The 115,343-nt window shown below is 43.3% G+C and carries 91 protein-coding genes, 10 tRNA genes and 1 riboswitch (2 of these 102 running past the window's edge); of the genes, 50 read left to right on the top strand and 51 right to left on the bottom strand.

The annotated features are described in order from the left end of the window. Positions 1-252 carry the 3' end of a lipid kinase YegS gene (yegS, locus tag JK628_RS12125; protein WP_237524004.1) on the top strand. It extends 690 nt beyond the left edge of the window, so 252 of the gene's 942 nt are visible here — the last part of the coding sequence; the start codon falls outside the window, past its left edge; the stop codon is at positions 250-252. Positions 253-330: 78 nt separating this feature from the next. Here the strand turns inward: yegS and JK628_RS12130 are convergent, their stop codons facing one another. The 7 genes from JK628_RS12130 to JK628_RS12160 form a co-directional block, all read right to left on the bottom strand. Next, entirely contained in the window at positions 331-1,806 is a 1,476-nt protein-coding gene (locus tag JK628_RS12130; RefSeq protein WP_202284787.1) for a TolC family protein, read from the bottom strand. Between the two features lies 1 nt (position 1,807). Further along, positions 1,808-4,894: an efflux RND transporter permease subunit gene (locus JK628_RS12135; protein ID WP_202284788.1), complete on the bottom strand. Its 3,087-nt coding sequence runs from the start codon at positions 4,892-4,894 to the stop codon at positions 1,808-1,810. Positions 4,895-4,902: 8 nt separating this feature from the next. Next, on the bottom strand, positions 4,903-6,006 hold the full coding sequence (locus JK628_RS12140) for an efflux RND transporter periplasmic adaptor subunit (RefSeq protein WP_202284789.1): 1,104 nt from the start codon (positions 6,004-6,006) through the stop codon (positions 4,903-4,905). A gap of 93 nt (positions 6,007-6,099) precedes the next feature. Further along, positions 6,100-6,993 carry a LysR family transcriptional regulator gene (locus JK628_RS12145; RefSeq protein ID WP_237524005.1) on the bottom strand — a complete coding sequence of 298 codons (894 nt, stop codon included), beginning with the start codon at positions 6,991-6,993 and terminating at the stop codon, positions 6,100-6,102. Positions 6,994-7,259: 266 nt separating this feature from the next. Next, positions 7,260-8,498 carry an OmpP1/FadL family transporter gene (locus tag JK628_RS12150; protein ID WP_202284790.1) on the bottom strand — a complete coding sequence of 413 codons (1,239 nt, stop codon included), beginning with the start codon at positions 8,496-8,498 and terminating at the stop codon, positions 7,260-7,262. A 181-nt stretch (positions 8,499-8,679) separates the two neighbouring features. Next, complete coding sequence (locus JK628_RS12155; protein ID WP_202284798.1) at positions 8,680-9,468, bottom strand: formylglycine-generating enzyme family protein; 789 nt, start codon at positions 9,466-9,468, stop codon at positions 8,680-8,682. 160 nt (positions 9,469-9,628) lie between these two features. After that, on the bottom strand, positions 9,629-11,185 hold the full coding sequence (locus tag JK628_RS12160; protein WP_202284800.1) for an arylsulfatase: 1,557 nt from the start codon (positions 11,183-11,185) through the stop codon (positions 9,629-9,631). 382 nt (positions 11,186-11,567) lie between these two features. Between JK628_RS12160 and JK628_RS12165 the strand changes: the two genes are divergently transcribed. The 9 genes from JK628_RS12165 to JK628_RS12205 all read left to right on the top strand — a co-directional run bounded on the left by JK628_RS12165 (position 11,568) and on the right by JK628_RS12205 (position 22,448). Next, entirely contained in the window at positions 11,568-12,752 is a 1,185-nt protein-coding gene (locus JK628_RS12165; RefSeq protein ID WP_202284801.1) for a GAF domain-containing sensor histidine kinase, read from the top strand. After that, positions 12,745-13,335, top strand: coding sequence for a response regulator (locus JK628_RS12170; protein ID WP_202284803.1), 591 nt, complete (start codon positions 12,745-12,747; stop codon positions 13,333-13,335). Before JK628_RS12165 ends, JK628_RS12170 begins: the two co-directional genes overlap by 8 nt. Positions 13,336-13,438: 103 nt before the next feature. After that, a complete protein-coding gene (locus JK628_RS12175; RefSeq protein WP_202284805.1) occupies positions 13,439-15,697 on the top strand; it encodes a multiheme c-type cytochrome in 2,259 nt (752 codons plus the stop codon). A 115-nt stretch (positions 15,698-15,812) separates the two neighbouring features. Then, positions 15,813-16,595, top strand: a complete 783-nt coding sequence (locus JK628_RS12180) for a hypothetical protein (RefSeq protein WP_202284807.1) — start codon at positions 15,813-15,815, stop codon at positions 16,593-16,595. 200 nt (positions 16,596-16,795) lie between these two features. Beyond that, a complete protein-coding gene (locus tag JK628_RS12185; RefSeq protein WP_202284809.1) occupies positions 16,796-18,058 on the top strand; it encodes an anaerobic sulfatase maturase in 1,263 nt (420 codons plus the stop codon). A gap of 268 nt (positions 18,059-18,326) precedes the next feature. Continuing rightward, positions 18,327-19,136 carry a RecX family transcriptional regulator gene (locus tag JK628_RS12190; protein ID WP_202284811.1) on the top strand — a complete coding sequence of 270 codons (810 nt, stop codon included), beginning with the start codon at positions 18,327-18,329 and terminating at the stop codon, positions 19,134-19,136. A 765-nt stretch (positions 19,137-19,901) separates the two neighbouring features. Then, complete coding sequence (locus JK628_RS12195) at positions 19,902-20,237, top strand: hypothetical protein (RefSeq protein ID WP_202284813.1); 336 nt, start codon at positions 19,902-19,904, stop codon at positions 20,235-20,237. Between the two features lie 4 nt (positions 20,238-20,241). Next, complete coding sequence (locus JK628_RS12200) at positions 20,242-21,699, top strand: DUF4041 domain-containing protein (RefSeq protein ID WP_202284815.1); 1,458 nt, start codon at positions 20,242-20,244, stop codon at positions 21,697-21,699. Between the two features lie 140 nt (positions 21,700-21,839). After that, on the top strand, positions 21,840-22,448 hold the full coding sequence (locus tag JK628_RS12205; protein WP_202284817.1) for a hypothetical protein: 609 nt from the start codon (positions 21,840-21,842) through the stop codon (positions 22,446-22,448). A 792-nt stretch (positions 22,449-23,240) separates the two neighbouring features. Here JK628_RS12205 and JK628_RS12210 read toward each other — a convergent pair. Genes JK628_RS12210 through JK628_RS12235 form a run of 6 tightly spaced genes read right to left on the bottom strand, consistent with a single transcriptional unit; the run spans position 23,241 to position 30,349 of the window. Beyond that, positions 23,241-24,716 carry a BatD family protein gene (locus JK628_RS12210; protein ID WP_202284818.1) on the bottom strand — a complete coding sequence of 492 codons (1,476 nt, stop codon included), beginning with the start codon at positions 24,714-24,716 and terminating at the stop codon, positions 23,241-23,243. A gap of 13 nt (positions 24,717-24,729) precedes the next feature. Continuing rightward, positions 24,730-26,490 (bottom strand): vWA domain-containing protein, encoded by a 1,761-nt coding sequence (locus JK628_RS12215; protein ID WP_202284819.1) that lies wholly within the window; start codon positions 26,488-26,490, stop codon positions 24,730-24,732. Then, complete coding sequence (locus JK628_RS12220) at positions 26,490-27,584, bottom strand: vWA domain-containing protein (protein WP_202284820.1); 1,095 nt, start codon at positions 27,582-27,584, stop codon at positions 26,490-26,492. The genes JK628_RS12215 and JK628_RS12220 overlap by 1 nt, the downstream gene beginning before the upstream one ends. Next, on the bottom strand, positions 27,577-28,293 hold the full coding sequence (locus tag JK628_RS12225) for a DUF4381 family protein (protein ID WP_202284821.1): 717 nt from the start codon (positions 28,291-28,293) through the stop codon (positions 27,577-27,579). Before JK628_RS12225 ends, JK628_RS12220 begins: the two co-directional genes overlap by 8 nt. Continuing rightward, positions 28,290-29,315: a DUF58 domain-containing protein gene (locus tag JK628_RS12230; protein ID WP_202284822.1), complete on the bottom strand. Its 1,026-nt coding sequence runs from the start codon at positions 29,313-29,315 to the stop codon at positions 28,290-28,292. The genes JK628_RS12225 and JK628_RS12230 overlap by 4 nt, the downstream gene beginning before the upstream one ends. Positions 29,316-29,344: 29 nt before the next feature. Next, positions 29,345-30,349, bottom strand: a complete 1,005-nt coding sequence (locus JK628_RS12235; protein WP_237524006.1) for an AAA family ATPase — start codon at positions 30,347-30,349, stop codon at positions 29,345-29,347. Positions 30,350-30,631: 282 nt separating this feature from the next. On the opposite strand from JK628_RS12235, the gene JK628_RS12240 reads away from it, so the two are divergent. Then, the gene (locus JK628_RS12240) at positions 30,632-33,331 is read left to right on the top strand and encodes a bifunctional acetate--CoA ligase family protein/GNAT family N-acetyltransferase (protein WP_202284824.1); all 2,700 of its coding nucleotides are present in this window, start codon (positions 30,632-30,634) and stop codon (positions 33,329-33,331) included. A 55-nt stretch (positions 33,332-33,386) separates the two neighbouring features. Here the strand turns inward: JK628_RS12240 and JK628_RS12245 are convergent, their stop codons facing one another. From JK628_RS12245 to dmeF, 4 genes are all read right to left on the bottom strand, one after another. After that, positions 33,387-34,430, bottom strand: coding sequence for a GGDEF domain-containing protein (locus tag JK628_RS12245; protein ID WP_202284826.1), 1,044 nt, complete (start codon positions 34,428-34,430; stop codon positions 33,387-33,389). Between the two features lie 103 nt (positions 34,431-34,533). Continuing rightward, positions 34,534-36,162 (bottom strand): phosphoethanolamine transferase, encoded by a 1,629-nt coding sequence (locus JK628_RS12250; RefSeq protein ID WP_202284828.1) that lies wholly within the window; start codon positions 36,160-36,162, stop codon positions 34,534-34,536. Between the two features lie 449 nt (positions 36,163-36,611). Next, complete coding sequence (locus JK628_RS12255) at positions 36,612-37,031, bottom strand: MarR family winged helix-turn-helix transcriptional regulator (protein WP_202284830.1); 420 nt, start codon at positions 37,029-37,031, stop codon at positions 36,612-36,614. 28 nt (positions 37,032-37,059) lie between these two features. Continuing rightward, positions 37,060-38,028 (bottom strand): CDF family Co(II)/Ni(II) efflux transporter DmeF, encoded by a 969-nt coding sequence (dmeF, locus tag JK628_RS12260; RefSeq protein ID WP_202289805.1) that lies wholly within the window; start codon positions 38,026-38,028, stop codon positions 37,060-37,062. 630 nt (positions 38,029-38,658) lie between these two features. On the opposite strand from dmeF, the gene eco reads away from it, so the two are divergent. Continuing rightward, positions 38,659-39,240: a serine protease inhibitor ecotin gene (gene eco, locus JK628_RS12265; protein ID WP_202284832.1), complete on the top strand. Its 582-nt coding sequence runs from the start codon at positions 38,659-38,661 to the stop codon at positions 39,238-39,240. Positions 39,241-39,334: 94 nt separating this feature from the next. On the opposite strand, the gene JK628_RS12270 is transcribed toward eco, so the two are convergent. Genes JK628_RS12270 through zwf form a run of 4 tightly spaced genes read right to left on the bottom strand, consistent with a single transcriptional unit; the run spans position 39,335 to position 44,020 of the window. Beyond that, entirely contained in the window at positions 39,335-39,976 is a 642-nt protein-coding gene (locus JK628_RS12270) for a bifunctional 4-hydroxy-2-oxoglutarate aldolase/2-dehydro-3-deoxy-phosphogluconate aldolase (RefSeq protein ID WP_202284834.1), read from the bottom strand. A gap of 21 nt (positions 39,977-39,997) precedes the next feature. After that, positions 39,998-41,824 carry a phosphogluconate dehydratase gene (edd, locus tag JK628_RS12275; protein WP_202284836.1) on the bottom strand — a complete coding sequence of 609 codons (1,827 nt, stop codon included), beginning with the start codon at positions 41,822-41,824 and terminating at the stop codon, positions 39,998-40,000. A gap of 9 nt (positions 41,825-41,833) precedes the next feature. Beyond that, on the bottom strand, positions 41,834-42,538 hold the full coding sequence (pgl, locus tag JK628_RS12280) for a 6-phosphogluconolactonase (protein ID WP_202284838.1): 705 nt from the start codon (positions 42,536-42,538) through the stop codon (positions 41,834-41,836). A 9-nt stretch (positions 42,539-42,547) separates the two neighbouring features. Then, on the bottom strand, positions 42,548-44,020 hold the full coding sequence (gene zwf / locus JK628_RS12285; RefSeq protein ID WP_202284840.1) for a glucose-6-phosphate dehydrogenase: 1,473 nt from the start codon (positions 44,018-44,020) through the stop codon (positions 42,548-42,550). A 313-nt stretch (positions 44,021-44,333) separates the two neighbouring features. Between zwf and JK628_RS12290 the strand changes: the two genes are divergently transcribed. Together JK628_RS12290 and pyk are read left to right on the top strand one after the other, a co-directional pair. Then, positions 44,334-45,188, top strand: coding sequence for a MurR/RpiR family transcriptional regulator (locus JK628_RS12290; protein WP_202284842.1), 855 nt, complete (start codon positions 44,334-44,336; stop codon positions 45,186-45,188). Between the two features lie 184 nt (positions 45,189-45,372). Beyond that, entirely contained in the window at positions 45,373-46,812 is a 1,440-nt protein-coding gene (gene pyk / locus JK628_RS12295) for a pyruvate kinase (RefSeq protein WP_202284844.1), read from the top strand. A gap of 298 nt (positions 46,813-47,110) precedes the next feature. On the opposite strand, the gene JK628_RS12300 is transcribed toward pyk, so the two are convergent. Beyond that, a complete protein-coding gene (locus tag JK628_RS12300; RefSeq protein WP_202284846.1) occupies positions 47,111-49,393 on the bottom strand; it encodes an acyl-CoA dehydrogenase in 2,283 nt (760 codons plus the stop codon). A gap of 5 nt (positions 49,394-49,398) precedes the next feature. Further along, the gene (locus JK628_RS12305) at positions 49,399-50,046 is read right to left on the bottom strand and encodes a TetR/AcrR family transcriptional regulator (RefSeq protein WP_202284848.1); all 648 of its coding nucleotides are present in this window, start codon (positions 50,044-50,046) and stop codon (positions 49,399-49,401) included. 186 nt (positions 50,047-50,232) lie between these two features. Here JK628_RS12305 and JK628_RS12310 point away from each other — a divergent pair, with 186 nt between their 5' ends. From JK628_RS12310 to JK628_RS12320, 3 genes are all read left to right on the top strand, one after another. Then, positions 50,233-52,068, top strand: a complete 1,836-nt coding sequence (locus JK628_RS12310) for a M2 family metallopeptidase (protein WP_202284850.1) — start codon at positions 50,233-50,235, stop codon at positions 52,066-52,068. A 298-nt stretch (positions 52,069-52,366) separates the two neighbouring features. Further along, the gene (locus tag JK628_RS12315; RefSeq protein WP_202284852.1) at positions 52,367-52,957 is read left to right on the top strand and encodes a YybH family protein; all 591 of its coding nucleotides are present in this window, start codon (positions 52,367-52,369) and stop codon (positions 52,955-52,957) included. Further along, on the top strand, positions 52,938-53,417 hold the full coding sequence (locus JK628_RS12320) for a YchJ family protein (RefSeq protein WP_237524007.1): 480 nt from the start codon (positions 52,938-52,940) through the stop codon (positions 53,415-53,417). Before JK628_RS12315 ends, JK628_RS12320 begins: the two co-directional genes overlap by 20 nt. 33 nt (positions 53,418-53,450) lie before the next feature. On the opposite strand, the gene JK628_RS12325 is transcribed toward JK628_RS12320, so the two are convergent. The 3 genes from JK628_RS12325 to JK628_RS12335 form a co-directional block, all read right to left on the bottom strand. Then, positions 53,451-55,622 carry a putative bifunctional diguanylate cyclase/phosphodiesterase gene (locus JK628_RS12325; protein WP_202284854.1) on the bottom strand — a complete coding sequence of 724 codons (2,172 nt, stop codon included), beginning with the start codon at positions 55,620-55,622 and terminating at the stop codon, positions 53,451-53,453. 133 nt (positions 55,623-55,755) lie between these two features. Beyond that, positions 55,756-56,043, bottom strand: a complete 288-nt coding sequence (locus tag JK628_RS12330) for a DUF406 family protein (protein WP_202284856.1) — start codon at positions 56,041-56,043, stop codon at positions 55,756-55,758. A gap of 73 nt (positions 56,044-56,116) precedes the next feature. Beyond that, positions 56,117-56,599: a VC2046/SO_2500 family protein gene (locus JK628_RS12335; protein WP_202284858.1), complete on the bottom strand. Its 483-nt coding sequence runs from the start codon at positions 56,597-56,599 to the stop codon at positions 56,117-56,119. 141 nt (positions 56,600-56,740) lie between these two features. Here JK628_RS12335 and JK628_RS12340 point away from each other — a divergent pair. From JK628_RS12340 to JK628_RS12360, 5 genes are all read left to right on the top strand, one after another. Further along, positions 56,741-56,825, top strand: a tRNA-Tyr gene (locus JK628_RS12340). 31 nt (positions 56,826-56,856) lie between these two features. After that, positions 56,857-56,941: transfer RNA gene (locus JK628_RS12345), tRNA-Tyr, on the top strand. A gap of 74 nt (positions 56,942-57,015) precedes the next feature. Beyond that, positions 57,016-57,100, top strand: a tRNA-Tyr gene (locus tag JK628_RS12350). Positions 57,101-57,176: 76 nt separating this feature from the next. Continuing rightward, a tRNA-Tyr gene (locus JK628_RS12355) sits at positions 57,177-57,261 on the top strand. A 214-nt stretch (positions 57,262-57,475) separates the two neighbouring features. After that, positions 57,476-58,552, top strand: coding sequence for a PLP-dependent cysteine synthase family protein (locus JK628_RS12360; RefSeq protein ID WP_202284860.1), 1,077 nt, complete (start codon positions 57,476-57,478; stop codon positions 58,550-58,552). A gap of 80 nt (positions 58,553-58,632) precedes the next feature. Here JK628_RS12360 and queE read toward each other — a convergent pair whose 3' ends face one another. Continuing rightward, positions 58,633-59,301, bottom strand: coding sequence for a 7-carboxy-7-deazaguanine synthase QueE (queE, locus tag JK628_RS12365; RefSeq protein ID WP_202284862.1), 669 nt, complete (start codon positions 59,299-59,301; stop codon positions 58,633-58,635). A 129-nt stretch (positions 59,302-59,430) separates the two neighbouring features. Between queE and queC the strand changes: the two genes are divergently transcribed. Together queC and rrtA are read left to right on the top strand one after the other, a co-directional pair. Then, positions 59,431-60,117: a 7-cyano-7-deazaguanine synthase QueC gene (gene queC / locus JK628_RS12370; RefSeq protein ID WP_202284864.1), complete on the top strand. Its 687-nt coding sequence runs from the start codon at positions 59,431-59,433 to the stop codon at positions 60,115-60,117. A gap of 5 nt (positions 60,118-60,122) precedes the next feature. Beyond that, complete coding sequence (rrtA, locus tag JK628_RS12375) at positions 60,123-60,689, top strand: rhombosortase (protein WP_202289807.1); 567 nt, start codon at positions 60,123-60,125, stop codon at positions 60,687-60,689. 64 nt (positions 60,690-60,753) lie between these two features. Here the strand turns inward: rrtA and uvrB are convergent, their stop codons facing one another. After that, the gene (gene uvrB / locus JK628_RS12380; protein WP_202284866.1) at positions 60,754-62,751 is read right to left on the bottom strand and encodes an excinuclease ABC subunit UvrB; all 1,998 of its coding nucleotides are present in this window, start codon (positions 62,749-62,751) and stop codon (positions 60,754-60,756) included. Between the two features lie 1,038 nt (positions 62,752-63,789). Continuing rightward, entirely contained in the window at positions 63,790-63,930 is a 141-nt protein-coding gene (locus JK628_RS12385) for a hypothetical protein (RefSeq protein ID WP_202284868.1), read from the bottom strand. Between the two features lie 42 nt (positions 63,931-63,972). Here JK628_RS12385 and JK628_RS12390 point away from each other — a divergent pair. From JK628_RS12390 to gloA, 15 genes are all read left to right on the top strand, one after another. Beyond that, a tRNA-Asn gene (locus JK628_RS12390) sits at positions 63,973-64,048 on the top strand. A gap of 46 nt (positions 64,049-64,094) precedes the next feature. Next, positions 64,095-64,170 (top strand) — tRNA-Asn (locus tag JK628_RS12395). Between the two features lie 38 nt (positions 64,171-64,208). Further along, positions 64,209-64,284, top strand: a tRNA-Asn gene (locus tag JK628_RS12400). Between the two features lie 32 nt (positions 64,285-64,316). Beyond that, positions 64,317-64,392: transfer RNA gene (locus JK628_RS12405), tRNA-Asn, on the top strand. Positions 64,393-64,423: 31 nt separating this feature from the next. After that, positions 64,424-64,499, top strand: a tRNA-Asn gene (locus JK628_RS12410). A gap of 35 nt (positions 64,500-64,534) precedes the next feature. Continuing rightward, positions 64,535-64,610: transfer RNA gene (locus JK628_RS12415), tRNA-Asn, on the top strand. Positions 64,611-64,793: 183 nt separating this feature from the next. Continuing rightward, positions 64,794-66,719, top strand: coding sequence for a bifunctional diguanylate cyclase/phosphodiesterase (locus JK628_RS12420; protein ID WP_202284869.1), 1,926 nt, complete (start codon positions 64,794-64,796; stop codon positions 66,717-66,719). A 106-nt stretch (positions 66,720-66,825) separates the two neighbouring features. Beyond that, complete coding sequence (rsxA, locus tag JK628_RS12425) at positions 66,826-67,404, top strand: electron transport complex subunit RsxA (RefSeq protein ID WP_202284870.1); 579 nt, start codon at positions 66,826-66,828, stop codon at positions 67,402-67,404. A 2-nt stretch (positions 67,405-67,406) separates the two neighbouring features. Continuing rightward, a complete protein-coding gene (gene rsxB / locus JK628_RS12430) occupies positions 67,407-67,976 on the top strand; it encodes an electron transport complex subunit RsxB (RefSeq protein WP_202284871.1) in 570 nt (189 codons plus the stop codon). Then, the gene (rsxC, locus tag JK628_RS12435) at positions 67,970-70,327 is read left to right on the top strand and encodes an electron transport complex subunit RsxC (RefSeq protein WP_202284872.1); all 2,358 of its coding nucleotides are present in this window, start codon (positions 67,970-67,972) and stop codon (positions 70,325-70,327) included. Before rsxB ends, rsxC begins: the two co-directional genes overlap by 7 nt. Before the next feature lie 3 nt (positions 70,328-70,330). After that, on the top strand, positions 70,331-71,383 hold the full coding sequence (gene rsxD, locus JK628_RS12440; protein WP_202284873.1) for an electron transport complex subunit RsxD: 1,053 nt from the start codon (positions 70,331-70,333) through the stop codon (positions 71,381-71,383). Positions 71,384-71,470: 87 nt separating this feature from the next. Beyond that, positions 71,471-72,097: an electron transport complex subunit RsxG gene (gene rsxG, locus JK628_RS12445; RefSeq protein ID WP_202289808.1), complete on the top strand. Its 627-nt coding sequence runs from the start codon at positions 71,471-71,473 to the stop codon at positions 72,095-72,097. Then, positions 72,090-72,785: an electron transport complex subunit E gene (locus tag JK628_RS12450; RefSeq protein ID WP_202284874.1), complete on the top strand. Its 696-nt coding sequence runs from the start codon at positions 72,090-72,092 to the stop codon at positions 72,783-72,785. The genes rsxG and JK628_RS12450 overlap by 8 nt, the downstream gene beginning before the upstream one ends. A 97-nt stretch (positions 72,786-72,882) precedes the next feature. After that, on the top strand, positions 72,883-73,524 hold the full coding sequence (nth, locus tag JK628_RS12455; RefSeq protein ID WP_202284875.1) for an endonuclease III: 642 nt from the start codon (positions 72,883-72,885) through the stop codon (positions 73,522-73,524). Between the two features lie 338 nt (positions 73,525-73,862). After that, the gene (gloA, locus tag JK628_RS12460) at positions 73,863-74,273 is read left to right on the top strand and encodes a lactoylglutathione lyase (RefSeq protein ID WP_202284876.1); all 411 of its coding nucleotides are present in this window, start codon (positions 73,863-73,865) and stop codon (positions 74,271-74,273) included. 99 nt (positions 74,274-74,372) lie between these two features. Here gloA and JK628_RS12465 read toward each other — a convergent pair whose 3' ends face one another. From JK628_RS12465 to JK628_RS12495, 7 genes are all read right to left on the bottom strand, one after another. After that, positions 74,373-76,886: a TonB-dependent receptor gene (locus JK628_RS12465; RefSeq protein WP_202284878.1), complete on the bottom strand. Its 2,514-nt coding sequence runs from the start codon at positions 76,884-76,886 to the stop codon at positions 74,373-74,375. Between the two features lie 1,081 nt (positions 76,887-77,967). Further along, the gene (gene ruvB / locus JK628_RS12470; protein WP_202284879.1) at positions 77,968-78,978 is read right to left on the bottom strand and encodes a Holliday junction branch migration DNA helicase RuvB; all 1,011 of its coding nucleotides are present in this window, start codon (positions 78,976-78,978) and stop codon (positions 77,968-77,970) included. 9 nt (positions 78,979-78,987) lie between these two features. Further along, complete coding sequence (ruvA, locus tag JK628_RS12475; RefSeq protein WP_202284880.1) at positions 78,988-79,605, bottom strand: Holliday junction branch migration protein RuvA; 618 nt, start codon at positions 79,603-79,605, stop codon at positions 78,988-78,990. Further along, on the bottom strand, positions 79,602-80,123 hold the full coding sequence (gene ruvC, locus JK628_RS12480; RefSeq protein WP_202284881.1) for a crossover junction endodeoxyribonuclease RuvC: 522 nt from the start codon (positions 80,121-80,123) through the stop codon (positions 79,602-79,604). Before ruvC ends, ruvA begins: the two co-directional genes overlap by 4 nt. A 6-nt stretch (positions 80,124-80,129) precedes the next feature. Continuing rightward, the gene (locus JK628_RS12485) at positions 80,130-80,873 is read right to left on the bottom strand and encodes a YebC/PmpR family DNA-binding transcriptional regulator (RefSeq protein ID WP_202284882.1); all 744 of its coding nucleotides are present in this window, start codon (positions 80,871-80,873) and stop codon (positions 80,130-80,132) included. 106 nt (positions 80,874-80,979) lie between these two features. Continuing rightward, the gene (gene aspS / locus JK628_RS12490; RefSeq protein WP_202284883.1) at positions 80,980-82,761 is read right to left on the bottom strand and encodes an aspartate--tRNA ligase; all 1,782 of its coding nucleotides are present in this window, start codon (positions 82,759-82,761) and stop codon (positions 80,980-80,982) included. A 162-nt stretch (positions 82,762-82,923) separates the two neighbouring features. Then, entirely contained in the window at positions 82,924-85,746 is a 2,823-nt protein-coding gene (locus tag JK628_RS12495) for a transporter substrate-binding domain-containing protein (protein WP_237524009.1), read from the bottom strand. Positions 85,747-85,897: 151 nt separating this feature from the next. Between JK628_RS12495 and cmoA the strand changes: the two genes are divergently transcribed. From cmoA to JK628_RS12535, 8 genes are read left to right on the top strand one after another with little or no spacing between them, the layout of a single operon-like run. Then, positions 85,898-86,629: a carboxy-S-adenosyl-L-methionine synthase CmoA gene (gene cmoA, locus JK628_RS12500; protein WP_202284884.1), complete on the top strand. Its 732-nt coding sequence runs from the start codon at positions 85,898-85,900 to the stop codon at positions 86,627-86,629. After that, the gene (cmoB, locus tag JK628_RS12505) at positions 86,626-87,618 is read left to right on the top strand and encodes a tRNA 5-methoxyuridine(34)/uridine 5-oxyacetic acid(34) synthase CmoB (protein ID WP_202284885.1); all 993 of its coding nucleotides are present in this window, start codon (positions 86,626-86,628) and stop codon (positions 87,616-87,618) included. The genes cmoA and cmoB overlap by 4 nt, the downstream gene beginning before the upstream one ends. Positions 87,619-87,639: 21 nt before the next feature. Further along, positions 87,640-88,392, top strand: a complete 753-nt coding sequence (locus tag JK628_RS12510; protein WP_202284886.1) for an ATP-dependent zinc protease family protein — start codon at positions 87,640-87,642, stop codon at positions 88,390-88,392. 15 nt (positions 88,393-88,407) lie between these two features. Then, positions 88,408-89,913, top strand: coding sequence for a UUP1 family membrane protein (locus JK628_RS12515; protein WP_202284887.1), 1,506 nt, complete (start codon positions 88,408-88,410; stop codon positions 89,911-89,913). A gap of 1 nt (position 89,914) precedes the next feature. After that, positions 89,915-90,865, top strand: coding sequence for an alpha-L-glutamate ligase-like protein (locus JK628_RS12520; protein WP_202284888.1), 951 nt, complete (start codon positions 89,915-89,917; stop codon positions 90,863-90,865). Further along, the gene (locus JK628_RS12525) at positions 90,834-92,573 is read left to right on the top strand and encodes a M3 family metallopeptidase (protein WP_202284890.1); all 1,740 of its coding nucleotides are present in this window, start codon (positions 90,834-90,836) and stop codon (positions 92,571-92,573) included. The genes JK628_RS12520 and JK628_RS12525 overlap by 32 nt, the downstream gene beginning before the upstream one ends. After that, the gene (locus JK628_RS12530) at positions 92,521-93,621 is read left to right on the top strand and encodes a DUF3541 domain-containing protein (protein ID WP_202284892.1); all 1,101 of its coding nucleotides are present in this window, start codon (positions 92,521-92,523) and stop codon (positions 93,619-93,621) included. The genes JK628_RS12525 and JK628_RS12530 overlap by 53 nt, the downstream gene beginning before the upstream one ends. 2 nt (positions 93,622-93,623) lie before the next feature. Further along, complete coding sequence (locus JK628_RS12535) at positions 93,624-94,523, top strand: LysR family transcriptional regulator (protein ID WP_202284894.1); 900 nt, start codon at positions 93,624-93,626, stop codon at positions 94,521-94,523. Between the two features lie 29 nt (positions 94,524-94,552). Here the strand turns inward: JK628_RS12535 and JK628_RS12540 are convergent, their stop codons facing one another. Continuing rightward, on the bottom strand, positions 94,553-94,801 hold the full coding sequence (locus tag JK628_RS12540) for a chemotaxis protein (RefSeq protein ID WP_202284896.1): 249 nt from the start codon (positions 94,799-94,801) through the stop codon (positions 94,553-94,555). 477 nt (positions 94,802-95,278) lie between these two features. On the opposite strand from JK628_RS12540, the gene JK628_RS12545 reads away from it, so the two are divergent. Further along, on the top strand, positions 95,279-95,653 hold the full coding sequence (locus tag JK628_RS12545; RefSeq protein ID WP_202284898.1) for a response regulator: 375 nt from the start codon (positions 95,279-95,281) through the stop codon (positions 95,651-95,653). A gap of 9 nt (positions 95,654-95,662) precedes the next feature. Here JK628_RS12545 and JK628_RS12550 read toward each other — a convergent pair whose 3' ends face one another. The 8 genes from JK628_RS12550 to JK628_RS12585 form a co-directional block, all read right to left on the bottom strand. After that, the gene (locus tag JK628_RS12550) at positions 95,663-96,121 is read right to left on the bottom strand and encodes a GNAT family N-acetyltransferase (protein ID WP_202284900.1); all 459 of its coding nucleotides are present in this window, start codon (positions 96,119-96,121) and stop codon (positions 95,663-95,665) included. Between the two features lie 105 nt (positions 96,122-96,226). After that, entirely contained in the window at positions 96,227-97,333 is a 1,107-nt protein-coding gene (gene thiH / locus JK628_RS12555; RefSeq protein WP_202284902.1) for a 2-iminoacetate synthase ThiH, read from the bottom strand. 36 nt (positions 97,334-97,369) lie between these two features. Beyond that, complete coding sequence (locus JK628_RS12560) at positions 97,370-98,134, bottom strand: thiazole synthase (RefSeq protein WP_202284904.1); 765 nt, start codon at positions 98,132-98,134, stop codon at positions 97,370-97,372. Between the two features lies 1 nt (position 98,135). Next, entirely contained in the window at positions 98,136-98,339 is a 204-nt protein-coding gene (gene thiS, locus JK628_RS12565) for a sulfur carrier protein ThiS (RefSeq protein WP_202284906.1), read from the bottom strand. A gap of 58 nt (positions 98,340-98,397) precedes the next feature. Further along, positions 98,398-99,210 (bottom strand): HesA/MoeB/ThiF family protein, encoded by an 813-nt coding sequence (locus JK628_RS12570; protein ID WP_202284908.1) that lies wholly within the window; start codon positions 99,208-99,210, stop codon positions 98,398-98,400. Then, entirely contained in the window at positions 99,197-100,804 is a 1,608-nt protein-coding gene (gene thiE, locus JK628_RS12575; protein ID WP_202284910.1) for a thiamine phosphate synthase, read from the bottom strand. The genes JK628_RS12570 and thiE overlap by 14 nt, the downstream gene beginning before the upstream one ends. A 2-nt stretch (positions 100,805-100,806) precedes the next feature. Then, entirely contained in the window at positions 100,807-102,831 is a 2,025-nt protein-coding gene (gene thiC, locus JK628_RS12580) for a phosphomethylpyrimidine synthase ThiC (RefSeq protein ID WP_202284912.1), read from the bottom strand. A 157-nt stretch (positions 102,832-102,988) separates the two neighbouring features. Beyond that, positions 102,989-103,087, bottom strand: a riboswitch (TPP riboswitch). A 165-nt stretch (positions 103,088-103,252) separates the two neighbouring features. Then, positions 103,253-104,212 carry a hypothetical protein gene (locus JK628_RS12585; protein ID WP_202284914.1) on the bottom strand — a complete coding sequence of 320 codons (960 nt, stop codon included), beginning with the start codon at positions 104,210-104,212 and terminating at the stop codon, positions 103,253-103,255. 383 nt (positions 104,213-104,595) lie between these two features. Here JK628_RS12585 and trhA point away from each other — a divergent pair, with 383 nt between their 5' ends. After that, positions 104,596-105,285, top strand: a complete 690-nt coding sequence (gene trhA / locus JK628_RS12590; protein WP_202284916.1) for a PAQR family membrane homeostasis protein TrhA — start codon at positions 104,596-104,598, stop codon at positions 105,283-105,285. Between the two features lie 53 nt (positions 105,286-105,338). On the opposite strand, the gene JK628_RS12595 is transcribed toward trhA, so the two are convergent. The 5 genes from JK628_RS12595 to def all read right to left on the bottom strand — a co-directional run bounded on the left by JK628_RS12595 (position 105,339) and on the right by def (position 112,962). Then, the gene (locus tag JK628_RS12595; RefSeq protein ID WP_202284918.1) at positions 105,339-105,878 is read right to left on the bottom strand and encodes a tRNA-uridine aminocarboxypropyltransferase; all 540 of its coding nucleotides are present in this window, start codon (positions 105,876-105,878) and stop codon (positions 105,339-105,341) included. Positions 105,879-105,941: 63 nt separating this feature from the next. Continuing rightward, positions 105,942-109,115, bottom strand: coding sequence for an error-prone DNA polymerase (locus JK628_RS12600; RefSeq protein WP_202284920.1), 3,174 nt, complete (start codon positions 109,113-109,115; stop codon positions 105,942-105,944). Then, a complete protein-coding gene (locus JK628_RS12605) occupies positions 109,115-110,683 on the bottom strand; it encodes a Y-family DNA polymerase (protein WP_202284922.1) in 1,569 nt (522 codons plus the stop codon). The genes JK628_RS12600 and JK628_RS12605 overlap by 1 nt, the downstream gene beginning before the upstream one ends. Before the next feature lie 23 nt (positions 110,684-110,706). Beyond that, entirely contained in the window at positions 110,707-112,236 is a 1,530-nt protein-coding gene (gene imuA / locus JK628_RS12610; RefSeq protein WP_202284923.1) for a translesion DNA synthesis-associated protein ImuA, read from the bottom strand. 231 nt (positions 112,237-112,467) lie between these two features. Further along, entirely contained in the window at positions 112,468-112,962 is a 495-nt protein-coding gene (gene def, locus JK628_RS12615; protein WP_202284925.1) for a peptide deformylase, read from the bottom strand. 300 nt (positions 112,963-113,262) lie between these two features. Here def and JK628_RS12620 point away from each other — a divergent pair, with 300 nt between their 5' ends. After that, the gene (locus tag JK628_RS12620) at positions 113,263-114,984 is read left to right on the top strand and encodes an MFS transporter (RefSeq protein WP_202284927.1); all 1,722 of its coding nucleotides are present in this window, start codon (positions 113,263-113,265) and stop codon (positions 114,982-114,984) included. Positions 114,985-115,068: 84 nt separating this feature from the next. Here JK628_RS12620 and JK628_RS12625 read toward each other — a convergent pair whose 3' ends face one another. Next, positions 115,069-115,343, bottom strand: partial view of a hypothetical protein gene (locus tag JK628_RS12625; protein ID WP_202284929.1) — the end only. Its footprint extends 400 nt past the window's final position; the window shows 275 of its 675 coding nt (coding positions 401-675); its start codon lies off the right edge, out of view; its stop codon occupies positions 115,069-115,071.

Consider the following 115,343-nt stretch of genomic DNA (forward strand, 5'->3'; position numbering starts at 1 on the left):
CTACTTGATGTGCTTTTAGTCAAACACTTTCCTAGCTCTGCAGTAAAGCAGGTGATTGATGAACTGCTCAACATTAACTTAGATGGCGAATACGTAAGCCGCTTGCAGGTACAAAATATTACCTTTGAATCTACTCAACCACTGCCGGTAAACCTGGACGGTGAACCGACATCCCATCTTAAACATCATTTTACGGTTATGCCAAATGCAATTAATTTGGTGCTACCACAAGGCTCGTCGATCTTAGGCTGATAACAGATTAACATGGTTAATTATCCATAAAAAAAGCAGCACCTAGTGCTGCTTTTGCTATCTACGGATCAGCATCTATCAATTGGCTGAAACATTTTCCAATTGCCAATTACCACCAAGTGCTTTATGCAGAGCGATGGTCATATTTGCCGTTTGTAATTTTGCAGCTACCACCCTATCTTGCATCATATTCTGTTGACGCTGTGCATCTAAAATAGACAAGTAATCACTTAACCCCGCTTTGTAAAGCGATTTGGCTTTATCGACCGCTACCGTCGTTTCATCAGCCGCTTCACTGACTAAGTGCACATACTGCTGACTCTGGCCGTAGCCGTGCAATAGGGTTTCAACCTCACCAAATGCGGCAATAACCGCTTGTTGATAACCCAACACACTGGCATCAAACCGAGCCTGTTGCATTTCAACAATGGCATCACCTCTTCCACCGTCAAATACATTCCAGCTGACGCCAATGCTGCCAGCCCATGCAACAGAATCACTGCTAAACAAGTCATCAAAGTCTTTCGCCAATACCCCGGGCGCACCCGTTAAGAAAACTTTTGGGTATTGCGCAGCAATCGCAGCTGCACGCTCCTCATTTAGCGCTGCCATTTCTCGCTCTGCAATCTTAATATCTGGGCGACGATTAAGCAGATCTGCAGGTAGTCCTATTGGGATCACCCCGCTAAAGTTTGGCAATGGCATGGTGCTATCAAAGCGTTTATTACTTTGTTTGGGTGTTTCTCCAAGTAATATTGCTAAGCGCTGTTTATGTACATTTTCAGCAATATCTAACTGTGGGATCACTGATTTAGTCGCTGCCAATACCGCTTTAGCCCGTGCTTCATCAAGTTTTGATCCATAACCACTTTTTACCATCAGTTTAACGAGCTCTAAGGTACGCGCTTGGTCATCGGCGGTCTTTAACGCGATAACTTTTCGCTCTTGTGCCCCTCTCATTTGCAAGTAGTTATGGATAGCATCGGATGTAATTAATGTGGTTAGGCCTTCACGCATAATGACCATCTGCTCTTTACGAATAGATGCAGCATTTGCTTGCCTATCGATGCGGCCAAAAAGATCTACCTCCCAAGCAATTGTCGCACCAGCAAAGAAAGCGCTGTTGTTGTCATCAATCAGACCCAAGTCTTCACCAGTGAGAGGATTAATCGCTGTTGTTGCCGGACCCATTAAAGGATCGTTCTCACTGATTTGGAAGTTTCCAAATCCAGCACCGACATTAACCGTTGGCACTTTAAATGATTCAATCGTACTTTGATAAGACTGCGCCATACGGATCCGTTGAGCCGCAATTTTAAGCGGGATAGCTTGGTTTTGAGCATCAACAACGAGTTGGTTCAATATAGGGTCATCAAATTTGGTCCACCAAGCGTGATCATCTGTTTTTAATCGCTGAGCGACTTCGGTACCATTGGCCCCTTGGAAAAGGTACTCACTATCTAAGTTGCTGCTAGGAACTTCGTAATTTGGCCCAACGGCACAGCCAGCGACCATCAATGCGACCGCGAGGGCTGCAGGTTTTAAAAGATTCATATTATCTTTGCTCCACTGTAGCTGTGGTTAATAGAGTATCTTGTGCTTGAGTCTCTTGCGGCATGCCTTGGTCAGCATTGCGGTAAAACAAGCAATAGAAAGCCGGCATAATGAACAGTGATAGCAAGGTAGCAGCGGCTAGTCCGCCGATGATCGTCGCTGCCATTTGATCAAACAATTGATCACTGAGTAGAGGGATCATCCCCAGCGCCGTGGTTAATGCTCCCATCGAAATAGCCATGGTTCGATTCAAGGTCGCCGCCTTTACCGCTTCTTTTAACGGTATTTTCTTAGCCCGCTCGAGCTCTATCTGATCCATCAACACGATGCCATTCTTAATGATCATACCTGACAACGTAATGGCACCAATCAACGCCATAAACCCAAAAGGCTTATCTAATAACAGCAGCGTCCACGTCGCACCAATCGCCGCTAACGGCAAGGTGATCAAAATGATCAATGGCTGCTTAAAACCGTTGAACATGGCTACCATAATCACCACCATCATCAACAATGCTTTAGGCATTTGGCTTAAAGTGTCAGTAATAGCACGATTTTCGTCGTAATATTCCCCTCCCCAAGCAAAGGCATAACCCGGCGGCAGAGTAATGGCTTCGATATCATCTTTAATTTGATTTCTCACCTGCGCAGGCGTTGCATCAAACACGTCAGCTTGAGCTGTAATGGCTGGCACCCGGTCACGACGCCATATCATGCTTTCCTCAGACTTTAATTCGAAACGCTCAACAACTTGTCCTAACGGGACACTGTGGACTCCTAATAATGATTTAACCGGCAAGGTATCGATATTGCTCAAGTCTGCATTAGCACTTCTAAAGTTAATCGGGATCATCTGATCGCCTTGGTTTAGCGTGCCAAGTGAAACCCCCTCTGTCGCTCGTTTAATTGCTAACGAAATATCGGTACGGTTGATACCCGCGCGCCTCGCCTGGTCCTGATTAATAACAGGTTCGATAACCTTACTCTGCTGGCGCCAGTCATCACGAACAGACTTGGTATTACTATTGGCCAACATGATCGCTTGCGCTTGATTTGATAAATCATGCAGCACTTGTGGATCTGGGCCAGAAAAACGCGCTTCAATACTAAACTTGTCCTTAGTTGCGAGTTTTAACGCTCTAAAACGTGGTTCAGAATTGGGGAAGTTTTGTGCAAGCCACACCTCACCACGCTTTGTTAAAGGCTCAATGCCATCGTAGTCAGTAACGTTAATAACGATTTGACCATAGCTGGTGTCGTAGGGTTCAGGCTCTACAGTCACCGAAAATCGTGGGGCGCTGGCACCGACATAACTTGATATGGTAGTTATTTCAGGTTGCTGCAAAAGCCAGCCTTCAATTTTTTTCATATCTGTTGATGTTTCAGCAATATCACCACCGTTAGGCAGCCAGTAATCGAGGAACACCATCGGCCTGTCAGAGCTTGGAATAAAATTGACAGCAACATAGGGAACTGCCAAAGCTGTGACCAACATCAGTGGAATAACCATAGAGATTGCTTTAACAGGATTCATTACAGTCCAGTTAACGGCTAACTGGTAACGACTGGCTTTCTTATGCTGTTGGCCTTTTTTAAGGTCTGGCTTTATCCATAACCAGCAAAGCAGTGGCGTCAATGTGACTGCGACAATCCAAGAGAATAGTAGCGACGAACAGATAATGAGAAATACTGATCCGGCAAACTCACCTGAATCTGTTTGCGAGAACACCACAGGACTTGAGCCCATAATGGCAATAACCGTTGCTGCCAGTAACGGCTTAGAGGTTTCTCTAACCGACTCAATAGCGGCTTTGGTACGCTCAACGCCTTTATTGAGTTTCACAATGAACAGGTCAGTTATAACAATGGCATTATCCACTAACATACCCAGTGCCAGAACAAATGAACCCAAGGACACGCGCTGTAGATCAACACCTGCAGCGTACATATAGATGAATGTCAGTAAAATGGTAAACAGCAGGCTACCACCTACAATGGTGGCACTCTTAAAGCCCATGAAGATAAGCAGTACCACAAAAACTATCACCACACTCTCTAGCAAATTTGTCACAAAATCTTCAATCGATTTAGCGACTTCATCAGGTTGAAATGCGATGATGCCAATATTGATCCCAAGCGGTAACTCTTGCTGATAATCGGCAATAATCTGTGTCATGCTATCGCCAAGGCTTACCACGTTAATCCCCTTCACAGGGCTCACTGCCAATGTGACAGCAGTCTTGCCATTAAAGCGGCTGATAGTCGTCGCAGGCGTTTTATACGCCAGACTAACATCGGCAATATCACCGAGTCTCAGTAAACCAGAGCTGTTGCTGCCAATACCGCCTTTAAGAGTAAAGTTTTTAATATCATCAATTGATTTAAACGCACTACCTTGATCAATTCGAATGCGCTCACCCGCGGTTTCATAGCTGCCGCTGTCGTATGTCAGGTTTTGTGTGGTCAGTTGATTGATCACCTGCGCTGTTGAGATCCCATATTGCGCAAGGCGCTCTTCTGGTAGATCAACATACACGGCCTGGCCTTGCACACCATGCAGTTCAATTTTTTTAATGCCATCCACAGTTTTTAATCTGCGTTGCAGCTCTTTGGCGTATTGACGCAACTCTTCCGGCTCAGCATTTTCACCATAAACACTGAACAGCATGCCGTAAACTTCAGAGAACTCATCTTGAACAATGCTGATCTGCGCGGTTGTAGGTAGCGTTAATTTGACATCACTCACTTTGCGGCGCAATAGATCCCATTGCTGCGGTAGTTCATCTGAATTAGTTGTCTCTTTGAGATCGATAAAGATCATCGAGCTACCAGGACGTGATAAAGAGCGCAACTTCCACATTGCACCCATCTCTTGCAGTTTTGTTTCGACTTTATCGGTGACCTGCTCCTCAACTTCTTTGGCAGAAGCGCCTGGGTAAAGTGTTACAACTACGGCACTTTTAACGGTAAATGACGGATCTTCCAACTTACCTAATTCAAAATAGGAGATGATCCCGACAATGATGCAGAGCACACTAAAGAAGAGTACAAACAATCGTTGTCGTATTGCAAACTCAGCCAAATTCATAACGCCTCCTAGTAGCTAAATGCTTTTGTAATCGTGTTTGCAACGGCCTGAGAAGGCTCAAGGTAATGAACACCCGCAGTGACAACGGCATCACCTGCATGCAAGTTGCCGCTGATACAGACACGATTGCTGTGCATTGAGTCAATATTTACCCTTTGTTGACTGATAGCCTTATCTTTAACCAAATAAACACTTTGAGCGTCCCCTTCACCTTTAAGCGCTGCAAAAGGCACGCAGAAGCTGGTTTTAGCATCATCAAGTTCGACAGCCACAATCACAGCCTTGCCGGGTAGCGCATCAGTTTGCTGCTCGATAACGAATTGAACTTCATAGGTTTGCTTGATGGGATCGACTAATGTATTCATTTCGCTGAGCTTGGCTTGCAGCGGTTTGTCATTGCCATGCCAGCTAATATTGGCTTGCTGACCAATGGCTACCTTACTCATTAGATTCTCGGGGACATCAATAAGGGCTTTGAGCTGATTGGGTTGATGCAGTGAAAATAGGCTAACACCTGGTGAAGTTTGTTCAAACGTCTGTAGAGATTGTGAGCCGATGACACCGCTAAAGGGGGCGACAAGTTCAGTATAAGCCAGTGCATCATTCGCTTTTTGTAGATTCTGGGCAACGACTTGAACCATGGCTAAACTACGTAGATAACCACTTTGTGCTCGGTCTAGATTAACCTTTGATATGGCATCATCAGCAATAGCTTGTTTAACACGGTCGAGTTCTACTTTGGCGAGTTGATGGGCAGCGTCAGCTTCAGCAAGTCTTGCTTCAGTTTCTACCACAATGACTTGATAATCATGGGGATCGAGCCTTGCTAACACCTGTCCTTTCACGACTTTATCCCCGGTCTTCACCAGAATAATATCTATTGTCCCAGCCACCTTAAAAGACAAACTCGCCGTTTGGGTCGCCTCTAATACACCAGAAAACTGTTTGGTATTTGCCTGATGTTGATCTGACAATGTCATCACTTGAACTGGTCGCTCAGGCTTTAATAGATCAGTGCTAGGGTTAGCAGGCGCCTGACTGCAGGCTGACATGATAACAAGTGAAACTGGTGCTACGGCAAATTTTACGATTTTTGAAGTGGGGTTGATCATTACTTTCTCCCAATGGAACAATTGGGAGAGAGTGTATGTGTTTCACTTTACAAGATAATCTGCCTTCGGCGCACTACACTGTCACGAATATCATTACAATCCAGCGCGTTCAGGGATCTCTTGTAATAAAAAGTCAATCAATAGCCTTGTTGGTAAACTGATGCCCTTTCTATCGGGGTAGATAAGCCAAACATCTTCTTTCTTAGATTCATATTCGGGTAATATCCGTACTAATTGCTTGCTTTCAATCGCTGCTAAAGCGAATAGTGGTGGCATAAAGCCTATGCCCTGCCCACCCACAACGGCTCGGCGCACAAAACCCATGTGATTGCAGCTAAAGCGACTATTCACTTTTACAACCTCAGTTGTCAGATCCCATTTATCATGTAAGGTACCATCGGGCCAGCGATAACACACTGCATCGTGCTTGGCCAGTTCCCCTATTGATTTTGGTTCCCCTTTCTCCTGAATATACTCAGGACTGGCATACATACCACTTCCAAGACTTACAATCCGACGAGCAATGAAGCCTGAGTCTTGCACCTTGCCCGCATGGATCACAAAATCCAATGCCTGGGTGTAAATATCGGTGACATAGTTATTGGTAATGCGCAGATCCAGTTCAATATCTGGGTATAGCTGTTGAAACTTCGCCAATGCAGGCTGCAGCGTCTCATCACTTTCAGGTAAAAAGCCTACTTTGACTTTTCCAACGGGTTTGTCATCGATGTCGAGCAACTTATTCTTCGCTTGTTCAAACCCATCAAGCACCGTTAATAACTCGTGATAATATGCCTCACCATGTTGAGTTAATCTGAGCTGGCGAGTTGTTCTGAAAAAAAGCTGAGCATTAAGCGCACGCTCTAGTTCGCCAATGCGACGACTGACGTTGGCTCGGGGCAGATCTAACGCATTGGCCGCAGCAGTAAAACTGCCTAGCTTAACCACAATCGTAAATAACTTTAGATCTTCTATTCGCATACTCATTTGCCTCTATCGCTCAATGGTTCTACCTCTAGTGCTCTATTCATCGGTATTTAACAAGTCATTTATCACCTCAAAAAGCACGTTAAATTAACTGTAACGACAAAAAGCTTAGTCGTAAGTGGACTAAGCTTTTATAGAACTCTATAGGTTTTTAAATTGCGATCATAGTGTTGTGTACCGCTATGTGCGTTTATACATAAATCGAAATAAGCGACGTCACAATACCGATATTACGTCGCCCAAGGCTTAACTAAGCAATTTGTCGCTTAAAACTGCCAGTTCATCGTAATCCCGGCAATACCGGCATCGTTGTTGTATTGGCCAACAAGATAGCCATTAGCTGCACCATCATATTCAATTTCAGGCGAGCCTAAATCAATATATTCAATAAAGAAATTAACTGAAAAGTCTTCTGTTGCTTGGTAAGTCACGCCAGAGCCGACTCTAAAGATTTCAGCGACTGGCAAGTCAGGGTATTGATTAAGTACATTATCAGCTGAATCAGATAGTGGCGATGACTCATAACCTACACCAAACTCTAAACGCCATTTAGGTGCGACTTGGTAATGCATACCAATTGATGCACTATAAGTATCTTGCCAGTTTCGATCCACATTAACTTGACGGCCAGTTTCATCAAAAATCAAAATGCTCGATTGGTTTTTGCTCCAATCTTGCCAATCGAGTGACCACAATAAGGCAAACTCTTGGTTAAGCGCGTGGTAACCACTTAGCTTAATAATCGCTGGGGCAATTAAGCCTAAACTTGCGTCGTAAGTATCGACGTCGCCATTGCGATCTAAGTTAAAATCCCCCTCTAAAGTATGATCAAGTCCAGAACGTATGGTTAAACCAAGCATGTTATCTTCATTAAAGGTGTAATGCAGACCAAGGTTTACGCCAAACTCTATTGAGCCTGCTTCATATTCTGAGCTGATGTTTGGGGTAAATTGTTGAGTTTGCAGTAGCGATGCATATTCTGACACTAGGCCAACACCGACAGCCCATTGTTCGTTGATCTTGTAAGATACAGATGCATTGACCTGAACCGTCACTAAATCGACAGAGCTAATAAGGCTAGCACCGCGCCAATCATCACCATAGTCAACTGACGATCCGCCCTGTGACGCCATCGCTAAACCAAACGCCCATTTATCGCTTAATGGGTTGACCCAATAAACAGAACCTAACGGCAACGTGCTACCGGCATTGCCACCATCTAGATTACTGTCAGTCCCACCAAAGTAACCTGTAGAGCCAAGATCTTGATATTCAAGGTTCAAATTAAATGCTTGTAGGCTGCCTGTTAATGTTGATTTTTCAACTAAGCTCATTGCTGCTGGATTAGAATAAGCACTCTCAGCACCTTCTGAAATTGCGGCGCTGCCAGCGCCAGCCGTACTGGCATTTAAACTGCCGAGTTCGCTTAATACGGTACCGGCAGAAAAACTCGGCATAGATACTAATGCCATGCTAACCACTAAGGGTTTAAGTAGGAATTTCATTCATCAATCTCAGAAGTTGTTAAATAAATATGATGGCGTCATTATCGCCGTTAACGTTATCAAAGAAGACTCGGAAATCTCCTAGTTTTACGCCTTAACGCCGAAAGTTTTGAATGACTTATCAAAAACGAAAACACCGCCATAAGGCGGTGTTATTAAGTGAATTAATGAGAGTTATTACTCAATTCACAGATAGCACTAAGCGCAGACCAATATCGGGCATAATTGCACTTTGACTTGCTGAATCTCTAGAGGAATTTGCTGACTCATCCGTGTCATACGCCAAACTGCCTCCTCGCACTGATTTATAGGCTAGGTGATGAGTAGACTCGATCGAATTAAGCGGATTATGACTTGGGCCATAATGGTAATAGTCGGTATCGAATGCGTCCTCTACCATCTCCCCTACATTACCAGTCATGTCATAAAGCCCTAGCTCATTTGGTTGCTTCAATCCGACTTGGTGTGCTTTATTTGCTGAGTTAGCCACGTACCAACCTACGCTATCGATATCGTTCGAACCGCTATAACGGTAGCCTTTACTTTTTGTCCCACCTTTAGCGGCGTATTCCCACTCAGCTTCTGTTGGCAGTCTAAACTGCAATCCCGTTTGCAAATTTAATTGGCTAATAAAATACTTAGCTTGCTGCCAGCTCAAGTTATTCATTGGCATTTTGGCGCCGGGAAAATAGGGGCTAGAACCGCTGAGTACAGAATCAAATAACCCTTGTGTCACTTCATATTGACCGATATAGAAACTATCTACAGAAACTAACCGCGCAGGGCATTCACTTATAGTGCCAGTGCCACACGCACTGCCCATGCTAAATTCACCGCCTTCAACCCACACCATTTCAGACATAATTTGCTGTTTTAGCTCAACATTGATGTTTTTATCAATTGAGGATGCACAGCCCTGTATCAATGTTAGAGAGAGCAAGGTTGTGACTGAAAGTAAACTTAGGCGCATAACGACTCCAAAGGGTAAAATACGGTTTAAATTGTACGCCTGAAAGTTAGCCATAACCCCTCGAAGAACTACTAGTTCGCTACATAAAAAACGCCCCTAGATACGAGTACCTAGAGGCGTTTTATTACGATAGAGTATCATCGCAAATTGCAGCTACTATTTAGTTTTGCTGTGCTTCAATCGCTTTTAATACTTTTTGCATTTTCAGGGTATTGTAGTTAATACCTGCTGCACTAAAGCCTGCACCCGGCTGGAATGGATAATCTTCGATTGTGCCAAGGAATTTGCCGACTTCTTGAGACATAGGGACGAATAACCACATGTTATCGATCATCCAACGTACATACATACCAGATTCTTTAGCGGCAATCTCAAACGGATCTGCACGTAGGTTAGTAAGAGAAGCCCAAGCGGGTACGTTACGTATTGCAGACTGCATATCACCATCCATCATAGCGAAAGAGGCTTTCCAATCATTCCAACGTACGGCGTTAAGTTCACCATTAGCACTAAAATAGATCTTACTCGTACGTGGGCCATCTTCTACTTCACCCTTAAAGTAAGGCATAAAGTTGCTACCATCTAAATGTACACGCCAGTCTTTACCGTTAAAGTTTTTACCTTCCTTAAGATCTTCAACTAAAGTATCTTCACCAGTTGCAGCAAGCAAAGTTGGCATCCAATCTTCGTGAGACATCATGGCATTGATCTTAGTACCAGGTTCAATTACACCAGGCCAGCGAACAAGTTGTGGTACGCGCATACCGCCTTCAAAGGTTGTTCCTTTTTCACCGTGGAATGGTGAAGTACCGCCGTCAGGCCAAGTAAATTTCTCTGCACCGTTATCGGTTGAGTAGACAACAATAGTGTTATCAGCAATTTTCAACTCATCTAAGGTATCAAGTAGCAATCCAACGTGGTCATCGTGCTCAACCATGCCATCTGGGTATAAACCGATACCGGTAATACCATCATACTTTTCTTGTAAACGTGTATGTACGTGCATTCTTGATGCATTTACCCATGCAAAGAAAGGTTTTTCTGCTTTTACAGCTTTTGTCATGAATTTAATTGAAGCACCAACAAACTCTTCGTCAGCTGTTTCCATACGCTTACGCGTCATTGGGCCAGTATCTTCGATACGACCATCTGCATATGAGTGGATAACACCACGTGGTCCATACTTCTTTTTAAACTCAGGATCTTTCGGGTAGTAATATGTTTCTGGCTCCTCTTCAGCATTTAGGTGATAAAGGTTACCAAAGAATTCGTCGAAACCATGTGCTGTAGGCAGATGCTTATCTTGGTCACCCAAATGGTTTTTACCGAACTGACCTGTCGTGTAGCCTTTATCTTTAAGTGCATCAGCAATAGTCGGCGCCCAGTCAGGGATCCCGCTATCTGAACCAGGCATACCAATTGTCAATAAACCAGTACGGAAAGGATGCTGACCGGTAATGAAAGATGCACGACCTGCAGTACAGCTCTGTTGAGCATAATGGTCCGTGAATAGTGCGCCTTCATTAGCAATACGATCAAGGTTAGGTGTTTGATAACCCATCATGCCTTGGTTGTATGCACTAATATTGAAGTAACCAATATCATCCCCCCAAATAACTAAAATATTTGGACGTTCCGGATCGGTTGCTGCCATCGCCGATGAAGCTGTTGCGACTAGGCCAACGCCAAGCGCTACTTTAGATAAAACTTTAAGCATTAAATTCCCCTTGGTTAGATCTCTTTGTCACTGCTTGATTACATTTAGTAATGAAAAAACAATGACGCTCGAATCGATGGCCCAATTAGACGCCCTATTCACCTCAAAAAAAACTCGGATATTTACTTGTTTAGTTAATTACAAGGGGGTTTTTTCCTAAAATGAATAGTAAGAGCAAACTTAGTTGCTAAACCAATATATAAAAAAGCTTTACGTCTATTGGTATTTTAAAAATAGAATATAATCCCTTCCCCCCTCTACAAACTAGTAATTCCACTAGTTTTAAAAGTTTATGTTATATTTTAGTGGCTTAATCGATGAATAAACGCTATTTATTAGCAGTAGCAATATTCAATAAAGATGAATTACAAGGCTGAAGTATATGGACACAGAACAGATATCGATCACTGAACGCTTCTTTGCCGATATTTCTAATCGTTTATTGGAAGAAGATACTGCAAATATTCCCGAGGTTATCTGTGCAGGATTAACTGAGTACCTACCTTTTGCAAACGTGCAACGTATGTCGCTGGTAAGGATCACAAAAGAGCAAACCTATGAAGGAGCATATTCGGTTGCTGCGGCAGGCTATTTACCCACGACCATGATTGGCGCAGGTCTGAAAAGCCCTTATTTGGATAAGATCTCAGCCGGTGAAATGATTGTTCATTCTGGCCCAGTAGAGGACGTATTCACAAAAGATGAAGTGGCTTTGGCCAATATGGGCGGCATTATTGCCCATAGCGTTATTCCGATAAAAGTACGTGACAGAGTTTGGGGAGCGATTGCCTGTAGCCGCTACAAAAACCATGACGGCTGGGATCCAATTTTATTAGAACGGATCAAAACCTTGGGCCAAGTCCTCGCCGCTTCCTATGAGCGTTATCATTTTTGGTTGGCACTACAAAACCAAAATAAGGAACTAGAATCATTATCGCGTCACTTGATGGAAAACCAAGAGACTGAACGACGCTTGTTATCTAGAGAGTTACACGATAACTTTTCACAACGTCTCGCGCTACTGACTATTAAAGCGAATAATGTATTTGGCATAGTACGTGAAAGCGTAAAACCTGAAGCAAAAGATCTGCATATTAACATTCAGCAAATAGCCAAGGATATGCAGGCACTATCACGCTCATTACATCCTGCAATGCTGGAAGACTTAGGCCTGATTGCCGCGCTAAAATCTGAAGCAAGACGCATAACAGAGATAAAGAGTATAGAGCTACAAACCTTGTTCGGTGTCATACCCGAACTTAAAAAAGACGTGTCGTTAAATCTTTATCGAATTTTGCAAGAGTCGCTCAATAATGTCATCAAACACTCGCAGGCATCAGCGGTATTTGTTTCATTAGAAATTGACAATAATTGCCTAACGCTACAAATAGTAGACGATGGCATAGGCTGTAAAGACTCTCTTGAGAGCAGTAAAGGCAGTATTGGACTGGTGAGCATCCGAGAACGCGCCCAGTTGATCAATGGTGAGTCACAATTTCTTAGCCCTGACGATGGTGGCTTTGTGGTCAACATTTCCATACCAGCAATAGAGGAACATTATGAGTAGAATTATTATCGCAGATGATCACTTAATCGTCGCGCAAGGGGTAGCCGGTCTTCTAAAGCCCGACCACCAAGTGTTGGCTATCGCTAAAAATGGTGAAGAGTTAATCGAGCTGGTTAAAAAGCATGACCCAGAATTAGTGATAACCGACATTAGTATGCCGGGTATGACGGGCATTGCGGCGGTTGCAGCCCTTAAACGAATTAAAAAAGATCTTAGAGTGATCTGCCTAACCATGCATGATGAGCAGGAATATGCCGAAGGTGCCATTGCTGCGGGGGCTCTGGGTTATGTCCTTAAGCACGAGGCCACAGACGATCTCCTTGATGCCGTCAATAGCGTATTAGCGGGAAAGCAGTATCTATCTAAATCTGTGCAAGTAACCGACAATTCACCGAGTTTATCTGCTAGACAATTAAGTGTGCTGCGCCTTTTAGTACAGGGAAAGTCAGCTAAACAAGTTGCCGATGAACTGTTTATTTCGCCACGTACCGTCGAGTTTCATAAGTACTCTATTATGAAGCTCATTGATGCAAAAACCAGTGCCGAACTTATTCAATATGCCCTTTCTCATGGGCTTGTTTAACGATAAAGTTATACAGTTCAATTGATACCAAAAGGAACTTACTATCAAACGTTTGCCTAAAAAGATGCTAAGACTCAGCTTGTTTCAATACAGTGCATTGCTAATGTTTGCTTTGATAAGCATATTCACAACTCAGCGCTCACTTGCAGCTGAATTTGTCGGTTCATTCGAATGTCAGCAATGTCATCAGCAAGCTTTTAAAGATTGGACAGGTTCAGATCATGACATGGCAATGAAACACGCCAATAAAGACTCTGTAGTGGCAAACTTTAATACTCAATTTAGCTATCAAGGTAAACAAAACCGTTTTTTTACTAAGGGTGATGAATACTGGGTCAATATCGAAGATCTCAATGGGCAGTTCAACGACTTTAAGGTCAGTTATACCTTTGGTATCGAACCATTGCAGCAGTATATGGTGGAGTTTGCAGACGGGCGAGTGCAACTAATCCCTTTTGCCTGGGATAACCGTCCAAAAGCAGAAGGCGGCCAGAAATGGTTTCACTTATATCCAGACAATAGCGCTAAACACGATGACTTCTTTTGGCAGAATGTCGGTCAAAACTGGAACTTCATGTGTGCGGACTGTCACTCAACCAATGTTAAAAAAAACTACGATTTTGAAAACGACCGCTTTAACACCACTTTTTCTGAAATCAATGTTGGCTGCGAAGCCTGCCATGGCGCAGCAAGTGAGCATCTAACTTGGGCGAATAAGCCAGGCGATAAAACAACACAAGCCTTTGGCTTTGATAGAGCGTTAACAAAACCAGTTGCAAGCTGGACATGGTCACAAAGCAATAATAATGCTGCAGGCAGTAGTGATTCTACTCATAGCGTCAATAACACTGCAAAACCCGCCTCAGCACAACACAGTAATCAACTACAGAGTTGTGCTCAGTGCCACAGTCGTCGACTACAAATAAGTGATAGTAAGCCACTCGTGAACAGTGATTTCGGCGACCGCTACCAGTTAAACCTGATTGGCCAAGATCTCTATTATGACGACGGTCAGGTCTTTGATGAAGATTATGTTTATGGCTCTTTCTTGCAGTCAAAAATGCATGAAAATGGTGTCGTTTGCAGTAATTGTCATAATCCACACTCAACAAAAATAGTGTTACCGGGCAATGCATTGTGTAGCCAGTGTCACAGCCCTGCCAAGTTTGATACTGTCGAGCACCATAAGCACCAAGTCGATAGTAGTGGCGCCCAATGTGTTAATTGCCACATGCCGCAAACTACCTATATGCAGATCGATAAACGTCGAGATCATAGCTTCAGCATACCAAAACCGGCGAACTCTCAGCGCATCGGAACACCAAACGCCTGCAATCAATGCCATCAAGATAAAGACATAGCGTGGGCTGTAGATAAAACGGCTCGCTGGTACCCCGGCCTAAACACCTATGATGCTAAACACTTTAGCAGTGCTTTTGCCGGCGCCAGAGCGGGGATCCCCGCTGCAGGAGATCAGCTCTCCTACATCGCACAAGATCATCAGCAAGCGGCCATTATACGCGCAGCAGCGATTGAGCGATTACAACAATACCCTGGTAGAAACGGGGTGGTGGCTATTGCAAGAGCCACTCGACATGACGACCCTCTACTAAGATTTGCAACGATTCAGGGCAGTACGCCCTACCCGATTGCAGATAGATGGCGCATGTTAGCGCCACTATTGACCGATGAAGTGTTGATGGTGCGAAGCCAAGCGGCGGGGGCTTTAGCCGGATTCTGGTCTGAGCTGACACCCAAGCAGCAGCAAACTTTAACTAAGCCACTTGCTGAGTATATAGAGATCTTAAAATTCAATGGCGATCGCGGTTTTGCCCGTACCAATCTCGCTCACCTTTATGCCAATCAAGGCAAAGTGGAGCAAGCTGTAGTGCAATATAAAGCTGCTATTGCGGTGCAAGCAAACTACGCCGCTGCCTATATAAACCTTGCCGATCTCTACCGTGCAAATAGGCAAGAGAATCTCGCAATGAAAACCCTTGAGCAAGGTATTAAAGCGCAACCTACTTCAGGCGCAATCCAGTTCAGTATGGCACTTGCACTACTGCGGGCTAAAGAAACGGAAAATGCCATGGGGTATCTTCTCAATGCCACTGAGCTTGAACCCAATAACGGCCGGTTCTGGTATGTATACGCCATTGCAGTTACGCCGACTTCAGTCGCAAAAGCAGCTGCTGCCTTCGATAAGGCTTATCAGGTTAGTGGCAACCCGCAGTACCTGTATGCGTTATGTGAATTGATGTTGAGTAATAACACTCCACAAGCAAAGCAATGCTTGCAGGATCTATCGACTCGTGTACCAGCTGACGCCGTTAAGCAACTTAAGGCACGTTTTCAACAGTAGTTCGAAGTATTCATGCCACTCAATCTAAGAAAAACTGGAATATTTGCGAGTATTTCAGTTTGTTCTTGTCCTCTATTATTCGTCCATCAAAATTTATTTAAAATGGATGTACAGAGTGAAATTTCAAGCCGCATTATTGGTGTCTCTAACGCTCCCCTTGCTTACTAACGCCGCTTACGCAGAAGAGAAAGAAGTTCAAGACATGTCTGACCCACTCGCTGTTTACACGCAGGTCGGTGGCTCTTATGGTACAAATGGCGTTAACTTTAAGCTAGGTAAAACACTAGAGACGGGTTCTGCAACAGACATGTCGATGGTACTGTTTGAGCTTAAAAGCATGTTCGGCGACCATAGCAAAGATGAAGGTTCTAGTTCAATGAACCCAGATATGGCTAATGATGGGATATCAGAACTTCGTTTTAGAAAATTCGATGTTGATATGACCAATGGCCGTGGTATCTCGATGGACGTTATCCATAACTTCGACACCAACTCAGGTACCGCATCGGTTGGCATGATCCAAGCTTTACCCAAAGTGGGTTTTTGGCAAGCATTTCCCATCATCGCCGCTGGCGTACAATACAATGATGGCTCAATGACCTCTACAGATGGTGACTCAACAGGCTTACATTCTGACTTTGCTTTTGCCAGTTTCACTCTTTACAACAAGTTCCAAATCACGGATACAATCTGGGCCAACTATAACCCAGTTTATACTCAGGCAATTTTCGGCGACCAGCTATACACCGACAAGCTACGCGGTAGCGATGGCCTAACCCATGAATTTGTCTTGAGCTGGCAGATGACACCAAAGCAAAACTTCCGCCTTTGGTACAATACAACTCAGAATAACTTCAGTGACGGTGATTTCCGTTTGGAATACAACCAACAGTTCTAACTGTCTACGAGTCTAATTAACCAAGCCAGCAATTAGCTGGCTTTTTTAATCGCTGAAATCCCAACAGCAGTTAACTAATTAGCTGGTAAAAACACCAGTTTTGTCGCCTTTGCGCCGAATTTCACAGGTGTATCGTTAGTTTCACTTTATAATCACAGATGTTAAATAACGACCCGCTTAATCGCTTCAAGGACTCAATTATGCAACCTATCAAAGTCAATTTACATAATGGTAAAGCAAGCAAACGATTTCATGTGATGAGCAAGCCTATTGGCGCTGCTTGTAACATAGACTGCACCTACTGCTACTACTTAAGTAAACAGGACCTACTTGACTATAAGAAAGGTTGCAGCCCACAAATGCCCTTTGATGAACTTGAGTCCTATATTAAGCAGTATATCGAACAACAAAATACACCAGAGATAATATTCACTTGGCAAGGCGGTGAACCGACAATGCTTGGGCTCGACTACTTTAAAGAGGTCGTTCGGCTACAAACTAAATATGCGCCTAAAAATGTGATCATCTCTAATGATCTGCAAACCAACGGTACGTTACTGACTGACGCATGGTGCTACTTTTTATCGAAGCATAATTTTCTAGTCGGATTAAGCATCGATGGCCCTGAGATGTACCACAATGCCTATCGTAAAAATCGTGCAGGCCGTGGTACCTTTAAACAAGTGATGGCGGGAATTTCCCTGCTGCATAAACATAAAGTAAATTTTGCGACACTCACCTGTATTAACAATCTCACTAGCAAGAGTCCGTTAGATATCTATCGCTTCTTGCGTGATGAAGTTCGTTCTCCACAGATCCAGTTTATTCCGATTGCGGAACCTGAAACATTTAGAGAGACCGCGCCGCATCATTGGAACAAAGAGGACATGCCTGTCCTTGGTAGCAAGCAAGCCCAACCAGGTGAGCCAGATTCGGTCGTGACCGCTTGGTCCGTATCGAGTGAAGATTGGGGTAAATTTTTATGTGGCGTATTTGATGAATGGATTAAGCACGATATAGGCAAGGTGAACATCCAATATTTTGAAGCCTGTGTTGAGACTTGGATGGGCAGAACCAATCCTCTATGCACCCTAGGTTCATTGTGTGGTAAAGGCTTGGCAATGGAGCCTAATGGCGATGTATTTACTTGTGATCACTACGTTTACCCTGAATACAAAATTGGTAATGTTCATCAAAAACCGCTCGACCAAATGGCATTTTCGGCTCAGCAGCAAGCCTTTGGTTTTGCTAAAAGTCGCACGCTCACCAAGCAATGCCAAAACTGTGATTACAAGTTTGCCTGTTTTGGTGAGTGCCCGAAGAACCGCTTTGTACGTTCTTATGATGGAGAGATGGGTCACAACTACCTATGTCAGGGCTGGCATATATTTTTTAAACACATCGACATCTATATGTGCCAGATTGTTAGCTCTATGGGTTATCAAGTGAGAAAACCGGTGTAGAGGCTGTTCAGCACGGCTATTTGGCCGTTGCAGAGTATTTCGTGCCTAAGTAGATCCTTTTCCAAGCCCCCTTAGCGGGGCTTTGTTGTTTCTTATATTTAGCGATAGCATCCTAACATTAATATAAGAAGCATCACGGTAGTCCTCATACTTATCCCCATCTTGTCTGAAGATGCTGGATGCTGTGGGAGGGGTATATAGCCCGTACTCAACAACGCAATGTTCTGCTACACTGCTTTTGGTTCATTTAACTTAAGATCAATTTGTTATGCAGCGCCCTCCTCTACGTCAAGCCAAAACCATCGATAACGTTTTTAATAGTGCCTATTGGCACCTTGGGCAACAAGATTTTACCATTAACGAAATTCGCACCAAGCTTGAGCGTAAAACTGAAAACCAAGAGTGGATCGATACTGTACTCGCCAGGCTCATAGAGGGTGGTTATTTAAAAAACGACTTTGACTTTGCAGTGCGCTATTGCGAGCAGGCCTTTAGCAATGAACTCGGTAAAGGGGCGATAAAACGTAAGTTACAACTGCGCGGCATAGCCGTTACCGAAATTGAAACCGCTATAGAACAGGTGATGGACGAACAACAGGTCGACTCCTATGCAATGGCAAGCTCTCGGTTACTCAGCAGATTTGATAACTTTTACGGCACTAACAAAGAGAAGGTCTATTCACAAATGACTAACAGGGGTTTCTCTCGTGTAGAGATCGATCACGCCTTAGCACAACACCCAGAGCGAGAAACACTGCGCTGTAAATTGGCTGTTAAGGCAGACAAAGTCGACTTAAGCACTGAAATCATAAAACTGTTTAATAAAGGTAAAGGTGAAACCCTCATCCGACAAGAGCTTAAGCAGCGACTAATCGACCTAAGCGATTTTGAAGATACCCTGTATCAATTAACGCTAGCAGAAGATGTCGATTTTTATCTAAGCTGTAAAAAAGAGCTCGCTAAAAAGCGCTACGACTTATCGGACTATAAAGACAAATCTAAAGCCTATGCCTATCTGTCGCGCAAAGGCTTTGGCAGTGATGAAATCAAAGAAGCCATGACCCCAGATGAAGACTAGCCATACTGCCTACATTATCCCCTACTGTATTCAACATGCCCGCTGTTGATATGTTCTAAGGCCAATAGATTAGCTTGTTTTCTACCTGTATTAACTGAGTATTTATCTGACTTAATACGGTTCTTCTCCAAATAGTGCTGACTGCAATATCAGTTATTACTTTTCAAATCAGAATCAACGTCAAGGTCGTGGTGCTTCGCCCACACCTGAGCCAAGGGATAAAGCGCTTGTACCCCTTGGCGAACCCTCAGCGCCCCGGCGAAATTTCTGAGAAACGAAACTTCCAACGGGGGAGATTAGATTCTGCACGTTTGGTTAATGTATTTAAGCCATGATGTTTACTGAGAGATTGCAATTTCTTTTATGAAGGCTGATAACTCAAATGTTGGTAGTTTGCGTTTTTCGAAACCAGTGTAGGCCTTCGATGGCATGGACGCCATCGTAGCGCATTCTGGGACGAACTTGCTGCGCACGTCAGTTGCGTCTTCATATACGCCTGCCGCAGGCAATCGGAACCACTTTGGTCAGCAGCTAAAGTATTTATGCCCCAAAGTGAGTTTCGCAGTTCAAAAGGTAAATAGGGCTGGTAAAGCTTTTTCCATAGGAAAGCTAATCTGAAAGAGTGTGATAATCAAAAAAGGTTATGCCTGTCCTATCTTTTGATAAATACCTGATTTTGTAAGCCAGAAGGTAGAATTTAGGAGGGGAATTATGCTTACATGATAAAAGTGATTTAAATATCTAAAAAGAGATAAGGAGAAGTCAGTGGCAAGGAGAGGAGGAGGTTTAAGGTTAGCTATTAAAGTTGTTAAGGCTATTGATAAGGCTGGTAAGCAAGCTGCTAGGGATGCCGAGCGGAGGCAAAAAGCAAACGCTAGAGAGCAGGCTAAAGCTGAGAGGGAGTATCAAAAGCAATTAAGGGAGCAGGAACGTGCAGAAAAAAATAGAATTAATCAGGCAAAGCATGCAGCGAAATTGAATGTTGCCAGAACAAAGCAACAGTTCAAAGATTCGCTTGTTTATGCTCAAGAAGAATATGCTGAGAGATGCTCAGAAAGAGCCGCTTTACGAAAACAATTTATTAATGCAGTACTAAGGTAGTCATATGGATAACAACCTCCTTATCGTCATAGCTATTGCTATTTTAGCCATAATTATTAGCTATTTCGTTGCCAATCATCATTTCAATAAAAAACTAAACGAATATAAAAATAGTGTTAATCAAAAGCTCGGTGAGCACAAAAGTATTGATGAAGCTTTGCAGCAAATAAATGCAAAGCTGGCACTTGTTAAAATTGAGCTTGATGATGACTCCAAAGAATTGGAGCGTGTGCAATTAGAGACTGCTGAGTTACAAGAACTTAAGAAAAATGAAAAGCAGTTATTAGAAAATGTTCAGTTGCATACGTCAGCGATTTCTAAGTTAGAAGCTGATAAAGAAAGGCTTGTGTTAAGCATATCTAAGCTTGGTGTGGAGCAAGAAGAGTTAATGGGAATGTTAGATTTATATTCTCGTTTGGATGAATATACGACATGCGGCCATTTTGAAATGCCTGACTACCTCTATGAGACCTCGGTTAGATTTGTTGAGGAAATCAAAGATGTCAGGGTTCAGCAAAAAGAAATGATTAAAGATAAAGAAGCAATCACTTACCCTGATACGACAATCATCTCAAATGATAAATCGTTCAATAAAAAGATTCTAGACGGGCAAGTCAAGTTGATGCTAACTGCATTTAATACAGAATGTGATTTTCTTATTGGTAAGGTTAACCCAAGTAGTTTTGGTCGAACTTTGGAACGCATAGAAAAGATTGCTAACGCTCTTGAGAAATCGGCAGCCACCTTAGAGTGCGGCTTTAACATCAGTTACGTAGAGCTAAAGTTTGAAGAGTGCAAACTCCAATATCAATACACACTGAAGAAGCAGGAAGAAGTCGCAGAGCAAAAGCTAATTAAGGAACAGATAAGAGAAGAACAACGGGCTATCAAGGAATATGAACGAGCTATTGCTGAAGCTGAAAAAGAAGAAAGAATGTATAGGGATTTATTAGATAAAGCACGAAAAGCTCTATCTGAGGCCTCTGAAGCCGAGAGGGCTGTTGCAGAACTGCGAATAGCTCAACTTGAGCAGCAATTATTAGAGGCAGAAGCTAAAGAAAGTCGAGCTAAGAGTATGGCTGAGCAAACTCGAAAAGGTCATGTTTATGTCATTAGTAACATTGGCTCATTTGGAGAAGATGTATACAAAATAGGTATGACTAGACGTTTAGAGCCTATGGATCGTGTCAAAGAGCTAGGTGACGCTAGCGTACCTTTCCCATTTGATGTCCACGCAATGATTTATGCCGAAGATGCCCCAGCGCTTGAAACTGCTCTGCATCGAAAATTTACATCGCTGCGTGTCAATGCTGTGAATCTTAGAAAAGAGTTTTTTCAGGTAGATCTTGACTCCATTAAGGAAGCTGTTGACAGTATTGATGATATGGACACTGAATTTAAGATGACAGCTTTAGCTGAAGACTACTACGAGAGCCTCCGTTTACAGCAGCTAGTTGCTTAACTTTGTTTCGATACATAGCCTTCTATTTGTGGGGCAAAGTGTAGTAGTCAATTAATATTGACTACTACACTAGAGTTGATCGAAGACCTAGCTAATTTAGTAAAGCTCTAAATAATAATTCAAGCCCTTACGGAGAAACTGTGAAGTCTAGAAATGTAGATATTTCTGCTCCTTTGACAAATGAAGTGAAAAAGTCAATTGAGCTATTTCAATATAGATCAAAAGAACTCATTGATAACTATGAAGATATTAAGATTAAAGGGCTTAATGTCTGTGGTTCACACACTTTTTCATTCGAGGGTGGGAAAATATCAGGTTCAGGGATTAATTTTTGCAGACATCGCTTGAAGGGCTTGTTTGTTGATTTTCGTTTCTTTGTAGGCAACGATGAGCCAACTAACTTTTTACGGTTTCATGGTTTGATTGGTAGGCTTAGTGATGATCAAGGGTTTAGAAGTACACTTAAGGAGTTGAAATCTGGGTGGAAAGAAAAAGGTATGTTTGATGGCTGGTGTGACATACCAGCTCTTGAAATGATTAAGATCTACTTTAATGCTCAAGCATTTCATGGTGAACATATAAGAGAAAAGGACTTTCTCCATTTAGTTCAATCTTTTGATATGAAAACTTTAGAGTTTGTATTGGTTATGCACATAAGTGACCGCATACAGTTGGTGAAAAATTTACGTTGGATGTTAGAGCAAGCTAATGCTCAAGGGTACTTACAGATACCAGAATATCATTACTGAAGTGGCATAGTTAATTTGGCCACCTAGTTAGAGGTTGATATCATAACCTCGACATAATTTGTCTTACTAAATATTCCGTAAAAGGGGTTCGGAGCGATACTTTTTCTAATCAATACCAGTCAACTTAGACTGGATGCTCTAAGCCGTTTATGTCCAGAAGCGTGTCAGGCGCTACATTGAAACTTGCTGGCAGAGCATGTGCTGTGGGGCGTGCAAGCTTCTAAATCACGGATGTTTTAGCAGAGCCTACATGGACGTACTTGTGGCGGCTTGCTAGGACACAGGGCGCATGCTCTGCTATTTCAATATGGCCTGATAATTTTAAAAATATGTGGGGTCAGTGTAAACTTTAATTTATTACCGTACATTTCCTAATCTCACAGCTCACTTTTTAGACCTTTTGCACTAACTCATTTATGTCCAGAAATGAGCTAGACGCTACTCTGAACTCGCTGGCAGAGCATCTGCTTTGGAACGTGCAAGCTTCTGAAAAAGGGATTTTTCAGCAGAGCCTACATGGAGGTATTCACGGCGGCTTGCAAAGGAACATAGTGGATGAGCTGCTTTCCATCATAAGTAGATGTTTTAGGTAATGGCACTAGATCCCGGCTCAGAAGACTTGCGGGATGACTCCCAATGATTCCCAAGTTGTTCTGCTAAGCTAGCTTGTTTTGTCCACAAATGAGTTAGCCGTTCCTTCGGTCATCTGTGAACACCAAGGGACTTTGTCGTACCTTAACTACCAAGCCACTGCCCCGCTACTGAGGAGCTGCTTGATTTAAGCTATTGCTTTTAACGCCGCTGAGGACTGACATTGCCTTTATTTGAAAGCATTCGCCAAAACTTTAGATAAGAAGGCCGCGTTAATCCTCCCTTCCCTTTATCCTTAGCTTGTTGTTGCTGGCTAAAACGCTGCTGCCAGCGAGAAAACAGCAGTGCTTCTGCTAAAGCACTTCTCACTGAGCCCTTGGCCTTACTCGTTGCTGAATTAATTTTTGAATTAACTTCAAGACGTTGCTCGGATTGGCAAAATAGATTCACTTCAGAGTTGAATGTCGGCCTGTGGTTTCTATCGGTGTTGTGCCAATAAAGATACTGCTCAACTCGGCGCCAGCGTTTTTGCAAAAGCGAAAACATAAAGAGCACGATAACCGGCAGCTGCTGTTGCTTATATCCTTGATATAACCACCTTAATAGAAAAACAAACACTGTCAGCAGCGTGGTCAGTAGTAAACCCTCTGCCCAATAAGCGATGATAAAACTCAATGGGGTATGAGATATGCTCCATGATTGCCCTTTAACCTTAAGTTCAACCAGCTTTTTAGCGTCAGTATTCCACCAGTAGAACGACAGTTCGGACAGGCTCAGCTCACCACTTTGCTGGACGATATAAGTTTGTTGATAGATTTTGCTAGCACTAAAATCACCGCGATACTGTCTATCTTCACTTTCCACTGGACCTAAATAACCTTGAAGCATCTCAGTTTGATATAACGGAAAATCAGGAAACAGCATTGCACTGCTATCAGTGGCTTTTATTGTCAATGTGCGCGTAATCGCGTCTCCTATTTTTAGCTGCGTTCCGATCTTAGGGGTTAGTTTTTGCTCAAAAGTCACCTTAGGTGCAGCGATCCAGTTTGGCGTCGCAGATAGTCTTTCATCCGGCAAGGCCACCTCAAACGACTGCGCCTCGGTATATACAGTTCCCTTTATTGTCGAACCAGGTTTATCTGCAATATTCACCGCGACTGCAATAACAGGAACAGTGAATAAGCCGGGTGACTGCGGATATAATGTTAGCTGCCACTCCTGCACAGACCACGTTGTGCCATTGATACGCTCTGTGGAATTATTAGCGAGTTTTTTCCGCCTAAGTACGATGGTATCTTTAACGTCAAAAGTCGCTATTTGTGCCCCACCACCGAACCAGGTATCGGTCCATATTTGTATATAAAGATCAACTTGCTGATGTGGCGATACCACAGTGGTGGCTGACAGTCGGGTTTTTACTGTTAGTTTTCCAGCCTGTTGCAGTTCACTTACAGAGCTTGGCGCAGCAACCGGCTGACCATGCTGGTTTTCATCGATAACGCTACTTGCCCAGCTAAAATTAAACACACTGCTCGAGACAAACAATGCAACAATAACCAATAACCACGCACTGGTCATCGCCACGACTTTGATTAACGATCTCAGTGATGCTGTAATTGGAAATAAGCTATCCAATGGTTCATTCGACCGAAACTGGACATATTGATTGGCAGACATGTAAAATAAACTCCTAGTCATTTGAAGTCGACGGACTAGAAATGGTTTGTTTACGTTGATTAAGTTGTAGGCTGAACTTGGTAGCAAGAAAGCGCCTCGGATCGCCCTCGACCCGTTTCATCCAAGCTTGGGTTAACGCATCATCCGCAAGAAGTTGCTCAGCGGTGTAAGTTTGTTGTACTAACATTTCTGCAGATACTTTCTCTTCAGCCCCGTCACTCGTTTGCGGTTCGTCACCCAGCTCTTTTGAAGCTTCATTTTCGGTATTGGCTTGGCTCTCACTTTGACGGTTTATATCGTCAATGATCTTTTGGATTTTCTGTAGATTAGTTTGCGCCGGCACAAACGATGGATATCGATGCACCACTTGTTGATAGAGATTCCGAGCAGCAATGTATTCTCGTTGATGCGCAAGCGCGGTGGCTGCGCCAAATAACGATTCAGCTGTATCAGAGCGCATAAAGTAGATCTGCGCCCTCTTAAAATCTTCTGCCATATAAAAAGCCGTTGCTTTCCATAACGGATCGGTAAACTGTGCCGCGGCTTTTGAATATTGCCCATTTGCAAAATACATTTGCCCTTGTTGTTCTGGGGTAAGCCACGCGTTGTACCAGGCATTGACTAATCGTTGCTGGACCCTTCCTACACCATTGAGCTCGGTGTCAGCGGCTACAACTGCCACTGTGTTGCTGGAAAATGCTGCCTGCACCGCAATTCCACTAGCAAAACTTGGCTGTGGCGTGGCCAACATCAATATACCCACAAAACACCACTGCACTGTCCAACCTTTGCGGAACCACAACAAAAAGATAGCTGCCAGTACAAACACGAGCGGGTAGCTCATCTCTTTCCATGGTTCGGCGCTATCGCTGTTTATGATGACGTTACGCGCTATTTCACGATTAATACTGCTCACATCACTATTGTCGACACTAGTTTGTTGATAATGGCCACCAGCTGCAGTCGCTAATAATTTGAGCTCATCGTGTTGAAATGGGATCTCTGCTGTTTTATCTTCATCACCGCTACCAAGAATGATCAGCTGCAATGGTGGCAACAGACGTTCACCCTCAGCTTGCAGGCTGTCCGCAGCCATTTTTCTTGGCAGCTTAAAGTAGTCAATGATCGCTTTTGCACTGTCACTACCAAGACCATCGGTTATCCAAAGTACGCTAGCCGCGCCTATGGGTAGATCGTTGTCGAGTAGTAGCTTATCTATCTCCGCTAAGCCATATTCGGCAAACTTACCTTTACGTGGCATCACTTTTGGCGAGATGGCGTCTAATAACGGTAGCAATACAGCATTATCTTTTGTCAGTGGCATGGCGATATGGGCGCTGCCGGAATAGACAACCAGCGCCGTACTGCCGCCTTCTCGCAATGCTAACAGGTCCGCTATTTTCTGTTTCGCACGTTGCAGTCTTGATGGCTGTAGATCGGTTTGCAGCATAGACTCTGACACGTCGAGCAAGATGATAAGTGGCGCATTGTCCTCACCGAAAGGTGATGCTTGCCGTTGCCATGTAGGTCCGGCAGCAATGATCATTGCTAAGGTAAAACCAAGCGCCCAGAATGTGACGGGTAGACCTTTACGCCATCCTGCATCGCCAATTTTAAGGGCTTTTTCAAGATGGACTGGCAGCGCAGATTTTTGAGTTTTTAAACTGGGTTTGCGGCGAACATATAGCAGCAAAAATACCGCAAAAGGCAATAACAGTAGTAGCCAGTAGGGCCTAAGAAAATGGAACTGTGAGGCTAAGTTATAAAAATCCATTACAGCTCCTCCTGGTTATCACTCTTGAGTCTCGATAGTTTTAATGATCGAAGCAAACGAAGGAAGAAAACGACTAAGTAGGTAATTAGATAAATAATGATGGCAGCGGCAATGGGTAAGTAATGCACACTCTGTTTGGGCTGATAAGTGAAACTGGCGAAATTAGCAGGCTCTAATTCACTGATCTGTTGATAGACAGCAGCGAGCTCAGTCGTCGATATAGCTTGAAATGCGCGGCCTCCAGTAAGCCTTGCAATGCCCTCAATAATCGACATATCCATCGCTTGTTCACCCAACGTTAATGGGTCGCCCATTGCGATAACATGTACTCTTATCCCCTTCTTCGCTGCAATTTTTGCCGCTTCAATCGGCGGCACTGAGCTGTCAGTATCATTTCCATCAGTCAGTAGAATAACCACTTTATCTTTTTGCGTTGAATTAATATCATCACTAACACCTGCTTGCATCAGTTTAATTGCTAAGCCGAGAGCATCGCCAATATGCGTGCTTTGTCCCGCCATACCAACCTGACTTTCATTGAGTAACTCAAGCCAAGACTTATGGTCTGAGGTGAATGGGGCTTGAAGATAGGCTGCATCACCAAAGAGAATAAGACCGAGACGATCGCCCTCTCGCTGCTCAGCAAAATCATTCAGTACACGCTTTACCGCATCAAGCCTTGAAATGTTTTCAAAGCTATTTTGACTATTGTTACTTCGACTAGTATTGCCACTACGATTGTTAGCATCGCTTTGAATAGAAAAGTCTGCCGTCTCCATTGAGCCAGATAGATCGACCAAGACCATCAAATCGCGGCCAATCTGCTGCCGAGTTTGCGGCTCTCCCAACATAACCGGTTTACTCATAGCGATAACGAGCAAAACCCAAACGAAAATTAACGCACACTGTTGCCATCGAGTCGGCTTTAAATATTGCAACGCCGAGTTCGGACTCGCTTTCAGCAGCGCTGCTATAAGATTAAAAAACGGCACTTTTATGGCAGCTTGTTTAACCTTAAAGGCTGGTACAAAGTAGTTTATTAACCAAGGTAACGGCAATAATAGCGCCATTAAGGGATAACTAAATTCAAGCATCTGCACGCTCCGCCATAGATATCTGCAAAGCGATAGGTAAAGCAGCAGTATGATGCATTAGCCAAATACAACTCTGATCGATAAGGTTGCCCTGCATTGCTACAGCGGCTTGTTTGTCATCAATCTTCGATAGCAAACTTTGAAGCCATGCATCCCCTAAGGATGTGTTAAATGCGCACTGATGCTCTGCCGTCAGATCAAGTAATAGCAACAAAGCCTGTCCCTCTATTGCCGCGAGGGTAACGATTACGCTTTTATTGGCATTACCGCCAAAAGCTGAGTAAATAGGGGCAGTTGCGTTAACGCCTCGCTTTGATAACGCTGGATTCAATAGTGCCTGCTTTGAAAGCGTAAGCCTTGACAGGTCAATTTCTGTGTCGCTACCATAAGCAGTTGCGATCGCTAGTTTGATCTCTTGTAGCAGCAATAATGAGAAGCGCTCTAGCGGCTGGTTTTTATAGGATAAAATCCGTTTGACGGCCTGCTTACGATAGCGATTGCTATACCAATAGCGAACACGTTGATAAGAGAAGCGGCTCACAAAAAGAGTAGTTAATAGCAACAACAGCCACCAGCCCCAGGTTTGTGGGAAAAAAGCGGTCATTTTAGGCTGGCTTATTCCTATAAACTCATTGAGCTGCAGGACTGGATTACCGAAGGTAAAATCATTTTGTTCTATAACGCGATTAAGTTGATTTTCCGTGCTCATGAAGAGCTCCCCCAACTAAGTGCCACGCGAAATTGACTTAATTCATCCCCATCGGTGTCGATGTCAATGACTGGCAGTAATTGGCTCTGGCTGAGCTGATTTAGTTCGGCAAGCTTTTGTTTGAATTCACTTTGATAATGCTGATAAAACGAAGGCGCGCGATCTTTGATCTGCTGCGGATCCATTGCAAGTTGCGATTGTCCGTCACTAGCGACCAAGTGTTTAATACTGTGTAGTTCACGCTCTAGCTTGTCATGCACGTACACCAGAACAACATCGTTAGCGCGTTGTAATTGCTTGAGTAACATCAGCGATGCTGCATTGAACCCATGCCAATCACTAACTAAAATTATGCTAGAGTCGCGTAGTACCAATTTATTGAGTCGTAATAACATTTTATTGAGTGTAGATTCGCTATCTGTAGCAATGGTTTCGGCTGAAAGTTTTTGATTAGCATCGACTATTGTTTGACAGAAAACGAGTGCGTTAGCAGCGCTACGCTTCGGCTTGATATACTGACAATCATGATCATTAAACACCATGCCGCCAACGCGGTCACCACTTTGTAAAATATTCCAAATAGATAATGCCGACAGTTGAGCCGCGACAACCGATTTCATCGCGTGTTGCGAGCCAAAGAACATCGAGCTGCGCTGATCCGCCACGATGAGTGTTTGTCGCTCTTTCTCTTCACTGTAGGCGCGAACATGAGCTTTACCTGTGCGTAACGTGGTACGCCAGTCCATGTTTTTCACATCGTCACCGTCTTGATAATGTCTAAGCTCTTCAAAATTGAGCCCGCGGCCCCGTACCTTTGAATTATGGCGACCCGATTGGTTACTGGTACGAAAGCGGCCTTTTAGAAACGATAGCTTTGCTGCCGCAGGCTTGAGTGCTACAAGTGATTTAAGTTCGCAGTAGAGCCGAGGATCTAACAGACGAGCTTTTGCTGCACGCTTACTATTAGGCTGTATACTTGCTTTAGCACTCGTTTGAGTAGAGCTGGCCTGTTGGTTACTCACTGTTCACTTTCCATTATTGAGCCCACTAATTACAATCCAAAGGCGACATGTTTAAGCAAGTCGTCAACAACCTGTTCAGCTTTGATCCCATGTGCAGCAGCGTCATAACTTAGGCTCAGACGATGACCCAATACGCTATGCAGCACAGCACGCACGTCATCAGGGCAGACAAAGTCGCGGCCATCTAACCAGGCATTAGCCCTAGCGCAGCGATCGAGCGCAATACTGGCTCTTGGGCTGGCACCGACTTCTATCCAATCTGGAAACGATGCATTGCTGTATTGAGCGCCGCTACGGGTAGCCATAATCAAATCGACAATATAGCTTTCCATCACTGGCGAAATATAGATATCAGCCAGCTCTCGCTGCCCGGCTATAATATCTGCTGGTGTCACTGCGCTAATTTCAGCCACGTGCGGTACTGAGCGTTCCTCCGCAGTATGCTCAATTTCACTTTCCTCTTGCCTAACCAGCTTAATGATCGCCAGCTCTGCTTCTCTATCGGGATAGGCCACATTCACTTTGAGGGTAAAACGATCCATTTGTGCTTCAGGCAGAGGATAGGTGCCCTCTTGGTCAACCGGGTTTTGTGTTGCTAACACTAAGAAAAGCTCAGGCAACTTACGGGTTTTTCCAGCGGAGGTTACTGTTCCCTCCGCCATTGCTTCAAGCAAAGCGGCTTGAACCTTTGCCGGAGCTCGGTTTATTTCGTCTGCCAGTATAAGATTGTTAAAGATAGGACCAGCTTGAAAATCTAACTGTGGTTTGCCAGCAACCTCACGATATACTTCAGCTCCGGTAACATCCGATGGTAATAGGTCAGGGGTAAATTGTACCCGACCAAAACTTGCTTGCATCGAATCTGCGAGTGATTTAATTGAACGCGTTTTAGCGGTGCCTGGTAAGCCTTCTAGCAGGACATGCCCCCGGGTCAACAGCGCGATAATGAGTGATTTGACCACATGCTCCTGACCAACAACACTTTTGCAAACCGATGTGTATAGATGACTAACGGCTTTTTGAGATAAATTCACAGAGATGCTCATATCAATTTCAATTTAGAGCAACATTTTAGGCCGCCTATAATGATGGCTAAACTCGCAAAAATACTTGAAACTGCTGTTATTTGACTTCAATCGCACAGGCAGTAAATGACTGTACTCAAAACTGACTCAACTCGTTATCACTTAACGACTAGCAGGGAGTTTGATTGAACACAATTTAAGCCCAAATAGATGCCATTCGAGACTAAACTCTTATGGCAAATTCAATCTGCTCATGTACACTCATAACATACTGACTTAGCGGATAAGTTCATGAGCCAACGTACCCTTCATAACCTTTTCAAACCAAAATCAGTCGCGATTATTGGCGCTTCTAACGACCCGAAACGAGCGGGGAATGTGCTGATGAAAAACCTACTCGCTGGTGGTTTTTCAGGGCCGATAATGCCGGTGACGCCAAAATATGAAGCGGTAATGGGGGTGTTGGCTTATCCAAATATCCACGCTCTACCGCTGAAACCAGACTTAGCCATCATCTGTACTGCCGCCAGTCGAGTACCTGCCATTATTGAAACCTTGGCGCTGTTTGGCTGTAAGGTCGCCATAGTGATGGCCTCCGGTATGGGTGATGAGTTAAACGAAGATGGCATTAGCCTGCTTTCCCAAATGCAGCAAAATGCCAACCGTTATGGTATGCGGATTTTGGGCCCCAACAGTCTGGGGATGATCATGCCCAACATAGGGCTTAATGCCAGCTTAGCCCACACCAGTGCACTGCCAGGGAAAATAGCATTTGTGTCTCAATCCGCTGCTATCTGTACCACTGTTTTAGATTGGGCTAATAATAAGGGGATTGGCTTTTCATCGTTTATCTCGCTGGGAGATGCCAACGATATCGATTTTGATGAGCTACTGGACTATTTAGGCCGTGACTCGAGAACCAACGCCATTATGCTGTATATCGATTCGGTTAACGAAAAACGTCTTTTCTTGTCTGCGGCTAGAGCTGCATCCAGAAACAAGCCTATTTTAGTGATTAAATCCGGCCGCAGCGCTGAAGGTACCAATGCCGCTAAACTGCATACCGGCGGCGTGTCTGGAAACGATGCGGTGTACGAGGCGGCCTTCAGGCGTGCAGGTATGCTACGAGTCAATGACTTAATCGAACTCTTTGCTGCGGTAGAGACATTAGCCCATTCTGCACCTTTACAAGGGGAGCGTCTTGGGATCATCAGCAACGGCGGCGGCCCCGCGGTACTCGCCCTTGATGAATTAATTTTAGGTGGCGGTAAATTGCCACTATTATCTACCGGTATTTATCAAAGATTAAATACCCTATTACCCACAAGTTGGTCTGGACAAAACCCTGTCGATATCGGTGGTGATTCCGATGCGCAAAGATATGCCCAATCGCTTGAGATAATGATGGATAGCGATAACTTGGATGCCATACTGATTCTACACTCTCCATCGGCTTTAGGAGACAGTGTACAAATCGCAGAAGCGATAGCCGCTACCATCGCTAAACACCCCAATAAGAATAGAGTCAATATCTTAACCAACTGGAGCGGTGAAGATTCAGCTTACGCTGCACGCAGATATTTCTCCCAATCCGGGATCCCAACCTACCGTACACCAGAAGGCGCCGTCGGTGCATTTATGCACATGGTAGAATACCGTCGCAATCAAAAATTACTGCAGGAAGTACCGCTGTCTATTCCTGACAATATTCCGGCTAACACCGCGTTGGCACGTGAAAAGCTGCAACAGGCATTAAGCCAAGGTAAAACAATTTTAGAAACCCATGAATCCCGCAGCATTCTCAGTGCTTATGGCCTTAAAACAATTGATACTTGGTTTGCAAGTAGCCCAGAGCAAGCGGTTGCCTTGGCCAAGCAAGCAGGCTATCCCGTGGCGTTAAAGGTGCAGTCGCCCGATATCCACCATAAGTCCGACGTACATGGGGTAATGCTCAACCTGACGTCCGATCAAGAAGTTGAACATGCAGCACAAGCCATGATTGATCGAGTAATTTCGCTTAATCCGGACGCCAGAATTGAGGGGCTAATAGTCCAAAGAATGGCGCTAACAGCTGGAGCACAAGAGATTCGAGTCGCCGTGGCTAATGATCCTGTTTTCGGTCCAGCCATATTGCTGGGTGAAGGAGGTTCAGAGTGGGAACCCACCAAAGATGCGGCGGTAGCGTTGCCCCCGCTAAACATGACCTTAGCTCGCTATATGGTGATCCAAGCACTTAAAACCAAAAAGCTTAAAGATAGGCACCTACCACTTGGTCTAGACATGAACGCCCTCTGTGTATTGCTTACGCAAATTTCGCACTTAATTATCGACTGCCCAGAAATTGCCTCGTTAGATCTTAACCCTGTTTTATGTGCAGGAGCATCGATCACGCTTTTGGATGTAAATATCCAGCTGCATAAAGAGCCAATCGACAACGCTAGTCGTTTAGCGATCTCTCCATATCCTAAAGAGCTTGAGCAACTCGCCAGCCTCAAAAATGGCCAACAAGTAATGTTGAGACCGATTTTACCGGAGGATGAACCTAAACATTTAGCGTTTGATAATTCACTGTCAGATGAAGATAGATATAAGCGCTATTTTGGTGTTCGTTCAAAAATGACCCATGAAGAGATGGCGGTACTCACCCAGATTGATTACGCCCGTGAGATGGCCTTTATTGCGACCAGCAAAGGTGAAGATGGTGAGGATATTACTTTAGGTGCGATTAGAGCTTCTATCGATCCCGATAACACTGAAGCTGAATTTGCGATGGCAGTTAGAAGTAACCATCAAGGACAAGGGCTGGGTAAATTGCTGCTTGAAAAACTGATCCGCTATTACAGGAATAACGGTACTGAGGTGTTGACTGGATTTACCCTGTTTGAAAACCGCAATATGGCGAGTCTAGCCAAACATTTAGGCTTTACAGTCACCTTTGATATGGAGGAGCGTCTAATTAAAATGCACATGGATTTAAAGCCTAAGCATTAACACTTAACAACATGAACAATTGGGCTGTCACAGTGCAGCCCAATCATAGGCGATGCTAACTGACTTCAGACTCTGTAATAACACGGTTACGACCCGCAGACTTTGCACGATACAAGGCTTCATCGGCGCGAATGAAATAGCTGTCTTTACTGTCCTCTAATTTTAGTGATGCACAGCCTACTGAAACGGTAATATTCCCTAATGGCATTTTCTTCTCTTTACCAATGGTGAGATTTCGCTGAGCTATTTTTTTACGCACATTTTCAGCAACTATTTTAGCTTCGGCAATACCAGTATTAGACAGTAAAATGACGAACTCTTCACCACCATAGCGCGCGACAAAATCATCGCCTTTAACACTCTGTTTTAGTGCCTGAGCCACATAAGTTAGCACCTTGTCACCGATTAAATGGCCATGTACATCGTTGAATCTTTTGAAATGGTCAATATCTACAACTAACAAGCTACTTTTAATCTCTTGTTGATTGAAAGTCTCAATATGACTAATCACCTCTTCGTCAAAAGCACGGCGGTTCTTGAGTGAGGTCAGCTGATCAGTCATAACGACGGAGCGGAGATCTAGCATCTCTTTCTTAAGCGCGCCGACCTCCTGATTGATACTCGTTAGGGACTGATCCATCGCTATATTGGCATTAATAATACCATCAAGCTCGGTAGCAATATCATCGACAATGTCTTGTAATACCTCTGGAGTTGGATTATTTTTCAGCGTTTTATCAAACTTTTGCAGTGAGGTAGAAAACTTTATATTACCCTGACTCATGCCTGCGATCTTAGACAACAGACTATTGATTAGCATCTGCGTCTCTATTTGCACATGCTCCATCAATTCTGGCGAGTTCTGTTGGATATAAGTGGTAAATAAGCCATCGCACACGTCGGTAGTAAAGCTGACTTCGTTCGCCAACAGGCCGTCGATTGCCCGCTTCAAATCCAAATTAATACCTAAGTAATATTCATACCATACAGAATAGTTGTTGGGTGTGACTGGGATGTTTAACTCTGACATCTTAGGAACCGCATGCCGTAAAATTCGCGCAGAAATCTCTGTCTCTGACAAGTGTTTAGCAATATCCATAAAGTTCCCATCCCTCTGTGTAAATCTCTAACTTATCAATACAATAAACAAAAAAGAGGATGTTGCCATCCTCTTTTATCATTTTTTTAACACTTTTGACTGATTAATTCTGTCGGCAATGTGAAAATATATCTTTATCTTGTTGATAAACCTCGGAACTAACGTTCATCAAACCTAATAAGCTATCAAAGAGGTTGTCATGGGAATAGCCACCCCGTGCAGCCTCTTTCGCTAAACAAGTAAGATTTAAGCTATTTTGCTTGGCGAAACTTTTAGAAAACCAACCTAGAAATGGGACTTTGGTTTGTTCTTCAGGCGCAAAGGCGTAAGGCGCGCCATGCAGGTACATACCACTTTCACCTAACGACTCTCCATGATCGCTAATATAAAGCATCGCAGTATCAAACTTACCACTCTGTTTTTTCAGCTTTTCAACCACTTCTGACACAATATAATCAGTGTAGAGAATGGTATTATCATAAGTGTTCATCAGCTCTTCATCACTGCAATTCTGGATATCACTGCGCTGACAATCTGGCGTAAAAAATCGATGTTCTTGTGGATAACGCAAATAGTACGTTGGACCATGAGAGCCAATAACATGCAGCACTAATAGACTATCTTTGCTCTCGATATTGTTAAGACGGTTATCGAGTGTATCGAGTAAAATCTGGTCGTAACAGTACTGTCCGTTACAAAGCTCTGAGTCACTACTGCGATCGATAACAATACTGTCAATATTGTCACAAACGCCTTTACAGCCGCTATCGTTATCCAGCCAATCTAACGCTATTCCACCATGATTAAGCACATCAATAGCACTATCTTGCGCCCTGGCTTGTCTTGATTCGTAATTTTCTCTATCCATCCGCGAGAACATACAAGGCAGTGACACAGCTGTCGCCGTTCCACATGAACTCGTATCTTTAAAGGCGAACAAACCTTGGTTTTCGGTGTGCGCATTGGTCGGTTTATCATAGCCGTAGTAAGCAAAGTTCATCTCTCGAGCCGTCTCGCCCACGACTAAGACCACTAGATTAGGTTTCCCGTTTGCTTTGTCTGTGGTGTTTTTAGCATCGAGCCCAAGCTGCTTATACTCAATCGGCTCTTGTAGATAATTAACATTGATATATTTTACAGTGGAGCCAACAAAATAAGTTGGAATGATATGACGCTTAATAATGTCATTATTGCGGCCAAAAGAGACATAGTTCTGATAGAAAAAAACAGCGATAACACCAATGCCAATCAGCATTACCGCCATAAATGCCAGTTTATGTAACAACTCTTTAGTAAATGGCTTAAACTGGATGTTAGCTTTGTAGATCAGCAAGGCTGGTATCACACCCGTAGCAATAAAATTAACGACTGAAGCCCAATTCAGATAGGTTGCCGCTTCGGCAGAGTTAGTTTGAACAGTGTTCTCAATCATGCCGTAATCAAACACCACCCCATATTGTAACGCGCCAAAAAACACACTCGACGACATCAGTGTTAACACGATGAAAAAGGGTTTAACTAAATATTTAATCGAAAAAATACTGAATAAGAAGCTAAGTGCAAAGATCAGAAATAGCGGGATAGTCGCAATAAAAACAAGATTCACATCAGCTTGCTTATCTACGCCCTGTTTTACTATTTGGAAAAAAGGAATATTTAGAACACAAACATAATAAAGTGCCAGTATGACAGTGAACTGAATACTACTAAGGCTTTTTATACGCGATAACACAATATGGCACTCTCTTATTATTTTGGATTGATAAACTAAACGTGCAGAGCCAACTTCGACTTAATCGGTGAGGTTATAATTAACACTCATGGCTACACTCTACTGTAACTAAGTTTGCGAATACGTTACAGGCTCGACACATATTAACATTTGTTTTTTGCGGGATGAATACTTCAGCCATTTGTTTTGGAAAAAATCTACTTGCCATCATCAAACACAATAAACGTAACAGTATTTGAAGAGAATTCTGCGTACGAAGTTATAGGCAACGAAACAACCCATTAGTTCATCGGGTTTTACAGGAGGGTAAAAATAGCGAGTAAAAAATTGGAGTAAAGTGGCAGTGGCCCTAGAGGGTCGATTAAAATTTGGTTAGGCACACTAAATAGGATTGATAGCCTGAGCAGAAACTCTGGTTTGGATATAAAGTTTTGGAATGTCTATCCCTACTAGAACTCTTTATTAATACGATTAAAAAAGTCTAACATCTGCGCGCGTTCCGCCTCAGAAAACTGTACCGTCAGATCTGCAGTTAGTTGCATGTGTAGTTTGTCGTGCTCTTCAAACATCACTTGTCCTGATTCGGTTAATTCTACCAATATTGAACGCCGGTCAGTTTCATGTGCACGACGCAGCACGAGTCCTGCTTTGACCATTTTATCGATTTGTACAGTTAGCGTACCGGTAGTGACCCCTATTTTTTCCGCGAGTTCTTTCATTCGCATAGGGCCATTTAGCCCCAGTATTTCAACAGTATGAACTTGGGGCAAACTAAAGCCATTATCTTTGACTACGGCCATTTCCCAAGACGATAATTTCTCATAAAATTCGATAATGGCATGATTTAAATGATCGTCTTGGTTTTTCATTAATTAATATTCCTTAGCGGTTTCAGGCTTATTGTGCCTGACTGGCCATGTGCACTTCAACGGTTACATGACTTAATGTCTTAATTTGTGCCAATTTACCTTTGAAATGGTCACTGTTTGCACCACTTTCGCTAACAACAATTAAACTTGCAGCATAATGGTCAGCACTAACTTTCCAGACATGCAGATCAACCAAACAATCACCCTCTTGTTCGATAAGCTGTTTAATTTCAGTTAACTGTTTCTGCTTCATACTGGCATCGAGTAAAATCGGCGCTGTTTGCTTCATTAGTCCCCATGCCCAGCGTGAAATGATCACAGCACCCACGATGCCCATTAATGGGTCAAGCCAGTTCAGGCCGACATACTTACCCATTAACAGCGCGCCAATAGCCAATAATGAAGTCAGTGCATCCGCCAGTACATGAAAATATGCCGCTTTAAGGTTATGATCTTCATGACCGTGGGAATGGCTATGGTGATGTGAGTGTTCATGACTATTCTCATGAGCGTGGCTATGTCCGTGATCATGACTGTGATGATCCTTGAGCAAGAAGACACTAACGACGTTAACGATGAGGCCAATAACCGCAACCATTATCGCTTGGTCGAAATGAATGTCTTGTGGATTAAAGATCCGAACCCCTGACTCCACCAACATGACTAACGCCACTAATCCTAGCGCGACAGCACTGGTAAAACCGCCCAAAACGCTGACTTTACCCGTTCCATATGAATAGGTTGGAGAGTTGGCATGCTTACGGGCATAACGGTATGCAAACAGCGTAATTAAAAAAGCTGCTGCATGTGTTCCCATATGCCAACCATCTGCGAGTAACGCCATTGACCCGTATATGGTGCCGGCAATAATTTCAGCAAACATTGTCACTACCGTCAACAACAACACAATAGCAGTATTACGTTCACCACTATTATTGTGAGCAGCAAAGTTATGCTGGTGCGCCCATTGTTGGCGTAATTTTTCTACGTTTTCCATCATTCCCATACCTTTATGCAACGTTCGTTGTCTTCTAATGAGTTATTTTTAGTCATTCATTACAGGTGTTGTATACAAACAGATTTGTATTCGCCGATCTTGCTAAAATTCATGACAATCTTTAATTTCTTAGACTTATTATGTTTGATACACGACTATTTTGAAATTAACAATATTTGACTTTCATATATCTTGATAATCAAACTATAATCGTTTATTTGCTATATGCAAACAACTGGAAAACAGAGAGCATGTGATCTAGCTCCAAAAGACTTAGAAGCCGTTGTTCTTAACAGCCTAGTTTTTGTTCGGCTCTTTACCGTAAAGGATAATGACTCTAGTGTGATATTAGAGAAATTAAGCTGGACTGGTTAAGTGATAAACTCATGCCGCATTAATATATAGTCGCAGAGGTGAATTGAAGTGGATTTACCATTGTTTAGACAGTTAGCACCAAGGGAGCTAATATAAATTTTGACTAGCCCTCGTGTACTCCATTGTTTTTACGTTGATATCTTAAGGTTTTGTCTATTTTAAAATTAATTAGGATACCTTTAACCCTTTTAGGTTTTAATACCGTTTATAGAGACATATCAAACAAGCACACCTTATATTTATTTTGGAGATATTATGATTTTTAACTCACTTACAAATAAAAAAGCATGTTCTTTTACGCTGGCTTCAGGTCTTCTATTTACTATTTGTGCTTTTTCAGCCAATGCGACTTCACCTCAGCACCCAGACGGAACCAATCAACAGATGGTAAACGCGCAACATTTCTCAGCCACTGATTACGTATCACAAGAAAGCTCAAAAATGTTTCCGGCACCAAAAGAGGGCCAGATTCAACATATATTGACACTGGATAAACTAGAAAACGAAAGTGACTACATGCTTGAGATCCAAATCGGCCAAACCAAAATGGTCGATTGCAATAAGCATGGTCTTTCAGGAGAGGTTATTCAAAAAACGGTACAGGGCTGGGGTTATAGCTATTATGAAGTAGAGAGCATATCTGCAGGTCCGAGCACAATGATGGCTTGTTTTGATCAAGCATTAACAGAGAAGTTCCTCGCTATTACAACGGATTTGAAGGTTCGCTATGACAGTAGATTACCTAAGGTGATATACCTGCCAGAAAATAGCCAAGTACGTTATAGGATCTGGAAAGTTGAATCAGCTTATTCTTATTCAGGTGATACTGCAAAGTAACATAAAGCACATAAACAAAAAGCTACCCTAAGGTAGCTTTTTTGCATTATATCTTAGTGTTAGCTTACCTAAGGCAAGCTAACACTAATGACAATTAAAGAGCACTAATGGCTTCTTTACATAAAGCAGTAATTCTGTCCCAATCGCCCTGCTCCATCGCATCAGTCGGTGCTATCCAGCTACCACCAATACAATCAACATTTTTAAGCGCCAAATAGTCTTTATAACTACTTGGTGTGATGCCACCGGTTGGGCAAAAACGAATATCCGCTAATGGGCCCGAAAAGGCTTTAAGTGCATTAACACCACCTGACGCTTCTGCAGGGAAAAACTTAAAGTTTTTATATCCAAGCGCCATGCCTTCCATTACTTCAGAGATACTTGCCACACCCGGTATTAGTGGTGTAGTGCCAGCCATTGCGGCCTTTAGTAGATCCGTTGTTGCACCAGGCGTTATAACAAATTGAGCTCCGGCATTAACAGCTTGTGCGAGCTGCGCTTCATTTAGAATAGTACCGGCTCCAACAAGTGCTTCTGGCACTTCTTTTGCTATTTTACTTATGGCTTCTAACGCGCAGTCAGTACGTAAAGTCACCTCTAAAACACTAATACCACCAGCAACAAGTGCTCTAGCTAATGGCACTGCATGTTCAATCTTATTGATCACCATGACAGGAACAATAGGGCTGCGAGCAAAAATATCTTGTGGTTGAATTAACCAGTTATTCTCAAGCATTGCGTTACTCTTCCTTAGTCTTTAATAATTTTCATCTATGGCGCTAGTACTGCGGGCACCTGTTTCAGGACTACTTAGGCTAGCTCTCAGTGCTCCGAAGAGTTCACGTCCCATGCCATAGCTTGTTTTGTGCAGATCGACTTTTTCAGCGGTTCTAGCAAGAAGCTCGGCTTCATCGACTAGAAGACTTAGCTCACCTGTCATCGCATTTACACGCACTAAATCACCATTATGGATTTTGGCAATTAAGCCGCCATCGAGTGCTTCAGGTGTTAAGTGGATTGCAGCAGGAACCTTACCTGATGCGCCAGACATACGGCCATCGGTAAGCAAAGCAACCTTATAGCCGCGGTCTTGTAGCGTACCTAAAATTGGCGTTAACTTGTGCAGTTCAGGCATACCAATAGCTTTAGGGCCCTGTCCTTTCACTACAACGACACAATCTTTATCTAAGTCACCCGCATTAAAGATAGCTTCGAGTTTGTTCTGATCATCAATAACAACCGCGGGAGCTTCAACAATGCGATGTTGATCTTGAACTGCAGAGACTTTGATAACCGCTCGACCGAGGTTACCTTTCAGTAACTTTAAGCCACCGTTGGCTTGGAAAGGTGTATCTAAACTTGTGAGTACTTCAGTGTCTAAGCTCCTGCGCTGACCATCGACCCAAGTTAGTTGACCATCGCGGATCTGAGGTTCTTGGGTGTAACGCTTAAGCCCATGTCCGACAACAGTGTCTACATCTTCATGCAATAGACCGCCGTCGAGCAGTTCCTTAATCAGGAATGCCATGCCGCCAGCGGCATGGAAATGGTTAATATCTGCATGCCCGTTTGGATAAACTCGAGCCAATAATGGGACTGCATCAGATAGCTCTGAGAAATCATCCCAGTTAACAATAACGCCAGCGGCTCGTGCGGCTGCAACTATGTGCATAGTCAAGTTAGTAGAGCCGCCAGTCGCGAGCAGTGCAACAATACCGTTAACGACAGACTTTTCTGATACTATCTGTCCAATAGGCGTGTACTGCGTACCCACTTCAGTAAGACGACAAACTTGCTTAGCCGCTGTTTTACTTAATACTTCACGTAGAGGATCATCAGGGTTGACGAAAGAGGAGCCAGGTAGTTGTAGGCCCATCACTTCGAGCATCAACTGATTACTATTCGCCGTACCGTAAAAGGTACATGTACCTGCACTATGGTAAGACTTTGACTCAGCATCAAGCAATGCTTCTCTATCGACTTCACCTTGAGCATACTTTTGGCGAATACGGGCTTTCTCTTTATTCGGGATCCCTGACTTCATTGGGCCAGCAGGTACAAACAGCATTGGCAGGTGACCAAAGCTTAAGGCACCAATAAGTAGTCCTGGTACGATTTTATCGCAAATACCCAGCAATAATGCACCATCGAACATATTGTGTGACAAACCAACAGCCGTGCCCATTGCAATGACTTCACGACTTAATAAGCTCAGCTCCATTCCAGGTTGGCCTTGCGTTACGCCGTCACACATTGCGGGTACTCCGCCAGCGACTTGCGCTACGCTACCGATTTCGCTACAAGCCTGCTTCAAAAGATCGGGATATTCGCCGTAAGGCTGGTGCGCAGATAACATGTCATTAAATGAGGTGACAATACCGATATTAGCTTTTGTAAGTTGCTTTATCGCAGATTTGTCTGCGGGATTACACGCCGCAAAACCATGTGCTAAATTACCGCAACTCAATGCGCTACGATGAACGCCTCTATTTTTTGCATCTTCTAAAGCCGCAAGGTACTTAGCGCGGGAATCTTTGCTTCGTGCAATAATTCTGTCTGTAACAGACTGTACAACGGTGTGCATAATTACTCCTTAGGCGCTCCAGTAAACATCAACAGGCGTTTTGTGCTGATCGAGTACAGCTCTGATCGGCATTTCACTACTATCATTGTCTGCTAGTGCTTGTCGATAAACATCAAGTTTCTGTTCACCAACGATATGTAAATAGATTTGACGGCTAGCGAGAATGCCAGCCTTTGACAGCGATATACGTGCATGTGGTGCATTACCAGGGGTAACTGCTACACATAAATCTTTTGTTGTTAGTGCATTTTCAAGCTCTTGCGCTTCAGCGCAAGGAAACCAAGAACAGGTATGTCCGTCATTACCCATACCGAGTACCACTACATCAAACGGTTTCGGAAAATGTGCTAGCTGTTCCATAGTCATGACTCGCCCCTCTTCCGGAGTAGAGTACATATTTTTCAGACCACAAAACTTGGCATTAGCGGCACGATTTTTAAGCAAGTTATTTCTAACCAGTCTTTCATTAGAGTCGCCATGATCGTTGTCGACCCACCGTTCATCAGCCAATGTAATGTAGACGTCGTTCCAATCAATAGATCTCTTACTTAATAACTCAAAAAGCTTTAAAGGTGTCGAGCCGCCAGAAACGACTAAGCTTGCCTTTCCCTTAGCATCAACAGCTTCTTGTAACTGGTTGGCGATTCGGTCAGCAAGCTGCACTTCAAGCGCATCTTTACTATCGAATGATTTGAAAACGCTTTCTTTAATCATCAGTATCCCCTACTCGTCCCAAGAACGGCCGTCTTTAGTAATCAAGGCAATAGAAGCAACAGGTCCCCATGTCCCAGCAGGATATGGCTTAGGTTTTTCGTCAGTTTCTTCCCAAGCTTGGATAATGCCATCAACCCAATTCCACGCTTGTTCTACTTCATCGCGACGAACAAACAGAGCCTGATTTCCCAACATCGCTTCTAATAACAAACGTTCATATGCATCAGCAATGCGCTCATTTTTGAAGGTGTCAGAAAAACTCAGATCGAGCTTGGTTGTTTGTAGGCGCTGCTTTTCACCTAAGCCAGGCACTTTATTAAGCATTTGGATCTCAACCCCTTCATGAGGCTGAAGACGAATTGTCAGTTTATTTGGCGGCAAGTTACGGTAATTAGAGCTATATAAGTTATGTGGCGGATTCTTGAAATAAACCACAATTTCAGAACTCTTAAATGGCATACGTTTGCCACTTCTTAAATAGAATGGCACGCCAGCCCAACGCCAGTTATCAATATCGACTCTAAGTGCAACGAAAGTTTCAGCGTTGGAATGAACATTAGCGCCCTCTTCCTCTAGATAGCCAGGTACTGGAGCCCCTTTTAGGAATCCGCTGGAGTACTGACCACGAACTGTATTTTCGTAGATATTATCAGAGTTTATCGGGCGTAGTGACTTAAGTACTTTGACTTTCTCATCACGAATATTATCGGCGTCAAGATTGACAGGAGGATCCATAGCAACCAGCGTCAATACTTGCAGTAGATGGTTCTGGATCATATCGCGCATCTGACCCGCTTTATCGAAGTAACCCCAACGTCCTTCAATACCCACCTCTTCAGCAACGGTGAGTTGCACATGGTCAATGGTACGATTATCCCACTTAGATGCGAACAGTGAATTAGCAAAACGTAGCGCAAGTAGGTTTTGAACCGTTTCCTTACCTAAGTAATGGTCTATTCGGTAAACTTGATTTTCGTTGAAGTAGGCAGAAACTTGGTCGTTGATAATTTTAGAAGTAGCGAGATCTGAGCCAATAGGTTTTTCTAACACAACTCGAGAATCAGGGAAGATGAGATTTTGTTCGTTTAGGCAGCGGCATATATCACCGAAAATAGAAGGCGGTGTAGCAAAGTAACTTACCATCACTCTTTTTTCAGGCTCTAAAACATCATGGAACGCCTTATACCCCTCTGAAACCGTGAAATTTGTGCCTACATAATGACAGCGATCTAAAAAACGATTTACGGTGTCTTCACACAATTCGTCTTTTACAAAGGTCTTCAATGCCGTAGTCACTAATTCACGATACTCCTCTTGAGTAAAGTCATCTTTTGCAACGCCTAGTACTTTGGTCTCTACATTCAATAAGTTTGCTTTATCTAACTGATATAGAGATGGCAACAATTTTCGCTTAGCGAGGTCGCCCTTGGTACCAAATAGAACAAAATCACAAGCTTTGGCTTCTGGTGTTGTTATGCCCATAGCTTCAACATCTCCTTTTGATCCTGTGTCCCACCATTTTTGATGAGATTTCACATATTTGTTGTAATATAACAACAGATATCAAGAATTGCATCTAAATTCTCTAATAAACTTCAACTCAGTCTATTAGGCATGTTGACGCAATTTCTGATATGCTTTCGTGATAAAATTACTGAATTTTATCATCTTTGTACCTGTTATCTTTATAATTTTATTTCAGCTTAGGTGCTTTGCCAGCCTTGTACATGGTTTGCCAGTTACAGCACTATAACAACATAATAAAACTACATTACTATTGAATGGACATACGTATATGAATACCTTAGAAAAGGTCCAAAAAAGCCTTACCCATTTTAGTAAATCTGAACGTAAAGTAGCCGAAGTTATCCTTTCTTCACCGCAAACGGCAATTCACTCTAGTATAGCTACACTGGCCAAAATGGCAGATGTCAGTGAACCGACGGTAAACCGTTTCTGCCGCCGTCTTGATACTAAGGGTTTCCCAGACTTTAAGTTGCACCTTGCCCAAAGCCTTGCTAATGGTACACCATATGTAAGCCGCCACGTAGAAGAGGACGATAGCCCAGACTCATATACTACAAAAATATTTGAGTCATCGATGGCATCGCTCGATACCGCGAGACAAAGCATAGATACCGCTGCAATTAACAAGGCTGTTGATGTTCTTACTCAAGCAAAGAAAATCTCTTTCTTTGGTCTTGGTGCATCAGCATCCGTTGCTCATGACGCCCAAAATAAATTTTTCCGCTTTAATGTTCCAGTCATCTGCTTTGACGATGTTCTTATGCAACGCATGAGTTGTATTAACAGCAATGAAGGTGACGTTGTGGTACTTATTTCACATACAGGCCGAACTAAGTCACTCATTGATATAGCAAAGCTGGCTAGAGAGAATGGCGCTGCCGTCATAGGTATCACCGCCCGTAACTCGCCTCTCTCTACCGTCTGTACACTGCCTGTAACGATGGAAGTCCCAGAAGACACAGATATGTACCTCCCTATGGCTTCACGTTTGGCACAGTTGGTTATAATTGATGTATTAGCGACAGGATTTACATTGCGAAGAGGTCCTCGATTCCGTGAAAACCTGAAGCGAGTTAAAGAAGTATTGAAAGAATCTAGAATAGACAAAGATCCCATTCTGTAAGTGGCTTTCGACATGACTTGGGACAGTTTAGCCATCGCTATACTGTCCTTTAGTCTAATAATGTTGCAATGGCTCACAAAATTAAAAACTTGAGATAGATCATTTTGTTCGTAATTTTACTACAATTAAGGGTATTGTCTGTTAATATAGTGTCAGAATTTTTTAAAACTTAACGGAGTATGTCATGTTCCGCAGAACCAAAATTGTAACAACTTTGGGCCCAGCCACTGATCGTGATGACAACCTACGCCGCATTATTGCTGCCGGCGCTAACGTTGTTCGCTTAAACTTCTCTCACGGTGTACCAGAAGATCACAAAAAACGCGCAGACGATACACGAGCTATTGCGAAAGAGCTCGGTGTACACGTTGCCGTACTTGGCGATCTACAAGGTCCTAAAATTCGTATTTCAACTTTTAAAGACAACAAAAAGGTACAGCTAACCTTAGGGCAAGCTTATACCTTAGATGGTGATCTTGGAAAAGGCGAAGGCGATGAGAATCAAGTGGGTATCGATTATAAAGAGCTACCAAAAGATGTCAGCCTAGGCGACATTCTGATGCTCGATGATGGTCGTGTTCAGTTACGAGTTGAAAAAGTAGACGGTAATAAAGTTCACACTATTGTTACTGTTGCTGGTCCTTTATCTAATAATAAAGGCATCAACAAGCAAGGCGGTGGTTTATCTGCTGCTGCGTTAACTGAAAAAGATAAGCGCGATATCATCACTGCAGCGGAGATTAAAGTTGATTATTTAGCAGTATCTTTCCCACGTAGTGGCGCTGACCTCAATTATGCACGTGATTTAGCACAAAAAGCCGGTAGTAACGCGCTGATAGTGTCTAAAGTTGAGCGTGCTGAAGCTGTAGTTTCTGATGAAGCTATGGATGACGTTATCATCGCATCAGATGCCGTTATGGTTGCACGTGGCGATCTGGGTGTTGAGATTGGTGATCCAGCACTTGTTGCTGTTCAAAAGAAACTGATTAGCCGCTCTCGTCAGCTTAATAAGCCAGTTATCACAGCGACTCAAATGATGGAGTCAATGATAACAAGCCCAATGCCAACTCGTGCTGAAGTCATGGACGTTGCAAACGCAGTGCTTGATGGAACTGACGCTGTGATGCTTTCAGCTGAAACCGCTGCCGGTGACTTCCCAGAAGAAACTGTTAAAGCGATGTCTGAAGTTTGTTTAGGTGCAGAGTTACACCCAAGTGTACAAGTATCGAAGCATAGACTTGATCAACAGTTCACCACAATTGAAGAGACTATTGCGCTTTCAACAATGTATGCTGCAAACCATTTAGATGGTGTTAAAGCAATTGTTGCATTGACAGAGTCTGGTGCTACGCCGCAAATGATGTCTCGTATCAGTTCAGCGCTACCGATTTTTGCGTTGTCACGTCATGAAGTGACTCTTGCTAAGATGGCACTTTACCGTGGAGTTCAACCTGTCTATTTTGATTCAACAGCTTATGCTCCTGAAGTAATTGCTCAAAAAGCCTTAGAAACCTTAACTGCTGCCGGTTACCTACAAAGTGGTGACATGGCGATGATGACTAAAGGTGATGCAATGGAAACTGTTGGTGGTACTAACACTAGCAAGGTTGTCATTGTAGCCTAGTTTATGACTCGTTTGAGTCTTAACAAAGCGCCTTAAATAAATGCATGTCAGTTAATTACTGGCATGCATTTTTTGTATCCTGCCTACATACTATCTCTTTAAGTCTCATCAAAAATCTTGTATCCCTCCTTTATCCACCGGTCAATCAATTTTGTTAATGGAGCGTGGGTGGAAGCTTTGACTTAATACTGTCGGCATAAAAAAATCCGCTGAATTAAATTCAACGGATTTTATGTCTAGCTGTATGCATCAATAATCTGCAATAGCTGAAAAAGGTATTTTACAGCCCCACAGTCCTTTATAGTACTTCGAAGTCATCCACATTTATCGCAGCCAATCGTAATTGATCCGCGTCACTCAGCTGTTGATGCTCTGCCTTATTGATTAAATCAAGCTCAAGAGCTGATTCAAACAATGTTTGCGGCTCAAGTTTCCGCGGCAAGCTCCCCTCTCTTTGTGCCTGCTTTAATCGCCTAAAGAGTACTTTGCACTCATGTTTGGCGATAAAGGCATTTTCTACCTCTGCTATTCCGCTTTTATCGTCTTTGATGTTAGGACACAAGAACGTCAATCTATCGCGAGCAGGACCTGGTGTGCTCATAGAATTGCACACCTCAATTGATAACTGATCATCAGGCAGGTTAAAGTGATTGCCTAGTGGGAAAATCATCACCCTCAGCAAGGCTGCCACTGCGCGGTTGGGGAAGTTACGAATCGCTTCATCGAGTGCTTTAGCTGCTAAATGTAATCGAGTTGCCATCACATGTTTAACCGTAGGCAGATCATCAAACTGGCGACCATTATCTTCAAACAACTTTAACGTTGCAGATGCTAAGTATAACTGGCTGAGTACATCACCCATTCTAGCACTCAACATCTCTTTACGTTTAAGATCCCCGCCTAACATCAACATCGACATATCCGTCATTATCGCTAATGCAGAAGATATACGTGTCATACTTTTATAGTACTGCTTTGTTTCGCCACTGACTGGAGACGCGGCAAACACACTCCCCGACAATGCGTGACTAAAAGCACTAAAGGCATTACGAGCTGCATAACCAATATGGCCCGTTAAAAGTGCATCAAATCGCTCAAGACCTGCAGGCTTATCTTCCATTCCCGCGGCTTCCATTTCCGCCAACACATAGGGGTGACAGCGTGTCGCTCCCTGACCAAAAATCATTAAACTGCGGGTCAGAATATTCGCGCCCTCTACCGTAATAGCTATGGGTTGCGCTATATAAGCATTCCCTAGATAATTTTTCGGACCTAATTGGATGCCCTTACCCGATTGAATATCCATAGCATCGTCCATGACTTGGCGACCCAACTCTGTCATATGATATTTGGCAATTGCGGTAACAATAGAGGGCTTTACGTTAAGATCGATTCCCGTCGTCGTTAATCGTCTTGCAGCTTCCAACTGGTAAGTATTACTAATGATCCGCGCTAACGCTTCTTGTACACCTTCAAACTGACCAATTGGCATACCAAATTGTTGTCTTACAGCACTGTAAGCCGTTGTGGATTTAGTCGCCATCTGCCCTAAAGCTGTAGAAAGCGCAGGTAATGAAATTCCCCGCCCAGCAGATAAACACTCAACCAGCATTCGCCAGCCACGGCCCGCGTACTGCGGCCCACCAATGATCCAATCTAGCGGAATAAAGACTTCCTTGCCGTGAGTAGTACCGTTCATAAAGGCCAAGTGTAATGGGTTATGACGACGGCCAATTTCAACACCAGGGTGATCAGTTGGGATCAGTGCACATGTGATACCTATATGCTTTTGCTCTCCAAGCAGTCCGTCTGGATCATACATCTGAAAAGCGAGTCCTAATACATCAGCCACAGGGGCAAGTGTTATATAGCGTTTATTCCAATTGAGCTTTAAACCTAAGGTTTCTTCACCATTAAACTCTTGGCGACAGACAATCCCACTATCAGGAATTGCACCAGCATCACTGCCAGCTTCAGGCCCAGTTAGAGCAAAACAAGGGATAGCCTGTCCGTCGGCTAGTTTCGGTAACCAAAAATCCTTTTGCTCCGTTGTACCGTAATGCGTTAGCAACTCCCCAGGGCCTAGAGAGTTAGGCACCATCACAGTAACAGCAGCACTCACACTTCTGCTGGCAATTTTACTCACTATCGTAGAGTTGGCATAAGCAGAAAAGGCACGACCACCGAACTTTTTGGGAATAATCAGGGCAAAAAAGCCCTCTTTCTTAAAGTACTGCCAAAGCTCCGGAGGAAGATCCTTGCGATTAGTCACGATGTCATAATCGTCAATCATAGCTAACGCCGTTTCGACTTGATTACCTATAAAATCTTGTTCTTCAGAAGTTAATGTCGGTTTACCGTAACTATGTAAGGTTTGCCAATTAGGTTTCCCCTTAAAAAGCTCTCCCTCCCACCAGACATCGCCCGCTTCCATTGCTTCTTTTTCGGTATCCGACAAAGGAGGCAGCACTTTCTTAAAAAAACTAAAAACAGGCCGCGTCACCAGCTGCATTCTAATGCTCTTCACACTAAATATGACCACGACAGCGACAATCAAGAGTACTAATAACGTAATAAACATAATTTCTACATTGCATCCTTGTTAACAGGAACCGATACCCCCGCCGATAGATAAGGGATAACTTTTCGAATAACCGCTTCTATATCATTGTGTTCGCCAAAATCTGCAGCAGCAATTTCAGTTAGTGCGTCTGCTGAAGCCATAGTGAAAACAACCGTACCTAAGGTAAAGTGTAAACGCCAAAACATCTCTGCGGGTGGAATATGTGGTGTACTCTCTCCAACGGCTTTAACAAATAAGCTTAGGTACTTGCCGTAATGGGTAGTTATAAACCAGCGCAGATGTCCTTGGCTTTCAATATAACCTCGTCCTAAAAGTTGCAAAAAGGTCGTTGTGCCTTCCGCCCTAACTTGATTAAGATCGAGCAATGGATTAACCAAGGTTGAAAATATATCATCTAGCGATGCATTCGCATCAGCATCGCGGACCGCTATAATAGCCTCGGCAGCAGTTGGCATAAAGACATCTAGATAACGTGCTAAAACCGCTCTTATCAACTCTTTTTTTGAGCCGAAATGGTAATTAACAGATGCTAGGTTTACTTCAGCCTTACTTGTGATTAGTCTAAGAGATGTTTCTGAAAAACCTCTCTCTGCAAATAGCTTTTCTGCTGCATCCAGTATTCTTGTTTTTGTATCGGAGCGATTTGCCATTCCGTTGCCTTTATTTATTCAATTTAAAACACTCGTTTAAATTAAACACTCGCTTGCTTTTTGTCAAACAAAAACCCTGTTTACCTTACATATGTACGCGATTTCCCCCATCTCAGCTTCATCACTATCAATCGGCAACAAAATAAGTAGAATAAGCAACACAAAAATAACAAGGGATTTTGACAGATGAACATGACCTTTACCAAGGTTTCTAAGTTATCCGCTTTAATTGCAATTTCACTCGGCGCGACAGCATGTACTAAGACTGAAGCGGTCAGCACACCTGCTGTTGATAAAACACTTGAAGCGCAACAGTTTATAGCTGATGCCGAAGCACAAATGGCCGACTTATCAATAGAGAGCAATCGTTCAGAGTGGATTTATAGTAACTTTATCACCGAAGATACAGCTGCACTATCAGCCAGTGTTTCAGAGAAGTACACAGGTACATCTGTAAAGCTCGCGACACAGTCAGCTCAGTACGCTGACCTACCGTTAAACGACGCTGATAAAAGAAAGCTAAACATTCTACGCAGTTCTATTGTGCTTCCAGCACCTTTGGATCCAGCAAAAAATGCCGAATTAGCCAATATTAGTTCAAAATTGAATGGCCTATACGGTAAAGGAAAGTATTGTTTCGAAGACGGACGTTGTTTAACCCAGCCCGAGCTATCGGCGATTATGGGCGAATCAAACAACCCAGAGGAGTTGCTTGAAGTGTGGCAAGGGTGGCGTGAAATTGCAAAACCTATGCGACCTCTGTTTGAACGAGAAGTAGAACTCGCTAACGAAGGAGCTCAAGATCTTGGTTATGCCAATCTATCTGAATTATGGCGCAGCCAATATGATATGAAGCCCGACGAGTTTTCAAATGAACTAGATCGCCTTTGGGGACAAGTTAAGCCACTTTATGACTCACTACATTGCTATGTTCGCGGCGAGCTTAACGAACAATATGGCGAATCGGTAGCGCCAGCATCAGGGCCGATCCCTGCTCACCTTTTAGGCAACATGTGGGCACAAAGCTGGGGCAATGTTTATGATCAAGTAGCGCCTGAAGACGCAGATCCAGGCTACGATGTCACAGAGTTACTCGCAAAACATAACTTTGATGAAATTAAGATGGTTAAACAAGCCGAAGGCTTTTTTACCTCGTTAGGTTTTGATGAATTACCTGATACTTTTTGGAAACGTTCTCTTTTCGTTCAACCAGAGGATCGTGATGTAGTTTGTCACGCTTCAGCATGGGATCTGGATAATCTCGACGATATACGCATAAAGATGTGTATCCAAAAGACAGCTGAAGACTTTACCGTGATTCATCATGAACTCGGACACAACTTCTATCAACGCGCCTATAAAGAGCAACCCTTTATCTTTAAAAACAGTGCTAATGACGGCTTTCATGAAGCCATTGGTGACACTGTTGCTCTATCAATCACGCCAAACTACTTAAAGCAGATTGGTCTACTTGACGAAGTACCTGATGCCTCAAAAGATATAGGTTTACTTTTAAAACAAGCGTTGGATAAGGTTGCGTTCTTACCCTTCGGATTAATGATCGATCAATGGCGCTGGAAGGTATTTAGTGGCGAGATCACACCAGAGCAATATAACCAAGCTTGGTGGGAATTACGCGAAAAATACCAAGGTGTAAAAGCCCCAATCGCCCGTAGTGAAAGTGACTTCGATCCAGGTGCTAAATATCATGTACCTGGTAATGTGCCTTATACACGCTATTTCTTAGCCCATATACTGCAGTTCCAATTCCATAAAGCACTCTGTGAAGTTGCTGGTGATACAGGTCCAGTTCATCGCTGTAGTATTTATGGTAATAAAGAAGCTGGCGCGAAGCTAAATACCATGCTCGAGATGGGACAAAGCAAGCCTTGGCCTGAAGCGTTAGCCGCGGTTACAGGCACCAAAGAGATGGATGCCAAAGCCGTACTTGATTATTTTGCTCCACTGCAAAGCTGGTTGGATCAACAAAATAAAACAGCTAACCGCCAATGCGGATGGTAAACTTTATCTAGCACTGTTTGTATTCGTTTTAGCCGAGTAAATAGAAGCCATTTTTCTCAAAGGGAAAGTGGCTTTTCTATTTTTATACAGCTTAATCAGTCTACCGACTTAAGCTTGAACTCGCTAACAACATACAGTGCTTAAACCAATGCCACTAAAGAGTTGTTCCAAAAACCGTAGTTAACAAGAAAATTTGTGAAGTAATCGCTAGTTTTACACATCTTGTAAAGATCTAATTCTTTAGTTCAATAAGGCTGTCTATTATAGTGATAGTAGGAATTATTTTTTGAAGTCATACATGTTTAAAAAAGCAACTCATCGTTTAACACTAGCAGTTTGTCTGTACTTGGCAGCGATGCATTTAGCCTTCGCCAATGATAACGAAGCGTTAAACGAACTTTATACTCATTTTAACGAAGCATTTAACGAGTTAGATGTCAGTAGAATCCAATCTATTTATTCGGAAGACGCCTGCTATATTCCTGAAAGCCAAGGCGAAGAGATTACGGTGGGACGAGACAATATTGTTGCGCTTTACAAAACTTTTTTTGGAAAAATACAACATAAAAAAGCCAAAATAGAAGTGGACTTTAGAGTCATCGAAAGAAATATTGAAGGCACAAGTGCAACAGATATCGGCTACTATCTGATCCGTTTTCACCCATCGGTTGATGCCGGTGAGCCTGTTAGTGAATTTGCAGGAAAATTTGTCACTGTGTCTAAAAAGAAAGCAAACGGTAAATGGTACTTAACGGTAGATACTAATAACCGTGCTGAAGCTGCATTTTATTTTAATGCTAAACCCTCTTTAAACCTTTATTATGGTCGTCAATTTTCAGCGATAAATAGCTACGTAAAGCCCAAAATTCATGATGAACCCGAACATTGATCCCACAAGACCTTGCCCTTGTTGCTCACTTAAGACCTATAACGATTGCTGCCAACCACTGCACTTGGGTGTCAAAGCACTAAATCCTGAACAATTAATGCGCTCACGCTTTAGTGCTTTCTATTTAGGGTTGTTTGCGTACCTCATTGACACTCACCATAAAAATTATCTATTTGACTTAACGCAACAAACGTTAAGTGATGGTCCACAACCACATTGGTTAACGTTAGATGTCATTTCATCTAACGTCATTGGTGACCAAGGTACTGTTACCTTCCAAGCGTGGTTCAGAGACAACAAGAGCAACGCCCTTGATGCGATACATGAATACTCTAATTTTATAAAGGAAAATGGTCGCTGGTATTACACCGATGGCGTACAGAAAGATCCTGTTTATCCCAAGAGAAATGCATTGTGTGTTTGCGGTAGCAGCAAGAAGTTTAAGCAGTGTTGCTTGTAACCTTGTCAAAGCGAGTTTTACAGTAGATTGCCCCTAATGCACTAACACCGACTTTTCTAAAAATTCGCCGAACTCGGAGACTCGTAATGCAGGGCTGTATAAAAAGCCTTGGGCTTGATGGCAAAGGTGATCGGCTAAGAACAGTTCCTGCTCTTTTGTTTCAACTCCTTCAGCAGTGAGTGAAATATTCAATGCTGAGGCCATTGCTATAATTGCACTCACAATTTCTCGGCTTTCGTGGCTAATAGATAGATCAGAAATGAATGAACGATCAATTTTGAGTTTAGTGATTGGGAACTGTTTTAAATAGCGCATTGAGCTATAGCCAGTACCGAAATCATCAATCGCTAAACCGACACCCAACTCAGCTAATTCATTACATAAATTGGTTGCTGAACGAATATCTTCCATCAATTCTGTTTCTGTAATTTCAAGTATTAAACTGTGTGGTTTCAGTCGGTAACGGCCTATCAACTCCCAGACTTGCTCAAACAGCGTCCCCCCAAAAAACTGCCTTGCTGATACATTAACGTGCATTGATATATCTATTTGACGATGTTGCCATAAGTTAAGTTGTTTACAAGCCGCTTCTAATACCCATGAGCCAATATCCGTGATCAGACCGGTTTGTTCTGCAATATCGATAAAAGCCCCTGGATATAACACGCCTTTTTTAGGATGGTGCCATCGAATAAGTGCTTCTGCGCCGATGTAAGCTTGTTTTTTCAAATCTTTTAATGGTTGATAGTAAAGTTCGAACTGGCGGCCTTTTATTGCCACCGCCAAATCTCGCTCTATCTGTGCATCATCCTTAAACGCATTAAGTAATGCAGAGTTAAAAACTTGAATGGCATTACCTTGTTTATTTTTTGCATACTGCAGCGCAATATCAGCGCAAGTAAGTGCAGGGAAAAGCTGTTCAATAGAGGCAATATCGACGCAAGCTAAAGCGGGTTTGGGTTCTATTTGCTCAATTCCGATGCTGACAGGAAGTTCAACTTGACTATATAGCCGTTCAATCAACCCATTAGTGACATTAGCGTCCTGTGACGCTGAAATTAATACAGCAAATTCATCACTGCCTATGCGAGCTATCTCTGCAATCTGATTGATTTCTGCAAAATGCCGGATCCGTCTTGCAACTTCAACTAACATTAGGTCGCCATTTGCATGACCATAGGTATCATTAAAGCGTTTAAAACCACGAAGGTCTATCAGGACAAGGTGTCCCTCTTTGGTTTTATCAAGCACTTTACCAAAGTGAATTCGATTATATAATCCCGTTAAACTACAGCGCCAAGCCAACCTTTCTAATTCTCTCTGATGCAGATGCTGTTCGGTGCAGTTATCGGCGTTAATTAGCGCAAAGTGATTGCCCCTTTCTGAGATAAACCGCTTTACGCTGAGCCGAACCCAATAATCAGACCCATCACGACGAACAAGTTTAATCTCCTCTTCAATGCTATCGCCAGCTCTTGCTTTTACAAGCAAACTTTCAGCTTTTTCTGGGAACTGTTTAAAGAACTCTAAAGTCTGAACCGGGCGCCCAACAACTTGATCTTTGGAGATGTTAGTTAACTCAAAATGTGCCTGATTGACATATTCAATATTGGCAGACGCAAGGTTCACTACCATCATGATCTGGTCAGACTGCTCAGTTGCTGACAGAAATAACTTTAACCGTTCATCTTTATCATAAGAGTATTTGGTGGCTAATGTCAGCGCGAGTTGGTCTGCAACTTGAGAGGCCAGTTGGATTTCCGAGTCCTGCCATGCGGAAATCTCTGCATTACGCTCTAAACTCAATACCCCCTCAAGATGACCATTGATCCTTATCGCCACCTCTAAAGCAGCTTTGACTCCATGTTGCTGATAATATTCAATGAGCTCAATAAGGCGACTATCTTTAATACAATCATCAGAAACTACGTGTCTGTTAACTCTAAGTTCTTCAACAAAAATTGGACTAGCTGATGGCTGAGGACGGGATTTGTGTTCTATGTTGAGCGCGATCACTGGTTCATTACAGACTAGCTCTAAGATATTGCTTTCTTCACTTAAACCAGAAATAACAACGCGAGATACATCGAGTTGTTCAAAAAGCAATTCAGCAGACATTTTGGCAGTAGCGTGAAAGTCACCCTCTTGCTTTACTGCAGAGTTAACAATTTGTTCTAACAGTTTCTGGTATCTATGTTTCTTCACTCGATGTCCTAAAGAATGGTAAGCAAAATGGCTTACCAAGTGGGTCATGTATTTAACTCAGACCTGACAATAATTTTTTATAGCAAAGAAGATACCGAAAAACAGTAAATCCAGCAAGAAATACCACGCTTTGTTACAAACTATTCTCCAACTGAAAAATCATCTTTTCTGCGCTAAATGAGAAGGTTAGTGCTAACTTAATATCGTCGCCAGCCCTTGTTACTTCACTCGTAACATCAGCAAATCGATTACTTGCTTTCGTGGCGACTTCTGTTGCTAATTTAACGGCATCTTCACCAGATAACATTAACTCTAAAACAGTGTCATGTTCATCAATTACGGCACCAACATCAACAAAACTACCACAATCATTACACGTATCATTAACTAAATCGGATTGTGCTTTTTGAATATTTTTCATGTTAAGTCTCTTTTCTACACGAGGTATATGTAAACATTATATATCAGCTTAACAAGCAACAAAGGGATCATTCTCAAGCTTGAGCAATTAATTCACTCATTTGACGTTGCATAACCAGTTGGTCAACAAAATGGTGCAGTTTTACAGGCTGTTCAGTGGTGATATTTTGATGTCGAAGACGTGTGTTTATCTCGCAGTTTGCAAGGACATCTTCCATCTCTAATGCTTCCTTACGTCGGATAACGAGCGCTTCTTCATGAATAGCATTGGCGAGCCTGAAACAACTATTGCCGCCGTTTTGGAATGAAGAACTGTTATTTATCACAGGTAAGCCACTGTGGAGTTGGTTTAAAAGTGGTTGACTGTCACCTAGGTTAAATTTGCTGCGCAGATCCACATCTTTAAATTCAGGCGTTTGGAATTGTGCCATGTCGCGTGCATCGGCAGATAGCATAGATAGCAATAATGCAAACTCGCCACGACGATTTGACTCAACAGCACCGTTAAGACGTGAGCCTAACTGTAATTCGTTAACCAAAGGGCTAATTGCTTGCATAATACTCTATTTGCATAAAAAAAAACCTACAAAACAACCTGTTGATATGTAATCGACCACTTAAGCAAATACTTTAGACATTATTTCAAATTTAAGCTTTACACAGGAAAAAAATCTGACTACTATTGCCGCCGCAATTGAGGAGGGGTTCCCGAGTGGCCAAAGGGATCAGACTGTAAATCTGACGGCTCAGCCTTCGAAGGTTCGAATCCTTCTCCCTCCACCATTTGCACACAATTTAATAGAAAGATATTCGTGGAGGGGTTCCCGAGTGGCCAAAGGGATCAGACTGTAAATCTGACGGCTCAGCCTTCGAAGGTTCGAATCCTTCTCCCTCCACCATTTCTATCTAGAATTTGTGTTATAAGTGTAAACCGCAGTAGGCCAATATTGTGGGCAAGATGAAAGTAAAATGTGGAGGGGTTCCCGAGTGGCCAAAGGGATCAGACTGTAAATCTGACGGCTCAGCCTTCGAAGGTTCGAATCCTTCTCCCTCCACCACTTTACTTCAAAGATAGTGTTATAAGTATTAACCACAGTAGGCCAATATTGTGGGCAAGATGAAGTAAGAAAATGTGGAGGGGTTCCCGAGTGGCCAAAGGGATCAGACTGTAAATCTGACGGCTCAGCCTTCGAAGGTTCGAATCCTTCTCCCTCCACCACTTCTTATTTATCGACTTCAAACTAGATATCCGATATCTCTACAGATCTCCTTTCCAACAAAATATCCTTCGTCAAACTTTAATCATAAAGTTAATCAAATACATTCAAAATGTTACTCAGATCCTTTTCTAAATAATCGCCGTGGTTTCTGCTACCAATCTGCCATTAATTTCACTATGATTTAACTTTATTATTATCTGCTAAGGCCTTAATGTGACCAACTCTTGGGTAAATCAAGCCATTGAAAAAATTGAAGCTGACTTTCAACGAAGTGCTGACACTCATCTTATAAAGCTAGATACCCCGAGTTTGAACGGCGTAGATATTTACCTTAAAGATGAAAGTACTCACCCAACAGGTAGTTTAAAGCACCGTCTAGCCCGCTCTCTTTTTCTCTATGCTTTGTGTAATGGTTGGATTAAAGAGAACACCACGGTGATAGAATCATCTTCGGGCAGTACTGCGGTTTCTGAAGCCTATTTTGCACGTTTACTTGGATTGCCATTTATAGCAGTAATGCCAAGCAGTACCGCGAAGAAAAAAATTCAACAAATAGAATTTTACGGTGGCCAATGCCACTTTGTCGATCACTCCTGTAAAATCTATGCTGAATCAGAACGATTAGCACTGGAACTCAATGGCCATTATATGGACCAGTTTACTTATGCTGAACGTGCCACAGATTGGCGCGGCAATAATAATATTGCCAACTCTATTTTTAACCAGATGGAAAAAGAACAACACGCTATTCCTACATGGATAGTCATGAGCCCTGGCACGGGCGGCACCTCAGCCACTATTGGCCGTTATATCCGCTACCAACGATTAGCCACTAAACTCTGCGTGGTAGACCCTGAGAACTCGGTATTTTTTGACTATTTTAAGACAGGTGACCACAAAATTACTTGTGTTAATGGCAGTAAAATTGAAGGTATTGGTCGTCCAAGAGTGGAACCGTCATTCATTCCAGGAGTGGTCGATGAGATGCGTAAAATTCCTGATGCTGCCTCTATCGCAACCATTAATTGGTTAGAAAGAATCATTGGCCGCAAGACGGGCCCATCTACTGGCACCAATTTATATGGTGCGCTACAGCTAGCCTCTGAAATGGCAGCAAAGGGGCAAACGGGTTCTATCGTCACCCTTATCTGTGACTCCGGTGAGCGCTATCTAGATACTTATTACCATACAGAGTGGATACAATCTAATATTGGTGATTTAACGCCATACAAGGCTGCTCTGAAGCAATTTGGTGAGACTGGCGTGCTAGTTTGCCCCTCTAAAGACTAATTTGTTAGTCATTCAAAAAAGCCCTTGTGGGATCACTCTCACAGGGGCTTTTTCGTTTAAATTGATTAGCGGAACAATATCTAATCAATATCTAGGTATTTATGAGTCTGTATCGATAAACGCCAATTACGTTCGATACATGTTTTCATCGCCAACTCTGTTGCTCTTGGCTTTTGGCTAATCGGTTGTAGGCATACGGTTTTGCCTGTTAAGTCGATATTAGTCAACAGTTGGTCAAGCTCTTCAATGTGGTTGTTGGTCGCAACGGGATGCTTTATCTCATTAGCCCGCTTGAGTGCTTGCTCTAATACCTTGTAGCCGCCTTTCATGTTAATTTTGGGCGAGACGGTCACCCAAGTATCCTTGTCACACACCACAGCAAATGTACCACTGGTTTCGATCTGCGTCTGATAACCATTGTCATGTAAATATGCCGTTAAATTAGACAAGTCATATAGACAGGGTTCACCACCCGTTATCACAATGTGCTTTGCGGTAAAGCCTTTTTGTTTAAAAGCATTGACCAGCTGCTCGCTTGTAAGATCAGACCAGCGACCTATGGTGCCGTCTACTTGGATCACCAACTCAGGTTTAACCCTATTACCCTCATCCAACTCCCAAGTATGTTTGGTATCGCACCATGCACAGCCAACAGGACAACCTTGAAGCCTCACAAAGATAGCTGGCACACCGGTAAAATAGCCTTCACCTTGTATCGTTTCAAACACTTCATTGACTGGATAGTTCATCTAACTTACCTCGTGATTAGCAGGGCGGCATTTATAGAGGATTTTTAAGTGACTCGCAAGTAGTTTAAAAGCATTCCATGCTGCGTTAAACTGTCACTTCTCATTTTAAATTTAAATTGAAGTCCTATTATGTCTATAGCTGTTGTCGTTTTTAGTGGTGGTCAAGATTCTACTACCTGTCTTATTCAAGCTCTCACCCAATATGATGAGGTTCACACTGTCACCTTTGACTATGGGCAACGACATAGCCAAGAGATAGAGATTGCACAGGGCTTGTCCAAGCAACTTGGAGCCGTCAGCCATAAAATTCTAGACGTTGGGATCCTAAACGAGTTAACGGTTAGCGCCCTAACACGTGACATACCGATCGAAGAGAATAAAGACACTAATTCGATTCCAAACACATTTGTACCTGGCCGCAATATTTTATTTCTTACCCTTGCTGGGATCTACGCCTATCAGCTTGGTGCTGACGTGATTATAACCGGCGTATGTGAGACAGACTTCTCCGGTTATCCTGATTGTAGAAATGAGTTTATCAAATCAATGCAAACCGCATTGATGCAGGGAATGGATAAACAATTAACGATCAGCACGCCTTTAATGTGGCTTGATAAAGCCGAAACTTGGGCCTTAGCTGATAAATACGATAGCTTAGCGTTAGTTCGCCATCAAACGTTGACTTGCTATAACGGTCTTAAAGGCGACGGTTGTGGTACTTGCCCGGCGTGCTTATTACGTCAACGTGGCTTAGATGAATATTTAGCAAACCCAAAAGGGATCCAAACACAATTAGCAGCTAAATGCCCCCAATAACCACCATGGCAAAAAGCCCCTATATTGTCGCTGCCATCATAAGCGTTATTTGTATTGTCCTTTTCTATTTGGGCTTAGATGACCTATTAGCCTATCGACGCGAACTGATTATTGACGGCCAGTGGTGGCGCTTATTCAGTGGTAATTTCCTGCACACTAATGCATGGCATTTGCTTATGAATTTGGCCGGGTTGTGGGTCATATTGTTACTGCATGAGCAACACTATAGTGCCAAATCACTATTGATTTTAGGCGTTGCTTTAAGCCTAATGCAGGGTACCGGGCTGCTAATGTTTTTCCCTGAAACAAAAGGATATGTTGGTCTCAGTGGCATGCTACACGGCTTATTTGTTTATGGCGCTGTATTTGATATCACTAAAGGGTTGAAAACCGGTTACCTGCTAACGCTCGGCGTAGTTTTAAAAGTTATCTATGAGCAGACATTTGGTGCGAGTAGCGAAGTCACTGCACTAATCGGCGCTAGAGTAGCAACAGAAGCACATCTTGTAGGGCTTGTTAGCGGGTTTATCTGTTTAGCCGCTGTTTATGCTGTGAAAAAGTTTAAACGTTGACCGTAAAAAATAGGAGACCATGGTCTCCTATTTTTCGCTGTGGATATGTTGATTTCAATTATCGCTATGCTTTTATAAACTGCTCTCGCAAGCGCCCTACTCTATCTCTTACGGCCGCAGCTTCTTCAAATTCAAGATTCTTAGCATGTTCATGCATCTGTTTTTCAAGCTTATCAATTTCATGGCTAATATCGGCGGGTTTAACAAGATAGTCTGCGCCCTCCTCTGCCACTCTCCTTGATTTATCAGACTTGCTATCGCCGACATCCATAACATCGGTAATACTCTTAATAACACCTTTAGGGGTAATGCCGTTATCAAGGTTATACTGGTGCTGCATGGCTCTGCGACGATTGGTTTCGGTTATCGCTTTATCCATAGACTTAGTAATGCGATCACCGTAGAGAATGACTTTACCGTTCACATTACGGGCAGCTCGGCCAATCGTTTGAATAAGAGAGCGCTCTGAGCGCAAAAAGCCCTCTTTATCGGCATCAAGAATACAAACCAATGACACTTCAGGCATATCTAGGCCTTCGCGAAGTAAGTTGATCCCGATTAGTACATCAAATACACCAAGCCTAAGATCGCGAATGATCTCAACTCGCTCAACGGTGTCTATATCGGAGTGAAGATACCTAACCTTGACCCCATGTTCATCCAAGTATTCTGTTAGATCTTCAGACATTCTTTTGGTTAATGTTGTTACCAGTACTCGCTCGTTAACAGCCACTCGCTTAGCAATCTCTGAGAGTAGATCATCGACTTGGGTTCCTACAGGTCTAACTTCAATTTCAGGGTCCAACAGCCCTGTCGGCCTTACCACTTGTTGGGCAATTTCACCTTCTGATTTATTAATCTCATAATCACTTGGTGTAGCTGATACAAAAATGCTCTGTGGCATGAGTGCTTCAAACTCTTCAAATTTTAACGGACGATTATCAAGTGCTGACGGTAAGCGAAAACCATATTCAACAAGGTTCATCTTTCGAGAACGATCGCCTTTGTACATAGCGCCAATTTGTGGAACCGTGACGTGAGACTCATCGATAATCAACAACCCATCGTCTGGCAAATAATCGAGCAAGGTTGGCGGCCCATCACCCGAGGCTCGCCCTGATAAATAGCGCGAGTAGTTCTCGATCCCCGAGCAATACCCAAGCTCGGTCATCATCTCAATATCATATTGAACTCGCTCAGTAATACGCTGCTCTTCGATCAGTTTATTGAGATCTAGCAATTGCTTCTTGCGATCTCTTAGTTCCTCTTTGATGTGTTCAGTGGCTGCTAATATCGACTCACGCGGCGTAACATAATGACTTTTAGGGTATACCGTAATACGGGCAACCCGCTTGTTGATGTGACCTGTTAAGGGATCAAATAGACTTAGTCGTTCTATTTCATCGTCGAACAGTTCCACTCTAATGGCATATTTATCAGAGTCTGCTGGGAACACATCGATCACCTCGCCACGAACACGATAGGTACCGCGCTGTAGCTCAATGTCATTGCGTTTATATTGCAGCTCGCTGAGTTTTTTAAGCATATCGCGCTGATCCATTATCGCCCCTTCTCGCAGGTGCAATAACATCTTCATATAGGCCTTTGGATCTCCCAAACCGTAAATAGCAGAGACCGATGCTATGAGTACCACATCTTTACGCTCAAGCAGTGCTTTGGTTGCTGACAAACGCATCTGCTCAATGTGTGCGTTTACCGAAGCATCCTTTTCAATAAAGGTACCACTCGCGGGGACATAAGCTTCAGGCTGGTAATAATCGTAGTAAGAGACAAAATACTCAACGGCATTATGGGGAAAAAACTCCTTCATCTCACCGTAAAGCTGAGCAGCAAGTGTCTTATTAGGTGCCATTATAATAGTGGGCCGAGACATCTTTTCTATCACATTGGCGATAGTAAACGTTTTCCCTGAACCAGTAACGCCTAATAAGGTTTGACTAGCAACCCCCGACTCCAGGCCCTCGACAAGTTGCTTAATTGCCAAAGGTTGGTCGCCCGCAGGTTGATATTGAGATTCTAATTGAAATACAGATTCAGACACTAGGTTATGCTTCCTCATTTTGCTTGGCTGCATTTTACCCTATTTATGTGCAATATGGGTGAACTGAGTAATTTATACATATCCAAAAATTTTAACTAAAGGCGACTAAAAGTAGTGTTTTTATACTAGCAAAAACAGGCAAGCAGTTGCCAATCCATATAAAGCTGATGGTTCAAAAGTTATAACCATTTCTGTTTACTCAGATGAAAGTTTGTGACAGCTTCACAATCAATGACTTAGCAAAGTACACTAGGCCACAGCGGCCTAGAACTGGCACTTTAATTCACAATTACACGACTAGAATAAGTTACAATTCAGCAACAACTTCAAAATCGTGAAAAATTAACTGTTGATTTTTGCATCAATCTGTTTTTAAACAATAAAAAAAAATCTCAACAAAATTGTTCATTTTAACCTCAAGCCCCTACTCATCGGCCTTTGCAACAGTTTTTATCACTTAACCCACAGGCTTATCCACAGATTTAGTGGATAACTCACGCAAGCCTTGTTATAGCGGGACTTTTGACCAATTCAGCGACTTAAGCATTATCAATATAATTTTTGTAATTTTATTACATATGAAATTATGGTACTGCTTCTATAAGCAATTAGTTTTATATATACCTGTTCTACATCAAGATGCGTGATTTCAGTGGGAATTAAAAGTGGTTTAGACAGGATTTAGACCGCTGTGCAATAGTTGGCCTATTGCCGAGGTTAGTAACACAGCGCTGATATTCTACGCAAACTCCCCAAGTGCATGGCGAGAGCAACATTTTTCTGCATTCTTTATTTATTAAGAATAAAGATTGAATTCCGACAGAATGGTCATATTTTGTTCTATACAAAATATGACATTTCCGCCCTCCTTGCCGGTATGAAGCAGAAGGTAGAGCGAAGCGCGGCTAAATAGATCTAGCAGGTAGAGTAATGCATGGAGCAATTGCCGACCTTGACCCCTGTCACTTGACCACATGCTGAATCCTGCAACTTGAAGTGGTTTGTCTATATTCTCTATGAGTTAATCGAAAACTACGATTAACTCATAGACTTGCGTTCTAGCTGTTCAGTTAATGACAAATATGGTGCATTCATCACCATGATGCACATTTGATGAACACTTAATCGCATAAATGCACTTTTTTTCCCTTGTCGAGTTGACTCAGTAGTAAGAGCCATTTAATATGCGCTCCGTCTTCAACGAGACGTAACTTAAACGATTCCCCTGTAGTTCAGCTGGTAGAACGGCGGACTGTTAATCCGTATGTCACTGGTTCGAGTCCAGTCTGGGGAGCCAAAGTTTAAGTTAATCAGATATTTATCTGGTAATATAAAAGAGCAATTCCCCTGTAGTTCAGTTGGTAGAACGGCGGACTGTTAATCCGTATGTCACTGGTTCGAGTCCAGTCTGGGGAGCCACTTTTATATAACGGTTAAATATTGATAAAAAATGTAATTCCCCTGTAGTTCAGTTGGTAGAACGGCGGACTGTTAATCCGTATGTCACTGGTTCGAATCCAGTCTGGGGAGCCAATTTTTATCAGCAAAAATAAGTAAAATGCGATTCCCCTGTAGTTCAGTTGGTAGAACGGCGGACTGTTAATCCGTATGTCACTGGTTCGAATCCAGTCTGGGGAGCCAACTTTTGTTTATGATTTAGATTTATAGCGTTTCCCCTGTAGTTCAGTTGGTAGAACGGCGGACTGTTAATCCGTATGTCACTGGTTCGAGTCCAGTCTGGGGAGCCATCTAAAGATAAATCGAGTATAGGTAATATTGCGATTCCCCTGTAGTTCAGTTGGTAGAACGGCGGACTGTTAATCCGTATGTCACTGGTTCGAATCCAGTCTGGGGAGCCAACCTGTATAACAAAAATATTCTTATTTACCACCGCCTTCTGCAAGCCAAGCACAAATCAGTCTAAAAATAAAACACTCCTCATACAATGCAACTGATATTCAATTCAAAATCAGTTTATAATGCCCATAAAAATACACGTTTTTAGAACAATTTTGTCTTCTATGATTGTGAATGGACTCATTATGACTAGTTTCCGATATTACCAACTCTTTTTAGTTCTTGTTTTCTGCGGACTCACCTTCGTAACCTTTTCCGACAATCAAACTAATTTAGCCAGTCGTAGCGATCAAGAGCTGTCAAAATATACTGCTAGTATTGCGGATCAAAGCAATTGGCTAGGTGATGGCCAAGCGTTATACCAACATTTAGATCAAAGTTTCAATTTCCAGTTCTTCCAATACATTGATAGCAATGACAAAGATAATAGTTACACCAAGGGCAACTTACTGTCTGAGGGTGGAAGTTTTATCAATCAACTCTATCAGATTGAAATGCCAGTCACTCAAACACTGACTAACGGTCGATTACAGGTGAAACTGTCCATAGCAAAAGAGATCACCACAATGTCCGATAGGTTTGCTTATCAGTTAAAACTTATTTGGGGCTCCTTCCTACTGATTAGTGTTTTTAATCTCTTGCTGGCTCTGCGCCAAGCAAAAAAAATACAGTACAGTGCAAAGATAATTGACGATCTACCAAATTTTACTTTCCATGCAATACAAAAATCAAAACTAAAGGGTGAGTTCACCCCACTCGTTAGGGCATTAGAGTCATGCCAAAGTAAGTTAAAATCAAAAATCAATGAACTCAATGAAACCCACGAAACGCTGACTAAAGTCGCTTTTCAAGATCCTATAACAGGATTCGGTACCCGCTCTAAATTCACCGAAAAGTTGAATGAAATATGTTCGCCTAATAGCCAACAATTGGGTGTGCTGGCTATGGTTAGGGCCTCCGAACTTGCTGCAATAAACCAATTACACGGACGTGAAGCTGGCGATAACTATTTAACACGAATAGCGAACCTGATCAGAAAGTCTTTGATTAGATCGCCGAATGCGGATTGTTACCGTATTTCTACCGCTGATTTCGCATTAATTTTGCCTGACGTTTCTTTAAAAGATGGCATGATGATCATCGAGCAACTGAAAATAGCCTTTGATGAGTACCAACAAAATTTAGGCACCGATGCTGTTGCCTACATAGGTTTATGCCCCTATTTGCAAAATAATGATCCAGTAACATTGATGACGTTAGCCGATACAGCGGTCAGTATTGCGCAAACGATGGGGCCAAATAGCATTCACGTACAACAAAAGCTCACCGGTGATGAACTGTTTGGTGATAGCCGTTGGAAAATAGCCATCGACGAGATCCTAAAACGTAAAGCGATAAAGTTTTACGCCCAAGCAATACGCCCTTGCCGAAGCGATGTTGAGTCATACCGTGAGCTGCTGTCTCGCTTTTACAACGACCAAGGAAAGTTCTTACCTACAACCACAGTTATTGCGATGGCAGAACGTCATGGTATGAGCGAAGAGTTGGATAAACTAGTGATCTTGAAAACACTGAGTATGCTCGTAGGTACACCGTCACTAACGGGTTTATTTGGCATTAATGTCAGCACATCATCGGCAAACAGTGAAAGCTTTGTCGCTTGGTTGAAAAATGTATTGATCCGTCAACGACATTTGGCTGGAAGACTCATTTTTGAGGTTAGTGAATCAGGTATGCAAGCTAACCTCTCCGCGACATATCATTTTATCAATGAAGTGCACAGTGTTGGTGCTCGAGTATCGATCGAAAAATTCGGTCTAGGCTTTACTTCGTTTAAGTTCTTTAAAGAGGTACGTCCAGACTTTATCAAATTGGACGGCAGTTACACACAAGGTATTATCTCAGACTCTCATAATCGTTTCTTTGTAAAAATGATCATTGATATTGCAAGGAAACTTACCATTAGAGTGATTGCGACTAGTGTAGAGAATCAAGAGGAGAAATTAGCCATGGAGCAGCTGTTACTCGATGGCCTGCAAGGCTACTATATTGCCAAGCCAACTCCTTTAGTAACAATGAGTAATAACAAGGCGACTGAAATAGTGCGTTAAATTTACTCATAAGAAACCTAATTTAATTGTCCCTGCTTTCTTTGTGTTGTTTATGGCGGCGGAAAAGCCGATAATAGCGTTAAGATTGTCTAAATAATGAATTGAGATGAGTGAATATCTCCTGTTATTGGTCAGCACTGTGTTGGTCAATAACTTTGTGTTAGTAAAATTCCTAGGTTTATGCCCTTTTATGGGGGTATCGAGCAAACTTGAGTCTGCAATCGGTATGTCGATGGCGACGACATTTGTGTTGACGCTTGCCTCTATTCTCAGTTATTTGGTAAACAGATACCTGCTATTACCTTTCGATCTCGGTTACCTTAGGACGATGAGCTTTATCTTAGTTATCGCCGTGGTTGTGCAATTCACCGAAATGTTGGTACAAAAAACCAGTGCTTCATTACATCGCGCGTTAGGCATTTACTTACCGTTGATCACCACTAACTGTGCTGTACTCGGTGTGGCACTACTCAATATCAATGAAGATCATAACTTTTTAGAATCCGCCATATTTGGCTTCGGTGCCGCAGTCGGGTTTTCGTTAGTGTTAATCCTGTTTTCAGCAATGCGTGAACGGCTTGCTGCGGCAGATGTACCGGCCCCGTTTAGAGGTGGTGCTATTGCGATGGTTACCGCAGGTCTTATGTCCCTTGCATTTATGGGTTTTACAGGGTTGGTTAAATAAACATGTCAGGTATTGTCATCGCTGTTATTGTTCTCACAGTACTCGCGCTTGTCTTTGGTATTTTACTGGGATTTGCCGCTGAAAAGTTTAAAGTGGAAGGCAACCCGCTTGTCGAACAGGTGGAAGCATTGCTACCACAAACACAATGCGGCCAATGTGGATACCCAGGTTGCAGACCTTACGCCGAAGCTATCGCAAATGGCGATAAGATCAATAAGTGTCCGCCTGGTGGCACTGCCACTATGGAAAAAATCGCCGACCTTCTCGGCGTGGACCCTGAGCCTCTCAACGCCACAGAGCAAGTTCAGCAGAAGAAAGTCGCCTATATACGCGAAGATGAATGCATCGGCTGTACTAAGTGCATTCAGGCATGCCCTGTCGACGCCATTTTGGGGTCAGGTAAGCTAATGCATACCGTCATCACCGAATACTGCACAGGTTGCGATCTGTGTGTTGCTCCCTGCCCTGTAGACTGTATTGATATGTTACCAATCGAACAAACGACAAAGACATGGGATTGGCAATTAAATGCGATTCCGGTAAAACAAGTACAAGAGGATCTGCAGTGCTAACTTTATTGGAACAAGTTGATAAAGGAACGCTTTGGCGCTCGCATGGTGGTATCCACCCTCCTGAGTTAAAAACACTATCGAATAGGACCGCTATTGCTAACTTCCCGTTAGCAAGCCATTTTATTATCCCTATTCCACAAGTCGGCGATAGCGCATTACTGAATATCAAAGCCGGTGAGCGGGTATTAAAGGGTCAAGCACTAACTACTGGTACCAGCTTTGCTCATTGTCCAGTACACGCACCGACCTCTGGCATCATCACAGCCATAAAACAGATGCCGAGCAACCACGCGTCAGGCTTACCCGTTTTAAGCTGTGTACTCACCGCTGACGGACAAAATGAAACGGTCGAAACCATTGCATCAGATGTATCGACTTTGGATAATCAACAAATCTTAAAATTGATCCAAAACGCAGGGATTGCAGGGCTCGGTGGTGCCGCTTTTCCGACTCACATAAAATTGAGTCCGGTGAGTGATATTGAACTGGTGATCGTCAACGGCATAGAGTGTGAACCTTACATCACATCCGACGACCGATTAATGCAAGAGCATAGCGATGAGATCATCTCAGGCATCGCAATTATTGAACGTTTATTGACGCCTAAACGGATTATTATCGCTATTGAAGACAATAAGCCTGAAGCCGTTGAAGCGATGCAACATTCACTCAATCGAAGTGAACTTTCGAGTGATAAAGTTAGAATCACAAAAGTGCCTACTAAATATCCATCAGGTGGCGAAAAACAGTTAATCCAAATTTTGACGGGCCAAGAAGTGCCCTCCGGCGCTATTCCCGCCCAGCTAGGGATGCTGGTACAAAATGTCGGTACTGCTTACGCAATACAAGATGCCGTTATTAATGGAAAACCACTGACCTCAAGAGTGGTTACGATCACAGGATTGAATTGCGAGCATCCGGGTAACTACTGGCTACCGATTGGCACACCAGTGCAACATATTCTTCAAACTAATGGTTTTAAAGGTGAGCTCGGCCAAGATAAAATCATTATCGGTGGTCCAATGATGGGCTACTCATTGCCAGATGTGACCGCGCCAGTGCTAAAAGGTACCAACTGTATCTTATTGCCAAGCACTGAAGAGATCACTGCAGATCAACAAGAGATGCCTTGTATCCGCTGTGGCGAATGCGCGATTGCATGCCCAGCGCTATTGTTACCACAACAGCTATTTTGGCATGCACAAGCTGAAGAGTATGATAAAGCGGCGAGCTTTAATCTTCACGATTGTATTGAATGCGGTTGCTGCAGTTACGTTTGTCCAAGCGACATTCCGTTAGTTGAATATTACCGGGTGGCTAAATCGGCTCTGCGCACGCAGTCCGAAGAGAAAAAACAAGCTGATTTAGCTAAACAGCGTTTTGATGCAAGACAGCAACGACTGGAAGATGAAAAACTCGCTCGAGAAACTAAAGCGAAAGACGCGGCCGAACGGCGTAAAAACAGTATGGCTAGTACTGATAGAAACGCGGTTGCAGACGCGATGGCACGTATTAAAGCTAAAAAAGCTGCAGAGGCTAATGTATCTGACAATTCTGCATCTGCACCCATTCAGGATAAGAAAGCACAAATAGCCGCCGCGGTCGCCCGTGCAAAAGCAAAAAAAGACTCAACTTCAACAACTAACAATCCGCTTGGGTCTGATGATGTTAATGTCGACCAAATCGATGATAAAAAGGCTAAAATCAACGCCGCAATTGCCAGAGCTAAAGCCAAGAAGGCACAACAAAATAGTTCATCAGCTAAAACTTCAGACCATGATGTACAAGTTGATGCTGTAGATGAAAAGAAAGCGAAAATAGCGGCAGCCATTGCACGCGCCAAAGCAAAAAAACAATTACAAGCTGACGGTGGTAAATCCCAAGAGAAAGTGCTCGTTGAAAATGATAGCGCGATAACAACTAACACAGTGCCGAATGCCAATAAAGAAAGTACTGCTCCTTCTTTGGCTGCTGACACTAAAAAAGCGCGGATAGCCGCTGCAGTTGCCAAGGCAAAAGCGAAAAAACAATCACAACAGAGTGATGACACAGCAGTGACAAGTCCTAGCGCCGTAACGAGTAATTCCAGTACTGATACAACGACAGCACTATCTGCTGATGAGATTAAAAAAGCGCGTATTGCTACAGCTGTCGCCAAAGCCAAAGCCAAAAAGCAATCACAAGCTGAAGTTGATATTGAACATACTCAAAGTGACTTGATAGATAACAACTCAAGCGACAAGCCCCCATTGCTGTCATCACCCGAAGATATAAAAAAGGCACGTATTGCCGCAGCCGTCGCAAAAGCAAAAGCAAAAAAAGCGCAAGCTAAATTGGAAGAGAAGGAATAATTAATGGCATTTAAGTTAGCGTCATCGCCACACTTAAAAGTACAGCTGCAAACCCAAAGTGTCATGCGCAGAGTCATCTTATGCGCATTACCTGGTATCGCAGCCCAGTGTTATTTTTTCGGTTGGGGTGTTTTGATTCAGCTACTACTGGCGATTGCTGTAGCGTTACTAAGTGAGTCTGCCGTACTCAAGCTAAGAAAACGTCCTATTAAACCAACCATAAGTGATAATAGCGCGGTACTCACGGCTTTACTGATTGGTGTTTCACTGCCCTCAATAGCACCTTGGTGGATAGTGGTTATCGGCACGCTCTTTGCCATTGTCATCGTCAAACATCTTTATGGCGGCTTAGGACAAAACATATTTAATCCAGCGATGGCAGCCTATGTCATGTTGCTGATCTCTTTTCCAGTACAGATGACCAGTTGGTCAGTGCCGTTATCATTAGCACAAACGCCAATGGATCTAGGGTTAACACTCAAAGCGATATTTGGTGCTATGACACCAGAGCAACTCAGTGTTTATAAACTTGGCTTTGATGGTATTGCAATGGCGACGCCTCTTGATACCGTAAAGACAGACTTATCACTGGGGTTAACCATTACAGAGAGCCTCTCAAAAAACATCTTCTCTGACGGCTACGGTGTAGGTTGGTTTTGGGTCAACATTGCCTACTTGCTAGGTGGCATCGCCATGCTTAAATTAAAAGTGATCCGTTGGCAGATCAGCCTGGGTGTTATTGGCGCTCTTTTTGTCTGCAGTAGCTTTGGTTACTTATTAAACCCAGACACACATATTGGACCTTTATTGCAGCTGTTTTCTGGCGCGACTATGCTCGCTGTATTCTTTATTGCTACCGACCCAGTTACCGCAGCGACGAGTGTTCGAGGCAGATTGATATTTGGCGCCTTAATCGGTGTTTTAGTTTATGTTATCCGTACTTATGGCGGCTACCCTGATGCGTTTGCATTTGCAATATTACTGGCAAACCTATGTGCACCTTTTATAGATTATTACGTAAAACCACGTAGTTACGGACACCGTTCTGGAAACTAATCGTGAGTGATTGCCAGTAAACCACAAGACAATGGGTAAAAAAATGCCATCGATGATTACGTTAGAGACAATGTTTTGAAAAAATCTATGCTAAAAAATGGCTTAACACTCGGCCTGTTTGCCCTGCTTTGCACCGGACTCGTCGCAGCGGTCAATCAGCTTACATTTGCTAAAATAAAGAAACAGGAACAGATTGAACTTGCAAGAGTGTTACATCAAATAATTCCTGATGACCTGCACGATAATGAGCTCACAGATCATTGCATCACTATTACAGCGGCTGAATTTCTGGGAACTGAATCCGCACTTCCAGCCTATATTGCGACAAAAAATGGTGTTGCTGTTGCCATTGCGATTGAAGCGGTAGCTCCCGATGGCTATAACGGCGACATAAGAATTATCATAGGATTAGATAAATCAGGTACAATACTTGGTGTACGTACACTCGCCCACCAGGAAACCCCTGGACTCGGCGATAAAATCGAGCTAAGAAAGTCCGACTGGGTTGTTTCATTTAACGGATTATCGGTTTTATCAGACGAGGATAAACGCTGGCATGTAAAAAAAGATGGCGGTGATATTGATCAATTTACCGGCGCTACAATTACACCCAGAGCTTTTGTAAAGGCGGTAAAAAAAGCGACTCTCTATTTTAATGCCCATAAAGATGAGTTATTAGATGCACCCGCGAGTTGCGAGGTTGGGAATGAGTGAATATAAAGAATTAGCTTGGCAAGGTCTGTGGAAGAATAACCCCGGACTCGTTCAACTACTGGGCTTATGCCCCTTACTTGCTGTTACTGCAACATTAACCAATGCGTTAGGGCTTGGCTTAGCCACAATGCTGGTATTGATTGGTTCAAACATATTAGTCTCTTTGGTAAAAGATTATGTCCCGAAAGAGATCCGTATTCCGGTGTTTGTGATGATCATCGCCGCACTGGTCACCAGTGTTCAGCTATTCATTAATGCTTATGCTTATGGGCTTTACCTTTCGCTAGGTATATTTTTGCCACTGATTGTAACTAACTGCGTCATCATCGGCCGAGCAGAAGCATACGCCTCGCGAAACAGTGTAGCAAAATCAACCTTTGATGGCTTGATGATGGGTCTAGGTTTTACCCTCGTACTTTGCATACTTGGAGCTAGCCGTGAAATATTGGGGCAAGGTACACTCTTTTACGGTGCAGATCTGTTATTAGGTGAATGGGCAAAAGGGTTAACCATCCAGCTTTGGCAAGTAGACACGACCTTTTTATTAGCCATGCTACCTCCCGGTGCCTTTATCGGAATGGGACTGTTGATTGCGCTTAAAAATGTTATTGATAACTACATAGAGGCTAAGCAGCCTAAGGTTGAGCAAGAAGCGCCAGCACGAGTTAGAATCACTAAAGTTACTTGATAGCACTTAAATTAGAACCGGTTAATTGATATCGGTTCATTCGAGCTAGCAATTGCACCGTCTAGAAATAATAACAACATCTGATGGATACTGGCATATGAATACAGAAAAACGCCGCCTTATTTTAGAGCGCCTTAGAGACAACAACCCTCACCCTGAAACTGAACTTAATTTCACCAGTCCATTTGAGTTACTTGTTGCGGTAACCTTGTCGGCTCAAGCCACCGATGTTAGCGTAAACAAAGCAACCGATAAGCTCTTTCCTGTGGCAAACACTGCCCATAGTATTGCAGCACTAGGGGTCGATGGATTAAAGCAGTACATTAAGACAATTGGCTTATACAACAACAAAGCTATCAATGTGGTCCGAGCTTGTGAGATCTTAGTCGAGCAATATGATGGTGTAGTGCCAGAAAATAGAGAGGCATTAGAAGCGCTACCGGGCGTTGGTCGAAAAACAGCTAACGTAGTGCTCAATACTGCATTCGGCTGGCCCACCATCGCTGTAGACACTCATATTGATAGAGTGTCAAATCGCACTAAGTTTGCGATGGGTAAGAACGTGGTTGAAGTCGAGAAGAAACTGCTAAAAGTGGTCCCTGCCGAGTTTAAAGTGGATGTCCATCACTGGTTAATATTACACGGGCGCTACACTTGCATCGCCCGAAAGCCTCGCTGTGGCAGCTGTATGATTGAAGACTTGTGTGAATTTAAAGACAAGGTTTACCCCGAAGAGTAAACGCCGAGTTGAAGACTAATACTGCAATAAAAAAGCCGCTAATGCGGCTTTTTTTTAGAACATACAGATAAAGAAAATTGACAGAACAACGGCAATAATAGCGCTAAGTCCCAGCGACATTTTTAGTTCAGTTTGCATCGATAACTCCTCAAATAAGTTAATTCATATTATAAGAAAAATGAGACTTTCTCAGGCTAATTTAGGCATTATGTGATCTAGATACAGACTAAATAAGTTGATCTCACTCAATATTTACAAAAAGTATTCAATCACCTTCTTAGTACTTAATAATAAGCGATATAATGGCTACATAAAGAACCTTAACCCTAGGAATAACAATGGCACAACTACTTCACACAATGCTTCGCGTAGGCAATCTAGAGCGCAGCATTGAATTTTATACTCAGGTTATGGGTATGAAATTGTTACGTAAAAGCGAAAATAGTGAATATAAATATACCCTAGCATTTGTAGGCTATGCTGAAGAGTCGACAGGCAGCGCAGTGATTGAATTAACCTATAACTGGGGCACTGAAACCTACGATATAGGGGATGCATTTGGCCATATCGCCATTGGCGAAGAGGACATCTATGCCCGTTGTGATGCAATAGCAAACGCTGGCGGTAAAGTGATACGTCCAGCTGGCCCCGTCGCCGGTGGCAGCACTGAAATAGCTTTTGTTGAAGACCCTGACGGCTACAAAATTGAATTAATACAGATGAGTTCATCGCAGAAGGGGCTTGGTTAACGCTCTCCGTTGCAACTTATCCTTTTCCAAAGATCAAAAAAAAGCGCCTTGCGGCGCTTTTTTAGCTTTTAGAACTAGCTCTTAGCATTAGTCTTTAGCTTAGAACTTGACCGTTACACCAGCATAGTATTGACGACCAACTGTGTCGTAAACTTCCGGTACTGTGCCACCATCACTGCCATTAGAAACAGTTGAAGGTAACTCATCAGTTAAGTTCTTAACGCCACCAGTCACCATCCAAGTATCATTGATGAAGTAGCTCGCCGAAACATTGTGATAAAGAACAGAGTCAACCTTAGTGCCTGCGCCTAAGTCATCCATCTCACCGATATAACGGTTGAAGTACATTACGCTCCAATCATCTTGACCGGCTTTAATACTGAAGTTGTTACGCATTTCAGCATATGCACCGAAGTTACCATCGATGGTGTTAGTGTAATCAACACCATCTTGCTCAAAGTTCAGCAAATAGGTGGTGTCATTAGCGATAGTCCAATCTAGGTTCAATGCTTCAAAGCTATAGGCTAAGTTAAAATCAATACCACTTGTGTCTTGGTAACCAACGTTAGTCAGTGTACTCGTTAGGTTAGTTAAATCACCGTTTGGACCGATGTTAAACGCTTCACATGCTGATTGGTCGCCGTCATAACAGTTCTGTAAACCATTTTGAGTATCCATACGGGCAATTGCGTTTTTAACTTTAAAGCGCCAGTAGTCAACCGTTAGTGACATGCCATCTATGTAGCTTGGAGAATAGACTAAACCAGCAGTATAAGACTCTGACTCTTCAGGCTTAAGGTTTTCATCCGAGGTACGGTTGACTAGGATTTGCGCATCTTGCTCATTACCCCATGGATCTTCAAGGTAATCGTATGAACCTGAGTTACCAGCATATAGCTCACTGATACTAGGGGCTCTGAAACCTGTTGCTGCAACAGTACGGATCATAAGATCATCAGTTGCTTCATAGGTTAGACCAATCTTCCATGTTGATGCGTTACCAAATGTAGAGTAATCATCAAAACGCAGTGCGAACTCACCAGTTAACTTATCGGTAAACGGTACGCTGACTTCCTGGAATACAGAAATTACGCTGTAATTACCATCGGTTGGATCTTGTTGTGCCGAAGTACTTTCGCCTGCAACCACAACTGGGTCTGGATTGTAGTAACCACTTTCGTAGCGGTACTCAGCCCCCATCGCAAATGCGACAGCTCCAGCATCAAGGTCAAACAGTTCACCTGTTAAGCCTGCTGAGAATACATGTTGTTCATTACCACCGTCTGCATCCTCGGTGTACGCAACGCTATTAAGCACATCTTGGTCAGTTATTGGTTGGCCTGTTAACCAAGGATCTTGGTCTGCATAAATCGCATTAGCCATAGAAGTGCCATTGATTGAGTTCTCAACCGCAGTCTCAGCTTTGTTTTTACCGTAAGTGTAGGCAATATCCCAGTCCATACCGGTATTAATATCAGCGGTACCGGCAAGGGCTGCAGAAATACGCATAGTGTCTGTATCTTGCGTATAGATACGAGGGCCTACATCGTTCATACGTTTGCGGTAGTTTACTTGGCCATTCTCATCGGCAACAATACCACCATCAATCATATCTTGATCAAGCTCTAAACAGGTCGCTGGGTCATCACCTGCTTCACATACATCAAGCATGAGGTTAGCCGGTTGCGCTGCCATCTGCTGATTGGATTTACGCTTAGTGTAAAGAATATCACCTGTTAACACTAGATCATCGCCAAGCTCTTGCGTCATATTAGCGAACAAGCTGTAGCGCTTACTAGGTGTTTGATAGTAGCTATCTTGAGTGTAATCATAGCTCTCTTCGCGATCTACCCAATTACCATTCTCATCTTTCACTTGGCCGCCCAACGAGCCGTTTGGAATGAAAGAGCTAGCACCTGGATCAGTAAAGTCACGATCTGATTGAATCACACTGCGTCGCTCTGAGAAAGCGGCGCCAAATGTATAGTTACCCGTATCAGTATTAAAGCCGTATAGCGCACTGATTTCGCCGTTTTCACCGTCGCTCTTATCAGTCATGCCACCAGTAACATCAATCTGGAAGCCTTCAAAATCTTTCTTAGTGATGATGTTAACAACACCAGCAATAGCGTCTGAGCCATATACCGCTGATGCACCATCTTTTAGGATCTCTACACGTGCAATCATTGCAACAGGAATAGAGTTAAGATCCACAGCGCTATCCGCACCTGAACCTGAGTTAACCATACGGCGGCCGTTTAGCAATACTAGCGTACGCTGAGAGCCCATACCGCGAAGGTCTACCTGAGCAACACCGTCTGCACCATTGTTAGTGCTAGAACCAACCGCTGCGCCAGCCATAGAAGTTTGTGCTTGTAGCAACTGGTCTACAGAGGTGAAACCTTCTGCTTTAATGGTTGCAGCATCAATAACCGTTACTGGAGAAGCTGTTTCCATATCTTGACGTTGAATACGGGAGCCGGTAACAGCAATGCGTTCTACTTTAGCTTCCTCTTCTGCGTATGCGGCAGTTGAAACTGTAATTGCAGATGTTGAAACGGATGCGATTAATCCGAACTTTATTGCTGAGGCCAATTTAGATGGTCTATTCATTTATGTCGTACTCCCTAACTTAATTATTTTTATATGCACGTCATTTGTTATCACTGACGTTGTTAGGGATACTGCAATTTCACGTTTATGGCGTCAATCCACCAAACCGTTAACCATTCACTTTGCGTTGTTAAATTACATGGCAAATAAAGTAACGCGACGTCATGCGTGGGATTTTTTAAACAAGCATCGACCGCCAAGAGCGATACAATAACCTGCCAAACTCACAATAAAAAGCATAAAAACCCACCAGCAACGCAACATCTCATTAACCGAGACAAACAACCATACTGTGACACGCGTCACATTTTTCCTACCGGAATTTTAGTAATCGTGACTCAGAAAGGGGCAACAATTAGAGTTGGCTCATGTTTTTTTACGAAAATATGGACTCGTCGGTAAGAAAGTGTTCAGAATTAAAACAGCATTACGAGCCTCAACCGTTAAAATCTGCAACATACCCGAAAAGAAACACCTAATACAATTTACATACCAACAACAGCTGTTATTATTTTCAGGCGTTAAGGTAACACTTCACGTTTGGCATAAATATTCAGATATTTTGGATAGATAGACTTTAGAACTGCAATATAAACACTATTAAAATGATAAAATAGTCATTAATGGCAAGAACTCAGCAGGAATGCGGAGTACTAACAACTAACTTAGATCGTTTAACTAATACTCTCCTTGTATCAATTTCAAACCGAAATCAGCTTAAAATCGCCACATCTATAGATCTCAGCATATTTTAATAGATAATCTTATTGGCTTAGGCAGGCATTGTACTCACTTCAATTTCACCCATCATTTCATCAAAAAATGGTAATTTGGCCTGTTTACCATTCACTTGCTTGCATTAAAGTTTTAAACAACGTGTCGCTACCGACAGGGGACTGAGTGAGTCTGTGCAAGAGCTTTCCAACAGTCAGTTTAGACACACTTAAAATCGATGAAAAAACAACCAGCCGAAGTCATTACAGTAAAAAGCCGAGCGTAGATGAGGAAAAGTCGAAGTACATATCGATAAGTTGACGGGCAATTGCAAGGCGATTGCTCGTCAACTAAGTAAACAGAGTGCTTACTTGGATTCTGGTTGGATTAGATTAAAATGGTTATAGGCTCTTTGTGTTGCAATGCGTCCACGTGGTGTTCTTTGTATGAAGCCTTGTTGAATTAAGAAAGGTTCTAATACATCTTCAATAGTTTCACGCTCTTCACCAATAGCGGCCGCTAAGTTATCAAGTCCTACGGGGCCACCCATAAATTTGTCGATAATAGCGAGCAATAGCTTCCTATCCATATAATCGAAACCTTCGCCATCGACATCGAGCATGTCCAGAGCGAGCTCAGCAACGACCTTAGTCACATCACCACTATGTTTAACTTCGGCAAAATCACGCACACGACGTAATAAACGATTAGCAATTCTTGGGGTTCCACGTGAGCGCTTAGCTATCTCGATAGCGCCCTCTTCATCGATCTCTAGTGCCATTACTTTTGCTGAGCGAACAACAATCGTTGACAGGTCTTTTACGTTATAAAACTCAAGTCTTAAGGGGATCCCAAATCGAGCACGTAACGGAGAGGTTAATGAGCCTGCTCTGGTTGTTGCTCCAACTAATGTAAATGCGGGCAGATCCAACTTAATAGATCGCGCAGCAGGACCTTCACCAATCATGATATCTAATTGGTAATCCTCCATCGCAGGATACAAAATCTCTTCCACTACCGGGCTTAATCGATGGATCTCATCGATAAACAAAACATCGTTCTCTTCAAGGTTAGTCAACAAGGCCGCTAAGTCACCGGCCTTTTCGAGGACAGGCCCAGAGGTCGACTTTATGTTAACGCCCATTTCATTGGCAACAATCATTGCTAATGTTGTTTTACCTAGCCCTGGAGGGCCATAAATCAACATATGATCTAACGCTTCACCGCGCTTTTGCGCCGCTTCGATAAAGATTTTTAACTGCGCTCGAGTATCATCTTGGCCGGTATACTCGTCCAATAGCTTAGGACGCATCGCCCTATCGATGACTTCTTGTGGTTCGATAACTTGTGGTTGTATTAGGCGGTCAGCTTCAATCATCAGTTATCCTTAAAGCATCGATTTAAGCGCTGATTTAATCAACGATTCGGAGTCTATACCATCAACATACACAGCTGAAACGGCTTTACTTGCTTGCGCAGGTTTGTATCCAAGTGACAACAATGCGCCTATTGCGTCCTCTTCTGCGGTATTAGCAACAACAGGAGCCGTGTAATTTGATTGCAACATAAACTCTCTTTCAGAACCAGCCGAGGCTTCCATTAGGCTCTTGAGTTTATCACGCATCTCGACCAACAAACGTTCTGCGGTTTTCTTACCAACCCCCGGCAATTTAACTAAAGTCGCAATATCATCTCGTTCTACACAAGCAACAAACTCAGCCGCGGTCATACCAGATAGAATTGTGAGCGCGAGTTTTGGTCCAACGCCATTGGTTTTAATCAGTAATCTAAATAAAGCTCGCTCCTGTTTAGAGATAAAACCATACAGTAGCTGTGCATCTTCTCTAACAACAAAATGGGTAAAGATAACGGCCTCTAGACCAATATCGGGTAACTCGTAAAAGCTGGTCAATGGCATTTGAATTTCATAACCAACACCAGCAACATCAATAAGCACTTCAGGTGCTTGTTTTTCGACAAGTAGACCACGTATACGACCAATCATTTATATCTTCCGTATGTTCTTGAGTTTGCCTTGCCGCCCATGGCCGCCAAGCTTTGATTAGTATGATAATGACATACTGCAACACCTAATGCGTCAGCGGCATCGGCTTGAGGGGCACTCGGCAACTTTAAAAGTTGTTGGATCATATGCTGTACTTGCGATTTTTGTGCTCTGCCAGTGCCAACAACAGCACTTTTTATTTGGGTCGCACTGTATTCTGCTACTGGCAAATTAGCGGCGGTTGCGGCGACTATGGCAGCGCCTCGAGCCTGACCCAACTTAAGCGCAGAATCGGCATTTTTGGCCATGAAAACACGCTCGATTGCAAATTCATCAGGTTGGTACTGCCTGATAATTTCAGATAACCCATCAAAAATTTGTTTAAGCCGCAGTGGCAACTCATCTGAACTGGTTCTTATACAACCACTACCGACGTAAACCTGTTGCCGGCCCACACAGTTAATCACTCCGTAACCTGTGATCCTAGAGCCTGGGTCAACCCCTAAAATTATCGCCATATAAGCTTATTCTAGCCCCGCCATGACATCGTCAGAAATATCACCATTGTGATAAACCTCTTGTACGTCATCATGATCTTCAAGATTATCGATTAAACGTAAAAATTTAGGAGCCGTACTCGCATCGAGTTCCGCTTTGGTTGATGGCAACATGGTGACTTCAGCATTAACCGCCTCAAGGCCAGTCGCATCCAATGCATCTTTTACCGCACCAAAATCCTCTGGGGTGGTAAATACATCGACTGAACCATCATCATGAGCCACAACATCATCTGCACCCGCTTCAAGGGCTGCGTCCATTACGGTATCTTCATCAACCTCTTGATAAGAAATAATGCCCTTCTTATCAAATAAATAAGAGACTGAACCATCAGTTCCTAAGTTGCCACCTGACTTACTAAATGCGTTTCTGACACCTGAAACCGTGCGGTTTTTGTTATCGGTCATAGTTTCAACTAATACCGCAGTACCACCAGGACCATAACCTTCGTAAATGATAGTTTCTAATACCTGCCCGTCTAACTCACCGGCGCCGCGCTTTATTGCACGCTCAACGGTGTCGCGAGTCATGTTATTTGAAAGTGACTTATCAATGGCTGCACGTAATCTTGGATTAGCGTCTGGATCTGAGCCACCTTCTCTTGCGGCAACAGTAAGCTCACGAATGAATTTAGTAAAAAGCTTGCCACGCTTTGCATCTTGCGCTGCTTTACGGTGCTTAATATTGTCCCATTTACTATGACCTGCCATCTCTTTCTCCTACATTCGATTCATTAATGAATAAACATTGAGCCATGATTTACCAAAATTATTCGAAAAAAAAGCCGAGTCTACACTCGGCTCTTTTTAGCAGTGCTTACTGCTCGTCTTTGGTGTCGTCCACGATGACCTGAATACCCAATTCAACTAACTGCACTGGATTGGCAAAACCTGGCGCATTTGTTAATGGACACGCTGCCGTCGTTGTCTTAGGGAACGCCATAACATCACGAATTGAGCTTGTGCCCGTCATTAGCATAATGATGCGATCTAAACCAAACGCTAAACCTGCGTGTGGAGGTGTACCATATCGTAGCGCTTCGAGTAAGAAACCAAACTTTTCGTTTGCTTCTTCATCATTAATACCTAGAATTCTAAATACCGCTGACTGCATTTCGCTATTGTGAATACGGACTGAACCACCACCTAACTCACAACCATTCAATACCATATCGTAGGCATCTGAAATAGCTTCCGTTGGATTAGCTTCAAGTTCAGCAGGTGTCATGTTGCTAGGCGCGGTAAATGGATGATGCATCGCATGCAAGCCACCATCTGAAGTACGTTCGAACATTGGGAAATCAACAACCCAAAGAGGTTTCCAATCGCCTTGTAGCAATTCAAAGTCTTCACCGGCTTTTAGACGAAGTGCGCCCATAGCTTCAGCAACGATGTTCGCTTTATCTGCGCCAAATAGAATTAAGTCACCATCTTTTGCGCCAGTGCGCTCAAGCAATGCTTTAACAACATCTTCACTCAAGAACTTAAGCACTGGAGATTGAATACCTTCCATGCCTTTTTCAAGTTCTTTAACCTTCATCCAGGCTAAGCCTTTAGCGCCATAGATAGTCGCGTACTTGGCGTACTCATCTAACTGCTTGCGAGAAAGCTTTGCTCCACCTGGGATGCTTAGAACGGCAACTCGCCCTTCAGGATCATTTGCTGGTCCATTAAATACCGCAAACTCAACATCCTTTACTAGGTCGGCGACGTCAATCAACTCTAGGGGGTTACGCAGATCAGGCTTATCAGAGCCGTAACGACGCATCGCTTCTGCAAAGGTCATTTTAGGGAATTCACCCAAATCGACATTTAACAGTTCTTTAAACAGACCGCGAGTCATCTCTTCGGTTTTTGCCATCACTTGATCTGAAGACATAAATGAAGTTTCAATATCTATCTGAGTAAATTCTGGCTGACGGTCAGCACGTAAGTCTTCATCACGGAAGCACTTAACGATCTGGTAGTAACGGTCAAACCCAGACATCATCAACAACTGTTTAAATAGTTGCGGAGATTGTGGCAAGGCGAAGAACTGACCTTTATAAGTACGACTTGGTACTAAATAATCACGTGCACCTTCTGGTGTCGCTTTTGTTAGAATTGGCGTTTCAATATCTAAGAAACCGTTACCATCAAGAAAACGTCTAACAGCACTGGTCACTTTAGAACGGAAAATGATACGTTCTGCCATTTCAGGGCGACGTAAGTCTAAATAGCGATACTTTAAGCGCTGCTCTTCAGTATTATGCTGGTTCTTGTCCATGTTAATCGGTAGCGGAGCTGCACTGTTTAGGACGGTTAGCCCTAGTCCTAAGATCTCGATTTCACCGGTACGCATATCAGCGTTAATCTGGCTATCGGGTCTAGCTCTAACTTGGCCTTTGATTTGCACACAGAATTCACTGCGTAAAGTACTCGCCACCTCAAAAACTTCTGGAAGATCTGGATCGTATACAACTTGAACAATGCCTTCTCTATCACGCAGATCGAGAAAAACAACGCCGCCTAAATCTCGGCTACGATTAACCCAACCCACTAGGGTTACTTCTTGACCAACGTGAGACTTATTAACGTCTCCACAATAATGACTGCGCATTTAACTCTTTCCTTTATTCCGCAAAGCGATGTTTGAGGATCTGGTTCAAAACAAGACAAAAGCGGCATTATAGAGATATATTGCCGTTTTCCAAATAACTTATCGACTAGTCGGTTAAGTATCAGCCAATTTCCAAAAAAAATGAATAGATTTAGCCTAATGTTACTGTTGCAGCGAATTTCTGGATGATTTTCCGCCAGCATTTTTAGCGCGGTACATATGTCTATCTGCTGTTTTTAATAACGTATCAACACTATCACCATCTGCGGGGTACAACGCGATGCCCATACTGGCAGAAGCTGATAATGACAGTTCATCAATAACAAAGGGGCTCGACAAACGCTGTAGCAGCAGTTCTGCTACCTCATCAACTGCTGATATCGAATCGACTTGATTAAGAATGACGATGAACTCATCTCCCCCTAATCGACCTACTGTATCTGAACGCCTAACTGCACCGGTTAATGCTTCGCTAACAGCAATAAGGTAATCGTCACCAACATGATGACCGAACTCATCATTAATGGCTTTAAAACCATCAAGATCAACAAAAATAACTGCAAACTGTGACATTTCTCGACTATGGGTCAATATAGCCTGCTCCAGTCGTTCCTCTATCATCGAGCGATTAGGCAACTTGGTTAAGCTGTCATGCTTAGCAAACTGGGCCATTTTATTTTCAGCCTCAATTCTTAACGCCACTTCTCTACGTAAACGCCTATTTGCCAACAGGGCCATAATTATCAGTACAGCCAGTACACAAAAAACGATTATACTTAACCGCAATCTGTTTTCAAAATCCTCGCGACCAAACTCTATCGTTTGTGATACCCATTTTTGATGGATTTTTTGCTGCTGAGAGCGATCAATATTGGCAATAACGCTATTAATATAGGGTAACAAAAGCTGTTTGCTCTTATTGACACCGATATGGCTTCGCTGCTCAGCAAAGTCGACCAACATAGACATTTTTAGCTGAGAAAATTGCCCCTTTTTCAGACCAGCACTTAGATTGACCACTTTATCGATAAAAACATCAGCCCGACCTTCATCAACAGCATTAAGGCCTGCACGGCTATCTGGCACCAATACCAACTTCAATGTTGGATACTCACGTATTAGATTGGTAATAATATGATACCCCTCCACTACAGCAAGCCGTAGCCCCTTAAGCTCCGTTAAACTAAATACATTCACGCTATCTAACGAGGTAACAAGCCCCCATGGTGCAGGCCAATAGGACCTTGAAAAGGCCAATTGTTGTTGACGCTGCTCGGTGGGTGCAATACTACCAGACATATCGATATCACCACGAAGGAGTGCATCAAGCAACGCTTGCCAATCACTGAATTCGACGTAATTCAGTTTCAGCCCTAGCTCTTGCGAAATAATCTTGAATATCTCACTATTAATCCCGGCGTAATTGCCGTCATCGCTTAAATATTCCATCGGGGCCCAATTATTCACAAACCCCACTTTTATATCTCCCATTCCCTTTATCATCGCACGTTGCTTTGCGTTCAGCAGGATGAGGTCTTTAGTCGCCGAATAAATTCTATCATCAGGATTTAGAATCCACTTTGTTTCTATCGCGGCGAGTTCCGCCGACGTCATCGCATTGAATCCCGCAGCAATACGTTCAGAGAAATCTATATCACTACTTCGATTTAATGCATATAGATCCGTTTTAAAATGAAGTGGTTTAAACAGGTGAAAGTCTTGCCATCGGCCTTCTAATAATAAATAGTGTTGCGTCCATGCCGCTGCCGCAATAAACCCATCCACTCTGCCAGATTCTGTGGCCGCTATCATCTCTTGTACATTGGCAACATAGTAGAAATCTGAATCAGGTAAAGCTTCAATTAATTCGGCTAGATAAGGCGATGTCGGTGCCACGGCAAATACTTTACCCTTAAGTTCATCTACCGTTTTAAAAGGTGTTTTATAGGAAAACAGTCTACTGCTAACTTGATAGATTAGGTGTGCTCGATTGAGTCCTGACTTCATAGATTCACTTTCGGGGTAACCTAGCTGCACATCAGCGACACCTCTCTCGACATTCACAATAGCTTGTTTCATGTCTCCAGCAATAAAGCGGATCGGTAAGCCGGTTTTATCCGACCATAACTTCCAAATATCAACCAGTAACCCATGTGGCAAACCGTTCGGCCCCATATCGGCATAGGGCTCGACACCAGTCTGCATCGCAATAACGACTTCGTTTTGGCTACTTTGTATACCTAACCACTCTCTTTCAATTCTATTACGTTCAGCCTGCTCTACTAAGCTGAACCCCTGCATTACCAACTTTAAAAATGACGCATCCCCTTTTTTAACGGCTGGATAGAATGCAAATTTACTGATCGCTATACGGCGGTTAAACGGAAACGACATAACGATTTTTTGGCTAATATTGCTCTCACGCAGATATCCTTCAAGCCCTGCGAAAATAAATATCTCATTTTGAATTACGGCATCGAGTAACTGCCGACGATTATCGTAATAACTAAAAGTTAGCTTGGGCTGTTTTTCAAGCAACATTTCAATATGGGCAGAGCCTTTAACAACTCCAATTTTATAGGGAATAAGCTTTGCCAAGGTGTTGACATTCATCAATGCTTTATTGATATAGAGGTAGCCATTTACCTTTGATATCGATTGTGAAAAATCAAACACATTAAGTCTTTCTGGGGTCCTAGCCATTCCAATGTGGATATCGGCAATTGACTGCCCCACGCTGTCTAATGATTGCTGCCAATTAGCAGGCTGAAATACGACATCTCGTTGATTAACACGCGACCATTGGCGCCACAAATCGACTAAGAGACCATTAGCAACGCCGTTCTCATCGACATATTGGAACGGGTAACTGTCATCGCTCATTGATATCACTAATGGCGGCATGCCATTTTTGGCCGCAGAAGAGACTGAAGTTGTAAAAAAGACAGACAAAACAGCCAGCAGCAGGTAAGCGTTATATTTCAATGACAATCCCTATAAAAGGTCAAACATCTGTAAACAATTTGTATCAATAAGGCTATTAGACAAAATTTTATGAGGAATTTCCAGTACTAGTCTTGCTGGTTGCAGAGATGTTTAGCTAGAATGAGAGGTTGAATTCCCACGATTTGATCACATGAAACCTTCTCAAGACGACATATATGCAAAACAGTACCAACAAGTCAGCGATTTTCAATTCGATGATAAAGTGGCAGGTGTATTTAATGACATGATCCGTAGATCTGTGCCAGGATACGGCCAAATCATTAATACTATTGGGGATTTAGCACAAAAATATGCTAAACCGAACAGCAAGGTGTACGATCTAGGCTGTTCTTTAGGGGCCGCAACCTTAAGTATTAGACGTCGAGTAGAAGGTCGTAATTGTCAGATAATCGCAGTAGATAATAGTGAATCCATGATAGAACGCTGTAAAGAGAACCTTTCAGCTTATGTCAGCGAAACCCCCGTTAAGTTGGTCTGCGGTGATATCCGTGATATTGAGATAGAAAATGCCTCTTTAGTTATACTTAATTTCACCATGCAGTTTCTAGCGCCTGAGCATAGAGAAAGCTTGCTCAAAAAAATCTATGAAGGCTTACTGCCAGGGGGACTTTTAGTTTTATCTGAGAAGCTTTATTTCGAACAGCCTAAAATTCAATCAACGTTAGATGATTTACATCTCGATTTCAAAAGAGCAAATGGTTACAGTGAGTTAGAGATAAGCCAAAAAAGAAGTTCACTCGAGCATGTGATGAAGCCTGATACGCTTCAGCAACATGAAATACGGATAAAAGAACAGGGTTTTAGCCAGTTTAGTGTCTGGTTCCAGTGTTTTAATTTTGCATCTATGGTGGCAATTAAGTGATAAGTTTTAGCTCGTTTTACAAACAAATTTCAGACTCTAGCCTACAGCACTGGTTAGAGACCCTCCCGGCTATCCTTGGCGAGTGGCAGCGAGAACATAAGCATGGTTCATTGCCTAAATGGGAAAAAGTGCTTAACAAATTGCATTACCCAGCGCCCGATAGCGTTGATTTTAAAACCAGTGTCACCATAGGCTCTGGTAACCAGCTATCGGCAGGTGAACAAGAGAAACTTGAAAACCTGTTAGCCATCTTCAAACCGTGGCGGAAAGGCCCATACTCGATTCACGGTGTAGAAATAGATACAGAATGGCGCTCAGATTGGAAATGGGAGCGTTTAGCCCCACATATTTCACCTTTGGCCAACAGAACGGTACTTGATGTAGGTTGTGGCAGCGGCTATCACATGTGGCGTATGCTCGGCGATGGCGCTAAGCATGTGGTCGGTATCGACCCATCACCGCTATTCATGTGTCAATTTGAAGCGGTTAAAAGGATTGCAGGTAACGACCAACCTATCCATTTTCTGCCTTTAGGCATTGAAGAGTTACCACCACTAGATGCTTTCGATACCGTTTTTTCAATGGGTGTGCTCTATCATCGCCGCTCCCCTATCGATCATCTGATCCAACTCAGAGACCAGTTACGTACAGGTGGAGAACTTATTTTAGAAACCTTAGTCATCGATGGAGATGAGAATACTGTTCTGGTACCGGAAGATCGCTACGGAAAAATGAATAACGTTTGGTTCTTACCTTCTGTTGCAGCGCTTATGCTTTGGCTTAAAAAGAGTGATTTCATCAATATACGTTGTGTTGATGTTGATGTGACCTCTTTAGCAGAACAAAGAAGTACTAGCTGGATGCCGAATGAATCATTAGTCGATTACTTAGACCCTAATGATGTTAGCCTTACCGTTGAAGGTTATCCGGCACCAAAGAGAGCGACAATCATCGCCACAAAGAACCAACCAAATAAAGATTTAATCTAGCCGATAGTAATGGGAAGCACTATGTTAAAGCAGATAATTTGTATCGCCGCCATTGCAACCGCAATCAGCGGCTGCGCAGCAACTAAAGACGCCAACGCGCCTATACCCGTGGATGCTACTGCGCTAGAAGCCAGTTTGAATCAACAACAAGTTAATATTGTAAATGCCATCGACTCTTGTAAAGAGATGCAAACAGCCAGTATGACAACATTAACTGCTCAACTAGAGCAGCTGGACGCTAAAATTACTACGCTGAATAAGAAAGATAAAGTAGCTGTTGTACCCGTTGTAGCACCAAAGCAGTGCCCTCCTTCACCGCTGCAAGGTAAGTTCATTCTGGGTGCAGTGGAAAATGTCTATGTCGATGAAATGAAAGCAAGCTTTAACACTCGCATCGATACCGGTGCTGAATCATCATCAATTGATGCTCGTAATATCATTTTATTTGAAAGAGATGGTAACCAATGGGTTCGCTTTGATGTGCTAACTAACGGCGCTAAACAACCAGCACAAACGTTTGAATCTAAAGTCGAACGCTTCGTGCGAATTAAAGAGTCAGATGATAAAACCGACAGGCGTCCAGTTATTCATGCACATCTCGAGATTGGTGAATACAAAGCAGAGACAGATCTTAACTTAAGCGACAGAAGTCACTTAGAGTTCCCGCTGTTGCTTGGCCGCAAGTTTATGCAAGATATTGCCGTGGTAGATGTTGGCCAAACTTATATCCATGGAAAGAAAAAAGGCGGTAGTGCATCGTCTGCTTCTAAATAACAGGAATAAAAAATAATGCATTCTAGAAAGCCTTTTTATATTTTAGTTGTCATGCTCTTTATTGCAGGCATCACGGCAAGTGTCTATCGCGGCATTGAACACAGCGTACCGTTTTTACCAGGCAAACAAGTTCAAAGTTGGGCAGTTGATGCAAAAGTCAGCTTCCAGGGTACTGGCGAGCCGTCAGAAGTGTCTTTCTCTTTACCAGAAGATCCCGCTTATGAAATCTTAGTCGAAAACGCAACATCACCGGGCTACGGTTTAACCATCACCAATAATAGGTTTGATCGCCGCGCTATATGGTCTATCCGTAGCGCCACAGGTCAGCAAGATCTCTATTATAAAGTAACCTTGATCCCAACAGGGCAAGAGCAACTACTGGCAGAGAGTGAACCTGCTGCACCGACGCCCTATATGTGGCCGGCGACAGAAAGCGCTGCAGCGGCACAGGCTACCGAAGAGGTTTGGGCAAAAAGTGCCACTAACCTCTCGTTTGCACAACAGCTTAATAAAGATCTAAATGCCAATGAGCGCAGTCAAAACATTGAGCTGCTGCTCGCTGGAAACTCGCCCAGTAAACTATTCATTAGAATACTGCACAACAAAAGCATCCCGGCGAGAGAAGTCAGTGGGTTGTTCCTTGAAGATCAGCGTCGTAGACAACAGTTATCCACTTTTGTTGAGGTCTATAATGATGGTGAATGGCACTTATTCGACCCGAAATCGGGTACTCAAGGACGTCCAGATGACCTATTACTCTGGGATCGCTCAGGGACATCTGTTCTGGATGTGATTGGTGGCGTTAACTCACAAGTTAATTTTTCAATGCTACAAGATACTCGTTCAGCTCTGGCGACTGCAATTGATGTAATGAAGAATGACAATGCACTCGATTTCTCCTTATATCAATTACCGCTTGAAGAGCAAAGCCTTTTTAAAGGCATATTGCTTATCCCAATCGGTGTATTAATGGTGGTATTTTTACGCGTATTAATCGGCATTAAAACCTCTGGTACGTTTATGCCAGTGCTCATCGCCCTCGCCTTTATCCAAACCACACTTCTTACTGGTCTGGTTGGCTTTTTGCTAATAGTTGCATTTGGCTTGATGATCCGCTCATATCTGTCCGAGTTGAATCTATTGCTAATATCGCGGATCTCTGCGGTGATTATCGTGGTGATAGGCATCATCGGTCTATTTACCCTGTTATCTTATAAGTTCGGTTTAAGCGAAGGCCTCACTATTACTTTCTTCCCAATGATTATCTTGGCATGGACAATTGAGAGAATGTCTATTCTGTGGGAAGAGGAAGGTGCAAAAGAGGTCGTCATACAAGGTGGTGGTAGCCTATTTGTAGCAACATTGGCTTACTTAGCCATGAGTGCGACTTGGGTTCAACATTGGGTATTTAACTTCCTTGGTATTCATCTAGTGATCTTGGCCCTTGTGCTGTTGATGGGACAATATACCGGTTATCGCCTGCTTGAGCTGAAACGCTTTAAGCCTTTGGCTGGAGAATAATATGTTTCTCGCTAACCCCTCAGCGTTAACGCGTGGCGGTGTTTTGGGTATGAACAAGCGTAATATCGACTACATTGGTCGCTATAACCCGCGTAAGTACTATAAACGAGTCGACGATAAGCTAACCACAAAACAACTCGCCCTTGCGAATGATATCGCCGTACCCGATCTTATCGGTACGGTTTCAGAGCAACATGAGATTAACGATATTCCTGCAATGGTTAATGACACTGTTGGTTTTGTTATTAAGCCATCAAAAGGTTCTGGCGGCAAAGGTATTTTAGTTGTCACTAAAGTTGACAATGGCCGCTATTACAAGCCAAACGGTCAGGAGGTTACCCCTTCCGAAGTTTATCGTCATGTCTCAAATGTACTCAGTGGTCTGTTTTCATTAGGCGGTAATCCCGATGTTGCTATTGTTGAGGGGTTAATCCAGTTTGATCCGGTATTCGATGGCTACTCCTATGAAGGGGTGCCCGATATTCGATTAATCGTGTTTAAAGGCTTCCCTATTATGGGGATGATCCGCCTTTCAACAGCAGCATCAGACGGTAAGGCTAACTTACACCAAGGTGCAGTGGGTGTTGGAGTTGATATCGGCACAGGTAAAGGACTGCATGCAGTTCAATTCGATAAGCCTATCGACTTACATCCTGATACCCAAAAAGAGCTAACTGCAATTCAAGTTCCGCAGTGGGATACGCTGCTGCATACAGCCTCTAAGGCTTATGAAATGTCAGAGCTCGGCTATTTAGGTACCGATATGGTGCTCGATAAATACAAAGGGCCATTATTACTCGAGCTAAATGCGCGTCCAGGCCTTGCGATTCAAATTGCAAATGGCCGCGGCATCTTGAACAATCTGCGTCATGTTGAGCAGATGCCAAACCACAACATGTCAGTTGAAGAACGCGTGGCGTATGCCAAGAAACACTTTAGTGCGAACAGCTAGATTGAAAGTAAACCTTGTTGGGCTAGTTATTTTGCTCACAAGTATGGTCCATACGGCAGCCAGTGCTGCCGTATCGCCTATTCCACTGCTCGTTGAGCAATGTCTTCGTTATAGTTTCCCGACTGATATAATCGACCCGGCATTAGACAGCAATACCAATGCCATCACATTCGAACGGCAGCTTATTGGATTTTTTAATATTAACGATCGTATTAACTACTATCGACAGTATCCGCTATCTAATGCGGACAGAGAGCTCGTACTCCAATGCCAGCTATATCTCGCCGACGAACTGGCACTTTATCTAGATTCCTCTCCATTTCAATCGTTACAATTTAGTTTTGCTAACAATGAAAGTCAGCAAGTTGCCGCACTACTTAGGCGTATCAATCAGTTATCAAAAAACAGTCAATCACCCACATACAAAGCACAACTGCATACCGCCCAAGCCGCTTTTAAACAGAAGCTGAGCTCACAAGCATTAAGCTTGAATATCTCGGATAAAACATGCGAACTCCACAATAGTACTGCGGCAAAAACAGAAGGCAGTTTCAACGGTTCATTAGCAAGTTACCTCATAAAACAGCCTAACGAGCAGTGCCGAAAACGTGTTTGGCAAGCCTATCAATCGCGGGCATCAATTGAAAATAAAACCGCGTTAGCAACCATTAAAGCATTGAGATATCAGCAAGCACTAAAAGCGGGTTTTACCAATTACAGTCAATTTAAGTTAGCGCAACAAATGCTGCATTCGCCTGAAATTGTTGAGCAATTTTTATTATCTCAAACCCATAATATCCAGATAGCCCCCTGGGATCTTGGCCGCGCACTTGCTGCAGCGCCCTCCTCAGATGTCAATACAATAGACTCAGATCAATGGTTAGCTCTTGTGGCTAAAGAGCTTGAAGCGTTGGCCATAGGTTTTGAGTGGATAAATAAAAAGTCGATTCGACTATGGCATAAGCAGCGACTGCTAGGTGATATCTATTTAACTAGAAATGAAAAAATCACCATAAAGCCGATTCGACAACTTGTGGTTGGCCAACAGTTTGGTCAAATTGAACTGTCATTACCCGCTAAATTAAGCCATTACCAACAGCAAAGGCAGGCCATCAAAACCATTGCCGCTGCCGTCAAAAAACTAGCCATAGGTCATCAATTTTATCTGCTCAATACCATAAGCGAAACGGCAGATAGCAGTAATATCGACGCATTTTGGCTAGAATACTGGTTATTAGATAGATTACTTAAGGCACCACAAGTCGGTTCTCGAGAAGCCATTCTGCAGCTCTACTCAGAGCAACTAGCAGTATTTCGATCGAAAGTCGCAATCGATTTATATAGGGCAGACCTTACACCGCCGGCTTTTGACCATCATCGACAGTTTGCACTAGGATTTGGAAAGTTTTGGGATAAAACAGCAGATGCTCCCTTTACCTTTAGTGCTATTGTTTACGAAGGGCCTCTCTATTATCAAAAGTTATGGCAAAAAAGCGTCGCAAAATATATATATCAATCCACCAAGGGTTGCCAAGATCAAAGCGCTATTTTTGACACCTTGGTCGTTAATGAACCTGCCGATAGTATAGAAGTGATCCTTCAATCGCTATTGGGGTCCCCTATTACAGCTGTTCCACTTATAACAAGGATCCAACATGCCTTCGATGCTCAGAATAAGTACCCTAGCCGTTGCACTTTTTTGCAGTAGTAGTTTTGCATCAGCGCCATTAGTCACAGAAGCAGCTAAAAGCGAAGTCTATCAAGGGATAAAAGCCAATCTTGAAACGCATCTATTTGAGCTGCCTCCCCGTGTTCAAGGCCACTATGGCATTAGACAGTATCGAATGACCGGTGACAACCGATATGCCAACGCGGCATTAGTCGATCTGTATGCTGTAACCGAAGCTCAAGCCTTCTATGCTTGTAACCTTAATCAGAAAGACTTCATCAGCAATCAAGCCAACAAAGCCATCTCGGTTTTGGGAAAAGGGCCAAGAGCTAAAGCGCGTAAAAAGGCCTTAAAACCTTTCCCAGAGTTCATCTTCTATACCGACGTGTTGCTACGTTACTCAAGCCGTATTAATGAATTTGGTCTCACTGGTCCATGTAATGAACTGTTGATTGATACGCTTAAAAAAGCCGATCTAAAAACCGGGCTTACAGACAAAGCGATGATAGAAACCTGGGCGGCACAGCTGATTAACTATGTCTATTGGGCGAAGCAGATCGGTGTTGGTGATTATTTAGCAGATTATAAAGATGCCTTTATTGGTGTCTATCCTGATAGCCAAGATCAGCAGCTCGATAAAAAGCAGTATCGCAATAAACTCTACGGCATGACCCATTTTATTTTCGCCGCCAGTGAATATTATCAATACGATGTAGATGCAAAAGAGTTTGCTTGGATTTTGGATCATTTCGAGCACAATATTGACCGCATTCTTAAAGATGCTACCGACGATATTATTGCTGAGGTTGGCATTAGCTTCCTGCTTGCTAGGCAAGCAGACAATCCCGTTGTCGCCAAAACTCAACAGCATATTATCAAGGCGTTTAATCAACAAGAGCAGATGATCCCTTCTCCTCGTGGTAATCCTGACCTGGTTATGGGAGAGCATCGCAATGTGTTAGCCATGATGCTGCTTGCTTGGCCTGAAAAGCTTCATAAGGGCCCTTACTTGTCTGAACTAAAAGCAACCAAGAAATACTTGCCCAAGCAGGTTCAAGCGAAACCAAAAACAAATAGTGAACGCTAAAAATGGATAGAGCAAAATCTACATTAGAGCAGTGGCGGATTATACAGGCAGTTGTCGATTACGGCGGTTACGCTCAAGCTGCAGAAAAACTGAATAAAAGTCAGTCTTCACTTAACCATGCGGTTGCTAAGCTTCAATTTCAACTTGGCGTTCAACTGCTTGAAGTAAAAGGCCGCAAAGCATACCTCACTGAGTGTGGTGAAGTATTGCTGCGCCGTTCGCGGCATATTACTCAATCAGTTAATGAGCTGGAATTATTGGCCAATAATTTGGAAACAGGTTGGGAGCCTACACTGACCATAGCACGGGAGATTATCTATCCTATGGATGATCTCGTTGACGTACTCAGTCAATTTTATCCCCTCAGCCGCGGCACACGCATTACCATCATCGACACCGTATTGACCGGAACCTCGGAACTTATCATCGATGAGGCTGTTGATATTGCCATTTGTGGTGGGCCACCACCAAAAGGTCATTTAGCTGAACCTTTAGTTGATATCAACTTCAACCTCGTCTGTCACCCTGAGCATCCACTCGCACAGTTTGAAGTGATAGAAGATGATCAAACGCTAGCTCAACACCTTCAAATTGTCATTAAGGACACAGCCCTTGGGCCCAACACTGACCTTGGTTGGCTTAAAGCTGAGCAGCGTTGGACAGTGACTAACTTTCATGAAGCGGTTGTTATTTTAAAGAAAGGCATGGGCTTTTGCTGGATCCCTGAGGATATAGTGCATTCGCTCATTGAAGGTGGCCAGCTTAAAAAACTCAACTTGAAAGGGTCATCTAAGCGTAAAGCAACCCTAAGTATGGTTATTCCCAATAGAGATAAACAAGGGCCTGCAAGTGAGTTAATCGAGTCACTAATAAAAACACATCATCAAATTGATTCTATTTGATGCATACTAAGAGCGTTTATTAGTACTTTCTACACTGTAATATTAATTAAAGTGCCTATTGTTTCAGATGAGGCCTCAATCACCTCAGCTGATGCTTGAGCATGATTAACCGCTTGTGTAGCTTCGATAAGCGCCGAGTGACTATCACTACTATTGGCAGTGGTCGTTGAAGATACCGACTGACTTGAACTTGCCACATCAACCGTTGCTTGGGTTAGATCAGACTGTGCGCTTTGAAAACCATTGTGCCCTGAAATAATACTTGGGGGGATTTGCATAAGGAATCTCACTTTTAGTAAGTGGGTTTATTATCAAGTAACGTACTAAAAATGTACAGCATTTATCATAGAATATAATACTTGTTAGCCTGTAGGCCCCTACTAACAAACCATACAAAAAGTGAACTTCTGTTTACGTTGTAAATTTAGTACACCGGATATTCACTACTATGCCTGCTTCACTGCTGCTATTTATTGAACTTAATCACGACTGGGCTAACTAAGATAACCGATATAATTCTAAAAAGGCGTTGTCAGCAACGCTTATTCAGCATGAGTACAAGATGTATCGCGTAATATCTTACTCTCGGCTTCAACAGAGCGAAGCGCGCGTAAACAGTTTGTATTTTGTCAGCCTGCAATGAAAATTATACTCTCTATATAAGAGAGATAAAATAGCCACTATTGCTTTTAAATGATACGGTTATAGTTATATGGTTTAAAAATCAATCAGCCCCTGAAGAGGAAGCACACTATATGGATAAACCTAAAATACTCGTTGTTGATGATGACCCTATTTGTTCAAGTCTATTGTTATCAGCACTGGGTGATGATTATCATGTCACTACTATCAATTCCGGCATTCATGCTATTGAACTCGCCAGTAGTTTACAACCTCAATGTATTTTTCTTGACATAATGATGCCGGAAAAAAATGGCTATCAAGTGCTAAAAGATCTACAGAGTGATACTTTAACAAATCAAATCCCAGTGATCATAATTAGCGGTTTAAATGAAGACTCAGATGAAGATTTAGCGCTACGATTAGGCGCCAAAGACTATATATTTAAGCCTATTAATCCTGATGATGTATACAACAAATTAGCAAAGCACCTTAAACTGGATGAGTAGTTTAATTTATCAACAGGCTGTATGACTTAACGGCAAACTGTAACTGTAGTATTCAGTGTCTTTTACAAAACCGATTTTTTCATAAAGCGCCTGCGCCGAAAAATTGTCTTTAGCCGTACCTAAATCAACACGCATTGACTCGGTAGATTTGGCTAAATCAATAACACTATTGATGAGTTGATTAGCTATGCCCTGTTTCCGATGTAATGCAGATACAAAGAGATCATTCAATACAATAATTTTTGCCAAGGCAACCGATGAAAATGAGTGGTAGTTTAAGACAAAACCAATAGCTTCCTTTTCATCGCTATAAGCGATAAACACCGTAGCTTCCCCCTGAGTTAAACGCTCATTTAAGTAATTACGATATTTTTCTGGCGCTGAACCTTGCTTGTAAAACACCATATACTGATCAAAAAGCATCACTAGGTCGTCTAACTCATCGCTTGAAATCTGTTTTATATGCAATCTAAAATCCTTATTATTAACAAAAAGTGCTTAAGGCATAATTTGCTCACAAGACTGCAAGTTATCTCAAAGCTACGGTACAAAAAAAGTAGTAACGATTAACTGTTACCAGCCCATCTCCCAATCTTTCCACACTGGATTTAAACCTCGCGCACTCATTGCGGCTACGACCTGCTGTGGGCTACGTTCATCGCTGATCTCAAATTGATCTAACTGCGAATTTGGTTCATCGTAGCCACCGGGTTGTGTTGAGCTTCCGGCACTCACATTGGTCACCCCAAGTGCAAATAGATTATCTCTAAGGGCTGGTGTTTCGCGGGTTGATAAACTGATCTCCAATTGCTGATTAAACAATCTAAACGCACAGATCATCTGCACTAACCCCTTATCCGTCAGCTCAACTTTCGGTGAAATACCACCGGTACAAGGCCTCAAACGCGGTAGGGAAATGCTATAACGGCTACGCCAGTAATGCTTCTCTAAATATGCCAGGTGATGCCCCATCAACAATGCATCCAAGCGCCAATCATCAAGTCCAAGCAATACGCCTAAACCTATCTTATCAACACCTGCTTGTGCAACCCGCTCTGGAGACTCTAGTCGATAGCTAAAGTCCTTCTTCTTGCCGCGAGTGTGGTGTTCTGCGTATGTCACTGGATTATAGGTTTCTTGATAGAGCATTACGGCATCAAGCCCATCCTCTATCAATGACTCATAATCACCCTTATCCAACGGCTGTACTTCGATGGCAACATGACTAAAGTGTTGCTTTACCAGCGGTAGCATCTGTTTGAAATAGGGCAGCCCCACCTTGGATTCATGCTCTCCTGACACTAACAAAATGGCGTCATACCCCATCTGTTTAATGATGGAGATCTCTTTAAGCAGTTCAGCTTCTGATAGCGTTTTTCGTTTCAGCTTGTTACTCATGGTAAAACCACAGTAATCGCATTCATTAGCGCATAAATTGGAAAGATAAAGCGGAATATACATTCCGAGGCTTGCACCAAAGCGCTGTCGTGTTAATGCTACAGAGCACTGCGCCATCTCTTCAATATAGTTTTCAGCGGCAGGAGACAGCAATGCAAGTAGACTATTGAGATCGCCAGCCGGATTTAGCAGCGCCCGTTCAACCTCTTTATTTGTAGTCGAATACAATGACATTTTCAGTTCACTACGAGATAACTTTTTAAACTCATCAACAAAGCTCATGAAACCGCCCTCTCACAGCCCAAAGGCTGAATTATGTTATACATTTAGAAAGCCTGTCAGCGGGCTGGTGTTGTTTGCATGTTGACTCACACCGCCAAGACCAGCGATATAAGCCGTTCGGCCAGTATCGACAGCTTGGGCAAAACAGCGCCCCATGGCTACAGGGTCTGCACTACTGGCAATTGCGGTATTAACGAGTACTGCATCAGCCCCAAGCTCCATCGCTCTTGTCGCTTGTGATGGTGCGCCAATTCCGGCATCTATCACCACTGGCACATTTGACTGCTCTATAATCATATTAAGAAAGGGCTCGGTGGCTAAACCTTGATTTGAACCAATCGGACTGCCCAATGGCATAACAGCTGCGCAGCCCACCTCCTCTAATCGTCGGCACAAGACAGGGTCGGCATGCACATAAGGCAATACGACGTAGCCCTGCTCGCATAAAATGCGCGCTGCGGCTAAGGTTTCAATAGGATCTGGCATCAGATACTTTGGATCTGGGTGGATCTCTAGTTTTATCCAGTTTGTCCCTAGCATTTCACGGGATAGGTGCGCCGCAAAAATAGCCTCTTTGGCATTACGCGCACCTGCAGTATTGGGCAATAGCTTTACCCCACTCTCTTGCAGTGGTTTTAATATATTGTCGCTACCGTTTTTTAAATCGAGACGTTTAACGGCCAAGGTCACCAATTGAGACTGCGATGCACTTACAGCCGCTAACATATCACTCGCTTGGGAAAACTTACCCGTCCCAGTAAATAATCGAGAACTAAACTCTGTATCAGCAATTTTTAACACATTAACCTCCAGCAACCACTGAGAACACTTCTAACTTGTCATCATGTTGGCACATGATATGTGACCAACGACTTCGCGGTACGACTTCAGCATTCAGTACCAACGCCACCCCATTGAGTGTAATGGTCTGATGCTCCAATATCTGCGTCAGTGACATACCTGCAGAAACGGTAACGGCTTGGTCATTAAGTAAAATATTAATCATCTGTTCACTCCTAAATCTGTTACGTTTACAACGCCTACGCTAACGGTTTAACAACAAACTACGCGCTACATACTAAGCAATCAGGGTCCCGTGCTAGCTTTGCTTGCCGCCAAATAAATGCGGCACCATCGAAGCGATACAGCTGCCCCAATAATTGTTGCCTATTGATTTTCAACGGTTGCTCAACCACTTTTAGTTGTTCTGCTTTTACCTGTTGACTAACGAGTAAATTCAAGCTCATTAATGCCTGCATTGACGCTAAGGTGCCCACCATAGGTCCAAGCACACCGACCGTTTGACAGCTCTGACTGACACTCATATCACTTGGATATAAGCAGTGATAACAACCTGTATCTGGACATAATTGTTGGTTCACACTCAGTAGCTGGCCTTGAAAGTTGGCCGCTGACGCTGATACCAAGGTGACTTGATGCTCAATGGCGAGTTGATTAATAAGTTGCCGAGTCGAAAAATTGTCGGAGCAATCCAATAGCAAACTAAATTGCTGATGGGCATTAAATAACTCAGGCGAATTCTCTAGGGTTAAATAATGTTGCAAGCTGTTGATATGACAATCACGGTAAGCTTGCATTAACTTTTCAGCAGCAACGTGAGCTTTATTACTCCCGAGGTCCTCAACAGAAAACAGCAACTGCCGTGGTAGATTAGAGCGCTCGATAGTATCGCCATCGACTAACGTTATTTGGCCAACACCAGCCGCAGCTAAGTACTGCGCGGCAAGATTGCCAAGCCCTCCTACGCCGATAATAAGCACATGAGACTGACTCAATATCTCTTGCCCATGCTCTCCCACATCCGCGAGTAGAATCTGCCGAGAGTATTGGATAAATGCTTGATCAGACAGCGCCATCGTTTGCTCCTAACACCCATGCATCGACCAATGTTTGATAGGCTTTTTCTGGATTGTCTGCTTCAGTCACCGCGCGCACCACTGCCACATCATCAACACCGCTTACTTTTACAGCCGCAAGATTACTGGCATCAATGCCGCCAATAGCCACAATGGGTAGCTCTCCCTGCATAAGATCGACATAACGAGCTAGCTTACTTAGCCCTTGAGGCGCCGAAGGCATCTGTTTTGTCGTGGTGGGGAATATATGCCCAAAAGCGATGTAGGAAGGACTATGCTGTCGTGCCAATAGGATCTCAAAGTAACTATGGCTCGATAACCCAAGTGCAATACCCGCTTGCCTTAGTTGCTGTAAATTACTCTCAAACAGATCTTCCTGACCTAAATGCACACCATAGGCTTGATGTTTTATGGCCAGTTGCCAATGATCATTAATAAACACTTTCGCGCAGTGATCTATCCCCAGTGCAATTGCCTTAACAATTTTTTGCTCAAGCTGTGGATCGGTTGCATCCTTAACACGTAGTTGAACGGTGGTAGCCCCCGCACAGAGCAGTTGTTGTAACAGGCCAATATCAGCAACTACGGGGTAAACACCGAGGGGATCAGTTATCTGCTTAAAAGCGTGAGCAGTTTTGTTGTTGTCATTGTTATTGGCCCTTAAGCCATCCAATGATAAAAGAGGCTCAATAACCGGATATTGAGCTACATCATTTGGCCAGCCACAACGCGCTAAACAACCCGCACCATGACCCGGCTGATAGCTATCTTGTAACCCCTGAGATACGTAGGCTTTTGCAACCACAACCGCATCATTCAATACAAAGCCATGAGCCATAACTGCAGCAATCGCTGATGACAATGTACAACCCGTGCCATGACTATTGTCTGTCGCTACTCTTGGTGATGTTAACCAAAAAGTGTGATCGCTATGCAAACTAGAGATACCTTTAACTTTCCGGCAAACCAGCAGATCACGTGCATTATCTTGCTGCCAGTTAGGCCCTCTATCGCCGCCTTTAGCCAGTACTGACGTCTGCAATAATGCCGCGATTGACGTTGCAGCCACCACACTATCTTCAGGTGTCACTAATGAACGACCCGCCAATATGGCCAGCTCGCTGACATTTGGCGTAATTAACGTCAGCAAGCCTTTGAATGGTGCAAAATCGAGCTGCTCACCTTTAGCCAATGCGTCACCGCAAGTTGCTACCATCACAGGATCTAGAATGACAGGTACAGTTAACTCAGCCCCCTGCCAAGTCGCAAGCTTGTCCGCTAACCAGCTGGCAACAATATTAATCTGCCCTTGACTTGCCAATAAGCCAATTTTGATAGCATGCGGCATAAGATCTGCCGCGAGCGTATCAAGTTGTGCAATGAGCATCTCATCAGAGACTGCTTCTACCGCTGCGACGGTCACTGAGCTCTGCGCAGTCACTGCAGTGATCACGCTGCAGCCATGAGTTTCAAGATCATTCATGCTGGCCAAATCGGCCTGAATGCCTGCACCGCCACCGCTATCAGATCCCGCAATCGTCCACACCAATGGACGATTACGAGCAGGCTGTCGGCTAGAATTAACCTTAGCCATGATTACTCCTCTACAGCGGCTTCTTTAGTTTCTGCGCTAGTGTCTGCTTCGTGATAGAGTTCAGCACCTTTGGCTTTAAACTCTGCCGACATTTGTGCCATACCACTGCTGATATCTTTGTCCGACAGCCCAGTCGTTGCAGCTTGACTGCTATAAGCTTGATATTCAGCTGAAGATTTAACTTCAACTCCTTTAGGTTCGACTTCAATCGCTAACGCCAGCTTCTCTTGCGCTGCAGCGTAATCGCGAACCTCTTGGCTGATTTTCATAGAGCAGAATTTTGGACCACACATAGAGCAAAAGTGAGCCACTTTGGCCGACTCTTGCGGCAGTGATTCATCGTGATAAGCGCGGGCAGTTTCAGGATCTAAGCCTAAGTTGTATTGATCTTCCCATCGGAACTCGAAACGTGCTTTTGACAATGCATTATCTCGAATTTGGGCACTTGGATGACCTTTAGCCACATCACCTGCATGCGCCGCGATTTTATAAGCTATTAACCCTTGTTTAACGTCATCTTTATTAGGTAAACCTAGGTGCTCTTTGGGGGTGACATAACACAACATCGCACAACCATACCAGGCAATCATTGCCGCGCCGATCCCAGAGGTAAAATGATCATAGCCCGGTGCAATGTCAGTTGTTTGTGGACCGAGAGTATAAAATGGTGCCTCATCACAAACATCTAACTGCTTGTCCATGTTCTCTTTAATGAGGTTCATTGGAATATGGCCAGGGCCTTCAATGATAGTTTGAACATCATATTGCCAGGCAATTTTAACCAGCTCGCCTAAAGTCTCAAGCTCTGCAAACTGCGCTTCATCATTAGCATCAGCAATCGAGCCTGGACGCATGCCATCGCCTAATGACAAGGATACGTCATAAGCAGCACAGATCTCGCAGATATCTCTGAAGTGTTCATAGAGAAAGTTCTCGGTATGGTGTGACAAACACCATTTAGCCATAATTGAACCACCGCGGGAAACGATGCCCGTTAGGCGTTTGGCGGTCATTGGCACGTAACGCAGTAACACGCCGGCGTGAATAGTGAAGTAATCAACGCCCTGTTCCGCTTGCTCAATCAAGGTATCGCGGAATGTTTCCCAGTTGAGATCTTCAGCAATACCGTTCACTTTTTCAAGTGCCTGGTAGATAGGCACTGTGCCAATAGGCACTGGAGAGTTACGGATGATCCACTCACGAGTTTCGTGAATATAGCGACCAGTAGACAGGTCCATTACCGTATCAGCGCCCCAACGCGTAGACCAAACTAGCTTTTCAACCTCCTCTTCAATAGAAGAAGTCACTGCTGAATTACCAATATTAGCGTTAACTTTTACTAGAAAGTTACGACCAATGATCATCGGTTCAGCTTCAGGGTGATTGATATTGAGAGGAATAATGGCACGACCTCGAGCTATTTCACTGCGAACAAACTCCGCAGTGATGGGCTCACTGATTGAGGCACCAAAACTCTCACCCTTATCTTTTTGGGTCAAAATAGGGTCGGTAACGTCTGCCATCGCCATATTCTCGCGAATAGCGATGTATTCCATTTCAGGGGTGATAATACCCTGACGCGCATAGTGCAATTGAGTCACACGTTTACCCGATTTTGCACGGCGGGGAGGCAATAAGGATTCAAAACGTAAATGGTCTAATCCATCATCGGCCAAGCGTTGCTGGGTAAAACCAGAGCTCACAGCGGATAACTGCTCTGTATCATCACGCTCAGAGATCCAGTTAAGACGGAATTTATCTAAGCCTTTGTGTACATCAATACTGGCGTCGGGATCTGAATATGCTCCAGCACAGTCGTATACTCTGAGCGGCGGGTTAGCCTCATACACAGGGTTGTTCTCATCACCACTGAGCAAAGTATCTGCTTGGTGAATTTGGCGCATACCCACTTTAAGATCTGCACGACTGCCCTGAAGATAGACCTTCTCGGAATTTGGGTGCTGTAACGGTTTTAGGTTATCGATGAACTGTTGAGCCTGAGCTCGGGTTTCGCGGCGTTTCGACATTAGCAAACTCACTATGATAAAAAATGAAGTTGCTTGTCAGGAGAGTTGAGAAATTTAAAGTTGAAAGCCCAAAATGAAACCGCGTAATAACGCAAATTTCAGATGCACTTAACCACCGAAATATGACTGCTTGCTGTTTTAATACAACTTATATAACGCAGTTATTTCGCTTGTTTCCTTCGCAGGTTCTAGCCTGATCAGGTTCAACGGATCCCGAATAAACGGTCTCAGCCATATGGCACTCCGACAAGATGAGCGAGCAGTATAAGCCTATCCCTGACCAAGACACAAGTGTAAATTAATAACGTCCCCCACTACTGGTCAACGTTTAAATCACCTAATAAACATTTGATATTAATAAAGATAATTAGTGATAGCGAGCTGAAATAGAGGCTCTAATGAAAATAAATCATTTAAATAATTATTTTTGTCGAATGCTCATTCTCTTTTCCAATCGAGCTGAGATTGCATCATTAATCGCTTTTTTAACTTTATCGCCACCACAATTAAAGGGGTAACCGATATTCTCCGCATAGGGATTAATTTGCGTTGGTGTCTTAACAATCCGAAAACAGGTATCACCTTGGCGTACGATACGATTTGGGTCAAGACGGTGGTCAGTCGTAGGAATTTTACTGTACTCGTCCACCTCTGGAAATATCAACTCGACCATATCACCATCCATCTCACTTAATGAGCGAGAACCTGTATATTCGTTGGCTTTATCAACAATAAGAGCATCGAGTGCAGCATCATTTTTACGCTGTAGATAGGACTGGGCAAATGCCATGGCATTATTGCTTTTATTAACGAGTACGCTACGCTTGCTCACAACAGTTTCCTGCGCCTCAACAGGCGTGCTGTCATCCACTCTAAGATCTGCAGTTTCCAATGCATCATTTGTTGAAAGCTCTGACTTAAGTGTCTTATTAACTTCAGCCCTTGGCGCTGTAACGACTTCTGTGTCTACAGGTTTGTTTTGCTCAGTTGATGCTCTATTATCTCCTGTCGAGTGATTCTGTGATGCGTCATTACTTTTTGGGGCTTCCGTGTTTTCCATAACCGTCTCTTCTAACGGTATAGGTTGAACATACAGGTATGATTGAATTTTAATTGGGGTAACAGTTGTAACCTTTAACGCTTGCCTAACCCAAAATTGATTAATGATACCGATAAGCACGATATGCAATAAAACAACCAAGAGCAGTGAATAGGCTGTCCGCCAATGACCTGAAGATATTGCACTTTTATCAGAGTTAATCTTGGCTACAGGCTCATTGGCAGGCTCCAGGCTTGTTGAGAAGTTAGGCTCAATGAGTTCTTTCTCACCAACTGCAACAGCGCTAAAAACAGGTACTGCAGATCTGCTCTCTTGTTTCATTCCAATGAATAACTCTATAGTCCATAATGGGCCAACTAATACAATTAGAAGACCATGTTAACGCTAAAAAATAACGTGCAAAACCGTACCAAATTAGCAGTAAAGCACGCAAAATTTCTTCAATGTGCTCCTTTAAATCAAACTTTTCTACAGTGTAAATATGCCATTAAAAAATAACGACTGATACCATTAGAGAACACTTTATTACAAAAGTTCAACATCTGCCGTTGCTGATGGCTTTGTATCACTAATAGCTCAGGATAAAAGCGTGCTATTGTCATAACCGTTTTAAGCGAACACGTGTACGCTAAAAGTATAGCTTTTATCATTAAAGCTGATACACTGCGGTTAATCGTGGTCTAACCAGAAGTCGTTGACGCTCTATGTCTATTCAACAATCAGCCTTACCCCAAGAGTCCCCCGTAGCAGCAAGAGCAGGCTATAGCGTTAAAGAAGAGCTGGCGAACAGCTTGAGCCATGGGCTAGGTGTTTTGGCTGGTGCGATTGGCTTGGTTATGTGTATTGTAAAGGGCTATGAGCAGTTAACCTTTGTTCAAATGGCTGGCGTTGTGGTCTATTGCCTCAGCATTATTTTGTTGTTCCTTTGCTCTACCCTATACCATAGCGCAACAGATAAAGTCTTGAAGCATAAATTAAAAGTAGCAGACCACTGCGCAATCTACCTGTTGATTGCGGGAACCTACACCCCCTTGATGCTCATTAGCTTAGAAGGTGAAATTGGCAATGGAAACGCTAATATTGTACTCATTGCCATTTGGTCATTGGCAATTGGAGGGGTCCTTTTTAAAACTCTGTTCATTAATCGCTTTAAAGTCTTCAGTTTAGCCCTATATTTAGCGATGGGTTGGCTCTGTGTCACCGTAATGAAAGAACTCATTGCAGGAATGTCACCTCTTGGATTCAACCTTTTGATTATAGGCGGATTATTTTACAGTTTAGGCGTCATCTTTTACATTGCTAAACGTATTCCCTATAACCATGCAATCTGGCACCTATTTGTACTCGGTGGAGCCATAAGTCACTTTTTATGCGTTTACTTAACCGTGATATAGCACTGAGCATTTTTATTAAAAAAGGGATTTTTAAAAGACGCTGATGCGCCTTTTTATTTATCCAACATGTGTGCAAACTCCGCAGCTAGTGCCTCAGCTTGTGATGTCATTTTAGCCTGTTTAAAAAGCTCCATAATGCACTCTATAGTGCATAGACCGCCCTCAACTTGATTACGTCTTAATTTGAATTGAGAATCATGCGTCGCTGTTAAGGCGTATTTCTTAGCCTCTTTTAGATAAGCACTACGACGCAACATCTTACGTGCTTCTTGCCAGGTAGCATCTAGGATCACCAAGGTTGATGGTAACGCTTTTATTGCATCACTTGTATCCATTTCACCTAATCTACCTACCTTCGACACATCATTATTGGTGTGGTGTAACTCAGCAAAGTTTTTATTTTCTGCAACCATATCTTCAGGGAATAATAGAGCGCAATCAGGCTGTTGTAGTTTTTCTAATAATACTGCATCTGGCGTGGTTCTCGCCCAAACAATACGCTGACAATATTGAGGAAAACACTTCAAAGCAATCTGGCCTGTATTAGTGGGCCGTGAGACCTCTCGTTCATGAGTTAACAAAATGATTTGCAATGGCTTTATCCTCAGAAAATAATCGCCGTGATTATAACGCCTAAAATGGATTATTGGGCAGTGTTAATGAAAGTCTCTCGAATGTACTACGAGTTCATTTAGCGCTGCAGAAATATCCGTTAGCTTGCCAGCAACAACATGAGTCACTCCAGATTCACGCTGCAAAATACCGCTCACCTGCATAATTTTTGAGACTAAATATGCCTGCCTTTGAGCCCTTGCTGTAGCACTCCAAACAATTAAATTCACATTACCGGTTTCATCTTCAAGCGTGATAAAAGTAACGCCAGAGGCTGTACCCGGTCGCTGTCTTCCCACGACAAGACCTGCGACATTGACCACTTGACCACTACGGCACTCGTCGAGCTGCTCCGCCGTTAAACAGTGCTGTAGACAAGGTTTTGTACGTAATAAACTCATCGGATGCTGACCCAGAGTCACCCCAGTATAGGCATAGTCAGCTTGCATAGATTCGGCAATACTCGGGCGGGTTAATTCGACTTCAGCTGCCTTAAATAATCCGCCGTTCGCTTGCGGTGTGTTACTTGCTCCGGCTACAGACGAAGTATCATCCTCTGGGACGGAATCAAATAATGGCAAGCTTGGCTGACATGCAGATAATTGCCAACGCACTTGATGACGATGGCCTGCAATCTGAGTAAACGCATCCGCACTGGCCAGTGTTTCCAATTCATGGCGGGCGACGCCTAATTGGTAAATCTGATCGATATGAGAAAAACCTTGCTCTGGTCGCTGCGCCAGCAACTTATCAATCTCGTTTCGATTAAGCCCTTTCACCAGCCGAAAACCTAAACGGATCGCCTTTGAGTCAGCTTCTATTGCCACTAATGTGTGTTGCCACTGACTTTGATTGATACACACGGGTAACACAGTTACACCGTGGCGCAGTGCATCTTGGAGCAATTGTGATGGACTATAAAACCCCATTGGTTGACTGTTTAATAATGAACAGCAAAATGCCGCCGGATAATGATACTTAAGATAAGCAGACACATAGGCTAATAATGCAAAGCTTGCTGAATGGGACTCAGGAAAACCATATTCACCAAAGCCCTTTATTTGACTGTAGATCTGTTGTGAAAACTGAGCAGAATAACCTCGGCTTTGCATACCATTAAGCAGCTTAGCTTCAAATTGTTGTAACTCGCCCGATTTTTTCCAACTCGCCATTGCTCTGCGTAGTTGATCGGCTTCACCGCCGGAAAAACCCGCTGCTACCATCGCCAACTTAATCACTTGCTCCTGAAAAATCGGCACCCCCATGGTTCGAGACAATACAGACTCTACCTCTTTGCTTGGGTAAGTGATCTTCTCTAAACCATCTCGACGCTTTAAATAAGGGTGCACCATATCCCCTTGAATAGGCCCAGGACGTACAATGGCAATTTGTACCACTAAATCGTAATAGCATCGCGGCTTAAGCCTTGGCAACATTGACATTTGTGCTCTCGATTCAACTTGAAATACGCCGATACAGTCACCGCGCTGTAACATGTTATAAACAGCCGCTTGCTCCCACTCCACTTGCTCCATCGTAAAACGATGTTGAGTTGTGCTAAGCAGCTCAAAACATTTCCTGATAGCAGTCAGCATACCCAGCGCCAGCACATCCACTTTTAGCAGCCCAAGGCTCTCTAAGTCATCTTTATCCCACTGAATAACAGTTCTATCAGCCATCGCTGCATTCTCAACGGGCACCAATTCACTTAAAGGACCCGAGGAGATGATAAAGCCACCAACATGCTGCGATAAGTGCCGCGGAAATCCTAAAATACTTTGCACTAACGGCAATAGATATTTGCCCATCCCCTCGGTGGGTACCAAGGACTTATCTTGTAGCTGGGTTAACCAATCCGTTTCAGAGTCACGCCTATCAATGCTGTGCTGAATATGGTCTAGGTGCTGCTTATCAATCCCCAATGCTTTGCCAACATCCGCCAGTGCGCTTTTAAACCGGTAACTTATCACTGTCGCAGCCAGCGCCGCCCGCTCCCTGCCATATTTACGATAGATATATTGAATGATCTCCTCACGGCGTTCGTGTTCAAAATCAACGTCAATATCAGGAGGCTCATTACGCTCTTTAGAAACAAAACGCTCAAACAGCATGTTCACTTTAGTAGGGTCTACCTCAGTGATCCCCAAGCAGTAACAAACAACAGAATTAGCGGCGGAGCCACGCCCTTGATGCAAAATCTGCTGTGACTTGGCGTATTGAACGATATCAAAGATGGTCAAAAAGAAGTATTCATACTGCATTGCTTTAATCAAGATCAGCTCTTTTTCATACTGCGATATCACGCTCGCTGGCACCTGATTGTTAAAGCGGCGCATTGCGCCTTTATAGACCTCTTGTGCTAAATATTGGCTCGCTGATAAACCACTTGGCACCACTTCGCTCGGGTACTCATATTTAAGTTCATCGAGGCAAAACTTACACTGCGCAGCAATAAGCAGTGCGTTATCAATCCACACCTTGGGGTAACGTTTATATATTGCACTAATGGGTTTAAGCGCCGTTTCAGCATTGGCTAATAAGCGCTCCCCCGCTTGTGAAAGTTCGCTGCCATAACGGATGCAGCTGAGTATATCTTGCAGTTTCTGTCTTCTCTCGCAATGCATACGCACATTACCAGCTGCCACACACGGCATGTTTAGCTGCTCTGCAATCTGAGTCCATAACTGAATTTTTAATGCTTCACCAGCGACTAAACTACGCTCCATCAGCAGATAACAGCGCTGAGCAAAAGCATGCTTAACGGAGTGACCAATGGCAAGCATCTTTGTTTGGTAAGCCTCTAGTTGCGGTGATAAGTCACCTAGATCACTGCGGATGGGATTAAGAGAGGCAGGCTGCCATAATAAAATACAATGCTCCAAGCCCTGCTCTAGCTCACTAAACTGCAGTTGATATTCGCCCTTGGCAGCTCGGCGACGGCTGGTAGTGATCAATTGGCTGATCTGTCCATAACCTTTACGATCTATGGCAAGTAACACAAACAGCCCTTCAGCTAATTGAAACTCTGCCCCCACAAGCAATTTGAGCTGATATTTTTTGGCTGCCTCATATGCCTTAACGATACCGGCAAATGAACACTCATCGGTAATCGCAATTGCTTTATATCCCAATAGCGCCGCTTGTTCGACCAACTCATGGGGATGAGAAGCCCCTCGAAGAAAGCTGTAATTCGAAATAGCATGTAGCTCGGCGTACATTAGCCAAACCAGCCATGTAAGAAAAAATCACGACCATCTTTAAATACCCAACATAGACCACCCTGATGATGACTCGCAATATAGTAATCACGGCATATTTGAGGCTCTTGCCACCAGAGCGTTTGTAACCTTTCAGGCCCTTTAAGCAGCTCAACTGTCTCAATAGAGATCATCTCAGGCGTTGTCAGCAGCCAGCTTGGACGGCACGCTCCCACGCTTAGGCCCGTTGCCTGATGACCAACATCATAGAGTTGCTGCAATGAATTGATAACAGGTCGATGTTCATGCCCAGTAACGGATAGAACTGTGGCTTGCCAGCTCTCCTCTGGTAAGTGCGCCGAAGTTGCTTGCAACCCTTTCACTTTATCGCTCCCCAACCTAGCTTGCAGTAGCGCCATCAGCCTCAATACTTTTTCTGGTCGTTGCCCTTGAGCCGTTTGCTGTCCAAACCAGTTATCATTAGCAATCGCCATAGGCACAAATTTATCGACATAAATAACCATTTCAACCACAGGTTGATACAGGGTGATCCGTTCTAATTGCATACGGCATAAACTTAATAAGTTATCACTTCGATGTTCGGCGAAAGGGTACTGAATAATGATATCAAGTTGACTGCGCTCACAGTCACGGTAGATAAGAGTCAATTTAAGCTGTTGAATCGCCAATTGACGTTGCTTTAAGTAGCTCGCCATCTCTTTCAACATTCTTCCTAATGGAAAAACAATTCCTTGCATCAACTCAACCTCATACAATAAAGTCAGCTTTTGCAGGTAAGTTTCCTCTGGTTCGAAATAAATTAACGGATGTGGTAAAACGCCCGAAATTTTTGCTAGAAGTTGCAGCAATTTAGGGCCAAAGCGTCGCCCAAGCTCCTTAGCAGGCAGAGCACATAATGCAGCAAAAGAGTTAACCCCGATATCGAGAAAGCTTTGCTTTAGAAAGCCTGATATAGGTAGTGAGTCAATCGATAATTGCTTGAGTAATGCATCACTCTTATCAGAGTCAAGCAGTTCACTCCAGGTCACCTCAGCCATTACTGAAGACTGCTGCGCTAGCAATTGGGCAGCTAAAGGCGTGTTACCTGTCGCAAGTGATACCTCTAAGCCATAACTTTTGGCTCGTTGAGCATATTGCTCAATAAGCTTATCAATGCCATTAAAAATAAGCGCCATGGAGCTGACTTCAAGCAGCAGGGTATTACAGACAAACTCATCGACATGCAACTTGGTGCTTGATCTGCCATCTTTGTGTGCATCATGCGCCAATGCGCAGCGCAGAGGCACTACGCGAGCACTAAACTCATAACTCCACTGGCACAACCAATCTGAAGCTTGTTGACTAAGGGAGATGTCGAACTCAACGAGTATCGCCGACGGCGCTACACTTTGCGCGGTAGCAAGGCTCATCCCTACCGTCACTCCGGCTTTAAGACTCCCAGCATCAAGCGCCAATACTTGTAAAGAATGAGGGTCATACAACAATACTTCATCGCTCTGCTTAAGCTCATTACGATAGCGGAAGTATTGCAGTGCCCACTGTGGGTAATGAACTGCTAGCCATAACATATCAATTAGACCATGATGTACGATTAATGAAGTTTGTTAGGTAAGATTGGCGTCCCTTGTGCCAGCGTTTTGTAGGACTCTGCCCACGCCTTTTTATCGGGATCGACATAAGAGGCTATTAGCGATGGTTGAGCTCGACGCTTTACCTTAGAGTGGCATATTTCCGTTGCTGGAGTTACCTGTTCTATTGTATGAACCCTTGCCTCATCAAAAGGCGTTTTCAGAGAACTGCTCGGTTCTAGGCTTAATCTTCGTGTCGGTTCAAGCTGTAAATGCTCTTCACGCTCGAACTCTATATTTACAGTGTCAGTACTTAAACCGTCAGTCCCTATAGCCAATATTAACCCGTCGACAAGGCGTAGCTTGCTTGTTGCCACTTTAATCGCTGTATCTTTATTAATTGCATGGGAACTATTAACAAATAGGGCTTCATCATTCGTTTTCTGTGGAAGTAGTGGACAATTAATGACAGTACTATAATTCGCTAGCCCTTTAGGCGCTGCGACCCGTACTTGGCAGTGCTCTTGAGTAAATAAATCATAACTAAGTGAAGTACTATCAAGCAAGTCATCACTCTGCAAAGGCTGATTAATCAAACAAGCACTCACGCCCAATAGACTTTCTTTTAAATGAGGAGGCAGTAGCGGTAAGCTAAAGGTGGGGCTAGGCCAGCCACCTCGGCGCTTAATAATATTGACTTCAGTCATCCCTAAATCGCTATTTGAAAATCGGCTTAAACTGGATTGCTTCTGTTCAGCATGCTTAGGCACGAGTTTCAACATCGATGTTTCGACGAGACTTGCGCTTTGACTATGATTACCCTGACTCTCGTCAGTATTTAACGCCGAAAAGTACGCTCTTTGTAACACCAGGCGTAAATTAACAGGGTGCGACTGCTGTGCATTGATTGTTGGTAGATAGAGCATACACAAGGCTTCCCCTTTCTCTGCTGCGAGTTGCAGTCTTCTCGCCTCTGTTGTCGATAAGTTGTCTAACCAAGCTAATACGAGCGGTACGCAGCCACTCGCTAACGCTTGTTCAATAGCCCACAAGCGCTCTTTTCGCTCTGCAGTATCGATCCAGAGCAAGCGATCGACATCCAGCCCTTGTTGTAACAATGCTTGCGGCGAAGGAATGTGAGGCGGTGCCACCAACATCACCATTGCATCATTAGTTTGCGTTGATGACACATCATGGCTTAGCAGTTGTTTCAATAGAGGCAAGACGATACTCAGCTCACCTTGACCAACACCATCACATAAAATTTCACACACACCAATTTGCGGCCAACCATTATCAGCAAGCTTTTCATCTAGCAACGAAAAACCTGTCGAATAGGCCACATGTGACTGCCACTGCTGCCCACGCCAGATATCCTGCCGTGCTAACAATTGAGCCAGCGAGTGAGTCTCAGTTCTATTATCACAGTCAGTGACATCGTTTATTCGCTGGGAATTGGCGGTTACAGGTTTAAAGAAACTGGTATTCTCAATCTGCTCTGACGCTTCTTTATCTTGTAATACTGAAAATGCCTTCGCGCTTGAGTGCCCCATGTGCCCACCTTTCTATTGTGATAAAAACGTACTCATCATTTAAAGTGCTACGCCTTTGTCACAGGCTGTATGATACTCAAATTTAAATACTGTACATACATACAGTATAATTATCTTTATTGAGATCGCAAGTACTCGATGCAGATCTTCAAGCCAAAAAAAACGCCCCTCTGTTGAGGGGCGTTATCAAATAATGCTTTGCTACGGCGTAAAAAACTTTAAGGCACGGCCCTAATATTTATATTTTTTCACCTTTTTAAGCGCTATCTGCTGTTTTAACATTGATAGGTGGTCAGTGAATACGACGCCATTGAGATGATCCATCTCATGTTGCAATACAATAGCAAGAAACTCATCGGTATCGATTTCGAATGCTTGCCCTGTACGGTCTAATGCTGTGACTTTCACGCCTTCATGGCGATTTACTTTCGCACGGTAACCTGGAATGGACAAACAGCCCTCTTCCCCTTGAAAATCACCGCGTGTTTCTATTATTTCAGGGTTAATCAATACCATCGGCTGATCGCGCTCTTCAGACAAGTCGATAACCAAAATAGCATGTAAGCTACCGACTTGAGTTGCCGCAAGTCCGATACCGTCATCGGTGTCGTACATGGTTTCAATCAAATCATCAATAAAACCCTGCACCGCATCAATATCCTTAACGGGTTCAGCTTTTCGTTTCAGCCGCTCATCAGGGATCGTTAAAATGTCTAACACTGCCATATCATTATCACACTAGTATTAACTAAAAAATTTCGCGCTATTATGACCGAATCAGCCACAAAGGCAACTCTGGCGCGCCTTAACTTAAGACACTTTTCATTGTTATCTCTGAAAAATAGATAAAACAGAGAGCAACAATCACCCGATAAGTCATAGTGCCGGTAGCGTAACCCCTCTCAATTGCCTTAAATCAACGACTGCTACTTAGCGTAAAACAACTCAGAAATCACACAATTCGATCCATTCTAGTGATAGCTATGTTAACATTCACGCAAATGTATAAAATATACGGATAATAATATGACACAAGCTGTGCGCTCCCCTTTACCCCCGACATTCTTTGTCGCTAATACTATGGAGATCTTTGAAAGACTCGCTTGGTATGGATTTTTTGCCCTGTCATCGCTTTATATGACCTCACCACAAAATCAAGGTGGATTAGGTTTTTCAGATCAAGAGCGTGGCCTACTACAAGGAATGATCCCTTTCTTCTTATACCTTTTCCCTGTGCTGACAGGTGCACTCGCGGACCGTTACGGTTACCGGAAAATGTTTCTCATCTCTTACGCGATAATGTGTCCCAGTTATTATGTATTGGGTCAGGTCGATAGCTTTAGTGGCTTCTTTATCGCCTTTATGGGCGTTGCCATTGGCGCGGCATGTTTTAAGCCAGTCGTCACTGGGACCATTGCCCGTACTACCGATGACACTAACCGTGGCTTAGGTTTTGGCATATTTTACATGATGGTTAATATTGGTGGGTTCTTAGGGCCATTTATTGCCGGTTACGTTCGTGCAATAAGCTGGGACTGGGTATTCATTATGTCTGCATTCTGGATCGGACTTAACTTTATCCCTGCACTTTTATTCTACAAAGAGCCGACGGATCAAAACAGCCAAAAAGGTAAACCACTAAAGGCCGTTTTCAGCGATATTCAAGAAGTACTCGGTAATGCCCGCTTCGCTATACTATTTTTTGGTACGCTGATGATATTAATGTCTTTTGGCGCCAAATGGATCACTGGTGAAACCACACTGATCATCTATGCATGTTGGTTTAGCGGTCATTTTATTTGGGACAAATTGGCTTCATCTAAGCAAAGCGCCCCTTGGTATGGTCAAAAAATTAGTTTAGGTAATAAACCGTTTGTGATCTATCTACTCATCCTGTCTGGTATGTGGATGGTGTATCAGCAAATCTTTATTACGTTACCTATCTATATCCGTGACTTTGTCGACACCACTGATCTGGTGTTGATGTTAGTCAACTACCCTGAGGTGCAGCAATTTTTCGCACCTGTCGATATCAGCTTACTTCAGTCAGAAGTCACTCGTTTAGCGCAAGAGTTCAGTGCGGGCACCTTAAATGCGAAACAAGCCTATTTTGAATTGGTGCATGCCAAGGTAATGGTACCAACAACCGAAATAAGCCAAGCATTGACCGCAATTGGACAAAGTCCAGCTTTAGCAGCGCAATACGCCCAAAGCTGGGCCAGTGAACATCGCCAAGTTAACCCTGAGTACCTAATCGGACTTAACTTCTTATCGATTGTCCTGATGCAACTGCTTATTAGCCGTTTTGTTGAACGCTTCCAAGCCCTTCCAGTACTGGTAGGTGGAACCATTATCCTAGCGCTAGGTACTGCCATTGGCGGATTTGCGCATGGGGCCGTCATGGGTGGTGCAATGGTGCTCACTTCAATCTTAGTATTCTCTATTGGGGAAATGGTTGCCTCACCAAAGAGCCAAGAATATGTCGCCAGTTTTGCGCCCAATGATAAAAAAGCCATGTTTATGGGCTACTATTTTGTATCGTCGGCTATTGGCTTTTTACTGGCGGGTCCATTATCAGGCTATCTATATTCAGAAGTAGCCAAAGGTGCTGAACGTCCAGATTTGATGTGGTTTATTATTGGCGGACTCGGTCTACTGACCGCGTTAGGATTAATCATTTTCCATAAATTTGGCGTTACACCACAAGCAGAAGATGCAATTGACAGCGAGCTAGCTCAAGCAAACTAACCTCAATAAGCATGTTAAAGCCCGCACTAATTTCATTAGTGTGGGCTTTTTATTGGGTACTAATACCCATTACATTAAATATCATTAAAACTGGGAGCGAACCGCAAATACCCATTGGGTATCATCCGTTTCTATATCCTCAAGCTTTTCCCAATCATACTGATAACGCACCACCCATGACCATTGTGGATTCACTTGATAACCCATCGCTAACCAAGCTCGCGTATCAAAACGTTCAACGCCATCAATACCTGCATTACCTCTGGCATACAGCTCAGTGTACCAATGTTCGGTAATCGGTTTTAGCACTGTAATACTGGCATTAGCTGCAGTGCTATCGGTATAAGACTTAACGGCTA

This window comes from Shewanella sp. KX20019 (genome assembly GCF_016757755.1).
Classification (GTDB): Bacteria; Pseudomonadota; Gammaproteobacteria; order Enterobacterales; family Shewanellaceae; genus Shewanella.

What these genes read in the sequence shown, in the direction of transcription:
- JK628_RS12130 (WP_202284787.1), bottom strand. Translation starts at nt 1,806, where the DNA reads ATGAATCTTTTAAAACCTGCAGCCCTCGCGGTCGCATTGATGGTCGCT.
- JK628_RS12135 (WP_202284788.1), bottom strand. Translation starts at nt 4,894, where the DNA reads ATGAATTTGGCTGAGTTTGCAATACGACAACGATTGTTTGTACTCTTC.
- JK628_RS12140 (WP_202284789.1), bottom strand. Translation starts at nt 6,006, where the DNA reads ATGATCAACCCCACTTCAAAAATCGTAAAATTTGCCGTAGCACCAGTT.
- JK628_RS12145 (WP_237524005.1), bottom strand. Translation starts at nt 6,993, where the DNA reads ATGAGTATGCGAATAGAAGATCTAAAGTTATTTACGATTGTGGTTAAG.
- JK628_RS12150 (WP_202284790.1), bottom strand. Translation starts at nt 8,498, where the DNA reads ATGAAATTCCTACTTAAACCCTTAGTGGTTAGCATGGCATTAGTATCT.
- JK628_RS12155 (WP_202284798.1), bottom strand. Translation starts at nt 9,468, where the DNA reads ATGCGCCTAAGTTTACTTTCAGTCACAACCTTGCTCTCTCTAACATTG.
- JK628_RS12160 (WP_202284800.1), bottom strand. Translation starts at nt 11,185, where the DNA reads ATGCTTAAAGTTTTATCTAAAGTAGCGCTTGGCGTTGGCCTAGTCGCA.
- JK628_RS12165 (WP_202284801.1), top strand. Translation starts at nt 11,568, where the DNA reads ATGGACACAGAACAGATATCGATCACTGAACGCTTCTTTGCCGATATT.
- JK628_RS12170 (WP_202284803.1), top strand. Translation starts at nt 12,745, where the DNA reads ATGAGTAGAATTATTATCGCAGATGATCACTTAATCGTCGCGCAAGGG.
- JK628_RS12175 (WP_202284805.1), top strand. Translation starts at nt 13,439, where the DNA reads ATGTTTGCTTTGATAAGCATATTCACAACTCAGCGCTCACTTGCAGCT.
- JK628_RS12185 (WP_202284809.1), top strand. Translation starts at nt 16,796, where the DNA reads ATGCAACCTATCAAAGTCAATTTACATAATGGTAAAGCAAGCAAACGA.
- JK628_RS12190 (WP_202284811.1), top strand. Translation starts at nt 18,327, where the DNA reads ATGCAGCGCCCTCCTCTACGTCAAGCCAAAACCATCGATAACGTTTTT.
- JK628_RS12200 (WP_202284815.1), top strand. Translation starts at nt 20,242, where the DNA reads ATGGATAACAACCTCCTTATCGTCATAGCTATTGCTATTTTAGCCATA.
- JK628_RS12210 (WP_202284818.1), bottom strand. Translation starts at nt 24,716, where the DNA reads ATGTCTGCCAATCAATATGTCCAGTTTCGGTCGAATGAACCATTGGAT.
- JK628_RS12215 (WP_202284819.1), bottom strand. Translation starts at nt 26,490, where the DNA reads ATGGATTTTTATAACTTAGCCTCACAGTTCCATTTTCTTAGGCCCTAC.
- JK628_RS12220 (WP_202284820.1), bottom strand. Translation starts at nt 27,584, where the DNA reads ATGCTTGAATTTAGTTATCCCTTAATGGCGCTATTATTGCCGTTACCT.
- JK628_RS12225 (WP_202284821.1), bottom strand. Translation starts at nt 28,293, where the DNA reads ATGAGCACGGAAAATCAACTTAATCGCGTTATAGAACAAAATGATTTT.
- JK628_RS12240 (WP_202284824.1), top strand. Translation starts at nt 30,632, where the DNA reads ATGAGCCAACGTACCCTTCATAACCTTTTCAAACCAAAATCAGTCGCG.
- JK628_RS12245 (WP_202284826.1), bottom strand. Translation starts at nt 34,430, where the DNA reads ATGGATATTGCTAAACACTTGTCAGAGACAGAGATTTCTGCGCGAATT.
- JK628_RS12255 (WP_202284830.1), bottom strand. Translation starts at nt 37,031, where the DNA reads ATGAAAAACCAAGACGATCATTTAAATCATGCCATTATCGAATTTTAT.
- dmeF (WP_202289805.1), bottom strand. Translation starts at nt 38,028, where the DNA reads ATGGAAAACGTAGAAAAATTACGCCAACAATGGGCGCACCAGCATAAC.
- eco (WP_202284832.1), top strand. Translation starts at nt 38,659, where the DNA reads ATGATTTTTAACTCACTTACAAATAAAAAAGCATGTTCTTTTACGCTG.
- JK628_RS12270 (WP_202284834.1), bottom strand. Translation starts at nt 39,976, where the DNA reads ATGCTTGAGAATAACTGGTTAATTCAACCACAAGATATTTTTGCTCGC.
- edd (WP_202284836.1), bottom strand. Translation starts at nt 41,824, where the DNA reads ATGCACACCGTTGTACAGTCTGTTACAGACAGAATTATTGCACGAAGC.
- pgl (WP_202284838.1), bottom strand. Translation starts at nt 42,538, where the DNA reads ATGATTAAAGAAAGCGTTTTCAAATCATTCGATAGTAAAGATGCGCTT.
- zwf (WP_202284840.1), bottom strand. Translation starts at nt 44,020, where the DNA reads ATGGGCATAACAACACCAGAAGCCAAAGCTTGTGATTTTGTTCTATTT.
- JK628_RS12290 (WP_202284842.1), top strand. Translation starts at nt 44,334, where the DNA reads ATGAATACCTTAGAAAAGGTCCAAAAAAGCCTTACCCATTTTAGTAAA.
- pyk (WP_202284844.1), top strand. Translation starts at nt 45,373, where the DNA reads ATGTTCCGCAGAACCAAAATTGTAACAACTTTGGGCCCAGCCACTGAT.
- JK628_RS12300 (WP_202284846.1), bottom strand. Translation starts at nt 49,393, where the DNA reads ATGTTTATTACGTTATTAGTACTCTTGATTGTCGCTGTCGTGGTCATA.
- JK628_RS12305 (WP_202284848.1), bottom strand. Translation starts at nt 50,046, where the DNA reads ATGGCAAATCGCTCCGATACAAAAACAAGAATACTGGATGCAGCAGAA.
- JK628_RS12310 (WP_202284850.1), top strand. Translation starts at nt 50,233, where the DNA reads ATGAACATGACCTTTACCAAGGTTTCTAAGTTATCCGCTTTAATTGCA.
- JK628_RS12315 (WP_202284852.1), top strand. Translation starts at nt 52,367, where the DNA reads ATGTTTAAAAAAGCAACTCATCGTTTAACACTAGCAGTTTGTCTGTAC.
- JK628_RS12320 (WP_237524007.1), top strand. Translation starts at nt 52,938, where the DNA reads ATGATGAACCCGAACATTGATCCCACAAGACCTTGCCCTTGTTGCTCA.
- JK628_RS12330 (WP_202284856.1), bottom strand. Translation starts at nt 56,043, where the DNA reads ATGAAAAATATTCAAAAAGCACAATCCGATTTAGTTAATGATACGTGT.
- JK628_RS12335 (WP_202284858.1), bottom strand. Translation starts at nt 56,599, where the DNA reads ATGCAAGCAATTAGCCCTTTGGTTAACGAATTACAGTTAGGCTCACGT.
- queE (WP_202284862.1), bottom strand. Translation starts at nt 59,301, where the DNA reads ATGAACTATCCAGTCAATGAAGTGTTTGAAACGATACAAGGTGAAGGC.
- queC (WP_202284864.1), top strand. Translation starts at nt 59,431, where the DNA reads ATGTCTATAGCTGTTGTCGTTTTTAGTGGTGGTCAAGATTCTACTACC.
- rrtA (WP_202289807.1), top strand. Translation starts at nt 60,123, where the DNA reads ATGGCAAAAAGCCCCTATATTGTCGCTGCCATCATAAGCGTTATTTGT.
- JK628_RS12385 (WP_202284868.1), bottom strand. Translation starts at nt 63,930, where the DNA reads ATGGCTCTTACTACTGAGTCAACTCGACAAGGGAAAAAAAGTGCATTT.
- JK628_RS12420 (WP_202284869.1), top strand. Translation starts at nt 64,794, where the DNA reads ATGACTAGTTTCCGATATTACCAACTCTTTTTAGTTCTTGTTTTCTGC.
- rsxA (WP_202284870.1), top strand. Translation starts at nt 66,826, where the DNA reads ATGAGTGAATATCTCCTGTTATTGGTCAGCACTGTGTTGGTCAATAAC.
- rsxB (WP_202284871.1), top strand. Translation starts at nt 67,407, where the DNA reads ATGTCAGGTATTGTCATCGCTGTTATTGTTCTCACAGTACTCGCGCTT.
- rsxD (WP_202284873.1), top strand. Translation starts at nt 70,331, where the DNA reads ATGGCATTTAAGTTAGCGTCATCGCCACACTTAAAAGTACAGCTGCAA.
- rsxG (WP_202289808.1), top strand. Translation starts at nt 71,471, where the DNA reads ATGCTAAAAAATGGCTTAACACTCGGCCTGTTTGCCCTGCTTTGCACC.
- JK628_RS12450 (WP_202284874.1), top strand. Translation starts at nt 72,090, where the DNA reads ATGAGTGAATATAAAGAATTAGCTTGGCAAGGTCTGTGGAAGAATAAC.
- nth (WP_202284875.1), top strand. Translation starts at nt 72,883, where the DNA reads ATGAATACAGAAAAACGCCGCCTTATTTTAGAGCGCCTTAGAGACAAC.
- gloA (WP_202284876.1), top strand. Translation starts at nt 73,863, where the DNA reads ATGGCACAACTACTTCACACAATGCTTCGCGTAGGCAATCTAGAGCGC.
- JK628_RS12465 (WP_202284878.1), bottom strand. Translation starts at nt 76,886, where the DNA reads ATGAATAGACCATCTAAATTGGCCTCAGCAATAAAGTTCGGATTAATC.
- ruvB (WP_202284879.1), bottom strand. Translation starts at nt 78,978, where the DNA reads ATGATTGAAGCTGACCGCCTAATACAACCACAAGTTATCGAACCACAA.
- ruvA (WP_202284880.1), bottom strand. Translation starts at nt 79,605, where the DNA reads ATGATTGGTCGTATACGTGGTCTACTTGTCGAAAAACAAGCACCTGAA.
- ruvC (WP_202284881.1), bottom strand. Translation starts at nt 80,123, where the DNA reads ATGGCGATAATTTTAGGGGTTGACCCAGGCTCTAGGATCACAGGTTAC.
- JK628_RS12485 (WP_202284882.1), bottom strand. Translation starts at nt 80,873, where the DNA reads ATGGCAGGTCATAGTAAATGGGACAATATTAAGCACCGTAAAGCAGCG.
- aspS (WP_202284883.1), bottom strand. Translation starts at nt 82,761, where the DNA reads ATGCGCAGTCATTATTGTGGAGACGTTAATAAGTCTCACGTTGGTCAA.
- cmoA (WP_202284884.1), top strand. Translation starts at nt 85,898, where the DNA reads ATGAAACCTTCTCAAGACGACATATATGCAAAACAGTACCAACAAGTC.
- JK628_RS12510 (WP_202284886.1), top strand. Translation starts at nt 87,640, where the DNA reads ATGTTAAAGCAGATAATTTGTATCGCCGCCATTGCAACCGCAATCAGC.
- JK628_RS12515 (WP_202284887.1), top strand. Translation starts at nt 88,408, where the DNA reads ATGCATTCTAGAAAGCCTTTTTATATTTTAGTTGTCATGCTCTTTATT.
- JK628_RS12520 (WP_202284888.1), top strand. Translation starts at nt 89,915, where the DNA reads ATGTTTCTCGCTAACCCCTCAGCGTTAACGCGTGGCGGTGTTTTGGGT.
- JK628_RS12525 (WP_202284890.1), top strand. Translation starts at nt 90,834, where the DNA reads ATGCCAAGAAACACTTTAGTGCGAACAGCTAGATTGAAAGTAAACCTT.
- JK628_RS12530 (WP_202284892.1), top strand. Translation starts at nt 92,521, where the DNA reads ATGCCTTCGATGCTCAGAATAAGTACCCTAGCCGTTGCACTTTTTTGC.
- JK628_RS12535 (WP_202284894.1), top strand. Translation starts at nt 93,624, where the DNA reads ATGGATAGAGCAAAATCTACATTAGAGCAGTGGCGGATTATACAGGCA.
- JK628_RS12540 (WP_202284896.1), bottom strand. Translation starts at nt 94,801, where the DNA reads ATGCAAATCCCCCCAAGTATTATTTCAGGGCACAATGGTTTTCAAAGC.
- JK628_RS12545 (WP_202284898.1), top strand. Translation starts at nt 95,279, where the DNA reads ATGGATAAACCTAAAATACTCGTTGTTGATGATGACCCTATTTGTTCA.
- thiH (WP_202284902.1), bottom strand. Translation starts at nt 97,333, where the DNA reads ATGAGCTTTGTTGATGAGTTTAAAAAGTTATCTCGTAGTGAACTGAAA.
- thiS (WP_202284906.1), bottom strand. Translation starts at nt 98,339, where the DNA reads ATGATTAATATTTTACTTAATGACCAAGCCGTTACCGTTTCTGCAGGT.
- JK628_RS12570 (WP_202284908.1), bottom strand. Translation starts at nt 99,210, where the DNA reads ATGGCGCTGTCTGATCAAGCATTTATCCAATACTCTCGGCAGATTCTA.
- thiE (WP_202284910.1), bottom strand. Translation starts at nt 100,804, where the DNA reads ATGGCTAAGGTTAATTCTAGCCGACAGCCTGCTCGTAATCGTCCATTG.
- thiC (WP_202284912.1), bottom strand. Translation starts at nt 102,831, where the DNA reads ATGTCGAAACGCCGCGAAACCCGAGCTCAGGCTCAACAGTTCATCGAT.
- JK628_RS12585 (WP_202284914.1), bottom strand. Translation starts at nt 104,212, where the DNA reads ATGAAACAAGAGAGCAGATCTGCAGTACCTGTTTTTAGCGCTGTTGCA.
- trhA (WP_202284916.1), top strand. Translation starts at nt 104,596, where the DNA reads ATGTCTATTCAACAATCAGCCTTACCCCAAGAGTCCCCCGTAGCAGCA.
- JK628_RS12600 (WP_202284920.1), bottom strand. Translation starts at nt 109,115, where the DNA reads ATGTACGCCGAGCTACATGCTATTTCGAATTACAGCTTTCTTCGAGGG.
- JK628_RS12605 (WP_202284922.1), bottom strand. Translation starts at nt 110,683, where the DNA reads ATGTTATGGCTAGCAGTTCATTACCCACAGTGGGCACTGCAATACTTC.
- imuA (WP_202284923.1), bottom strand. Translation starts at nt 112,236, where the DNA reads ATGGGGCACTCAAGCGCGAAGGCATTTTCAGTATTACAAGATAAAGAA.
- def (WP_202284925.1), bottom strand. Translation starts at nt 112,962, where the DNA reads ATGGCAGTGTTAGACATTTTAACGATCCCTGATGAGCGGCTGAAACGA.
- JK628_RS12620 (WP_202284927.1), top strand. Translation starts at nt 113,263, where the DNA reads ATGACACAAGCTGTGCGCTCCCCTTTACCCCCGACATTCTTTGTCGCT.